Consider the following 115,343-nt stretch of genomic DNA (forward strand, 5'->3'; position numbering starts at 1 on the left):
TAATTTTATTTAGTATACCACGAAGTTGAAAATAAGGAATTACGCTGATATAAGCTTGAAAGAGCGCTTTCATCATGATAGTATTTGCTTGCTTGGTGAGCGTTCACAGTGAAACACACAAAAAAAGTTAACGATTATTATGGATCGAACAGGAGATGAAGACAGATGACACACCGGATGGAATATCCGCGTCCACAGTTAGTTAGAGACGCATGGCTTAACTTAAATGGAGCATGGCAATTTGAATTGGATGATAAGAATGTTGGAGCTGCACAGCGCTGGTTTGATCCAAGTGAAAATTTCAGTCAGACCATTCAAGTTCCCTTTGCTTTTCAAACCCCTGCGAGTGGAATACACGATACCTCTTTTCATGACTATGTCTGGTATAAGCGTAATTTCACACTCGAGCCAGGTTGGTATAAACAGCGTGTTGTCTTACATTTTGGAGCGGTAGATTATAGAGCCTGGGTGTATGTGAATGGTCATTATATCGGCATGCATGAGGGAGGACACACCCCATTTTCCTTTGATATTACACATGCCTTAACCGGGCAGGAGGAACAGGTGACTGTTCATGTGGAGGACCCTTCACAGGATGAGACTATACCCCGGGGCAAACAGTTCTGGGTAGAGAAGCCGGACAGCATCTGGTATACCCGCACGACAGGGATTTGGCAGACCGTGTGGCTGGAGGCGGTGAACCCTGTTTATATTCATCAGGTGAAGTTTGAGCCCGATGTAGACCGGGGGAGCATTGGAATAGAAGTTAAATCTGAGGGATATGGATCAGAGGAATTAGATGTGGATATTCGGATTTCTTTTGGGGGAGTCCCTGTTATTCAGGACCGGGTACGATTGCTGCAGACCATAACACGTAGAACGGTAGATCTGTTTGGTTTGAAAATCTTCCGGACAAACTTTCATAACGCCGGCTGGACCTGGACTCCGGAAACTCCTAATTTGTTCGATGTTGAAATGAAGCTGTACGATCATGGGGTTGAGGTGGATTGTATACAATCGTATTTCGGCATGCGGAAAGTTCATACAGAGAACGGTATGGTCTATCTGAATAACAAACCTTATTATCAAAAGCTTGTACTCGACCAAGGTTATTGGCAGGAAGGATTGCTTACTGCGCCCACGGATGAACACCTAAAGCAAGATATTGAATTAGCCAAAGAATTAGGGTTCAACGGTTGCCGTAAGCATCAAAAGGTAGAGGACCCGCGGTTTTTATACTGGGCAGATCGTATAGGGTTCCTTGTATGGGGAGAATGTGCTGCCAGTCCCTCTTACAATAATGATGCTGTAGCCCGGTTAACCAAAGAATGGATTGAAATTATTGACCGTGACTTCAATCATCCGTCTATTGTGGCCTGGGTTCCGCTTAACGAGAGCTGGGGAATTCCGATGGTGAAATCGAATAAGCAGCAGCAGTATCACAGCTTAGCCATGTATAGTCTTATTCATTCCTTGGATGATACCCGGTTAGTGATCTCGAATGATGGCTGGGAAATGACGCAGACGGACATTTGTGCGGTACACAATTATCAGCATGGCAGAGCAGATGAGACCGATAAGTATGAGGAATTCAAACGGATTCTGTCCACGAAGGAAACATTGCTTGCTTCCAAGCCGTCCGCCCGCAGTGTATATGCAGATGGTTATGAGCATCGGGGAGAGCCCATCCTGTTAACTGAATTTGGGGGTATAAGCTATAAGGCTGGCGCTGACGATGGCTGGGGGTATACCAGTGCACAATCCTCAGAGGACCTTGTTCTGGAATATGAGAGAATTATGAAGGCTGTATACGCTTCTAAGATTATCTATGGTTATTGTTATACGCAGTTGACCGATGTGGAGCAGGAAATTAACGGTCTATTGGCCTATGATCGGACACCCAAATGCGATACGAAGTTAATTAAAGAAATTAATAATCAATGGCATCTGCGGACCATTTAACCGGAACATATTGAATGACAAGGAGCTTAGGAATCCATGACAAATGAAATATTGCTTCAAAAAATTGGGCTGGTAGTAGATAAGCTGATGAATCTGGGCGGCAGCGACTATGAAAAGGATAAAACCGTGGTTCAGGCCGATACAAGAGTAGGGATTGTGCAACGGGATTTCGGAATTGAAGAATGGGACTGGCCGCAGGGCGTCGGTCTGTATGGTCTGTATAAGCTGCAAAATTATTACAGCGATCAACGCTATATGGAATTTTTGCAGCATTGGTATTCCCGTAATCTGGAGGCTGGACTGCCTTCCAAAAATATTAATACGACAGCTCCTTATCTGGCTCTGGTTCTGCTCCTGGATCAGCTTGAGCCTTCCAGCCAGCTGGAGGAGCTATGCCGGGAACATGCGGATTGGCTCCTTCATGAGTTGCCCAAAACCAAAGAGGGAGGCTTTCAGCATACGGTTACTGCCATTGGCAACCGGGATGGAATTCACTTGCACAATGGGCAGCTATGGATTGATACGCTCTTTATGGCGGTTCTGTTTCTGAACCAGGCCGGGCGCAAGTTTAACCGGCCGGAGTGGCAGCATGAAGCTGAACACCAGATTCTGCTTCATATCAAGTATTTGTTCGACAAGCATACCGGCCTGTTCTTCCACGGCTGGAGCTTCGAGCGTAATGATAATTTCGGCAGTATCTTCTGGTGCCGCGGCAATTCCTGGTTCACTTATGGAATCGTCGATTACCTGGAAGCTTGCCAGGATACAATTAGCCCGGGTATCCGGAACTTTCTGGTGGACACGTATAAAGCTCAGGTCAATGCCCTGGTCTCCCTTCAGGCAGCTTCCGGCCTGTGGCATACAGTCCTGCAGGACCCCGCCAGCTATGAAGAGGTATCCGGTTCGGCCGCCATTGCCGCAGGTATCCTAAAAGGCATTAAAGCGGGTATTCTGGATTCTTCCTATCAGGCTGCGGCCGATAAGGCCATTCAGTCGGTATGTCACAATATTAGCGGAGATGGAACCGTGCTGAATGTGTCGGCCGGAACCGGGATGGGAATGGATAAGGATCATTACAAGAACATTACCCTCATGCCAATGGCATACGGACAGTCCCTGGTGCTTATTGCCTTGTATGAAGCTGTGAACTACCCCCACCTATAGAGGTGGCAGCTTCTTGGAAACAACCCGGACTTGCTCAAAACGGCGTACATCCGTGAGCAGCGGTCAGATTTATTGCGCGCTTAAGCAAATGGAGGGAGCGGCTTCTCCCCTCCCTTCGCATCTGCTCAGCGCCCTACCCAAGCGATCCCCGCAGTCCCTGCGGTTCGGGGTCCAGTTAACGCACTCCTGTGCCTTGCAGCAGGCGAAGCCCTTCGGTTCGAATGTTCAAGCTCGCATTGACGTCACGGTCATGGTGGACACCGCAGCTGGGGCAGCTCCATTCCCGGATGTGGAGCGCCTTCTTCCCACCTGGATGCCCACAAGCCGAGCACAGCTGGCTCGAAGGAAACCAGCGGTCCACCTGTACGACTTGTTTGCCGTACCACGCCGCTTTATAGGTCAGTTTGGATAGAAAGCTTGACCACGAGGCGTCATGAAGCGACCGGGCAAGTCTGCGATTCCGAACCAACCCTTTGACATTCAGCGACTCCACACTGATCACATCGTGGTTGTTGACGAGATCCGTGCTGAGTTTGTTCAGAAAGTCATTTCGTTGGTTGGCCACTTTTTCATGCAGCTTGGCGACCAGAATTCGCTGCTTCTGGTAGTTGCGGCTCTCACTGAGCAGATGTCCGTCCTTCTTCGCCTGCTGCGCCCGGCGCGATAGTTTGCGCTGCGCTTTCGCTAGGGTAGCGGCGGTTTGGGCGAGAACTCTCGGATTCGGTACCTTTGTTCCATCCGAGAAAACTGCAAAATGCGCAAGACCGAGATCAATCCCGATCACCGAACCCGTTTGGGCTTTGGGCGGAATGTCCGTTTCGCACAGCAGGGAGACAAAGTACTTGCCGGATGCGGTGCGGGAGATCGTCGCTGACTTGATCACCCCTTCCGGTTGTCGATGTAGTTTGATACGTACCGGCTTCATTTTGGGCAGCTTCAGATAGCGACCCGCCTGAATTGCAATCGTTCCTTTTTGATTATTCGTGGTGTAGGATTGAACGGGATTTTTGCGGGATTTCCACTTGGGGAAACCAGAGGCGGGCTGCTGGAAAAAGTGGCGGTAGGCGGTATTCAGGTGGAGTTGCGCATTAGCCAGAGCCAAACTATCGACTTCTTTAAGAAAGGGAAATTCATTTTTGTATTGCGCTGGTGTCGGGAACTTGATTTTCTCACCGGTTTCTTGATTCTTTTGGTACGATTCGATACGGTCATGGAGCATGAGATTGTAGACTTTGCGTACGCAACCGAATGTTTTGGCGAATAGTTCCGCCTGCTGTGTTGTGGGTTCCAGGCGATATTTGAATGCTTTGAGCACAATAAGGCCTCCTATGTACGTGGTGCGCCTTCGATTTGCTGTTCAAACCGAAGGAGAGTCCGCAAAATAGAACAAAGTTCCGGCTGGCCAAATCAACTATGGTCGCAATCCACGAACAAATCGACCAAGACCATTACGGGAACGTACATTCGCTTCCATAGCATAACCGAAATCCCTTTAAAATCCAAGTCCAAACCGTTGTCATTCATCCCGCCACTTTAGAAGTGGGGGAATTCTGACAGCTTTTTGTTAAAATAAACCCTGCGTAAGCACATTTTATTCATGTCTTCCTGGACATAAATAGCCTAATCCTTGAGCATTTACGCCAAAGGATTAGGCTATTTTATCTTCTTTACTCAGTTACTCGTAAACCCGCACCTCAATAATCTCCGCATACTGGCTTCCGTTAGTCGCCCCGATCACAACGCGCAGGCGATCAGTTGTTACAGCTTCGGCAAGTGTGTGCACATGCTTACGCTTGTGATTGTCACTTCCGGCGGCGACTGCTGTCCAGTTGCCGTTCACGTAAGCTTCAATACGATAATCCTTGACGAGCGTCGGCAGGATTTCATATGGCGTAATATGATGATGCAGGTTAATCAAGTCCTCGTTGACATCGTCATTGAAGGTAACGTGTACCTCACGAAGGGTTACAGGTGCGCTCCAGGCCAGCTCCAGCCATTCCGGGCGGCCGGAGTTCATCCGGTCAGAGGACCACAGATGCGGGCCGCCGTAAGGACGGAGGTATCCGTCCACCGCTTTACCAGCGGCGAAGGCATTTGTCGGTCCGGACAGCCGGATGCAGGGGGCTGTGTGATCGAATTTCTTTTTGTCCCACAGGACTACAGGCTGTGCGGGCTGATTCTGGAAATCCAAGGATACTACCGGTGTGTTGCTGTGTCCATAGGCGAGCATCCCCGAAGTCGGCTGATCTGCCATATGCAGGGTGATTGCCGCATTAGCCTTGATGATCAGAAAAGCATTGCAGGGCGTCTCCGGCTGCCAGCGCAGGTCGAGCTTCACCCATTGCTGCGTACCGGAACTGACAGAAGCCGATGCGGATTGCAGGAGCGCATAGGGAACATAATTCTCGGGCCGTCCGGTCTCCCATAGCTGAACGGTCAGCTCTGCCGCTTCGCTTGCGTCGATCAGCAGCTCAATTCCGTCCAGCAGAGGATCGACCGGAATGGTGACGCCGATGTCAGCCGTAAGAGGGACGCTGAACGCCGGATGCTCCACTGCGAACCGGCTCCGTTCGCTGGAGGCGCTGACGGCAGCCTGGAGTGCCAGATCGGCTGCGTCTTCATTGTTCAGACCCAGGATAGAGGCGTCCTGACGGAGCATCGTCTGCTGCAGCTCCTTCAGGTGGTTCGCATGCAGTTCGCGCGGCGTCATTCCCTTGGCGGCGCAGAGCGCAGCGCCGGTGCCGGCCGCTTCGCCGATGACCGCGCAGGTAGCCATAACGCGGGTCGTCCCGAACGCCACATGCGAGGCGCTGATGTCGCGGCCGGCCATTAGCAGGTTGTTCACATTCACGGAATAGAGGGAACGGAACGGAATGTGATAGCTGCCGTCAGAATACATATGCTTCGAGCCGGATTCGGTGGCATAGACTCCCTGCGGCGGATGCAGATCAATCGACCAGCCGCCGAAGCCGATGCGGTCATTGAATTCCCGCTGCGCAAGGATATCGTTCTGGTTCAAGATATAGTCGCCTACGAAGCGGCGGTATTCGCGCTTGCCCGGAAGCGAACCGACCCATTCCAGCGTCATGTTCCCGGCATCGAAATTCCCGGAGTTCTTAATATAGTCCCAAATCCCGTAAATGATTGACCATAACTCGCTGCGAATGGCCTCGTTGTCATGAACCGTATCCTGTTCGCCGCCGAACTCAATCCACCAGTAGGCGCAGCCATTGTCGCCGCTGCGGATGATGCGGTTCTCGGTGATGGATGTCTTAGTAATATCTATAGCCATTGCCGGAGCTATATATTTAACCGGATGGCCGGCATCCTTGGTATAGAAGAGCAGGGTGCTGCCGAGAGTGATATCATCTGCAACCAGCGGTGCCCATTCTTCGCCCAGTTCATCGCGCGCTTCGCGGCCCATCCGGTATTCTGCACCCGCCAGGAACCCGACCAGCCCGTCTCCGGTGCAGTCCAGATAGACCGGGCTCTCGAAGCGGATGCTGCGCTCTGACCCCATCATCCATCCGGTAACCGAGCGGATACGCCGCCCGCCGCCATCCTCCTCATCGGCCTCGGCTTCATGCACATCCGTGTTCAGGAACAGCTGAATATTCGGTTCCGCCTGCACGGCTTCCAGCACAACCATATCCCACAGGTACGGATTCCCGTCCTTGTTACGGTACTGGTTCTCTACAAATAGTTCCCCCATAATCCCCGTCTCCCGGGCATACCGGTGAATGCCATGCGAGGTGGCGCCGCACACCCATACCCGTACTTCACTGCTGGAGTTGCCGCCGAGCACCGGACGGTTGTTGATCAGAGCGACGCTCTGCCCCAGACGGGCCGCTGCAATCGCCGCACATACTCCTGCCAGACCCCCTCCTATAACGGTGACATCCGTTTGGACCGTTTCTTTGCGCATGATTGAACCTCTCCTCTGAATTGTGATAATATATCCGTAGTTTCATGATAAAATAATATATCATCAAATGACATGCATATAATTTCTGGGAACATATACTTTATTTCAGAAGTTTGATATCGCTAGAGGAGAGTTAGACATGCGTATGAATTGGTCCGTCCGTCCGGTAAGCTATCTCTATTGGGAGCAGAAAAAGCAGTTCCTGCTGGAGCACGATACCTATCCCGTGTGGACGATATTCGCGGTTGAACAAGGACAATTTGTGTACCGGTTCGGAGAACACGAAGGGGAGGGCGGATTCGGGGACATTATTGTATGTCCGCCCGGTACAGCCTTTTACCGGAGAACGCTCACCCCTCTAACCTTTCACTTCATTCAATTCGCATGGGAGGCAGAGGTAGAGCCGGAAGAAGCGGTAACGCTTGGCGGAAGGTGGGCCGTCAGGGATGTGGAGCGCTTAAGGTCAACGTACCGCTACATGCGGAGCATCGGAAGAGGGATTCAAGAGGAGCCCATGCTGGGCCGGATCAAGCATCTGCTTGAGGATGTATGGAGGCTGCTCGAAATCGAGCGCAGTAATGCAGCGGAAGAAGGGCATGTCGATGAGAAAAGTCCTGATCCAACGATGCAGCAGGCCAGACAATGGATGGTTGAACATGCCTGCACACCGGTGACCCTGCAGGAGCTGGCCGTTACCTTGAACATTACGCCGGTACAATTAACGCGGCGGTTCCGTGCGGCCTACGGGGTCACCCCTTCAGAATTCGTGACCGGACTCAGGCTGAGCCGGGCATGTCAGCTGCTGGAGGACTCCACACAGCCCATCGAGCAGATCGCCCAGCAGTGCGGTTATGAGAACGGCTTCTATCTGAGCCGGGTATTCACCGCGAAGCTGGGGTTAACGCCATCGAAATACCGTAAGCTGCACCGGTTATAACAACAAACGCGCCTCTCCTGTTAAGGAGGGCGCGCTGCCGGTAGCTCATATTAAGGCTGTCATAATCACACCGCTGTGCGGCTGCGGCTGAATTCTATTGCTGCTTCGCATACCACGCGGAGAACTGCTTTTGGTATTCGGCGATGTATTTGTCAATTCCGGCTGCTTTTAACCGCTCAAGCGCCTTCGGGTAAGCAGAATCATAATCACTGAAGCCGCTGCCGATCGGGGCCAGGTATTCGGTGAATACGCCGTTCAGCTTGGTTTCTTCATTCTTGACTGGCGTATTGTCGAAGTTGAAGCCCGCACCCTTGGAGATAATGGCTCCATCATCCCAAGCTTTGTAATCGGCAATGAAATCATCCGGTACGGTGTTATCAAAACGCATGAAGTTCTTGTTCATCAGCAGCCAATCAGGAATCAGGGAATCGGTATTGATTTTGGTCAGACGGCCGCTCTCATCCAGCGTATAATCGGTGCCTTCAATACCATAGGCGAACAGGTCATACAGCTCCTGGTTTTTTTGCAGCAGGTTGAAGAACATGACATAACGTTCAGGGTCCTTGGCTGCGGCAGAGACGAAGAAGGCGGTGCTGTAGGTGCCTCTGCTGATTTTTGGACGGCCGGTGCCCAGGAAGTAATTGACCAGCTTGGCTTCAGGCACGGCCTGTGAGATGGTAGCGGCACCTTCGAACGGACGCGCTGCGGTTCCTGCCCAGAACATCGCTTTGCCGGAGTTCCAGTCAGACTGCAGCTGCGGCACATTCGTAGCGGCATATTTCGGAATAATCCCTTTCTTGTACCAGCCGTGCATCAGACCGGCATAGGTCTTGAATTCAGGCGACTCGAACCAGCTGATAATCTGATCATCCTTGGCCGACTCATCCAGGGCGATGAAATCATTTTGCCAATACAGGTTCTTATCGGTGAAGTCATATTGCAGCATTCTGCGCGCGTCTGTGTTAGCATAGCCAATCAGCTCGGGATGAAGGGCATGGGCTTTATCATAGAACTGTTCAAGCTCGGCAAGCGAGGTGACCTGGGTCATGCCTGCTTCCTCCAGCAGATCCTGCCGGACAAGCACACTATAGAATTCAGCAGAGTTGGGTTTGTTGCCGACAGGAACCGCATATTGCTTCCCGTCCAGCTGGAAGGCCCGGAAGGAAGCCTCATCCACCGTAGCACTCAGATCTGCTGCTGCTGGGATGTAGGGAGTAAGGTCGGTGTAGAGTCCTTTGGCTACAGATTTCACCATATAGTTGGCATCCGTGTAGGTTGCGAAATCCTCGCCGGTTGACAGCATCAGGTCTGTTTTACCGCCGCCGTATTCCGTCCAGGGCAGGAACTGGAATTCAACCTCGGCATTGATTTCTTTTTTGACCACATCATAGAACTCCGTCTTGGCCAGCTCCTTCATCCGGTTCGACTCGTCCCCGTACAGCACGATCTTCAGCTTGGCCGGCGCCAGAGCCGTACCTTCACTGCCTCCCGCCGTGGCCGGTGCTGTGCCTGTGCCGCTATTGCTGTCCGTATTGCCAGGGGTAGCGCTTTCATTGTTACCCTGCGAACAGCCGCTTACGAGGAAGACCGTTGCCAGGAGCAAACTTAACCAGCCTTTTTTCTTGATCATGATGAACCCTCCTGAATTAGAATTAATCTGTGAGGCTTATATTGCCAAGGCGGTGCTCCCGTAAGCATATTGTACAACATGTTGAAGCCCGGGAGCACACGCCTGCTGCAACCAATATTAGGTCTGTGTGTCTATAGGATCAGCCTTTCACCGAACCCACGATAATCCCTTTAACGAAGAATCCCTGTAGAAAAGGATACAAAATAGCGATCGGCAGAACGGTCAGGCAGGTCATCGCCATCTTCGCGGTCTCCAGCGGCGGGGCAATAATTGCGCCTCCCACCTGTGCGGCATTGCCGGAGGCCAGGAACTGAATGTTCGCCATCATGTTGTACATCAGGTATTGGATCGTATAGAGCTCCTGATCGGTTACCAGCATCAGCGGCAGATAGAAGTCATTCCAGAACTGGAGCGCATAAAAGAGTGAAATCGTCACCAGCCCGACCCGGCCGAGCGGGATCATAATACTGAAGAAGATCCGCAGGTGCCCGGCACCGTCTATTTGCGCAGACTCCACAATCTCATGCGGAATGCTGCGGAAGTAGTTGGCCATCAGGAACATCAGGAACACGCTCAGCACATAGGGAATGAACAGGCCGAGCAGCGTATCGCCAAGATGATAGTATTTGGTGCTGAGCAGATACCACGGCAGCGTGCCGCCGCTGAACAGCATCGTGAAGTAGGCAAAGAAGGCGAAGAAGTTCTTCAGCCGGAAATTCCGGACGGAGATGACATAGGCATAAGCGGTAGTCACCAGTACAGCGGTCAGCGTGCCCAGCACGGTTACGAACAGGGACATAGCGTAGGCGCGCAGAATCTGCTCTGCTTTGGAGCCGAACAGGAATTGATAGGTTTCGAACGTGAACCCCCGGGGCCAGAAGGAATAACCCTCCGCAGCAATCCTCGACTCTGTAGAGAGAGAACCGGATACGGCCAGCACGAACGGCACCAGGCAAATGACCGAGAATACCGCAATACAGACATAGAAGAAAATAACCAGCCCTTTGTTTTCAGTAGTTTGCATCGTATCGGTCTCCTAGAATAGTTTGCTGTCTTTGTCATACCAGCCGGCCAGCTTGTTGGCTACCAGCACCAGGATGAATCCAAAGACGGATTGATAGAGCGTAATGGCGGAAGCAAAGCCGAATTCGCCGGAACGTATAGCTGTACGGTATACATAGACGTCGATAATATCGGTAGTGGGCAGCAGCAGCGGATTGAGGAACGTTACGCCCATGATCATACTCAGATCACCCTTCAGCATGCCTCCGATTCCAAGCAGCGTCATCAGGATGATGGAAGGAATCAGCATCGGTATGGTGATTTTGGTGATAATCTGCCAGCGGGAGGCACCGTCGATCCGGGCCGCTTCATAATAAGAGGTGTCCACTCCCTGCAGCACTGCGTAGTAGATGATCGCGCCGTAGCCGGCACTTTTCCAGATATTCGCGAGCACCAGGATCACTACGAACAGCCACGGGCTCGAATACCAGTCCATTTGCGCCAGGCCAAGCGATTGCAGCAGCTGGTTGAGAATCCCTTTGTCATAGTCGAGCAGGGAGAACAGGATGGCTCCGATAATGATCCAGGAGATGAAGTAAGGGAAGAACATGACGCTCTGGGTGATTTTGATAAACCACTTGCTGCGCAGCTCGTTCAATATAATGGCGATGGCCACCGAGAAAAAAGTGCCGGTCAGCATGTACAGCGCATTCAGCATAACCGTGTTGCGGGTCGCCCGCAGGGCATTCTCCATACTGGAGAAGAAAAACTCGAAGTTGGCGAAGCCCGCCCACGGGCTGCCGAAGATTCCGTCGTTAAAGTTGTAGTTCTTGAAGACGAGAATCAGTCCGCTCATCGGCAGGTACGCAAATAAAATCAGAATAATGATGCCCGGCAGGGCGAGCAGGTACAGCGAGCTGTCCTTCCTCAGCGATTTGCGGAAGCGCGGGGCGCTGACAGTCCGTTTCGCCGGAACAAGCTGTCCGGGTGCGCCGGGTGTTGCCTCTTGCGTCATATACAGTCCACTCCTTTATGCTAGCGTTATCATTTCATCCCGGGATTCAGGAGAACGTTGTACAAGGCAAATCATAATCCGCCACAGAGTGTAAGCGCTATCATAATAAACGGAAAAAAGTTAAAAAATGCGGAATGAGCGGGCTTAAAAAAACAGAAAAAGCAGAAGTTTTCTGCTTGAGCAGGGTTAAATGCCTGATAAAAGCGGGGAAATAGGAATGTGAAAGGGGGGGAGTGCCGTGGTTGGAGATTAATGCAACTATATGACATCAGAGCTAAAGAAGTAAGTTCGTTCAATGCAGCAATTTATGTATCCAGTTCCAAATGAAAATGAAATTCAGAGATAGTTGTATAATGTGCAGTTAAAAACAGCGAAAAGATGTGCTAGCATCGTATAACTGTATTCTGTACAACTAAATCTGCCCTAATGGGAGAAAACTATCAAAATGTCCCAGTTTAATTGTACGAAATACAACTAAACGGAGAATTGGTGGGAAATCAGACGATTTAGTTGTACAAAGTGCAGTTAAGTCTATCGCGTACCGTTAGCGGGTTACTTTAAACCTCAAACCTCAAACCTCAAACCCTCACTAGGTAATTTGCCAAAGTGATTTTCACCAGTTTATATCTGACGTTATAGTAGAGGCTAACTGTGGAGAATGAAGTAGTGGAGTGCAAAATTAAGTGATAGACTTGAGGAAGAAGGCATGGAGCGGGCGCGAAAATCCTGCACATACTGCAACATTCTCCTCATAATCTCGGCTATAATCCCAAATTGTTCTATAAAAAACAGCATTTCTCCTTCTCCAAGTTGCCTAGCAGGACAATTCTTGTATTTCATACAACCAATCTTCCCAAACACCCAGGTATTTAGGTAGCCGAGTTGCAAAACGTACAACATTTAAGCCTTTACTGACCAATACCGTGTGAAAGGTAACAAAGTGAGCAGCTGTAATGATATTATTTAGGGTTGTATCGACTATTGCTTCGCTTATCCTCATTTATAGTAATTGCGTTTAAAAGGTGGTGGGTTATTATTTTCAATAATCATATTGATATATGCGTTGTTTCTTTAGAAAGTCCTTTTCCTCATAGAAAAGGATGAATAATTATGATTATAGGGACAGCTATGTCCTAGTGTGAAGGGAGAAAGAATAATGAGAGGTCGTGTGCATACAGAGTATCGGCGTTTAGGGGTTTTTGCTGTAGAGACTGAAGACCATGATTTCTCCATAATAGAGGTTCGGAGCGGGCTCCCATCCTTAGGTGACGAACTGATTGGCAAGCTTAATTCCCTTGGTGAAAAGCAGCTATACAATGATACAACTCTAGAAAAATTGGATGTGTCTATTAAATCTATACATTTAGCCCGTGACGATGTGAAGAGAGCTATTATAGATGCTGTAAGAGGGAAGTAGGGAGAAAGCTCCTAAATTTGAAGTGTTTGTAATAGAAAATTTGATCAAGAACGCAGCTTTGGATCTGGCTAAGAATGATTTGGAAATTGGATAAGAAGATTATGCTGCAAACGGAGAATTTCCAATAGGTGATGAATATATGAATAAAAAAACTAGGAAAATCAAGGTTCAAGATAAAAATTACGTTTATGTGATTAACCAAAAGTACCACCAAGGCGTAAGCGAAATCAATCTTTCTGTATCATTAAAAGGACAGAAGAATGTAACATGCTCTTTCCAATTTTGTACATGGGATGACCCGATTTCAGGAAGTCCTCTGTTAGTTGGTGTTCACTTAAAGAAGAGGGCTTCAGATGATATTGAAGGTTTTAACTTAAATTACCCGGGAGTAGTGAAGTAGTTTATTATGTATGGTCTGGAAAATGGGTGGAGTGGATCAAACAGAATCACGTTCAGTGATGGGTTAGAAATACTCGAGAATATGGGGTATGACGTGTTATGGCTTAAAATAGGACCTAATCTGCAATAATTAATTGATACTCTTACGCAGGAGGCGCTAGGGTCGTCGGATATGCAGAGGTAACACAAATTTTCAATGAACTATTGATAAAATCAGATTGATTCGATGAGCACTTATCATGAAGAGGTGAGGATGATTAAAAAATCGGAAATTGAATTTAAAATGCGTCTAAGGGATGGTTATCCGGGACCCACACGTTTTGCGGATTTTATAGTTGACGGACAATCCTTATATGATAGTTATGCTAAGCATTATGACTTTGTATCCTGTTTAGGATGGGGCAGTGAGGATTTTCAGCAAAAACACATTTCAAGATTGATATTATTGAGTCAGTCAGATTTCCCCAATGGAAAGAATTCAATATACATATGCCCTGCATGTGCTGATCTGGGGTGTGGGGCAGTATATTCATTTATCGAAATGAATAAAGACATTGTATCTTGGACTTTCATTGATGACAGAGAACAGTTAATGAATAACTCAAAAACGTTTCACTTTGATAAACAAGATTATATTAAACAAATTAATAGTACATATGGATTAGGCGGGTTTAAATTCCCTTAGGGAGTAGCCTTATTCACAATAAGTAAAAACCTCCACTCAACAAAACAGCGGCAGCCCAGGACTATACCCGTCCCAGGCTGCCGCTGTTCCATTTCCTCTATCCATCCCCACTACTCCCGCTGCTGCAGGATATGATTCATTCGCCATTTGGATGGGGTGACGCCATAACGCTTCTTGAACTGGGTTGTAAAATAAGTGCTGCTGTTATATCCGACCCGGCCGGCAATCTCGCGGATATCGAGCGCAAGCTCGGTGACCAGCAGCAGCTCTGCCTGCTCCAGCCGCAGCTGGTTGACGAAGTCCGGGAAGCTGCTGTCCACTTCTTCGGCAATCAGCCTGCTGAGGTAGGCAGGGCTGACCGACAGCTTCTCGGCCAGCGCATTAAGCGACAGGGCCGGGTCGCTATAATGCTCCCTAATATAAGCGGCAGCCTCAGCGGCAATGCTGCGGGTCTGCACCGCCCTCATGCCGGCAATCCGCTCCACGGCTGCACCGCAGCTGTGTTCAATCCACTCGCGCAGCTTGTCATAGCTCTGAATCTGCCACACCTGCTGATAATCATCCAGAAAGCCGGAATGGCGGTTCCCCCCGCTGCTAAGATCCGCCGTACGGTTCAGCTCGAAGGCAAGCCTTGATACAGCAATGGCAGCAGACTCTGCACGGTAGCTGCAGGCTACCGCTAGCAGTCTTTCCACTGCCTGCGGGACGTGGCTTGCCAGCTCCGGCTGCTTTACCGCCTGCAATACCGGCTCAAGCGCACTGTCAGGTACCGCGCTGCTGTTCAGATGGACGGTATCGTCGGCGAATATGATATTCTGCTGCGCATGAAATTTGAAATATTGCATGCAGTCTGCGGCTTCAGCGTATTTGGCCTTCAGCAGACCCAGATCACTTTCCAGCCCGCTGATGCCGAACCCGCAGCGGCCGCCGGACTTAAGGCCCATTGCAGCGAGTTCCTCCCATGTACTGCGGTAGAGGGCATAATCCCCGAAGCTTCCGCTATATAGCTCACTCAGAATAAGGACGGCCGACCCTTGATGGGGGCGGAAGATTTGAACCTCGGCCAGCTCCGAGAATGCAGTTTGAATCCGGTGAATGCCTTCCTGGACAGGTTCCGGAGCATCCCCGGTCTGTCCCGGTTCGAGCACGGCCAGTACACAGACGCAATAAGCACCTCCCGTTGCGCCGATGCCCATCATCGGGAGGCCGCCGGAAGGGTCTGCCGCACCGCGCGGGGAGAGCAGCCAGCGCATCAGGGCACTGCCGTCACTCTCCTTCTTAAGCTGTGCCAGCTTCACACCTATAGATTCCAGCTCCAGATTCACGGTACCCAGGTCACTGCCGGCCTTCAAGGCTTCTTCATTGCCGGAGATACTAGCGATACTGCCAAACAGCCTGCCGATCGGCTTATAGATCCGCCGGGAGATCAGGTTGGCGGTTACCGCAGCAGCCAATATAAGGGCCAGACAGAGACCAATCATTAGATTACGGGCATTCGCAAGCTCACGGATGCTGTCTGTATAGTACATCTCTGATATAAACCACAGCTTATCCTGCGCGGAATAGACATAAGTAATCAGCTGCTTGTCCCCGTTGCCCTTATAGACGAAGGAGCCTCTTTCAGAGGTGGAGGCAGCGACCTGCTTCAGCATCTCGGGATGTAAGGTGCTGTCGGAGAGTGTGCTGTGCATAAGAATTTCGCCATTCCGGTCAATGACGGCGTAACGCGTAGTTCCGCCTTCTTTTTGAGTGAACAGATTGTTCTGGAGCTTGGCGAAATTGACGGTCAGCGCAACTGCGCCGTAATATTCACTGTCTGCAAAGGCCCGGTCGTTATAGAAGACAGTCAGCAGGGTGACCGGTGTACCGTTGTTCTGTGTAGTCTTCCACACAAAAGGGGATTCAATAATACGGCTGCTCCGCATCCTCCGGGCCAGCTCCAGCTTGGCTTCCGGGCTGAGCGGCATGTTCTCATAGATGACAGCAGGTTCCTTCTCGCCGAAGATATAGGCATTCTCCAGATACTGGTTAACGATCAGCGCACCGCGAATCTGGCTTAAGACGCTGTAGAGCTGGTCACTCCAGTCTGTCTCTCCGCTCCGCATCAAGGTGCTGATGTTCGGGTTGGCATAGAAGTCCATCGTATAGTTCTGAACAATGACCTTATAGTTCGTGAATACGGTTTCAGTATTTAGCAGCACATTCTGGTTAGCCTTATCGACATTATCAATGGATATATTCCGGTACCAGTAGAAGATCGCCATAGCCAGTACCAGAATGCAGCAGACGGAGATCAGGGTCAGGCTCATAAAAAAGCGGGTATACAGTTTCTTTCTCTTTCCCAAGATGATCGCCCCTTTATGTAAATCCTACTACACCTATTCTAGAGGGACAAGCTATTCATTGACAAGATGGGAGATGGAGCCAAATAGCATGGAAGTATAAAAAACGGGAAAAAGAGCATAGAAAGAGCAAGAAAGTTAAACTTATACGAACTATAATTGGTTATGCTTACATTTTGCTCGTTTGAAGGAGGATTTCTGTATTGAGAACATTCCGCAATCCGGTGCTGCCGGGCTTTTATCCCGACCCTTCCGCTATCCGCGTAGGCGAGGACTACTATCTTGTTACGTCCAGCTTTGAATTTTACCCTGGTGTTCCTATCTTCCACAGCAAGGACCTGGTGAACTGGCGCCAGCTCGGCCATGTGCTGGACCGTCCGTCCCAGCTTAATCTGGACCACACGATTCCGTCGATGGGCATTTGGGCTCCTACCCTCCGATATCATCAAGGTCTCTTCTATATGATTACAACCTACGTGGACAATAACAAGGATCAGCATAATTTCTATGTGACTGCCGCCGATCCGGCCGGAGACTGGTCTGATCCGGTATGGCTGGAGGATGCACCGGGGATCGATCCCTCCCTGTTCTTCGATGAAGACGGCAAGGTATATTACACCGGCAACCGTGTTCCTCCCGAAGGGCAGGATTATCCGAAGCATATGGACATTTGGCTGCAGGAGATTGATCTGGAACAAGGCAAGCTGACAGGTCCGAAGCTCAGCATCTGGCAAGGTGCCCTTAAGGTGGGTCATGCGCAAGAGGGACCTCATGTCTACAAAATCGGCGGCTGGTATTATGTGCTGATTGCCGAAGGCGGCACCGGCCATACCCATGCGATCACGATTGCCAGAAGCCGGAACGTGACCGGCCCTTATGAAGGCCACAAAGCGAATCCTATTCTTACTCACCGCCATCTCGGTAGAGAATATCCAATCGTGAATGTCGGCCATGGTGAGCTGGTGGAGACGCAGCATGGAGACTGGTGGATGTTCTGTCTTGCTTCCCGGACCTGCGGCGGCTATTACCGCAACCTCGGGCGTGAGACGTTCCTGACCCCGGTGAAATGGGAGAATGAATGGCCTGTTGTGAATCCGGGCAAAGGCGTGCTGGAGCTGGAAGCGGCAGCGCCTGATCTGCCGGAAACGAAATGGCCGCAGCTGCCTGTACGTGATGATTTCGAGTCCGCAGAGCTCAGCCTGATCTGGAACTTCCTGCGGACACCGCGCGGGGAATTCTGGAGCCTCACTGAACGTCCGGGACATCTGCGGCTGCGGCTCAAGCCGGAGCAGCTGACGGAGATCAGCAATCCGTCTTACATTGGAAGACGCCAGCAGCACTTAAGCTTCAGAGCGGCAGCGGAAATGGTCTTCAAGCCGGGGGCAACAGGCGAAACCGCCGGACTGGTCCTGATTCAGAATGCGGACAACCACTTCCGCTATGAATTGAAGCTGAAGGACGGGAAGCAGGTGCTGCAGCTGATTGTGCGCAGCCGAGGGGATGAGCAGTTGCTGGCATCCGCGCCTTATCCGCAGGACAAGGTGCAGCTTAAGGCAGAGGCCAGAGGGCAGGACTACAGCTTCTATTATAGAGCCGACGAATTCGGCTCATGGACGGCATTACATGAACGGGCTGACGGAAGAGTGCTCAGCACGGATCTGGCTGGCGGATTCACAGGGGCGTACATTGGCATGTATGCCAGTTCCCAAGGGGCGCCAAGCACCAATTATGCCGATTTCGACTGGTTCAGCTATGAAGAAATTGAATAGACAGGAGGGAAGCGGCCTATGAACAGCCAGCAGGATTCCAATCCTTATCCTGTACCTGAACTGCCGCAAATTCCGGAGCGGACGTTCAGGATTACGGATTATGGGGCAGCAGGCGGAGAACTGCTGTGCACTGCTGCCATACAGGATACGCTTGATGCCTGCGCTGCTGCAGGGGGCGGGAAGGTCATCATCCCGCCGGGAATATGGCGTACGGGACCGCTGACGCTGCACAGCCGGATTAATCTGCATGCCGAGCGCGGGGCACTCGTATGTTTCGAACCGGACTTCGCGCTGTATCCGCTGCTCTTCTCCCATTATGAGGGGAATGCCGGCTGGCGCTGTCAGGCTCCGCTGGATGGGGAAGGTCTCAGTGATGTAGCCATTACCGGCGAAGGGATATTCGATGGAAGCGGTGAGGCCTGGCGCCCGGTGAAACGCTTCAAGATGACGAAGCTTCAATGGCAGAGCCTGATTGCTTCCGGGGGAGTAGTGGATGAGCAGAATCAGATGTGGTGGCCTTCTGGAGAGGCGTTGAAGGGAGAGGCTTACTACCGGCGGCTGCTGGAGGAAGGGCAGACTGCAATGGAAGCTTATCTGCCTGCCCGGGCTTATCTGCGTCCTGCACTGCTAAGCCTGCGGAACTGCAAGCGGGTGCTGCTGGAGGGAGCTACCTTCCAGAATTCACCTGCCTGGTGCCTTCATCCTATGGGCTGTGAACAGGTAACGGTCAGGCACATCCAGGTACGTAATCCATGGTATTCCCAGAATGGGGACGGGCTGGATCTGGAGTCCTGCACACACGCCCTTGTGGAGCACTGCCGGTTCGATGTAGGGGATGATGCGATTTGCCTGAAGTCGGGCAAAGACGAGGAAGGACGCAGAGCAGGGATGCCCTGCCGGTATATTACGATCCGGCATTGTACGGTATATCACGGACATGGCGGAGTGGTGATCGGCAGTGAAATGTCGGGCGGCGTGCATGCGGTCAGAGTCAGCGATTGCCTGTTCATCGGCACGGACATCGGGCTGCGCTTCAAAAGCGCCCGGGGAAGAGGCGGCGTAGTAGAGGATATCCGGATGGAGAATATCCGCATGACAGGCATTATCCATGAGGCAGTATCCTTCCATATGTTCTATGCGGGAGTTGAAGGCTCTGAAGGCTACGATGAGCAGTCCGTCCCCGTTACCGAGGAGACTCCGCAGTTCCGGAATATCACACTCCGCGATATCACCTGCCATGGTGCGGCAACTGCGCTGCTGGTGAACGGATTGCCGGAGATGCCGCTTGCTGGGCTGACGGTGGAGAATTTCAGCGCCATAAGCAAGCAGGGAATGGTTCTGCGGTATGCCAGCAATCTGAAGCTGGACCGGATCCGGCTGAGGACTGAGGAAGCAGAGCCTGTGAAGATGCATAGATGCAGCCATGTAGAGCTCATCCGGTCTGGAGAGCTTATGATTGCAGAGAGCTCAGGCTGATGCCCGGGAGAGGCGCTATTCTTCAATCCTTCATTCAGACTTGGAGTCAGCCCGGGATTTGGATGCCTTGCGGTATTGGAGCGGAGTCAGCCCGGTTGATCTTTTGAAAGTCTTATTGAAGTGGGACAGATGCTCGAAGCCGACTGTGGAAGCGATCTCCTGAATCTTGGCGGAGGTTCCGGCCAGCAGCCGCTGGGCTTCACGGACTCTGATATGAACAATGTATTCACGGAAATGAAACCCGGTCAGGCGGTGAAACACGCGGCTCAGGTAAGACGGGCTGATGAAGAAGTGTCCGGCAGTCTCTTCCAGCGTAAGCGCTTCACGGTGATGCTCCCGGATGTACGTGGCGACATCGGTTACCAGATGATGCAGCGGGTGCTTCGTCCCGCCGGCCTGTGTTGTACTCTCCGAGCGCTGGAGCAGAATCATCAGCTCGGTGAACATCGCCACGATGGAGGCTTCATACAAAGGCCGCTGGACACGCGCTTCCTCCAGGATACGGCTTAGCAGCATCTCCGCCTCATTCTGCTCGCGCAGGGTCAGCCTGAACAGACGGTAGCGGTGATTCTGGAACCACAAGGCTTCACCTTGCAGCACAAGGGGCAGCAGCTCAGGATCGTAATTGATCAGAATCCGTTCGAATTCGGCCATTTCAGAGCTTGCGGTAGCATGCAGCTCCCGGCCTGGAATCAGAATCAGCTCGCCCTTGTGAACCGTAACGACCCGGTCATCCACAAAGTATACGCGCTCACCCTCTGTCAGATAGTACAGCTCGGTGAGTTCATGACTGTGGGGGCGCGGCATCGCAGTGATGCCTTTGCGCTTCATATGCTGAATGCTGAACCGTCCTTCTTCGATATGATATTTCGGATTAGGGCTAGTCACGCTGGTCATAAATCTCCTCTTCTCATCTGAACCGTTACGGTTATTATAGAATAAATAGAGGTCGCCATGAAAGGAGCCGCACATGTTAATTACTGTATCGAAGAATCCCGGAGAAGGATACAGCAGCCTGCAGGAGGCGCTGGATTCCATTCCGCCGCAGCAGAAGCAGGCCGTAACCATCCGGATCAAGCCCGGCATTTATGAGGAAAAGATTACAATCGTCCGCGAAGCCCCGCCCATTCTGCTGTTGGGGGAGGACCCGCATTCCACCGTGATTACCTGGAATGATAATGCCCACACTCTGGGAGCGGACGGTGAACCGCTCGGTACCTTCCGCAGCGGTACCCTGAATGTGTTCGCGGAAGGCTTCACCGCCGAGAATCTGACCATAAGGAACGCATCCGGTCCGGGAACCGGACAGGCGGTGGCCGCCTTTGTTGATGCCGGACAGGCGGTGTTCCGGCGCGTCCGTCTGCTGGGTGACCAGGATACACTCTATACTGGGCAGGGTAAGCAATATTACAACGACTGCTATATTGAAGGCGATGTCGATTATATTTTTGGAGCCGCCACGGCGTTGTTCGATGGCTGCCATCTGCACAATAAGCGGTCCAGAGGTTATATTACAGCCGCTTCAACACCGGAGGGAGCTGCATTCGGCTATGTATTCCTGAATTGCCGGATTACCGGCGGTGAAGGTGTCAGTGAGGTGTATCTCGGGCGTCCTTGGCGTCCCTATGCGCATGTAGCTTTCATCCGCACGGTCATGGACGGTTCAGTGACCGGCGAAGGCTGGCATAACTGGGGGCAGCCGGACAGGGAGCAGACCAGCCGTTATGAAGAATACGGCAGCAGCGGGCCAGGGGCCTGTCCAGAGAGCCGCGCTGCATGGTCTCGACAGTTAACTGCAGAGGAAGCTGCGGAGTACCGGGTTCTGACCGTTCTGGACGGCTGGCATCCTGAAGGCTATTAAGAACCAGGAGGAACCCCCGATGGAATCATTGGAACAATATATGAAGCAAGTGACGGATTCCGCAGCGCAGGGCGCTGCCTTCCGTGAGGATATCCCTTACGGAGAGTGGCGGGCAAAGCTTACTGCAAGCTTTACCGGACGGCTTGGCGGCTTGCCGGAGGAACGGGCAGCGCTTGCACCTGTGCGGCTTGAGCGGGTAGCCTGTAACGGATATATACGTGAGCGTGTGGAGATTACCACTTATGAAGGACTTAGAATGGCTATGTATCTTCTGATTCCGGGGCAGCCGTTATCTTCTCCCTGCCCGGCTATTCTGGCTATTCATGGGCATGGCTACGGCAGCCGTGAGATTACCGGCCTCCATCCGGACGGTTCGCAGCGGCAGGGTGACCCGGGGCTGCATAAGGATTTTGCCGTCTCACTGGTGAAGCAGGGCTTCGTGGTCGCAGCGCCTGAAGTCCTCGGATTCGGTGACAGACGGCTGGCAGAAGATCTGGAGAGCGGTGAGCCCGGGCGCAATTCCTGCTTCCGCCTATCCTCTGCGCTATTGATGGCAGGGCAGACGATGGCAGGCTACCGGATCTATGAAAGTATGCGGGCGCTCGACTATCTGCAGACGCGGGAAGAGGTTAACGGTGAACGAGTAGGTATTATGGGCATATCCGGCGGCGGGCTGGTCGCCGGCTTCACGGCTGCACTGGATCAGCGGATCACCTGTGCGGTCGTCAGCGGGTATGCCAATACGTTTGCGGACAGTATACTGACGCGGAATCATTGTCTGGATAATTATATTCCGGGCATTCTGCTGGAAGCGGAAATGCCGGATCTGCTTGGGTTAATTGCACCTCGCGGCCTGTTCCTGGAGTCGGGGGATGCCGACCCTTTGTTTGGTCCGGCTGGCGCGAAGCAAGCCCTGGAGCGGCTCGGAGTGATCTATAACGCTGCGGGGCATGGCGGAGAGGTGGAAGCGGATTTTTTTGCCGGAGGACATGAAATTCACGGGGAGCCGGCGTATGCCTGGCTGCGGAAGCAGCTTGCCGGTGCCTGAGCTCAGACTTAGGCTTGTAAATAAAGCGACAGGAGGAATAAGGATGTCTATCACGGAATCAACAATGTCAGGCTTGTCCCGCAGAATCGCGGATACCTTCATCAGTCAATGCAATGAACAAGGGGAGCACGAGTATGTCCTGGAGCGCTGGGCCTATGTGCCCGGTATGCTGCTGATGGCAGTGGCCCGCGCCGGTGTGCAGCATGGGGAGACCGAATATCTCTCCTTCATGCAGCGTCATATGGATAGCTTCATCGGGGAGGACGGCTCGATCCGCTCCTATTCGCTGGAGGAATATAACCTGGATCAGATCAACCAGGGCAAGAATCTCTTCTACCTGTACCGGCAGACCGGGGAAGCACGTTACGCTGAAGCGGCTCATCTGCTGGCGGCGCAGCTCATTGGGCAACCCCGTACTTCAGAGGGGGGATTCTGGCATAAGAAGGTGTATCCTTTTCAGATGTGGCTGGACGGATTATATATGGCGTCGCCGTTTCTTGCCGAATACGGGGCCGTATTCCAGCGTCCCGAGCTGATAGATGAAGCTGCCCATCAGCTGCTATTGATCGAGCGCCGGACCCGTGATCCGCGGACCGGTCTGCTCTATCACGGCTGGGATGAATCCAAAGAGCAGGAATGGGCGGACTCGTCCACAGGACTCTCTTCCCACTTCTGGAGCCGGGCGATGGGCTGGTACGCCATGGCCGCCGTGGACTGCCTGGAGCATTTCCCGCTCACCCATCCGCAGCGGGGAACGATCATCGGGATTTTCCAGCGGATGTGCGGTGCACTGCTTGAGGTGCAGGACCAGGAGACCGGCCTGTGGTATCAGGTGCTTGATCAGGCAGGGCGCAAAGGCAATTACCTCGAGGCCACCGGCTCCTGCATGTTCGTCTATGCGATGGCCAAAGCCCTGCGGCTGCGTTACCTGGAGCCTTCGTTCAAGGAAGCGATGCTGAAAGGCTATGAGGGCATCCTCACGCATCTGGTTACCGAAGATGAACAAGGCGTTCATCTGCATCAGATCTGCCACGGGGCAGGCCTCAGCAAGGACCGCAACGGTTCTTATGATTACTACATTTCCGAAGCGGTAGTCTCTGATGTGCCGATGGGTGTTGCGCCATTATTGCTGGCTTCCCTTGAGGTGGAGAAGTTACAGACAGCCGTGAACTAAACGCATATCTGCTAGAATCGCAGCCGATCCGGGTCCGCTTTTTATGATAGTATAGGATATTGGATACTTCTAATCGAGGACATGCGGAGGAAGCTATGAATCAGGAATTGCACAGAATAGCCGAGTGGATTAACGGTCAGACAGAGAGAGTGATCGTGGGCATTTCGGGTCACGGGGCATCGGGAAAGACGACGTTTGCCCATCATCTGATCACTCTTTTGCGGCAGGAGAACTTGAATGTTCTCAATACAGACTCCTACATTATCGGATCTGATCTTAGACGGTACGCCAGGATTGACTACGAATATAACAATGAACAATATCGTGACAAAATGACTGCCTGTCATCCTGCCGCCCATAACGTGGCTGCTTTGGAGCGAGACGTTCGTATGCTGCGGGACGGTTTGGATCTGTATACCATTGGTACGCATTATAGCAAGAGTGCGCTGTTATCATCTGGTAACAGGATTAATATTGTAGAGGGCATGAGCGTGGCTTTTACGGACCCGAGTCTGTATGATCTCAAAGTCTACTTATATACGGACGGGGAGACTGAGCTGAGGCGAAGGGGAATCCGTGATGTGGCTGAGCGGGGGACAGATATTCAGTATTTAATGAAATCCCACGAGCAGCGCAGAATTCAGTATGAATTATTCATGCATCCGTATCATGACAAGTTCGATATTGTGATCAGGAATCATGATTAAGCTTAGTTTCAGTGATAAAAATATCATATACAGCTACGGCCCCGCCTTCCGGTATGGAGGAATGGGGCCGTTTTTTTCTTTCTGGAATGAAGAAAAAAATCCGGAAATATTACCAATCCTTAACCGGAATCGTGCTATAATTTTAACGGATTAATAGGGCTTAAGCGTGCTTTTATAACTACATAGTCGGGGGAATTCGCTTGTTCATTACACAAAAAGTTAGAAAGAAAGTAGTCGCAGGGGCACTCGCTTTATGTCTGGCTATACTGCCGTCGGGCGCAGCCTTGGCGGGTAACATGACGGATCTCAGCGGAAGCTGGGCAAAGGAACAAATTCATAAATGGATGGATCAAGGTTTGGTTTCCGGCTATCCGGACGGTGAATTTAAGCCTAACAATCCGGTCACCCGGGCTGAATTAACGGTTTTGATCAATAGGGCTTTTGGATTTACTGAAATGAAAAAAGTTGATTTTAGCGACATCTCCAGCAGCAAGTGGTATTACACAAGTATTTTGCAGGCCAGTGCAGCGGGATATGTTCAAGGCTATGCAGACGGCTCCTTCAAGCCGGATCAGAAGGTTAACCGTCAGGAGCTGGCGGTTATGATCAGTAAAATGCTTAAGCTGACAGCCGCAGCAGACGCCCCTGAGTTCGGTGATCTTAAGGGTAGCCCGGATTGGAGTAAGAACGCAATCCGGGCGGTAAGCGGGCAGGGTATCATGACAGGTTATGGTGATGGGAATTTTCGCCCGCTCGCCTATGCAACCCGTGCGGAAACGGTGGTCATTCTGGATAGAGCCTTGTCCTTGCTCGATGCTGAGTCGGGGGAATATGTAATCATTTACGATAAGCCGGGCATATATGGTCCGCTGTCGGGAATGTCCCAAGTAGACAGCGATGTCGTGATCAGTGTGCCGGGGATTACACTCCGTAATATGAACATCACCGGAGGTCTGCTGCTGGGAGAAGGCATAGGTGAAGGCGATGTGAAGCTCCAGAATGTAACGGTAGGGGGCAATACTGCGGTTGAAGGCGGCGGAGCGAATAGTATTCATCTGGCGGATTCTACACTGGGTTCTGTGCGTATTGACAAGAAGGATGGCAGTGTAAGAGTGGTTGCTGAAGGAAAGACCCGAATCAATGAGCTTCAGGTCCGTTCAGCGTCAGCCGTTGAAGCCCTTCCAGGAGCTGAGATCAGTACCCTTACGTTATCACCTGACATTCCGGCGGATGCCCGCATCCGGTTAACCGGCAGCTTCAAGGCTGTAAATATTCTTGCATCACATCTTGATATTGAGATCAGCGGGGGCACTGTGGAGACAGTCAGTGTTGGCCAATCAGCGGGCAGTAATAAATTGGCCAATAACGGCAGTATCAAGTCAGTGACGATGAACGCCGGTATACAGATTTCAGGTAAAGGCAGCATCGAGAATGCGGTAGTCAACGCTTCAGGCATTACAATAGAGAATGCGCCAGGTAAAATTACGGTCGGCACGGATGTACCGGCAGATGTGAAAGTAAATATAGCCGGTTCTGATAAAACGGCTGCGCCTGCTTCTGCAATACCAGCGCCGGCTGTACCAGGTGGCGGCGGTGGAGGAGGTGGCGGTGAAAGTGCGGCGGCTACACCAACACCGACGGTAGAACCAACAGCGACACCCACAGCGACACCAACGCCAGTAGCAACAGAGACACCAACGCCGGAACCAACAGCGGAACCAACGGCAGAACCGACAGCAGAACCAACGGCGGAACCAACGCCGGAACCAACGCCGGAACCGACGGCAGAACCGACAGCGGAACCAACGGCGGTAGCAACAGCGGAACCAACGGCAGAACCGACAGCGGAACCGACAGCAGAACCAACGGCGGTAGCAACAGCGGTGTCATCAGCGACGCCAACTGCGGCAGCAACGCCTGTAGCAACGGCGGTGTCATCGGCGACGCCAACAGCGGCAGCAACGGCGGTAGCAACAGCGGTGTCATCAGCGATGCCAACCGCCGCTACTTCGCCGTCACCATCTGCTCCGCCGACGCCAACCCCATGGCCGGTAGTAACACCGACACCCACACCGTGGTCAACGGTGGCACCTACACCGCCTATTATAAATCATGGAGTTGTAGAAGGGGTGATTGAGCGTGCAGACGGGAAGGTTGCGGATTCAGGTACTGTATACTTAGAACGGGATAGCGATTATATGAGTTACACCGCTGCACTGACGAATGGAGAATTCTCTATAGATTTGCCGGATGGGCCGTACCGGATTTACTCCATGCGTTCCACTACAACACAAGAGGTTATTTCACTCTACTATAGGTTCTACGTTATGAATGGCAAGGCAGATAGAGATGTGCATATTCTCATTCCTGAGCAGCAGGCAGGCACGTTACAGTACTCGGACGGGACCATAGTTGAGGATGGGGAAATTATTGTAAGGAGATTGGACAGCGGACAGTATGCCTCGTATAGTACTGAAATCCAAGCAGGCAGGTTCAGCTTTAATTTACCGGACGGTCATTATAATGTTGAAGTCTTAAACTACGGCGAAACAAACAATCATTTAAGAATTAATTATTTATTTGAGGTCATTGACGGGAAAACCAATCTAAATATCAAATTGCCTCCAAAAATTGAAGGAAGCATTAGCTTCGTGGATGCTTCCCCGATTTACGACGGCTGGCTGGAAATCAGAGAAATGAATGCTCTGAATTTCGGAATTTACTGGGTCCCTGTGGTTGCTGGTAAGTTCAATCTTTATTTAGCGGATGGCGACTATAACATTCTATCGTTAGACACTGACGAGGCAGGAACTATAGATTTGCGTACTCAGATAAAGATTGTTAATGGTGAGCCTGCCGCAGGACCGATTGATATTAAAGTGCCTTTAGCAATACTACAACATCAAATTCCCGTATTATAGCTTCTCGGTGCTGGACGGACAGTCTGATACGCGTGAGCTTGTAATTCATTTGCCCGCCAATAATGTCACTTATGGAGAACAACAGAGCAGCGCTTCCCGTCACAGGAGAGCCGCTGCTCTGTTGCTGTATTGCGTGTGAGAATGTTAACCACTTAAAGTGAGCGGGTGTGTGGTTCTTTGTAGTAGAATCGTGTGCGCAGCATTGGTATACTTTAACAAAAGCTCCATCCGATCATGATATCAGGGAGGTCATTAGCCGTGGAAGTAATGCCTGGCTCAAAGCTGCTGCGCAAGCTGAGAATAACGGTTATGCTATTCAGAAAGCTGACCTGGGCAGCTCTTCCGGCTCTGCTGCTGCTGATTCTGGCTACAGGCTGCTCGTTATTCGAGAGTGGAGGCTCATCCGCCATCAGCCACAAGATTGACCCGGAGGAGGATGTCATATCCTCCAACGGCGGTGGAATCAGCAATCTGGACAAGCTGGACAACTTCATGGAACGGGGAAGCGGCAGCCAGCGGGTAGTTCATTACACGATTGAGGGCGATCCCGTCTTTACGGAATTAAGATATGAAGGCGGACGGCTGGAACTGAGCTATGATACCACTGAGGATGCCTTCGGTTCCCATGAAGTGAAGACTTACAGCTGTAATGAGCTTGTACGGACGGAGGAGAAGCATCAGTTGAGGTACTCTTTGAAGGGGTGCGAGGGGGATATGGGGGATGGAGACTTACTCACCGTAAGCTTCGATCTGGGCTCGCAGAATACATTTGAGTTCGTGCTCAAATACGGGTTCAATCACGGGAATGAGATCAATACGGTGAAGCAGTCCGTGGTAAAAGATATGCTGAACGGTACTGTCACCGAAATCAGCGATTTCTCCCTGCCGCAGGCAGACAGGCAGAGCATCTACCGGAAGCTGGTGCTGGCCAATTATCTTGGGGAGAAGCAGCTTAGTACAAGCTGCAACCTCAAGCCGTATGAGAGCTATGATCTGACGGTGCTGATCAATAGTGCCGAGAAGCATTATGCCTGGAGCGAATGTGATACCGGCAGGGATGGCAAGGTGATGACGGAGGCCGCAAATTACATTATCGGGCTTGTAGAGGCCGGCGATAGTTACTTACAGCTGCCTGCTGCTACAGGCGGCGTCAAATAGACTACAGGAGGTTCAATATGCTGCAACGGGTGCTGCTGATTGAGGACGATGAGGCCATCAGCGAAATGGTCTATTCATATTTAACTAAAGAAGGCTACGAGGTGGAGACTGCCTTTGACGGGGAGAGCGCGGTGAAGAAATTCCTTGCAGGTCTCCCTTACGACCTTGTGCTGCTGGATCTGATGCTGCCGAAGCGCAGCGGCACGGATGTGCTGCAGATGATCCGCAGCGGGAGTCTGGTGCCGGTGCTGATCATGTCAGCGAAGGACAGTGATGTGGACAAGGCGCTGGGTCTGGGCTTCGGCGCAGATGATTATATTACCAAGCCGTTCTCGATGATTGAGCTGGCCGCGCGGGTGAAGGCGGCGATCCGCCGGGCCGGGTATGCAGCGCAAGGCAGCCAGGCCGCTGCCGGTGGGGAACTGCAGCCGACATCGAAGGTGATCACGCTGCGCGGGCTAACGGTTGATCTGGATAATTTCTCGGTGCTGAAGAACGGGGAAGAAGTGAAGCTGACCGCTAAGGAGTTCCATATCCTGAAGCTGTTCGTAAGCAGCCCCGGACGGGTATTCACGAAGGCGCAGATCTACAGTATGGTCTGGGAGGATGATTACTTCGGGGATGAGAATGTAATCAATGTACATATGCGCAGACTGCGCGAGAAGATTGAGGATGATCCTTCCCATCCGGAATATATCCGAACGCTGTGGGGCATCGGCTATAAGCTGGGAGATATGCAGCAATGACCGTCTTGCTCATGATCGTTATTGCGCTGCTTCTATTGGCCCTTGGAGTGCAGGTAATGAATTCACGGCAGCACGCACGCCAGTTGAACTATATTCATACCAAGCTGGAGAGTATTGTGGAGAACGGCTCCCATGAACGCCTGCTTCTGATGAGCAGCAGCCCGGAGCTGCAGATTCTGTTGACCGATCTGAACCGGCTGCTGGATGTTAATCATAAGGGAGCTGTGGAGCGGGCCAAGCTGGAGAAGTCCATGCGCAGTATGCTGGCTAACATCTCCCATGACCTGAAGACACCGCTGACAGTGGTGCTGGGGTACATTGAGACCCTGCTGCATGATACAGACACGCCTCTAGAAGAGCAGGAACGTATTCTGCGGACCATTCATGCCAAAGCGGGCGAAGTCATTACGCTGATGAACCGTTTCTTTGATCTGGCCAAGCTGGAGTCGGGGGACCGGGATATCCCGCTGTCCCGCGTGGAGCTGGGTGAGGTCTGCCGCAGGAATATTCTGGTGTTCTACGATATTCTCAGTGCCAAAGGTGCTGAGGTGCAGATTGAGATACCGGATGAGCCGCTCTATATCATGGGCAACGACGATGCGCTGGACCGGGTGTTGTCCAATCTGTTGTCGAATGCTATTACCTACGGCGATGCCGGAGGGGTTCTGGGGCTGAAGCTGTACAGCGAAGCTGGTCAGGTGTGTATAGAAGTATGGGACCGGGGCAAAGGTATTGCCGAAGGCCATGAGGACAAGGTGTTCGAGCGGCTCTACACCTTGGAGGATTCACGCAACCGCGACTACCAGGGCAGCGGCCTGGGTCTGACCATTACCAAGCGGCTCACCGAGCAGATGAACGGCCGTATTTCCTTAAGCAGCAAGCCGTATGTCCGGACGGCATTTAAGCTTTCTTTTCAGCGGCAGACCTTCTGAAATTCCGGTTCTGGCGGGGCGGTCCGCGTATCCTGACGCAGCTTAAGATTTACGTAAGATTCAAGTAATAAAAAAGCAAACTCCGCCCTGTAGAATAAATACCAGGAAGACAAAGAAGAAGTCAAAGGGGATAACGGACATGACAACCATACTTCGGACATGGGATCTAACCAAGGTCTATGACGAGAAGGAAATCGTACGCAGCGTGAATATGGAGATACAGCAGGGGGAGATTTACGGGTTCCTGGGACCCAACGGGGCCGGCAAAACGACGGTGATGAAAATGATTACGAATCTGGTAAAGCCGACGGCGGGCGAGATTGAATTTTTCGGCGATAAGATGACCCACCGCTCTTACGAAATGCTGAAGCGTATGGGCAGCATCATTGAATACCCGGTCTTCTACGACAAGCTGAGTGCGCGCGAGAACCTGGCGCTGCATGGTGAATACATGGGATATTACGATGTCCAAGCGATGGAGGAAGCACTGGAGCTGGTGAAGCTGAGTGCAGTGGACAAGAAGCCGGTGAAGCAATTCTCCCTGGGGATGAAGCAGCGGCTGGGCATTGCCAGAGCGGTGATGACCAAGCCGGAGCTGCTCATTCTGGATGAACCGATCAACGGGCTGGACCCGCTTGGTATCAAGGAGCTGCGCGAGGTGTTCCGCATGCTGAGCCGTGAATACGGTATGACCCTGCTGATCTCCAGTCATATTCTGGGCGAGATCGAACAGATTGCCGACACAATTGGCGTGATCCGCGAAGGCGTGCTGGTGGAGCAATTGGCAATGGATACGATCCGTAACCAGAATACGCAGTACATTGAACTGATTACAGGCGAGTGCACCAAGGCTGTCTATATCCTGGAGCATAAGCTGGGCTTAACCAATTACAAAGTGCTCGATCCGCGCACCATCCGGATCTATGATGATATTCCGCAGCTGGAGCTGAGCAAGGCCATGGCGGAAGCAGATGTGGAGCTGGAGAGTATGAGCAAGAAGCATCATTCGCTGGAAGATCACTTCGTGGAACTGATGGGAGGTGCCCACAATGCTTAAGCTGATTCGTTTGGAGCTGCGCAAGAACAAATTCAATTTTCTCAAAAGTGTGCTGATTGCCGATCTCGCCATTCTGGGCTTCATGATTCTTATCGCCTTTACATCGCTTAACGAAGGGGAATTCAGCTCGTACCCTGATTTGTTTGATGGCGTGTTCGTTTTTGTAAAAGCAATCTATATCATCTTCGCCTCTGTACTACTTAGCAAGCTGGTGATCGACGAATACAAGAATAATACGATTACTGTGCTGTTCATGTACCCGGTTCCCCGCAAAATGCTGCTGACGGCAAAGCTGATTATCGTCTTTGTGTTCACCTTCCTCAGTATTTTCCTGTCTGATATTGTGATCAGCAGCATTCTTACCGGCGTTGATTATTTCGTGCCGGCGACCATTCAGGGAATGCTGACACAGGATCTGATCCTTACCCACTTGATGAAGGCCGGGACGGATGCGCTATACGCGGCAGGCATGGGGCTGATTCCGTTATACTTCGGGATGCGCCGCAAATCGGTACCGGCGACCATTGTCACCGCCATCTTCATTGTTATGCTGATCTCATCCGGCTTCGGGAGCTTCCGCATGGGCAATCTGATCGGGGTGTCGCTCTCTCTGGCGCTGGTCGGTGCGGGAATCGCGTACCTCTCCATCCGCAATATTGAGCATCAGGATGTTGCCTGAGGCTGAAGCCCTTCCCTCTCACATTACCTGCCATAAGCAGTGCGGTCCTTTTACAGGGCTGCGCTGTTTTCTCATTTCTTTGCAGAAACGTATACCGTCCTTTAAAAGGAAGGCGTAGCCGTTTCTGCATGCTGTACAGCTGCTCGAGCACCGTGTTTTTGTGGCGACCAACCGCAGTTTATTTGTTATAATAGGTAATAATTCAGAGAGTTCTACATAATCAGAGAATTTTCGCAGTTTTCGGACTTCTTTACCATAGCAGATTTGAAGCAGCGAGGAGGTGGACCATGCTTAAAGATTGGGCTTCTATTCTGGGCCGGGCGCTCTCGGGGGATAGTGCTTACAGAGCGTTGTTTGATCATCATCCGAATCTCATTATTGTGCTGGACAGGCAGGGCCGTTATGTGGACAGCAACCGGACCTTAAGTGCGGAGGACGCTGGCAGGCTGACCGGAAGCAGGATGCATCCTCCCGGCGGGACCTGCTTCGCATCTGCACTGGCTGGCATTACATCCAGCTTCGAGCTGGATATGGAAGCAGCAGAGGGCAGCGTGGGGACGGATGGAAGTTCATGGAGTGCGGCCGTTTCTGTCCAGTATGTGCCGCTTCATACAGATGAAGGCATCGCGGGTGTATTTGCCATCCTTCACGATCCCGGGCACCGGCCGCAGTCTCTCCTGCTGCGCAGCTGGGTGAACGGGAGTACCAGTCCTTCTGCAGATGCTGATCGGATGGAGCAGGCTGTGCAGGTGGACTCCCTGCTGTTAGATGAGGAGTCCTCAGCCGGGCAGGAAGAGAACGAGCTGCAACTGGCTGAGTTTGCTTATGAGATGGCGGAGGACAAACGGCTTAGCCTGATTCTCAATTCGGTCTCTGCCGGAATCTTCGGTCTGGACACGCTGGGCCGGACCATCTTCATCAACCGCGAAGGGGCGGAGATGCTAGGCTATGAGCCTTCAGAGCTGAGCGGGCTGCCGATCATGAATATGATCCATTATATCCATGGAAGTGCGCCCCGCCATTCCCTGTCCGAATGTCCCATTCTGCTTACCCTTCAGGATGGGGTTACCCGCAGCAAGGCGGATGATATCTTCTGGCGCAAGGATGGAACCAGCTTCTTCGTGAATTACCGGATTGCTCCGCTAATGGATAACGGAATAATCTGCGGAGTGGTCATTTCCTTCAGCGACATCACGAATGAGCGGGAGATTCTCCGCGCCAAGGAATCGGCAGAACAGGCTGCGCAGGCCAAGTCTGATTTCCTGGCAATGATGAGTCATGAGATCCGCACCCCCATGAACGGAATGATCGGGATGGCGGATCTGCTGCTGGAAACGGAACTGGAGGAGGAGCAGCGCAATTATGCCGAGATCCTGCGCAGCAGCAGCTACAGTCTCCTGCAGATCCTCAACGACATTCTTGATTTCAGCAAGATGGAAGCCGGCAAAATGCCGCTGCAATCGGAGCGCTTCGATCTGCGTGAGATGCTGGAGGGCATTATTGATCTCTTCACTCCGAAGGCGGAGGAGAAGAAGCTTGCCCTGCGCTGGTGGGCGGATACCAGCGTACCGGATATTGTCTCCACGGACCCCAGCCGCTTGCGGCAGATTATCGTCAATCTGGTCGGCAATGCGCTGAAATTCACCGATCGGGGCAGCGTGACCCTGTCGGTGAAGAATATTCCGCTGCCGGCCTCGCCGGAATATCTGCTGGAATTCTCCGTCCGGGATACCGGAGTAGGCATTGCCGACAGCAAGCTGAACCTGCTCTTCCAGTCCTTCTCCCAGCTCCACCCGTCCATTAACCGCAAGTACGGCGGCACTGGACTAGGCCTTGCGATCTGCAAGCAGCTGGTGGAGCTAATGGGCGGAACCATCTTTGTGGAGAGCGAAGAAGACCAGGGGTCCATCTTCCGGTTCATGCTTCCTTTTGTGAAATAGACCCGAACCACCCGTTCCCCTCAGCTAAGTTGGGGAGCGGGTTGTTTGTGCAGGCAGCACCCACTATGGAACGGAACGGGGAGCTGGAACAGGTGGATTTTCTCCACTTGCTAATGAACTGCTGGCTTTTACAGAGGAAGTAGTTGGAAAAACAGCACTTAAAAAAGCACAATTCACCCATGGAAGAGAAACCCACAGTATTAGGTGCCTTTTTTCCACTTGATTCCATATCATCCTCGAAAAACGTTGAATTAAGATACGTTTTTCCATTTGCTTGTTTCATGCAGGAACAGAGGTCGAGTACAAATTAAGCAGCTTGCGGAAACGAAAGTTTTTGCCAAACCGCTTCCCAAGCTTTGATCCGGCCAAAATAAAAAAACAGCAGGTCTCCCGCAGGAGACTTGCTGTTTTTTTCTGTGAAGCTAAGCTATTCCATAGCTGCTTGATGCGCTTCCTTCGTATTGCACCGACCCTAGTGCATATACATGAGACCAACGGTAGCCGGTCCGCAGTGGCTGCCGATGACACAGCCGGCGTGAATGACAGCGATCTCATGGACGCGGGTCTGCTCGCGCAGCGCTGTCTCCAGGAACTTGGCGTCCTCTTCGGCAAGGGTATGAGCGACAATCAGCAGCTCCTTGTCCATATGGTCCGCATTCGCAAGCGCGTGCCGGAGCATCTGCTCTACGGCCTTTTCTTTCTTGCCGCGTACTCTGGCAACGGGTACAATCGCCCCGTCCATCAGCCTTAGGACAGGACGGATCTTTAGCAGGCTGCCGATGAAGTTCTGCATTCCCGAGCAGCGGCCGCCCATATATAAATAATCCAGCGTATCGACGACAAACTCTGATTCCACCCGGGCACGGGATTGCTCGACCATGGCTGCAATGTCGGCAGCGGTATGGCCTTTGGCAGCGGCACGGACGGCCTTCATCACCAGCAGCGCGATCCCGCCGCATAACGTCTGGGAATCGACAACATGTACCCGGCCTTCAGGGAATTCTCCCGCAGCCAGCAGGGCATTCTGGTATGTAGAGGATAAAGATGAAGACAGACTGATGTAGACGATATCTCCGCCGCCGCTAATGACGGGCTGAAAGGCAGCAATGAAGTCCGCCGGGGAAGGGGCTGCTGTCTTGGGCAGGGCACCGTCCGCTGCGACACGGCGGTATACCTCTTCCGGTGTAATCTCTACACCATCCTTGAATGTGCCGTCCTCGAATACAACATATAACGGGACAATGCCGATATCATACGTGTCCTTCCAGCCTTGCGGCAAATCGGAAGTGCTGTCTGAAAAGATTTTTACAATAGACATGAATATCTCCTTCACCGATCTCGGATGACAATACACTATATTAAGACCCTATAATCTGTTTATTATACCAAGCCTGTCTGGAATCTCAAAATAAAAAATGCTAGATTGTGAGGCTGGCGGGTTATGCCGCTTCTTCATCCGCCTCAGGGCTGTCTGTGCATAGGCAAAAAAGCTTCGCCGTCCTTGCAGGGACAGTGAAGCTTTTTGCAGGTATATTCCGGTATAGCGGAGAAATGCATTCTCTATTTCTTCATTACTGGAATCCATACTTCGCAGACGTAATCCTCTGCTGAGGTGTCGCCGGGAGGATACAGCTCGAATTCCGGGCCGCCCGTGTGCTCGTAGCCGGTTCCCGGGAACCATTCCTGGAAGATACGCTGCCAGACATTCTGAATGGCATGGGGCAATGCGCCTTCGGACTTGAAGACCGCCCAGCTTGCCGCCGGAACCACTGTAGTCTCATACCCCTGCGGATCAGTGGAGGCGTCTGCTTCAACTCCGATCCAATAAGACAGCATTTCCTTCTCCATATCCATGTTCATACAAATCCCGAGCCATTCACCAGAGGGAGCAAACTCAACCAGCTTATCCGAAGTGCCGTCTGCGTTGCATTCATCCCAGAACTGCGGGATTCTGCGGAAGTTCTCCCCGTCCTTGGTGGTAACCTCCATTGATTTGCCGATCACGGTAAAAGCCTCTTTATTCACGATTTTGTAATCCATTTCCTGATCTCCCTTCAATGACAGTTGGAAAGAGAGGCGGGGGAAGGCTTTGAGCTGTACGCCAGATTCGCGCGCGGCGGAGGGCGTAATCCCATGGGCCTTGCGGAACGCTTTGGCGAAGGACTCCGGGGAGTCATATCCGTATTTCAGCGCCACATCCAGCACCCGGAGCTTGGACACCGCCAGCTCTTGAGCAGCCAGTGTCAATCTGCGTTTGCGGATATAGTCAGCTACCGTTACACCGGTCAACATGCTGAACATGCGCTGGAAGTGAAAAGGAGAGACATAAGCCACCGCAGCAATCTCTTCGATGCGGAGCGGTTCGGTCATTTTGCTCTCCATGTAATCCAGAGCATTCTTCATACGGATCAGCCATTCCAAGTATCCCATCTCCCTTTAGATTCATACTATCATGCTGCCGCATGGCCGGTCCTGTTATTCTGTGCTCATTGATGACAGGGGTCAGCCTACAGTCTATGATCCTATGATGTCATGTTTCAAGGGATTTGTCAGCTTCCGGCAACAAGTTATCCTAACCGACAGACTCTTGCCTCATACGGACGCAGCGTACTGCGGTCCATGGCAGCCTGTTCCTCCGGGTAATTGCCGATGATCGTTCCGGTGACCGCATTCAGCTCGTCTGGCAGATCAACGGTCTGGGGAGTATCGCAGAAGTTCAGCAGAATCAGCCACTTCTCACCTTCCAGGGTGCGGGTATAGGCATAGATATATTCGTGTTCCGGCAGCAGCAGCTCATACTCGCCATAGACCATGATGAGATGCTGCTTGCGTAGCCGAATTAACTGCTGATAATAGTAAAATACCGAGTCCGGATCGGCCAGCGCCTGTTCCACATTGATCTCCGTGTAGCGCGGATTGAGCTTCAGCCATGGCGTTCCGTCGGTGAAGCCGGCGTTCGCCGCAGCATTCCACTGCATCGGGGTGCGGGCGTTATCGCGGCCTTTGGTATGAATCGCCTGTAGAATGGTATCATGATCTGCGCCGCCTTCGGTCACCTTTTCCCGGTACATATTGAGGATCTCGATGTCCTTGTAGTCTTCCAGCACAGGGAATTTCACGTTGGTCATGCCGATTTCCTCACCCTGATAGATGTAAGGCGTACCCTTAAGCGTGTGCAGCAGGGTAGCGAGCATTTTGGCCGAAATCACGCGGTATTTGCCGTCATCCCCGAACCGGGATACCATCCGCGGCTGATCGTGATTGTTAAGATAGAGGCTGTTCCAGCCTTTGTCTGCCAGACCGACCTGCCATTTATGCAAAATATCGCGCAGACCCTTCAGCGTCCACGGAACCACATTCCACTTGCCGCCCGGGCCGGAATCGACATCCATATGCTCGAACTGGAACACCATCTGCAGCTCCTGCCGGTCTTCGTCCGTATAGAGAATGGCGTCTTCCACACTTGCCCCCGGCGTCTCGCCGACGGTCATTACATCATATTTGGAGAGGACTTCCCGGTTCATTTCCTGGAGATACTCGTGGACTCTCGGCCCATTCATATAGAATTCCCCGCCGCCCGCCAGCTCTCCCGGAGCCAGCTCCTCATGCTGAACAGAAGGCAGGCCGTCCACCTTGGAGATCATGTTAATGACATCCATCCGCAGCCCGTCCACACCTTTATCCAGCCAAAAGGCAATCATCTTATACAGAGCTTCACGCAGCCGCGGATTCTCCCAGTTCAGGTCCGGCTGCTTACGCGAGAACAGGTGGAGGTAATATTCGCCTGTGGCTTCATCCAGCTCCCAGGCCGGTCCGCTGAAGATGGAGCTCCAGTTGTTCGGCAGCGCGCCGTCCGGTCCGCCGGGACGCCAGATATAATAATCGCGGTAAGGATTATCCTTGGAGGATCGGGATTCAGCGAACCAGGCATGCTCATCCGAGGAATGGTTGATGACCAGGTCCATCATCAGCTTGATGCCGCGGACATGCAGCCCGTCCAGCAGCTCCTCCCAGTCCCGCAGTGTACCGAACTCATCCATAATATCCTCGTAGTCGCTGATGTCATAACCGTTGTCATCGTTCGGAGATTTGTAGACGGGCGACAGCCAGACGACATCGACGCCCAGCTTCTGGAGATAATCCAGCCGGGAGATGATCCCCTGCAGGTCTCCGATTCCGTCTCCGTTGCTGTCCTGGAAGCTGCGGGGGTAGATCTGATAGACTACGGCTTCTTTCCAAAAGGCTCGTTTCATTTGGGTGGGCTCCTTTGAGAGTTTATTTAGAATTTGACCTAGAGATACTCCAATGTTGATGTTGGCCGTTACTGCGGTGATTTTCGGACTTCCGGCCGCTGTTGTCCCCAGATTTCCTGATTAAACCGCTGATCGCGGTAGAAATCCGGTGACAAAGGCGGGCGCTACCGCTCCTACAGTTCCGAAAATCCCCTCCGTTACTTTCATCTTTTAATTGTCCTCACAAGTTCAACTTATAAAAAAAGCCCCGAAGAAGCTTAATACCTCCGGGGCAGGGGAGACAGAGACTACACCGTTACAGGGGAGCCGTCAGCAGTTACACTGCTCAGTCCGTTCACCGTGTACTCCTTGCCATGAATCGTGATGGATGCCGGAACATCGGTTTCATTACTAACCGTAACCTGTACATCGGTAACTGTAACTTTTAGACGGGAGCCGCGGAACATGATTTTGAACGAATAAGAGGTCCAGTGGCCGGGGTTAGACGGGCTTAGGGCCAGCCGGTCCTTCAGCACACGAAGTCCGCCGAAGCCATGTACGACCGACATCCACGTACCCGCCATGCTGGTCGTATGGCAGCCGTCCTCCGTATCATTATTGTAATTGTCGAGATCCAGCCGCGAAGTACGCAGATACATCTCATAGGCCTTCTCTTTGTAACCCAGCTCACAAGCCAGAATCGCATGGATACAAGGGGAGAGGGAGGACTCGTGCACGGTAATCGGCTCGTAGAAGTCGAAGTTGCGCTTCTTGGTCTCCAGATCATAACGGTCGCCCAGGAAGTAGAGTCCCTGAAGCACATCGGCCTGCTTAATGAAGCAGGAGCGCAGGATGCGGTCCCAGGACCATTTCTGGTTCAGCGGCAGATTCTCCGGCAGGACATCCTTTACCTGGATAATCTCCTTGTCGAGGAAGCCGTCCTGTTGCAGGAAGATGCCGCGCTCTTCATCGGCGGGATAGTACATTTTGGCGATAATCTCGTTCCACTGCGCCGTTTCGCTCTCCAGCAGCTCCAGCTTGTCGGCCAGCTCAGCATATCTCGTACCCTCATTCTCTTGCAGATACGCCAGCGCCTCCAGGGTATATTCCATGGTCCAAGCGGCAATCCGGTTCGTGTACCAGTTGTTGTTGACGTTGTTCTCGTATTCATTCGGGCCGGTTACGCCGAGCATTACGTATTTGTCCTTATGCGGTACGTAGTGCACGCGTTCCTCCCAGAAGCGGGAGATCTCCACCAGCACCTCAAGCCCGTATTGGCCGAGATAAGCCTTGTCGCCGGTATAGTTCACATAGTTGTAGATAGCGTAAGCAATCGCGCCGTTACGGTGGATCTCCTCAAACGTAATCTCCCACTCGTTATGGCACTCCTCACCATTCATCGTCACCATCGGGTAGAGTGCGCCTTTGGAGTAACCGAGCTTCCGTGCGTTCTCTTTGGCCTTCTCCAGATGCTTGTAACGGTAGATCAGCAGATTGCGGGCAATCGCGGAGTCGGCGGTACTGAGATAGAACGGCACACAATAAGCCTCCGTATCCCAGTAGGTGCTGCCGCCGTATTTTTCCCCGGTGAAGCCCTTCGGTCCGATGTTAAGACGGTCGTCTTCGCCCGTATACGTCTGATTCAGCTGGAAAATATTGAACCGGATCGCCTGCTGCGCCGACACATCGCCCTCGATAATAATGTCGCTTTCCTTCCATTTGTCGCCCCAAGCCCCGGCCTGTTCAGTCAAAAGCGCCACAAACCCCGCTTCACGCGCACTCTGCAAGGCGGTCTTGGCGGCGTCCACCAGCTGTCCCAGCCCGTAATTCCGGGAGGTGACGTTCGCGGCATACTTATAAATAACCACCTGATCGCCGGATTTTACCGGAACCGTTACTTTGCTGCCCACATATTTCTCCTGCTCGATAGCCTCCGCTTCTGCGGCAACCGGCTCACCGTTCAGCAGAATATCGTATTCATAGGCCGAGGTTACGTGAAAATCAAGCTTTTTGGTCTTCAGGGTCAGATGCCCGCCCGCCGGTTCGGCTTTCTTCTCAACTTCGTTCCAGAACTTCTCGTCGTAGTTGGCATCCTTGTTCTTGATGTCGCCATCCAGATATGGAGTCACGGTAATCTCACCGGAGAAATTAAGCGGCTGGATAGAGTAGCGGACCGCCCCGATCTCATGACGGACCATGCTGACGATGCGGATGCTCTCTACCTTGACTTCCTTGCCTTCAGCGGTGGTGGCTGTGAAGCTGCGGGAGAGTGTGCCTTCCTTCATATTAAGCACCCGGCGGAATTCACTGACCGTGCAGTTCGCCAGATCGAGCGGAGTACCGTCCAGCTCAATATTAATGCCGATCCAGTTGGTGCTGTTCAGGACTTTGGCAAAATACTCGGGGTACCCGTTCTTCCACCAGCCGACCCGTGTCTTGTCAGGATAATAGACCCCGGCCATGTAGCTGCCTTGCAGGCTGTGCCCGCTGTATTGCTCCTCGAAGTTGGCCCGGCCGCCCATATAACCGTTCCCGATGCTAAATACGCTCTCGGAAATTTCCTGGGTCTGCGGATCAAAGGATTCTTCGATGATGGACCATTCATCAATTTTGAGGTATTGTTTCATTGTTTTGGCTCCTTTTAAGTGGGGGATGATGATATAAAATGAACTGAGCCTGTGGCATTAAAATCATGGTGACTCCATCGCCACTGCGCGGAATGTTTGGACTTCCGGCCGCTGTTATAATCAGATTTCTCTATTAGTAAGCGATATACAGCGGATGAAGTCTGATTATAAAGGCGGACGCTTCCGCTCCTACAGTTCCAAACTTCCACTCCGCAGCTTCGCCCCCATAATTTTAATGATCATTTTCAGTTCTTTTATAAAGAGTAGGGCAGAAGAGAAGGACTCCTATTACACAGCAGATGTTAATATTCGTTAAACAACGGAAAAAGATTCCCGGAGCGCCGCAACGCTAATCTGCTGCAAAGAAGGGATGACGAGGGTTGCGGCACCCAGCGTCTCGGGCGAACCAATGCCGACGCTGCGCATACCGGCACGGGTAGCAGCAAGAATGCCGGCTGCGGCATCTTCGAAGACTACACACTGTTCAGGAGCGGTGCCCACTGCCTGTGCACCCAGCAGGAAGACCTCGGGATCTGGCTTGGCTGCGCTGGTGTGTGTGCCGTCGATGATGGCATCGAAATACGGGGTCAGGCCGGTATTGTTCAGAATGGTCATCGCATTCTTGCTGGCGGAGCCGAGGGCAACCTTGATGCCCTGTTCCCGGCATTCCTTCAGGAAGCCGAGCGCACCCGGCAGAATCTCTGAGCTGTCCATTTTGGCGATGTATTCGACATAGCGGTTATTCTTCTGCTCGGCGAGCCGGGCTTTCTCGGCTTCGCCAAGCTCAATGCCGCCGATCTCCAGCAGGATATTCAGGGACGCGGCCCGGCTGACACCTTTGAGCCGTTCATTATCCTGCTCGGTGAAGACGAATCCGAGTTCCTCTGCGAGTTCTCTCCAGGCAATATAGTGATATCTCGCGGTATCAACGAGTACGCCGTCCAGATCGAACAGGCAGGCTTTGATTTCTGACATGTTGAACCTCCTTGAATGTATTGGCGGGCAAAATCCTGCCCAAAATGCAGGATTTCGAGGCAGGGCATCCGCGGACGCCGGGGCAGGGAAATCCTCACCCAGAACAACAATCCGGCATTTAGCGCAAACGTTTGTACAAAGCTCCAAAAAAGAAATGAAGCGGTAAGCTTCATTCATTTCTTGTAACAAGTTACAGGCTTTATTTTCCCGGAGCATACATAGATGACTCCCGTACGATTAGACGGTGGGGAATGACAAAGCGGTTCGTATATCCGTCCTGATTACCCGGCTTCTGGATGCTCTGGATCAGTACCTGCGAGGCCGTATAGCCAAGATGATAAATTCCGATATCAATACTGCTGATCGGCGGACTGGACAGCTCGGAGAGCGGAATATTGTTGAAGCTGACAATCGCCAGGTCCTCAGGGACCTTGTACTTCAACTCGTTCAACCCGCGGAGTACGCCGAAGGAGACCATATCATCCACCGCGACAAGCGCTGTTGGGCGGTTCGGAAGATTCATGAAGAAGGACATCGCCCGGTAGCCGCTATCCTGCAGGAACTCGCCTTCCACAATCCATTCATCCTTCATTTCCAGACCCTTGTTCTGCATAGCTGTACGGTAACCCTCCAGCCGGTCGCGCGACACAATAAGATTCGGCGGGCCGCTAACGAAGCCGATGCGCTCGTGCCCCATGGAGATAAGATGGTTCGTCGCATCATAGGCAGCCATGATATTATCATTGTCCACTGACAAGATATCCTCGTAACGGTCGCTTCGTCCAACCAGGACAAACGGATAACCGCCCGACTGCAGAAAGTCGATCACCGCATCGTCTTTACGGGAATAGAGCAAAATAACACCGTCAACGCGGCGTCCTTTGAGCAGGCGGGAGACAGCTTCCAGCTCTTCCTTCTCGTTTGCCCCGGAGCTGATCAGCACATCATAGCCGGAACGGCTGGACTGAGTGACAATCCCGCGGATCAATTCCATAAAAAACAAATTGGAGAACAGCTCTTCTGCCGGTTTCGGAAGAATGATGCAGATACTGTTGGTGGTCTTGGAAACAAGACTTTTGGCCATCATATTCGGGGTGTAGCCCATTTCTTCCATAATCACTTTGACTTTACGGGAAGTTTCTAAGCTGATTCTGGGATGGCCTGACAACACCCGGGACACCGTGGAGGGAGAGACCCCCGCTTTCTTGGCTACGTCCTTAATGGTAACTGTCATAGAAACCTCCTTATGGAACCGTTTGCTTTACACAGTAATATTAATCGAAGTGTTGAGGATTGTAAATAGAGAAACCCTGTATCTGGCGTTGTCCGGGCAGGTTTGGGTGAGAAGAGCAGCCTTTTTCCCGGTAAAACAGCAGCACAACCCGGCTGAATATAGGGCCATCGCCCTACAATACAGAATTCGATCATAGCGAATGTGTGCAAACGATAATCATGAAGAGGGTTAATTCCAAATGATGCCCTAAACGGAGTGCTCTGCATTCCTCTGCGTTGCTCTGCATTCCTCCGCCTATCCTAAGCAATGAGCCATACTGGCAAGCACCAGAATAAATACAGAATAAAAATAGGGTATTCCATCAGCTTAGAGGCTGCTGTTATGGAATACCCTGTGTGCAGCGCACGATCTCAAGCCGCTAACAGTGTGTAGCGCGGAATTTCAGCGGCTGCGCGTCCAGCTTGTTAAACAGCTCCCGGAGCGGACACCAGATTAGGACAAGCTGGCCTGAAGCACCGCGAAGCCATAGGCGGGCAGCTTGAACGACAGCTTGCCGTGTTCTGCACGGAGGGCTTCGCCGTTCCACAGGTTCACCCAGTTGCGTTCTTCAACATCAAGCCGGAAGGTCTGTGCCGTCTCCTCCGTATTGATCAGCACGATGATAAGATCATCGCCCAGGCTGCGTTCGTAAGCCAGCTTGCTGCCCCCGGGTCCGGCTTCCAGGAAGGTGAAGCGTCCTGTACGCAGGGCCGGATGGCTGCTGCGGATCTCAATCAGCTTGCGGTAAAAGCCCAGCAGGTCATGGTCCTGCCGCTGCGGGTCCCATTCCATACATTTGCGGCAGTCCGGGTCGCCTTCGCCGTCCATTCCGATCTCATCCCCGTAATAAATGCAGGGTGTGCCCATGAAGGTGAACTGGAACAGCGCGGCCAGCTTCATCCGGTTCTTGTCTCCTCCGGCCACGGTCAAGAGCCGCGCCGTGTCGTGGCTGTCCAGCAGGTTGAAGGCAACCTCGCTGGCCTGCAGCGGATAACGGGATAGCTGTCTGCCAATCGAATTGGCGAAGCCTTCGGCATCAAGCGTCCCTTTGACGAAGAAGTCCAGCACGGCATCCGTGAACGGATAGTTCATGACAGCATCGAATTTGTCGCCTTCCAGCCAGGGGGCCGATTCATGCCAGATCTCTCCGAGGATATAGGCCTCGGGGTTCGTGCGCTTCACGACTTTGCGGAATTCACGCCAGAATTCGTGGTCCACCTCGTTGGCCACATCCAGACGCCAGCCGTCAATGCCCACCTCTTTGATCCAGTACTCGGCCACCTTCAGCAGATAGTCTTTGACCTCTTGATGCTCTGTATTCAGCTTGGGCATCAGCGGCTCGAAGGCGAAGGCATCGTAGGTAGGGATATTGTTCACCACCTGCAGCGGATATTCACGGATATGGAACCAGTGCTTGTACTCAGAGTCCTCGCCTTTCTCCAGCACATCTACGAACGGGGCGAAGGTGCGGCCCGCATGATTGAATACAGCGTCCAGCAGCACCCGGATTCCGCGCTCATGGCAGGCCTTCACCAGCTTCTTCAGCGTGTCAACGTCACCGAAATGCGGATCAACCTGCATATAGTCCTCTGTGTCATATTTGTGATTGGTGGTGGCTGTGAAGATAGGCGTGAAATAGATGCCTGTAATGCCCAGCTCCGTAAGATGATCCAGATGGTCGATGACACCCTGCAGGTCTCCGCCGAAGAAATTATCAGGCTGCGGTGTTCCGCCCCAAGGCTGCACGTTCTCAGGGTTCAGAGTTGGATCACCATTCGCGAAGCGTTCGGGGAAAATCTGATAAAAGACAGCATCCTTCACCCAGGCAGGAGGCGTGAAGACATCCCCCCGGCTTATGTAGGGGAATTCGAACAGCCGGTTAGGGTTCGCGGGACGCTCCTTCTGGAAATCACTTTCTGTCATCCAGATACGTTCGTGGCCCTGCTGAAGCAGGAAGCCGTATTTCAGCCTGCGGTAGAGCGGAACCGACTCGCATTCCCAGTAATCGAACATCGCGTCGGAAGTGAACAGCGTCATCGGGATCAATTCTTTGGTAGTATCCCAGGCATATTTATCACCCGCCCAGGCGAAGACCTCCGTCAGATCGCCTTTTTTGGCCCGCAGACGCAGGTGGATCGTATTGTGGTCATAGGCATACGACCAGTTAAGACGGGGACGATGGTACACAGCTTCTAATAACATAATAATTCCTCCCAGATTAGATAGAGTAAGCATCCAATTCTGCACACAACAAAGAGGCACAACCGCCGCAGGGTATACTACGCCGAGGTTGTACCTAGAAGGAACAGTGCCTTTAAATTATGTGAAGAATAGGGGCTTCATAATGGTTTGGATTATAGCATGGAATAAAAACAGGTTCAAGAGGTTTGTACAAACAGTTGCACAGATTTTTTAACTCGGGAAACCGATTTCCAAAGTCTGTAAAATGATAATATTTAGCAATTTTTCAACATAATTCGCCTTTATATTACAAAAAAATCAAAATCGGATTTCTGAATTGAAGTAATATCAAGTTATTTAAAGAAATCATGCGATAAAAAGAGTAAATACAGCATATAGATATGTTAAAGACGCAATATTGATGAATTTGGTATGTGCAAACGTTTTTACAAGTGCAAGTCTGCTGATGTATTATGAATTCATGAATGAAGCGCTTTCCAAACCGGGTGTAACGTATTAGGAAGAGGTAATCGGAGAAACCGGAATATTTTTTTGAATCTTCTGAAATCGTTTGCGCAAAAAGTTGAAAGCACTGTTAAAAGCACTATGGTCAAATCAAGTGATAGACAAAAACGGGAGGGGTTAAACGGAATGAAGCTCAAAAAATGGATGGTTCTCACCGCAGCATGCTCTATGGCAATCTCAATTACGGCGTGCGGCTCAAACAACAATGGGGGAAATGCAGCAGCGACGAATGCTCCTGCGGATAATGCAGCGGCTACAGACAACGCTGGTGCCGGCGGCGCAAACACACCGGCAACCGATGAGATCGTTCCTGAAGAGGGCGCTTCACTGGTCATTTGGGAGAGTAAAGAAGAGAGACAGTTCGCCGAAGAGATCGCCAAGCAGTTCACTGCCAAGTATAACGTCCCTATCAAAATCGAAGAGGTAGCCCCGCCCGATCAAGTCGGCAAGCTTACCCAGGACGGTCCTTCGGGTCTGGCCGCTGACGTTGTCGTCATTCCTCATGATAACCTCGGCAAGGCGGCAAGCGCGAGTCTGGTGCTCCCTAATGATCTTTTCGCAGAGCAGACCAAGGCTGAGAACACGGAGGCTTCCATCGTAGGCTCCTCTTATGACGGTGAATTGTACGGGTATCCGAGAGCGGCAGAGACCTATGCACTGTTCTACAATAAATCTCTGCTGAAGGAAGCTCCTAAATCCTTCGACGACGTCATTGCCTTCAGCAAAACGTTCACCGATAAAGCCAAGAACAGATACGGCATTATGTGGGAAGTCGGCAACATGTACTTCAACTATCCGTTCATCGCCACCACCGGCGGTTACCTGTTCGGCAAAGACGGTACCGACAAGGACGATATTGGTCTGAACAATGAAGGCGCGATCAAAGGCCTGACGGAATTTGCCAAGCTGAAGGAAGTGCTGCCGATCAAGAGCGGTGATATTAATCCGGACATCAAGCGCAGCTTGTTCAACTCAGGCGATGTAGCTATGGACATTACAGGACCATGGGAGCTTGCCGGGTACAAAGAAGCGCTGGGCGACAACCTTGGTATTGCGCCGGTTCCTACCATTGACGGTAAAACAGCGATCACCTTCTCCGGAATCAAAATCTTTACAGTCAACGCGTATACGCAATATCCGAATGCCGCTAAACTTTACGCCCGCTTTGCTTCCGGCAAAGATTCGCAGCTTACGCTCAATAAGCTGATCGGTTCTGTGCCGACGAACAATGAAGCTCTGCAGGATGCGCAAATTACTGGTGATCCTTTCGTATCCGCTTTTGCTGAGCAAGCCAAGAATTCACAGCCGATGCCTTCGATTCCTGAAATGGGGAACGTCTGGAGCCCGGTGAACGCAGCCCTTCCGGCAATCTGGGATAACAACACTGATCCTAAGACTGCGATGGACAAAGCTGTAGAACAAATCAAGGATCTGAACAACGGGGCCACTGCCCAGTAATTACACAACCATGAGCTTACAGTGGAATTCAAGCCGCCCGCCGCATAGCCTTGCAGCGGGCAGTTTCCTTGAATTCGGCACGGAGAGGAGAACGGAAGGGAAATGCAGCGACACAAAGCGAAAGCTGGGATACTGTCGGCCATTTTTATGGGACTGGGACAAATATATAACCGCCAATTCATTAAAGGGCTAATGTTCATAGCTGTAGAAGCTGTAGCACTTATCTATTTCATTAGCAATTTGGGAAGAGCCTTCTGGGGAATGACCACACTTGGTGAATCTCCAAGCCGTCTGGAGAAGGTAAAAGGGATTGCCAAAATGGTTCCCGGAGACCATTCCATTGTCATTCTGATTGAAAGCCTGATTACCCTGCTGTTCTTTGTGTTATTCCTGATCGTCTGGTACATGAATATTAGGGATGCCTATAAAATCGGAGCAGAACGCGAAAACGGCCGTCCATCGCATACATTTAAGCAATCCGTACGTTATATACTGGATTACAAATTCGCCCAGAGCTTCTTGCTGCTCCCGGGTATGGGCATTCTGTTCTTCACCATTATGCCGATCATATTTATGATCATGCTGGCTTTTACCAACTATGCCGCACCGAATCACATCCCTCCGGCCAAGCTGGTGGATTGGGTGGGCTTTGAGACCTTCCGCAACCTGCTGGTGCTAAAAACCTGGAGCCATACCTTTTACGGTGTACTTACCTGGACCATCATCTGGGCGGTTCTGTCAACCATAACTACTTATTTCGGCGGGATGCTGGTCGCCCTGCTGATCAACCAAAAAGGTATCCGCTTCAAGGGCATGTGGAGAATGCTCCTGATCATTCCTTATGCCATTCCGCAGATGATCTCCCTCCTCTTGATGCGCAACCTGTTCAACGGGCAGTTCGGCCCGATCAACCAGTATCTCGGATTTTTCGGACTGGATGGATTGCCTTGGCTGACCGATCCGTTCTGGGCCAAGGTTACAGTAATCGTGGTGAACATGTGGGTAGGTATTCCGGTGTCCATGCTGCTGATTATGGGGGTGCTGACCACGATTCCCCGCGATATGTATGAGGCTGCTGAAGTCGACGGGGCGACGAATTATCAGAAATTCCGGATTGTCACTCTGCCGATGATCCTGTTCTCTACCGCCCCTACTCTGATTATGCAATTCGCCGGCAATATCAATAACTTCAATGCCATCTTCCTGCTGACGGGAGGGAACCCGGTGAACGGGAACTATCAATACGCCGGTTCGACGGACCTGCTCGTCACCTGGCTTTATAAGCTGACGCTGGATCAGAACAAGAATAATATGGCGTCCGCGATAGGGATCATCCTGTTCATAATTGTTGCCGGGTTCTCCCTGTACAACTACCGCCGGACCAAATCATTCCAAGAGGAGGACATGATTCAATGATCATCGGACGCAAAGCTGTCAACTTTATTCGTCTGGGCTTAAGCTACATTGTTCTGGTTGCACTGGCGATTGCTGCCATCTATCCGGCACTCTGGATTCTGCTTGCCTCCTTCCGGCCGGGTAAATCCTTGTACAGTAAGACGCTGATTCCTGAGCAGTTCACACTTGCGCACTACAAGGAGCTATTCACCTCACCGGTGTATATGTTTGGAACCTGGTATGCCAATACGCTCAAAATAGCGGTATTCTCGATGCTGATCGGCGTGGTGCTGACACTTTTGACCAGCTATGCCTTATCCCGGTTCCGGTTCAAAAGCCGCAAGACGACGATGTCCACGCTGCTGATTCTCGGGATGTTCCCGGGCTTCATGAGCATGATTGCCATCTATCTGCTGCTGAAGGAGTTCAACCTGCTGGATACCCATCTGGCCCTGATTATCGTGTATGCGGCCGGAGCGCCGCTCGGAGGGACGCTGATCGCCAAAGGCTTCCTGGATACGATTCCGCGTTCACTGGATGAAGCGGCACGGATTGACGGGGCGAGCAACTTCGGGATTTTCACCCGGATAATCCTGCCGTTGTCCCGTCCGATGATCACGTATATAGCGCTGACCCTGTTTGTCGGCCCGTGGGTGGACTTTATCTTCGCCAAGCTGATCCTGCGGACCAAGGAGAACTGGACGGTCGCGGTGGGCATGTGGGATATGGTCAATACGATGCAGAATTCCAATTTCACACTGTTTGCGGCGGGTGCAGTGCTGATCTCTGTACCGATTATGATTCTGTTCGGGTTCCTGCAGCGCCTGCTGGTTGACGGTCTGACGGCAGGAGCCAGCAAGGGATAGGAAGTGTTTAAGTTTTGAGAATAGCAGGTGCGGCCTTTAAGCAGTTATGAAGGGCTGCGCCTGCTATTTATTTTGGACGGTTTATTAAACCTACATAAATAAGGGGAGAGTGTCATGAAACGGCGGCGGAAATTAAATGTCAGGTCGGTTGGCTTCAAGCTATTTGTGATTTTATTCTGTACCATTGTGCTATTGTCCTCAGTTCTGGGCTTAACCTCCTATTATGCGGCAAAAAGGATCATCACAGACGAGGTCGCTGCGGCCTCCTCGCAGTCCATTGTGCAGGCGGCGGACAAGCTGGATTTCCTCTTCGCTGAGTACGAAGCGCTCTCCAGGCAATTTGCTGTAGACTCTGTGTTAAAAGTGGATATGGAAGCTGTCAACAATCCAGCCGCCGGTACAGTTGCCAAGGCAGCGGCGGAGGATAGAATCCGCCGTAAGCTGGATTCGGTCAGGGGGTCGGATGAGCGGCTGCTGGGTGTCCGGCTGGTCTCCAGAAGCATGGTGGATGCCGAATCCTATAAATCTACGGGAATTAGCGGTGTGCGGAGTGATGAAGGTATCCTTGCCCGGATGAAAGAGATTGATAACGGCAAAGGTGAGCCTGTCTGGTTCCCTGTACGTGCCAAGGGTTTTTTTGACGCGTACAGCGAGTCCTCTCTGACAATGGGCCGTCTGCTGCGGAATATTCAGAATCCGGCCGCCGAGTATTATATGCTGATTGAGGTGAAGGGAAGCGCGCTGACGGGTGTGTTGTCTAATCTGCATATCGGGCTTGCCGGGGAGATCCGCATCCTTGATCCTTCGGGCCGGGTGGCATACGGTGCTGACAACGCGCTGCTCGGGCAGCCTTCTTATATACATACCGCAGAGATGAAGACCGGGGGACAGGAGCAATCGGGAAGGTTAAAGGATGAAAAGCGGCAGTCCGGTACGTCAAAGGCCGGGGGGCCGGTGCATTCTTTCACTACCGGGGATGAGCTTGGAACTCCGCAGCTTGTGGTCTACCAGCCGCTGGCTACAGCGGACTGGACGCTGCTGGGATATGCGCCGGTGAGCGACTTCACCAAATCTGCGGACAGGCTGCTCTATATTACCTTCCTGGTAGTATTGGCAGCAGCGCTTATTGCTCTGGTCATCGGCTATGTTCTGGTCCGGCTCATCGGGCGTCCGCTCGGCAAGCTGGCCCGTTTGATGGAGGAGGGTGAGCAAGGCAACCTGCAGGTGCGGACGGACTTCAAGGGCCGGGATGAGATCGGACGGCTGGGCCACAGCTTCAACCGGATGATGGAGCAGATCTCCCTGCTGGCGGGCCGGAGCAGCAGCTCGGCTGCTGAAGTGCTGGCCACCTCGGAGCAGCTTGTCGCAGCTTCGGGAGCGATCAGCGGCCAGGCCAGCGAGGTAGCCGCTGCGACCGGCGAAATCGCAGGCGGAGCTGCCAGTCTGGCGGCTGAAGCGGAGAGCAGCAACGCCAAGGTGGAGCGAATGCGGGACAAGGCGAACGAAGTGGCCGGGACGAATGCGGTCATGGCCGCTTCGGCAGGGAAGGTCATGGAGGCCAGCGACCAGGGAGCGGAGCGGATGAAGAAGCTGGTTGCGCAAAGTGAGAGCGTCCTGAAGATGATGGACTTGATTCAGGAGAATTCAGCCATGCTGCGGGACAGCACAGTGCTGATCCGCAGCATCCTCTCCCCGATGATTGCCATGAACAAGCAGACGAATATCCTGGCACTGAATGCATCCATTGAAGCTGCACGTGCAGGAGCCGCCGGCAGAGGGTTCATTGTCATTGCTGATGAGATCCGGGGGCTGGCCAATCAATCTAGCCAGTCGATCGCATCCGTCTCTAGAATTACGGAGGAGATCAGCAGCCATATTGAGAACACAGTACAAATTGTGGGTGAAGCTGCACCGCAATTCGGCAGCCAGATTGTCTCGGTCCGCGAAGCCTCGCTGATCTTCCAAAGCGTGCGGACAGAGATGGAAGTGTTCAGCGGTTATCTGAGCCAGTCTTCAACGGCTGTCGCCGAGCTGACCGAATATCAGCAGCAGCTGGGACAATCCATGGCAAGTGTGATCTCGGTCGTGCAGCAGACCAGCGCCTCCACGGAGGAGGTGGCCTCCATGTCTTCACAGCAGTTCCTGGTAAGCAGGGAGCTGGTGGCTCTCTCGGGCAAGCTGGAGACGCTGGCAGAGAACCTGAAGCAGTCGATGCGTTCTTTTGGGGGTTAGTGGGTGGGGCCTGGCCGGGATAGCGGCGCCCCAGTCCGCATGTATCGCAGCAATAATATGGAATGCAGCAGGTTAATAAATCGCAGCAACGATATGAACCTAGTAGTAACAGTAGTTGTAGTAGCAGTTGGATTTTCTCCACTTGCTGATGAATGAATAGACGCTGCGAGAACAGGAGGTGGATAAACAGCACTTAAATCATCGCATTTCACCCAAAGTAGCTGAATCCTTCATTAGTAGATGCTGTTTATCCACTTGCTTACCCACAATCCGCCGAAATCGAGAAATCAAGCTACCTTTTTCCACTTGCTTGATGCAGGAGGCCTCCCCTCTCAGGCCCTCTCAGGCCCTCTCAGGTCCCCTTCGGTAGATCATTCCCTCTCGACATCCCCCTTTTGTTGCTGCCTAGTACTTATAGTTAGGATTTGGCACCTTAACATCTGCTCACTTTTACATATAAGCTCCTTTTTCCTGGAAGTGAATGTACAGCAGATTTTTCATTACACATCGTGCAATCAGCCGCCTGTTTCTTGTCCTGCTCAGCTTCAGCGGGTACACTTGTGCTATTGATTACTTGGATGAGAGGAGTTATGCGGAGTGCCGGAGTTGAACGGGAGTCTTTTTGAGCAGGCTTTGCTGGACGGGGATTACAGCCCGCATTTCCTGGCCTATTACTACAAGCAGTGGAGCAATTATACGATGGCCTATCATCACCATAACTCCACGGAAATTATGTATCTGATCTCAGGCACCTGTGTGGTGGATGTGCGGAACGAATCGGGCGGAGATACGCCCTTCCGGCTGAAGCGGGGCGAACTGATTCTGCTGGATGCAGGGGTCCCGCACCGGTTGATCGTCGAAGAGGGCTCCTCCTGCCGGATGCTGAATGTGGAATTTGCTTTTACAGAATACAGGGGTGTGGTTCCTTCCGTCGGCAGACTGGCCCGGGAAGAGGAGGCGCTTGCCGAGTTGCTGCGGCATCCGTTCGACAGTCTGGTACTCTCAGACCAGGAGGAGGTCTTCCATGTCCTGAAGGCACTGGTGCTGGAGCTGGATCAGCGGGGGAGGACGGGAAGCAGCATGGTGCATCTGCTTTTCTCGGAGCTGCTGCTGCGTCTGGCGAGACTGCGGAAGGAGTCGCTTCCGGCCAGCCAGCAGCCGTCACAGCTCTATGTCCGGCGGGCGATAGAATTCCTGCATCAGAATTATGACCGGGGCATACAGGTCAAGGAGATTGCACTCTCCGTGAATGTTCACCCCGGCTATCTGCACCGTATCTTCAGAACCCATACAGGGCAGACCTTGACCGATTATCTGAACAGGCTGCGCATGGAGAAGGCCCGGATGCTGCTGGGGCAAGGGGAGATTCCGGTAGCGGAGATCGCCGATTATGTGGGCATCAGCAGCAGGCAGTATTTTCATCTCCTGTTCAAAAAGTATGCCGGCTGCACACCAATCGAATACCGTAACTCTATTGAACGTCATTTCTGGAGTGAGGAATAGACGGAATCCGCGCGATTGGTATTCTGCACATTAAGTTAGGATTGTTGACACTATACCGGCAAAATGGTCATGATATTGGTTACGCTTCCGGCAGTCTCCTTGTTACAATGGACAGGAATCAACAATTCATTGCCGGAGGATGATAACGATGTCTTTTAAAGTAACCTTTATCGGGGCGGGCAGTATCGGATTCACGCGCGGATTGCTGCGCGATCTGCTAACTGTACCGGAATTCCGTAATATTGAAGTTTCCTTCATGGATATAAACAGTCATAATCTGGACATGGTCACCGAGCTGTGCCAGAGGGATATTAAGGAGAACGGTCTGGATATCGTAATCTCCCCCACTACGGACCGCAGAGAAGCGCTGAAGGATGCCAAGTACGTATTTTGTACTATTCGAATGGGGGGGCTGGAGGCCTTCGCTACCGATGTGGACATTCCGCTGAAGTATGGCGTGGACCAGTGCGTAGGCGATACGCTGTGTGCGGGGGGGATCATGTACGGACAGCGCGGGATTGCGGAGATGCTGGAGATCTGCCGCGATATCCGCGAGGTGGCCGCACAAGATGTGCTGCTGCTGAATTACTCGAATCCGATGGCTATGCTGACCTGGGCCTGCAATAAATACGGCGGTGTGCGGACGATCGGACTCTGTCATGGCGTACAGCATGGACATCAGCAGATCGCCCATGTCTTCGGGCTGGAGAAGTCGCAGGTGGATATTATCTGCGCCGGGATCAATCACCAGACCTGGTATATCTCCGCCAAGCATGAAGGCAGGGATCTGACGGCAGGTCTGCTGGAGGCCTTCGAGCAGCACCCGGAGTACAGCCGTACAGAGAAGGTGCGGATTGATATGCTCCGCCGCTTCGGCTATTACAGCACAGAGTCGAATGGCCATCTGAGCGAATATGTTCCCTGGTACCGCAAACGCGCCAGCGAGATCATGGACTGGATTGATCTCGGCGTGTGGATCAACGGGGAGACGGGCGGATACCTGCGGGTCTGCACGGAAGGACGCAACTGGTTCGAGACCGACTTCCCGAACTGGATGAAGGACCCGGCCCTGGAGTATATCCCGGAGAAGTGCGGCGAGGAGCATGGCTCCTATATCATCGAAGGTCTGGAGACTGGACGAGTGTACAGAGGCCACTTCAATATGGTGAATAACGGAGTCATCTCCAATCTGCCGGCTGATGCGATTATCGAAGCGCCGGGTTACGTGGACCGTAACGGCATCTCGATGCCGCTGGTCGGCGACCTGCCGCTCGGCCCGGCGGCTGTCTGCAACGTCAGCATTTCCGTGCAGCGTCTGGCAGTGGAAGCGGCTGTGCATGGTGACGATAAGCTGCTGCGCCAGGCCTTCATGATGGACCCGCTGGTCGGCGCGGTCTGCAATCCGAAGGAGATCTGGCAGATGGTCGATGAGATGCTGGTTGCCGGGGAACAATGGCTGCCGCAATACAGTGCAGCCATCGCTGAAGCGAAGGAGCGCCTGGCTTCCGGGAATCTGATTCCGACGAATGCCGGCAACGAGGGAGCGGCCCGGCTCAAGGTGAAAACGGTGGACGAAATGATGCAGGACCGCGAAGCCGCGAACAAGAATGCCGGAGAGTCTGATAAGGGTAAGGACCGTGAGAAGGTGCAGTAAGCGGAGCCAAGCATAAGCCTAACGAAGCAAAACAATCATGCCATGAGCCTCTCCCGGAAGGGAGGGGCTTAATTTTTGTATAGGTGTAGGTTTGGCGTGAGTACACGTGGACCGGATGTATGCGAAAAACCGCTCTCCTTGCCATGATGGGGGAAATAGGTGGATTTTGGGCACTTGCTAACGAACGAATGGACGATATTCCGACAAGAGTTGGAAAAACAACACTTAAATGTTTACATATCTCCCGGTAGCAGCAAAATCGGCGATAGCAGATGCTGATTTTCCACTTAATTCCCTATAATCGTTAGGAGGAGATGAATTAAGCTGCATTTTTCCAATTGTTATCTGCCGTAGCTATCGGTCTTATTACCCGTAGGGTGATTCTGTTCTGATATTGATGAATGATAAAGGGAATACAATGATCGGAACGAATTATAAATTATAGAAATATAAATTCATCTGTCGAAGGGGAATAAGGAAATTGAAGAAAAAAATACATATGGCAAATGTGCTGTACCTCCTGCTGATTACCCTGCTGGGCGTAACAACGACCGCAAATACAGTAACCGCAGCAACAGCTACCCAGACTACAAATGGAATCCGTGTATATGTGCAAAATAAAGAGGTCCATCCGCGTGTGGCTACGGTGATTCACGGAGGAAAAGTGTATGTCGAATTCCGCAGTGTGGTGCAGGCGCTGGGCTTTATTTTCAAGTATGATGCTGCCGGTAAGCAGATTACAGCGAAATCAGAGGATGCTTCTTTTAAGATTGATCTAAAAACGAAAAAGACTTTTGTAAATGGTTCTCAGTACACCTATGATTCTAATATTCCAATGGTCATTGGTACGGGTGCGGATGCCCAGGTTGCGCTCTCCCTGTTCAGCGAGACTGACTATATCAGTGCTGACTATGATAAGACGAACAAAATAGTTAAAGTATACGAGGATCTGCAAGGCAAGCCTAAAAAGGCGGACCTGAAAAAAATGCAGGCACTAATTAAAGCCCATTATCAGACTCTGGATGGCTTTAAGTCGATCGACATGCTTGAAATGAAATCGTGGGGAGAGTATACAGTAATGCTTGCTGATGTCTCCTTTCGTAAGACAGAAACTGAACTTCTGGACCGGATTGAGCATGTAACATTGGAAATGGAGCATAAGCCCGATGCCAGTTGGACGATACATCATATAGAAATCAATAATACAGAATATCTAAACTATACTTCATTGATAAATAAAGAGGTAAGCGTTCCGGCCGCAGATAAAATGGCCATTCGTGAGTTGCTCGCTGCTTATTCTAAAGCTATAAATGATAAAGATGTGGATGCGGAACTGGCGCTGCAAGACCCTGCCAACCTAACTGCCGACTACGAGCAGGGTCTCAGAGATCTCCGGGAATGGTCTACTCGAAAGTTTGATCTGGAATATACTGAAGAACAAGCTGTCATTGTCTCTTATTCGGCAAATCAAGCAGTTGTTTATTGGGTCTGTACACTTCAAGCTAACAACGATCCATCGAAGTTTAAGGAGCGGCTCTACTCACTTACTTCTGTAGTTAAAAATAAGGATAGGTGGTATTTTGATTCAAATGAAGAAGTTGCACTCGGTAGGGAGGTTATCAAGTAGTTATTCTGCGCATCCACTCATTCCCTTATCAGCTTCTCATTCTTCAACCGGAGGATCTTGCGGCGGACCGGCAGGCTGAGCCACACGAAGAACAGGCCCAGAATGATTACAAGGACTCCCACGATGAGGTTGATTTTGTAGATGTTAGAAGAAGTATTCAGCAGCATCAGCATGATATTAAAGGAGCCGATGATCAGTTCCAGCAGCGCGAGGGACAGATAGACGTTATGGATTCTCTGATAGTGTTTGATTTTGGAATCTGTATCGGAATAGATCTGGAAGGGGCCTTCCGAGGCCTTCCTTCTGAAGATCACCCAGCGCTGGTTGATCAATGTACGCTTGGCCTTTGCAGGGGCTCCGGTAGGCACACGCTCCGCTCCGGTCTCCTCCATAAATTGCAGATAGTCGGACTCCTCCTTCGGGTCCTTCTCCAGCAGCTCAAGCCGGTAAATGTACTCTCCCTTGGCACTCTCCTCGAACACATAACGGGCCCATGAATATTCAACGAGTGCGAGCCCCTTAGCCGACATCTCATTCAGCCAGGCCTCTTCCTTCTCGAAATCTATGAAATATTTGCGTACCACCTGACTCATTACGCTTCGCCTCCCAGTAGCTTTCTTCCATTTGTGAGCAGCTCGTCAAGCCTTGTCATTTCACTGCCGACTATAGATTTGCCAAGCTCTGTAATCTGATATTCCTTCTTGCGGGAATCCTCTCCGCCTGCCAGCAGCTCGATCCAGCCCCGTTCCACAAGTGTGCTTAGCGCACCATAGAGTGTGCCTGCCCCAAGCTCCACACGCTGATGGCTCAGCAGCTTCACATTCTGCATAATGCCGTAGCCGTGCATCGGGGTGAGCAGAGACAAGAGGATATAATAGACGCCTTCGGTCAGCGCCCCGTATTCATTGTTGCCGGACAATGCCATCACCTTCCTTATTGCATCTTTGTGTAACATTCCACAGACCTTGAAGTTCCAGTACCATCATTCGTCGTTATACCCATTGGCGTTATAACACTGAACGTTATAACATTTGGCGATATATCGTCAACCGATACATTGAGTATATCGGCTGGCGATATAGTTGTCAACAGGCTTGTGTACCACAATCTGCCCCCGCATACACAAAAATCCCCTGCCCGCCGTTCGCACGGTTTGCAGGGGATCATCCTCCCGGTATGAATCAGCGCGCAGTATCGCTTCACTGTCAGCCTGGAGAGCAAGCGCTCAGGCTTCTGTTGCCCTTTTGCCAAAAAACGTCTTCAGCGCCTGATACACTTCCTTCTTATCCTTGATCACATAATGCATGAACTGCTCCTGCTTCATGTGGCGGTAGGCGGACATCAGGGTGCTGCTGCGGTTGTACTGGTTCACTTCGCCATAGCCGAACATGTTGCTGCGCTTCAGGAGCTCTCCGATCAGCTTGACGCAGCGTTCATTGTCCGAGGTCAGGTTGTCGCCATCCGAGAAATGAAAGGGATAGATGTTGTATTTGGCCGGAGGGTAGCGGCTGTCGATAATCTCCAGCGCCTTCTGGTAGGCCGAGGAACAGATGGTTCCCCCGCTCTCCCCGCGTGTGAAGAAGTCATGCTCGCTGACCTCTTTGGCTTCCGTATGATGGGCCAGGAACACAATATCCACCTTCTCATACTGGCGGCGCAGGAAGCGGGTCATCCAGAAGAAGAAGCTGCGGGCGCAGTATTTTTCAAAAGTGCCCATCGAGCCTGAGGTATCCATCATGGCAATAATTACGGCATTAGAGTGGGGGGTCGTGATATCATCCCAGGTTTTGTAACGCAGATCATCGGGGCTGATGCTGTGAATGCCGGGAGTGCCTCTGCTGGCATTACGCCGCAGATTCTCCAGAAGAGTACGTTTTTTGTCGATATTCGACATCATGCCTTTTTTGCGGATATCGTTGAAGACAATGGATTTAACCTCGATTTCTTCTTTATCCTTCGGCTTCAGATGGGGAAGCTCCATATCCTGGAACAGAATGTCCTCCAGATCCTCGATATCGACTTCGGCCTCAACGGTATCCTGCCCGGGCTGATCTCCGGCTTTATCCCCTTTGCCCGGCTGGGCAGACTGTGAATCGCGGCCGAGTACGTCACCTACCTGACTCTCCCCGTCGCCCTGGCCGACATGCTTCTGCTTGCGGAAATTATAGATAATCCGGTATTCATCCAGACTGCGGATCGGCACCTTCACAATCTGCTTGCCGCCCGACAAAATAATGTTCTCTTCAGTAACCAGATCCGGCAGATTTCCCTTAATGGCTTCTCTGACCTTCTGCTGGTGACGCTCCTGATCCTGATGGCCTTTGCGGTGAAGGGACCAGTCTTCTTTGGATACGACAAAAGCGTATGGACCGGATGGCTGTGACAGGATGACCACCTCCCATGGACTGTGTTATTCGGTATTGTCAATATTGAGGCTGAGGATCATGCGGCAGGTTGTAACTAAAGTATATTCAGGGAGATGGGGGATATGTGAGCTGTATTATTCACTGATTTCTTCAATGAGCAGCCTGTAGCTGTTAGAACGGGCTTCACCGGAGTACCGGCGTCCGTCGATGGTGAATAAATACAGGGCGGCCGAATATCCTTGCAGATCCTTGCCCATGTAATCCGGGTTTATCCTGACAAAATAGGTGAGTGTGACGCTTTGCCCGGCCTGCAGCGTCCCTAGAGCAACCGTTCCGCTGAATGGAGTCCCGGGTACGGTTACGGCGCTGATGGTAACGATCTCCGGCTCCATGACGGTTCCTTGCGGCACAATCCGGATTACGGATACCTCTGCGGGATAATTCCCGCTGTTCGCTACGTAAATGTTGAATTCAGCAATGCTCCCGGGGTCGACAACCGGCGGCTCTCCTTGCATTTGAATAGAGATGACGGGCGTTAACAGCAACGTGGTCACTGTGCCCGACCGGGCGAGCTGCCGGACATTACGTCCGTCGGGAAGGGAGAACGTATACTGGACAACTCCCTGATTCTGAATGGCCGGCGTCTGGCGGATATCGGTGGCACCCGGAATGGATACGAGAAAATCGACCACGGCTTCAGCGCCTGCCCGTAGGGTGCCAAGTGGAATTCCGTCCCCGGGGCGGACACCCTTTTGCGGAACACCGTCGATACGGACGCTGTCCCAGACGAACAGTACGCCTGGCGGAATGGCATCCAGCAGCAGTGCCTCCACGGCCAGGTTCCCGTTGTTACCCACAGTGAACTCATACCGCAGGTTGTCGCCGGGAGCTGCGCTGTAGAGATCCACCTTCAGGCTGACGGTTACTCCCGGCTGGATCACGGTAATCAGAACGGTGTTGCTCCCGGTGGTATTCCGGCTGTCATTAGCCACATAGGAGACCTGGGCCTGCGCCTGCAATACCGAGTCTGGAGGGGTTGAGGTTACCCGGACACGGTAGGAGATCCCGGCGGCTGAGCCTGTACTGAGCGAACCCAGTCCAATGCCTGAAGCCGGATCAGCCTCAGGCTGATAGACCCCGCCTGCAACCACGCTTCCGGGGAGGAATACGGCCCCTTCCGGGATAGGCAGAGTAGCGATAATCCCGGTCAGCGGCCGGGAGCCTTCATTTCTAAGCTGAAGGGTATACGTGACGACATCCCCAATGAAGGTAGTAGGTGTGCTGGCAGAGAGCAGCGTGGACAACTGGTAGGACAGAAGGGAGACACTGACAGGATTGGAGCGGATGTCCGCGCTCACTGTTCTCCCTTCCGGAGTGGTGAAGGAATACGTGCCAACCGCTCTGTTGTCCAGGACAAGCGAAGGCGGGAGGGAGACTACAATGACCTGGAAAGCGATGGTGACCCCTGAATGCGGAACAAGAGTCCCCAACGGGATGCCGGAAGACGGAGTAACCCCCGGAAGGGGCACTCCGTCTCTAAGCACACTGTTGGCTATGAAGGATACTCCCGGGGGAAGAACGTCAACGATCGTGAGCAGTGCCGGTGTATTGCCGCTGTTCCTGGCGGTAACGGTATAGACCAGCGTATCTCCCAGGGAGGCGCTCAAGGGAGCCGCTTGTTTGAGCAGGGATAGAACCGGACCCACAACGGACGTATGGACGGTATTGGAATAGGCAATAGCGTCATTCCCTTCTGCGGAGCTGTACCGTACCATGGACTGATTGCTTACGACAGGCTGAAGCCGTGAGCCGTCTGTCATATAACAATGACCTGAACCTGGAAGGTTACCGTAGAAGAAGCTCCCGGAGCAATGGTTCCGATCACTACACCGGAGGCCGGGTTCGCACCAGGACGCGGAACACCGTCCACAGTCACACTGCCTGCAACGAATTGGCTGCCGGCCGGAATCGGGTCAACCAGCACCACGTTGTTGACAGGAACAATACCGTTGTTCGTCACAACGATGGTATAGGTAATGATGTCGCCGACTATGGCATCAATGGCCGGAGTACTCTTGACGGCTGTTACATCCGGGGAAGAGACCGGAATGACCAGCGTATTGGACAGGGCAGAGCCTGAGAGCAGACGGCCATCCGGCGGAGAGTAGGTGAAGGTGGCGGCGGCCTGGTTCACGAGCTGCTGCGGTGAAGGCAGGGAAGCTACCGTAACCTGCAGAGTGACGGTCATCGTGACAGTGGCGCCTGCTGCTACTGTCCCCAGGTTGATACCGGTAGTCGGATCTGCACCCGGAACGGGCTGGCCATTGACCAGTACACTGTTCGGAATGAATACGGCTCCCGCCGGGATGGAGTCGGTTAAGGTGACGACGGCTGCAAGATTGCCTGTATTGGTCACGCTGAGGGAATAAGTGACGGTATCCCCGACCGTTGCATTGGCGGTATCTGCACTTTTCAAGATGCCGATAATCGGCTGGAAGACAGGAGTAACCAGCGAATTGGAGTAGGAGGCGCCGGAGAATGCACCGGAGGTGAAGCTCACCGAAGCCTGGTTGCTGAGCGTGGCCGGATTAGGCAGCGTGTTAACAACGATGCTGAAGGTGACCAGGACCGATGCGCCCGGGGCCACGGTGCCCAGAGCAATACCGTTGGCAGGATTCGCCCCCGGCAGCGGAGTGCCGTCGACGACTACGCTGCCGGGGACAAAGGAAGAGCCGGCCGGAATCGGGTCGCTCAGTACAACATTATTGATCGGCGCTATGCCGCTGTTGGTAACGCTTATGCTGTATGGAACGGTATCTCCCACGACTGCATCGGTTACTGTAGAGCTTTTGACAACCAGTACATTGGGCGAGGATACGGTAATCTGATTGATGTTCGAGCTGGCCGACTGGTTGAAGGTCCGTCCGTCCGGCAGCGTGTAAGCAAAGGCGATGATCGCCTGGTTGCTGAGCTGCTGGCTGGCAGGCAGTGTATCTATGACAACAGAGAACACGATTTGCAGTGTGGCACCCGCAGCGACCGGGCCCAGCGGGACACCTGAGGCGGGATCAGCGCCCGGTGCCGGGAAGCCGCCAATCAGCACACTGTTCGGAACCAGCGTTGTACCGGCGGGGATGGTATCGGTCAGAGTGGCGGTTGCCGCATAGTTACCTGAATTGCTGACATTGACAGTATAAGTGATCGTATCCCCGACCGTTGCATTTACCGAGCTGGAGCTCTTGGCGGCAGCGATAATCGGCTGGAAGACCGGAGTGGTCACAATGTTCGAGAAGGCCACGCTGGACAAGGCCCCGGAAGTGAAGCTGACCGAAGATTGATTGTTAAGCACTTCTGATCCCGGCAGGGACGTAACGGTTACGTTGAAGGCTACAGTGACAGAAGCGCCCGGAGCGATACTGCCAATCGTCACCCCGGTAGCTGGCGAAGCTGCCGGACGGGGAACACCGTCTACCAGCACACTGCCCGGAACAAAGGCGGTACCGGCAGGCAGAGCATCCGTGAACACCACATTGTTAACGGTAGTGATGCCGTTATTGGTCATCGTTACTGTATACGTAATGGTATCGCCAACATGGGTTGCGGTGGTCGCGGTGGTTTTGACAACCGCCAGGTTCGGGTTCGAGACGGGGATGGTCAGGGTGTTGGTGAGCACCGAACCTCCCAGGGTTCTTCCGTCAGGCAAGGTAAAGCTGTAGGCAACGGTTCCCTGATTCACCAGCGTTTGCGGTGAAGGCAGTGAAGTGATGATTACGGAGAACGATACAGCAACACTTGCACCCGGGGCGATGGTTCCGGCCGCAATTCCGGCGGTGGGATTGGCCTGTGGCAGAGGCAGCCCGTTAATCAGCACACTGTTCTCTTCAAAGGTAGTCCCGGCAGGAATATTGTCCGTTAAGGTCAGAATTGCTGCGTAGTTGCCTGTATTGCTGACCGTTATCGTGTAGGTTACGGTATCGCCGACTGTTGCATTGGCGGTATTGGCCGTTTTGACCGCAGCGATATTGGGCTGGAAGACAGGCACCGCCACGGGATTGGAGAAGGTGGAGCCTGTAAAGACACCGGAGGTATAGGTTACAGTAGCCTGATTATCTATCGAGGTGTCTGCCGGTACCGAAGTTACCGTAACGCTGTAGGAGACTACGGCAGAAGCGCCGGATGCCAGTGTGCCAATGGCGATCCCTGTTGAAGGATGGGCATTGGGGAACGGCACGCCATTTACAGATACGCTGCCCGGCACGAAGGCTGCCCCATCCGGTGTTGGATCACTGAGCACTACATTATTAACCGGGTCTATTCCGTTGTTGGTGATGTTAACGGAATAGGCAATGGTATCGCCGAGTGCCACTGAGGTGGAAGACGTACTCTTCACGACCTCCAAATTGGGGGCGGAGACAGCGATCGTTACGGTATTGGAGATGGCGCTTCCGCTCAGCAGCCGCCCGTCCGGCGGTGTGAAGGTGTAGGTAGCAGCCGCTTGATTCACAAGCTGCTGCGGGGAAGGCAGGGACACAATGAACACAGTGAAGCTTACGGACACACTGGCGCCGGGAGCGACAACGCCGACGGTAATTCCAGTATCCGGTGCAGCGCCCGGCTGAGGGAAGCCGCCGACAATGACGCTGTTGGGATCAAAGGCGGTACCAGCCGGAATATTGTCTGTCAAGGTAACATTGGCCGCAACGTTGCCGGAATTACTGACGAGCACGGTATAGATGACCGTATCGCCAACTGTGGCGTTCAGGTCATTGGCGCTTTTGACAAGCGTGATCTGCGGCTGCGTGACCGGTGTGGTAGTGACGTTGGAAGAGGAAGAGCCGGAGAAGACCCCGGAGGTGAAACTGACGGTGGACTGGTTATTGACCTGTGAAGGAATCGGCATTGTTATCCTCACCTCGAATGTTACGGCAACGGAGGCCCCAGGCCCCAGGCTGCCGATTGGGATACCGGCGGACGGAATTGACAGCGGCTGGGATACGCCGCCAACAATTACGGTTCCGGGAATGAATGCTGCATTCTCAGGCAGGGGATCGCTGAGAATGATGTTGCTGACAGAGGTAATGCTGTTATTCGTCAGCACGGAGGTGAACGTAAGAATGTCGCCGGTCACAGCATCAATGACATTGACGCTTTTGACGACACTGACATTGGGTGCCGAGACGGGAACGGTCAGTGTGTCCGACACTGCATTTCCGCCGAGCTGCCGTCCATCCGGCAGGGTGAAGGTGAAGGAAGCCGCTGCCGAATTAAGCAGCTGCTGGTTCGGAGGCAGCGCAGTAACCGTAACAAGGAAGCTGACTATGACGCTGTCTCCGGGAGCAAGCGGGCCCACCGGAATTCCGGTCAGGGGGCTGTACCCGGGCAGCGGTGTTCCGCCGATGCTGACACTGTTGGTCTCGAATACCGTCTGCGGCGGCAGGCTATCGGTCAGATTCAGCAGGGCGGCAATATTGCCGGTGTTGCTGGCCAGGATGGAGAAGGAGAGCAGACTGCCGACAGAGGCTTGGGCCGGGCTTGAGCTTTTGACCAGTCCGATGACCGGGATGAAGACTGGAGTAAGCACCGTGTTGGACAGGGCTGTTCCGCTGAACATGCCTGCTGTAAATGACGCGCTGGCCCGGTTGCTCAGTTGAGCCGGAATTGGAACGGTAGTGGCATTGACCTGGAAGACTACGATGCTTGTGGTCCCGGCGGCGAGGGTGCCCAGAGCGATTCCGGCATTCGGATTGGCAGAGGGCACGGCAGTCCCGTTGACGGTGACGGTTCCCGCAACAAAGGCGCTGCCTGCCGGAGCCGGATCGGACAGCACTACATTGTTAACCGCTACCCCGCTTGGATTGGATACCGAGACGGTGTAGGTGAGATATTCCCCTACCGCGATTGCGGTGAGATTGGCATTTTTGAGAATCGTGAGGTTGGGGGCGGATACCGGAATAGTGACTGTATTCGAGACACTTCCGCCGGACAGGGAGCGTCCGCTGGGCAACTGGTACGTGTAGCTGCTGCTTCCTTGGTCGGTCAAGGTGGCCGGAGACGGCAGTGACTGAACAGAGGTCAGGAAGGTCACCGTGAAGGCTGCTCCGGGAGCCGCTGGCCCAAGCGGGATTCCGCTAACCGGAGAGGCGGCAGGAAGTGCCGCTCCATTCACGGTTACACTGCCGGCGACGAAGGCGGACCCGGCCGGAATCGTGTCGGTTAAGGTTACCGTTGCAGCGAGATTGCCGGTGTTCTGGACCTGTAGCGTGTATTGCACATTCCCTCCAACCTTGGCACTGCCGGGGCTTGCGCTTTTGACGATGCCGATTACCGGCTGATATACAGGAGTCAGGGTGGTATTGGACTGCGTAAGGGCATTGAATGTCCCTGAGCTGTACGACACCGATGACTGGTTGGCGAGCTGACCGCTTCCCGGCACAGAGGTGATGGACACCTGAAAGATTACTGTCACACTGGCCCCCGCAGCAAGGGTACCCACGGTAATCCCCGAAGCCGGATCAGCGGAAGGCCTGGCACTGCCGGCCACCACGACACTTCCCGGCACGAAAGTGCTGCCGGCGGGAATCGGATCGGAGAGCACGACATTCGTCACGGCTTCAATTCCATTATTGGTGATCACTGACGAATACAGCAGGGTGTCGCCTACGGCGACATCCGGGAAGCTGGCGCTTTTGACGATGGAGACGTTGGGCAGTCTGACCGGTATGATCAGCGTATTGGAGGCTGCGGTACCGGAGACGGTCCTGCCGTCAGGAACCACGAAGGTATAGGCTGCCGTAGCCTGATCAACCAGTTGTGGAGGGGCTGGCAGACTGTTAACCAGCACGCGGAACTGGACGGTAGAGCTTCCTCCGGCCGCGATAGTACCGATAGCGATACCTGCGGCAGGATTGCCGGCCACGGGAGTGCCGTTTACCGTAAAGCTTCCCGGAACATAGGTGCTGCCCGCAGGAATGTTATCCGTGAGTGTAGTGGTGGCACCGATATTGCCGGTGTTGGCTATCTGCAGCGTGTAGGTAATCTGATTGCCGACGGTTGCGTTGGTTGTATTCGCGCTTTTGACAATGCCAAGAACCGGAGAATATACCGGCAGTGATTGTGTATTGGAGGGAATCACTCCGCTCACAATCGGGCCGCCGGCCACACTCTGGAAGGTGAAGGCGGCGGTGGCTGTATTAGGGACGAATTGCGGATTGGGCAAGGAAGTAACCCTGGCTTGGTATGTAATGGTTATGGAAGTGCCAAGAGTTAGCGATCCGAGCGGAATGCCTGATGTTATATCATAAGACGGTCTGGCAACCCCGGCTACCACTACGCTCCCTGCGACAAAGGTAAGACCTGCCGGGAAGGTGTCCGACAATACAACACTGGCTGCACTTGCCGTGCCGGTATTGCTTACCGTTACTGTATACGTCACGGTATCGCCAACAATCGTACCGGCGGCATTGGCGGATTTGGTTAAGGAGATTTTGGGTGCATTGATATCAATCTGCAGAGCATTGGCATTCACGACATAAGCATCGCCCGATGTAGTCAAGGTAAGCAGGGCGGAAGACTGATTGTTGACGAGGCGTGCGGAGACATCCACGTTCGTGATATCCCAGCCCTGCCTGCCGCCGACAATGTTGGAGCCCGGACTGCCGTTAATCTGGTTGCGGGTTCCGAAGGTTCCGGTGGTATTCAGGTTGCCGGCATCATTGTTAATCTGCGAGGCGAAGAAGTTATTGGCGAAGTTGTTAGGCCCGGACAGGGCGACCTGGGTGGAGGAGGTAGGACCGAAAAGCGCCTGGTCTCCTGAGCGGTTGGCATCACCTTCCTGGGCGCTGAACAGGGTGCGTCCCCCGAGCGCGCCAGTGACAGGGGTAGCGAATCCGGTAATGGTTGTAACTACCGGAGCCGAGGAAGCCTGGACAAGGACAGCCCCTGCGCGCAGTGACATGTTGCGGAAGGGCAGGGACGGATTCTGATAGATGACGGCGAGTGTCCAGCCGGCATGGTTGGCAGTAGAATCGCCGGGAATTACGATAGTCCCGACTACACCGCCGGTGACATAGGTTCCGGCGCCGGAAGCTTGAATGGTGCTGGTCACATTAGCGGAACGGACATACGCGAGTGCCCCGCCTCCCAGATCTACGGAATTGGCCGTGGCTGGATCGGGCGATACGCTGACCGTGGTTCCTAGAGGGGGAGTGAAGGAGACGGGATTATTGATTGCTGCGGTAAGGTTGACTGAGCCGTTGACATAGGTACCCCCCCAGATTAATTCCGCATACAGAATCGTACTTCCGGCGGGAAGGCTCAGAATGGCTGCTGAGCTGTTATTCTGATATAGACTGGTAGTACCGGCGGGGTAAGTGCCGAATACAGAAGCAGTGTTTATAGTAGTAAAGCCTCCGATGCTATCCTGGGTACCCGGTACGCCAGCTACCTCTGAACGGCTCAGCCCCAGTGTATTCCCTGTGAAGGTAATGGCACCTGTTGCATTTACCGTAGACCGAACGACTAGAGGAATGTTTATCACCTCCTTTGGAATGAATGCGCATAGAGAGGCAGACAGCATAAAAAAGCAGACCGGCTCCTGCGGGAAGCCGGTGTGCCCTCTTTCTTGTGTTGATATAGCCTATGTGAAGTTCTGTGTAATATTGTATGTCCATCAGGAAATTTATAACATATATTTCCTGTTCTGCAGCCGAAGCCGGCGTTTGAGCAGCGCCCGTGGTTCGGGATAGACTTTTCTGCTCATAGCTTCCAGTTCTTCACGGGTGATCTCCTGCTTAATTACAGCGAAGTGATACATGATTTCATGAATAACGTTAGACTGCAGCGTCTTCAGGACCTCCAGCTCCTCCGTATCATAGAGATCGTCGTCAAAAGGATATTGGTAGAACAGCTCCATCCGCAGCAGTCTGAAATCAAACGGAGGCACAGGTACGGGATAATCCGGTATCTCCGGGCAGAGCGGGCTTTGATAAGGCTGATAGAAGCAGCCGGTCAGATAACGGGGGGTATATTCATCGAACTTTTGTTTAAACATAGGATTGGATACATGCGGGAAACTATGGGCATAGGGTGAGAGAATGCATACAACAGCCTGATGGGTACTTATTCTATAAATCTCTGACATCGCTGCAAACAGGTCGTTCACATAAGGCATGACCCGGCTGGCCATTACAAATTCGGCCGTATTGTCCGGCAGGGGGATTCCTTCGCCAATATCGCAGACGATATCAACTCCGGGGTACAGTGTGCGGTCAATTCCCAGATAACCCGATTCTTTGTCCGGGCCGCAGCCGATATCGATTCTCAGGGGAAACCACCACTCCTTCAAGGTGCTGAATAAGGCTCTTCACTATTGTATTAGTCCAGTGCTTCCGTGTGTACGGCGGATGCCCACCTTATAACGCCAAGTTTACACAACCGGGCTTACGGGGTAATCCTTAATAAGGTAGGCAAGCTTCAGGCTCTGGCCCTACCGCAAGATACAGAGGAGGTACACAGCATGAGACCACAACGAACATTACCCGCTATGGCAGCAATCGCTGTATTACTATTCACCTTAACGGCTTGCGGCGGGAATAGCCCGGCTGAAGCACCTGGAGAATCGTCTGCGGGCCAATCATCGGTCCCTGTCCAGACAGAAGCGGTCCCTATTGCCAGCTCTGTCCTTAAGCCGAGTCCTTCCGCCGCCGGAGAGGCACAGCTCATTCAGGGATCAGGTATTTATGTCGGACAGATTGATAACCATTCGGTAGAGATTGAGACGGAAGAAGGGCCGACGGCCTTTGAACTGGGAACAGGCGTAGAGGATGCGCCTGAGCTGCTTGAGATGGATGATCCCGTGGTTTTTGCCTATGTGGAAAAAGTAGTCGGAACTGACCCTGTCGTGATTCAGCGGATACTGTCCAGTCTGGCCAAGGCAGACAGTGAAGAGACGCCGCCGTCACAGGCCGGGGTGCTCCCGGATACCCGTACCTTCAAGCTGACGCTGGAAGGCATGGAAGAGGAGAAGACGGCAGCGCTGGCCGCAGGGGACGGATTCTCGTTGTACGTATTCGATATCTTCACCTTTGATGCGGCAAGCGGCAGACTGGCGATGAAGGTGGACCCCGGGTATTATGCCGAAATTACGAAGCTGCCTCCGGATTACAATCTGGATAGGCTGGAACAAGAGAGCCGTGCAGAGCTTGCCTCCACAGGCAAGGTTACAGCGCTCGGCGAGAAAGAGCGGGACCGGCGGATGTCTGATGTCCGCCTGTATCTTACGGCTATGGAGTCTGGTCTGACCCGTCAAGTAGTGGTGAAGGAGACGGAGGGACAAGGCTATCTGATCCGGCTGAACATTCCGCAGCGGGAGGCCTCGGAGGGGTTCGGACCGCATGTATATGCTACGCTGGATTCACTGGTCAATCAGGAATAATACCGGGCTGCGCACCTTGACGCTGCTGCTTGCCCGGAAACAGGACGGCAATGGAGACACCTGTCAGGGTATCCTCCGGTTGCCGTCTTTTGCTGCCTTTGGGTCCGGTCCCAAAGGTTATTTTGTTGTAACCGGGGTAGCAGAGAAACTTTTCCCGCCTAGCTTGCGTCAAAGAGAGAGTGAAAATGAGAATAGTTTCCTATCCGGGAGGGTGAGCTTGTGAAAAAGTTATGGATTTCTATGGTTGCAGGATTATTGATATTGCCGATGTTGTTCCAGGCTCCGGCCCAGGCAGCAGCTAAACCCATCAGAGTTATTATTGATGGAGTGACATTGACCACAGATCAGCCGCCGGTCATGGTGAAGGGACGGACGATGGTACCACTGCGGGCAATCTTTGAAGCCTTCAATGCCGACATCAAGTGGAATCAGAAGACGCAGACAGTAACAGCTTACAAGGATGACACAACGGTTGTACTCAAGATCGGCTCCAAGATCGCCACGATCAATAACAAGGCGGTCAGCCTTGATGTGCCGGGTCAGAATCTGAAGGGCCGGACCATGGTTCCGACACGGTTCGTAAGTGAAGCGCTGGGCCGGGAAGTGGGCTGGAATAAGGAAGCCCAGCTTGTGACGATCACCACTCCGGTTCAGGCCGGCGGGAATGCGGCCCCGGTATCCGGAGTCGCTGCCCAGGATATCGGTGATTACGGCGACGGACGGGATTTGCAGGTCAGCTTCAACCGGGCGGCCGATGAGTCGCTGGTGGATCACTATCGTGTGCTGATCGTCAAGACAGGTACTGCGCTGGATCTGTCATCCGCACTGGCAGTGGGCTCCTATAATTATTCCGTGGTTCTGGTAACAGGGGCGAACCCGGTGGTGAAGCTGAACGCTGCTACCAGAACCCTGGACGGTGATCTGATTAAGAATAATCAGGGATACACCGCTTATGTTGTGACCGTCGGCAAAGGAAACAATACCAGTGCCCTCTCCGGTGGAGCGGCCCCGGTAACCCTCACTAACAAGGCGGTTCCGGCACTCGGCACCGTGCAGGTTAAGGATACCAGTGATTACGGGGACGGAAGGGATATCTCCGTCAGCTTCAGCAAGCTGGCAGATGAGACTAAGGTAAGCTCTTACCGGATATTTGTAGTCAAAGCCTCGAATAGCTCTGTTTTCGATCTGGGCAGAGCGAATGCAGTGGCAAGTGCCAATTACACACAGACTAACAAGACAGGGAACAATATCAGTTTGAATCTCCTTTCCGGTTCCCGGGATACAGATGGAGCGCTTATTAAGACAGGAGTCGGCTACCGGGTCTTTGCACTGGCGGTGGACAGCAGCAATGCAGCGAATAATGTGCTGTCTCAAGCTTCTGCGGTTCTTACGCTTTCCAATGTGGGGATTTCGAGCCTGAGTGTGACTGATGTGAATGATTATAACGACGGCCGCGATTTGAAGGTCTCATTCAACCATGCTTCAGATGAAACCTATATCAGCCAGTACCGGATTATGGTAGTTCCTACGTCATACTACAGCAGCTTCAGCTTGAATGATGCGAATAATGTACAGAGTGCCAATTACACGGCTGTCAACACATCGGGATCTGCTACCGAACAGATTCTGAATTCCTCCAGCCGAGATGTGCGCGGCGCACTGATCAAGAATGGAACCAGCTACAAAGTATATGTATTGTCTGCCGGTAACGGAAACAATCCAGGCTCGAATGTACTATCGGCGGCATCTTCGGCCATTACACTTCTGAATACCTCCGGCCTCAGCGCAATATCCGGTCTGAACGTGAGTGATGTCAGTGATTATGGGGATGGCCGTGATCTGAAGGTATCGTTCACTCATGCCGGAGATGAATCTTACATTAGTCATTACCGGATTCTGGTTGTACCTACGAACTACTACAGCAGCTTCAGCCTGTCCGACGCGAATAATGCAGCCAACTATATCACGGCCAGCACCTCCGGGAACAGCACCAGTCAGGTATTGGATGCCTCATCCAGAGATGTGCGCGGTGCCGTGATCAAGCCGGGAACCAGCTATAGGGTGTATGTATTAACCGTCAGAAACGGCAGCTATCAGGGTGCTAACCTGTTGTCAGATGGATCGGCAGCCATTACCTTATCAGCCAAAGAAAAGCTTCCGGTCACCTCCGTGACCAATGTGACCTACGGCATGGATAACGGCGGAATTGTGGTTAAATTCGCCAAGTCCTCCCGTGAATCGAATCTTTCGGAATACCGGGTATTCGTCGTTCCGTCCAAGCAGAGCTTCGGTTCCGCAGAGGCCCTCGGAGTGCAGGGTTCTTATTATAGAGCAGTAGCCCCTAACGGAAGCAACCAGTCTGTTGCGGCTGCAGGCAGGGATATTAACGGTAACTCTATAGTCAAAGGAACCAAATATAAGGTGTATGTGCTTGCAGTAGCCAATAGTTCAGGAATACAGAATGGCGGACTGTCTGATTCGAGCGAAGAGTTTGAGTTGTAAACGGCATTCTAGACGCTTATAGCTATTAAAAAACACAGCATGTCCCGGACAAAGGGGATGTGCTGTGTTTGCTGTGGAGGCGGTTGTCAGGAAGCTCCGGCATTCACCAGAACAGTGGATAACAGAAGCATGAACAGGAGCAGGAGAACAGCGTTAATGATCGTACCGGTGATAGCGAATACCTTGCGGCGTCTGCGTAGAGTAAGTCCGATAATGCCGGTAACCGCCCCGATCACATTAACCGCTACAAGAATAAGTACAGTTAAGCCGAGATACATGATCGTTTCTGCCGAATCGGCAATAAGCTTATTATTCTCATTCATGAGTGATGCGGCTTGTGCTCCTACGTAGACAAAGGTAATGGCGTAGCATACCAAAGTAAACAGAGCGATAACGAATGAAGCGATACCGGGCCCGGAGTGCTTATAATCGCGTTTATTCTCTTCGTATGCATATTCGGGTTCGGGAGATGAATGATAGTCCATGGGCTGCGCTCCTTGAGATGAAATAGGGTTACTACCACTTTTCCATAAGCTGGCTCCAAATGCAAGTCTACTGGCCAAATACCTGTAAGAACCAGTGGCTGGCAATAGGCGGCGCAGATACGTTAAGATAGGAGGAGTTCAAGACACAAAGGAGCTGTGGAACCATGCAACGAAGATTGATAGGCTGGGGAGCTGTGCTTGGGATGCTGTCTGTGGCAATCGGCGCGTTCGGATCGCATATTCTGAAGCCTGTAATCAGTGCAGACTATCTGAAAGTGTACGAGACCGGCGTCCAGTATCATATGTTTCATGCGCTGGCCTTGATTCTTATCGGCTTGACCGCAGGCCAGTGGGGGGAGAGTAACCGCCTGCGCTGGTCAGGACGGCTGATCGGCGCCGGAATTATCCTGTTCTCAGGCAGTCTGTACGTCCTCAGTATTTCCGGTATCAAAATTCTCGGAGCGATCACCCCCCTCGGAGGCGTATGCTTCATCGCAGGCTGGATCTGCTTTGCCCTGGAAGCCTTCAAGCGTAAGAATTGAACAAAAGCACCCGTTCCGGAGTCCCGGGCGGGTGCTTTGTTGTCCTACAGAAATTCATCAATCTCATTGAGCTTGAAGGTGTAGACCTGCTTCTCGTCCACATGGTATACGCTTAACGAATTGGCCCCTTCGTCAAAGTTCAGAATACGGCAGGGCATGGATACCTGCTTGCCGTGCCGGTTCGCTCTCAGCCGGACCAGCTGGTTATTCTGAATGTACTGCCGGATCTTGCCGAATACATCGGCTGGAGTCTCTGCAGGTGCTGCAGGCGGCTTCTTGGCTGCGGGCTGTTCGGCAGGCTTGTCCGCCGGAAGGTCCGCTGGCTTCTCTGGCAATTTCACTGACATCGGAGCCGGTGTGAAGGAGTCGTTTTTCAGAGCCATTTTTGCAGATTTCAGCAGGTGATCAATGGTTCTTCCAAGCTCCAGACCGGAGTTGATGTTGAAGTCAGTGATTTTGTCACTGCTATTCAACATTTCAAGCATAAATTGCAGTGCAAGCGGGTTAGTGCGGGCATTAATCAGGATGTCGACATTGAACAGATAATTGCCGTCGGTGTGTTGTAGTTTCTTATCCATTAATCCCCCAGCTTCATCGTTTGGCACGATTTATCGTTTATTAATAAAGTATATAAACTATACCATTAAACAGGCAAAAATTATATACCCTCGTGTATAGAAGTAAGGACTTACGGCCCTCTTATTTATCCGGGAACTAGGACCATCGTCCACACGCGGCCAGAACCGGACGCATAACCTACAACGTAAATGCGAAAAAGGGAGGTGCTGCAAAAATGGTAACGTTAGAGCCTGTACAGGTGGGCGATCATGTTCTGGTAGGTGTGGAGGTCAAGCTGCCCAAAACTACGCTGCTCAGCATCAGCACAAGCAAGGGTTATATCATGTGCGGAGCGCTGGATATAGGGCTGCTGAATGAGGTGCTGAGTGACCGGCAGATTATTGCTGCAAGAGCTGTAGGAGTGCGCACGATTCCTCAACTGCTGGCCGCGCCGCTTGAATCTGTAACTATAGAAGCGGAAAAGCTGGGAATTGTGCCAGGCATGACTGGTGCAGAGGCCCTGCTTCTCATGATGTAGGGTGCATGTCCATGAGAGGTCAGCCCGGGAGCTTCCCGCCCTTTGGCTGACCTCATTCTGCCTTTGAAAAGTGAATTTTAGCATAACCAGCCCAAGCTTGGCTCATCCTACGGGGTAGGGCGGAAAGAGGCTTGTCCGGAGTCATCTTTGTTTCGCCCTGTAGCCGAAAGGGTAAATGGAGAATAGACACCTGCAAGGCCGGACAATGGACAAGCAGCCGGCTAAATTCATGGATAAGGAAGGGATCAACTCATGGCTAAAGCATCAAACAAAGTAAACACAAGCTCATTGGAACAAGTACTTAACCGTCAGGTGGCCAACCTGAACGTATTGTATGTGAAAGTGCATAACTATCACTGGTATGTGAAAGGCGAGCAGTTCTTTGCCCTTCATGTCAAGTTTGAAGAGCTGTATGATGATATTACCCTCAAAATGGATGAGGTTGCAGAACGCCTGCTGAGCATCAAAGGCAGCCCGGCAGCGACTATGAAAGAATATCTGGAAATTGCTACGATTCAGGAAGCCACAGGCAAAGAAGATGCCCGGGGCATGGTTCAGGCCCTGATCGAAGATTTCGCTACAGTAGCGGAAGAATTGACTGAAGGCATCGAATTGGCTGAAGAGAACAGCGACCAGCCGACAGCGGACCTGTTCATCAAGATTCGTGCCGACCTGGAGAAGAACCAGTGGATGCTGCGCTCTTTCCTGGGCTGATTGCCGGATAAATTAGCAGAATAATTTCAACTATAGGAATAAAGTCTCCCTGGAGGGAGACTTTATTTATTTTCGAATGATAAGGATGTCATTGAAACGAATGCCGTCCTTTAAAAGGACAGCGTAGCCGTTTCTACTCGAAGTCACTAAGAGTTAGGTGGAGCGTTGTATTCTCATCAATCATCATTTGAATGAATTTCAGTGAAGCCTGCATCTCCGGTTCCGAGAATTCACTCATTTTCTCGATGAACTTCTGCTCCAGGTTCTCGTGCATCCGGGCGTGGAGTTCAAAGAGCTGTCTGCCTTTCGGAGTAAGGCTGAAGTAGATTTCTTTCTTGTTGTCATTCATCCGGCTCCGCTTAATGCAGCCATCCTGGAGAAGCTTGGCGCTGATCTTAGTGATGCTTGCCTTGGACAATTTCATGGCCTCCGCAATGGTAGTGCTGTTCACAGGCTCGTGCTTGCCGATACAGTCGATGACATGAATACTGGTCAAGCTGGTTGAAGTGAGAGTAATTCCGTGCTTCCGTGTGAGATCCGTAAATGCATCCATTTCGGTTGCAAAGGTCTCTTCAACTAAATGGGAGAGGTGGAGAAACCGGTCATACAGCAGCCGCTTAAGTCCTTCAGAAGAATGCATAGGGCTCAGCATCTCCTTTCTGTAGAAGTATCTTTATTCTAACTCGAAATGATTAACGTGTAAACTAACTTCACAGACAAGTTATTTATAATAGAACAATGGTTTTAAATTAAATGAAACCATTTGACATCGTATTTCATTCAAAATATAGTTAACTGGTAAACAATATTAATTATTGGACACCAAACGATATTTTGGGGGGATGAAGATGAAGGATGTGTTCACTACCGTTAGAGAACGGCGGACTATTAGGAGATTCAGCGCTGCACCGGTTGAACAAGAACGGATTGTTGCCCTGCTGAACGAAGCAGCTGGCTTATACGAGGCCGAAGGAACGCCGCACTGGCGCTGTCTTTACTTTGGCACTCCCGATTCCCGTGAAAAGCTGGCTGAATCCATGATCGCGAAGGTGACAGGCAGCCGTCTCGGGAAGCTCCTTCCTGCCCCAATGACAGATCTTCTAAAAAAGCAAATCACGGGGACTCCCGCTCATGTGATCTTCATTGCCGAGTCCGCCGGCACAGAGCGGGAACGGGACGAGAATTACGCCGCGGTCTGCAGTATCATGCAGACTGTTCAGCTTCTGGGCTGGGAACAAGGACTGGGTATGCTGTGGTACTCAGATCCCATGATTCTGAGCGAATCGTTCTATAAGCTCATCGGTTGGCGTGAAGGAGAGAGGTTTGCCGGGATTTTGGAAATAGGCTACTTCGACAAAGCACCGCGAGGACGAAAAAGAACACCGGCAGAACGGAGCTGGACTACCATCGGTGAAGGCGGCAGCATACATACCGTGGCCGCCCCCTTCTCTGAACAAAATATCCAGAAGCTGCTGAACGAGGCGGTCTGGGCGCCGAATGACGGGATGCGGGAGCCTTGGCGGTTCATCTATGTGACGGGGGATAAGACAGAGGCCGCAGGCAAACTGCTGTTCTCTGAAGAGGCACCTTCACCGCCATTCCTTCTGGTCGTAGCCAGAGAAGAGGCAGACCCGCACAAGCAGGACGAGGATTATGCGGCGGTGTGCAGCTTGATCCAGAATTTTCAACTGCTGGCCCAGTCCGAAGGGTGGCACTTACGCCGCAGGATTCCGGAATGGGTCTATGACCGGAAGCGGTGCGAGTCCTTCGGGCTTCGTCCGCTGGAACGGATCGTCGCAGTGCTTGAAGCAGGGGAACATCAGCGGTATTCAAATTCCGGTTTTCCTCCGCACGCAGTGAAGATAACCATTAATTAATTTGATTAAAAAGGGCCGATGTAATAAAATTAGTGAGAATCATTGATAATCATCCTGATTCAATTTATAATAATTATAATGTGATATAAAATCTAATTGCTTGTAATCAGGGTTAACCTGTGACAATACAACTTTCTGATTTCGCAAATCGATCAATGGAGGGAATAATAATTATGGCAGCAGATTTTGTCATTGAGGGACTGAAAGCGACGATTGAAGGAAAAGAAATTCTGAAGGGGATCAACCTTCAGATGAAGGGCGGGGAAATCCACGCCGTGATGGGACCGAACGGTACTGGTAAAAGTACGCTGGCCTCAGCTCTGATGGGTCATCCCAAGTATGTGGTTACAGAAGGTACAGCTACGCTTGAAGGTGAAGATCTGCTGGAGATGGCAGTGGATGAGCGCGCCCGCGCCGGTCTGTTCCTCGGCATGCAGTATCCAAGTGAAATCAGCGGAGTGACGAACTCCGACTTCCTGCGCAGTGCGATCAACTCGCGCCGTGAAGAGGGCAGCGAGATCTCACTGATCCGCTTCATCCGCCAGATGGAAGCCAAAATGAAAGAACTGGATATGAACCCTGAATTCCTGCACCGTTATCTGAATGAAGGCTTCTCCGGCGGGGAGAAGAAACGTAACGAAATTCTGCAAATGATGATGCTGGACCCTAAGATCGTCATTCTTGACGAAATTGACTCCGGCCTTGATATCGACGCACTCAAAATTGTTGCCGATGGTGTGAACACCATGCGCAGTCCGGAACGCGGATTCCTGATTATTACCCACTATCAGCGTTTGCTTAATTACATCAAGCCTGATTATGTGCATGTCATGATGCAGGGACGGATTGTCAAATCCGGCGGCCCTGAGCTGGCTCACAGACTGGAAGCGGATGGTTATGAATGGATTAAGGAAGAACTCGGCATCGAAGACGAAACTGTAGGACAAGAAGCTTAGAAACGCTGGAAGGAGGAAACCACTTATGACGACGCAAACCATTCTTCCCGTGGATGCACAGCAGCTCAGCGTATGGTCGCAGAGCAGCAGCGAACCGGGCTGGCTGAAGGACAGCCGCTTGAAGGCTCTGGAGCTTGCCGCAGGGCTTGACCTGCCGAAGCTGGAGAAGACACGGATTGACCGCTGGAATATCAACAACTACGGGGAATTTAAGACAAGTGCGGCTTTTGCCTCACTTAGCGAAGCTCCGGCCTCCATTGCAGGACTGATCGAGGGGCAAGAAGAAGGCAGCCTGATTATTCAACGGAACTCAGGGGCAGTGTATGCCCGTCTGGCTCCGGAGCTGGCTGCGCAAGGCGTGATTTTCACCGATTTGCAGACTGCAGTCAGAGAGCATGGAGACCTGGTTCAGCGTTATTTGCATAAGGCAGTATTGCCTGAAGAACACTCTATCGCAGCACTGCATGCAGCCTTATGGAACGGCGGGGTATTCCTCTATGTTCCGAAGAATGTCATCATCGAGACTCCGCTGCAGGCGGTCCTGCTCACGGATGACGCGGAAGCTGCCTTTGTACCGCATATTCTGATTGTTGCCGATACTAACAGTTCGTTGACCTACGTGGATAACTACGTATCAGATAAGACTGAAGCGGGTCTGCATAACGGCGCCGTTGAAGTATTCGTAGGTGCAGGTGCCACTGTAAGATACGCTACTGTACATCAGATGGGGCAGGATACTACGGATGTGACGTACCGCCGCGCCGTTGTGGAGAATGACGGCACCATTGAATGGATTATCGGTGAGATGAACTACGGTGATACAGCCAGCGACACCAAGTCGATCCTGAAGGGCAACGGATCGAGTTCGGATGCGAAGGTAATCGCTGTAGGCTCCGGTTCGCAGAAGCTGAGCTATACTACACAAGCCCAGCACTTCGGCAGAAATACACCAAGTGACATGATTACCCGTGCTGTGATGCGGGATTCGGCGACTTCGATCATTAACGGAATCACCAAGATCGAGAAAGGCGCCACCAGAGCTGACGGACAGCAGACAGAGAAGGTTCTGATGCTAAGCCCTAAGGCACGCGGTGACGCTAACCCGATCCTCCTTATAGATGAAGATGATGTAACCGCAGGCCATGCCGCTTCCGTAGGACAGGTCAATTACGAGCAAGTCTATTACCTGATGTCCCGGGGAATATCGCGGCATGACGCAGAAACACTGATCATTTACGGCTTCCTTGCTCCTGTAGTGTCGCAAATTCCACTGGAGGGACTGCGCAATCAGCTCCAATCTCTTGTGGAAAGGAAGTTAGGCCAATGATTAGCAGTATAATCCGGGAGCAGTTTCCCATACTGAACCAGGAGATTAACGGCCATCCGCTGGTCTACCTGGACAGTGCGGCAACTTCCCAGAAGCCGCGTCAAGTCATTGACGCGGTCAAGTCTTATTATGAATGGGATAATGCGAACGTGCACCGCGGGGTTCATACCCTGGGAAGCCGGGCAACCGATGCTTATGAAGGCGCCCGGGAGAAGCTGAAGAATTTCATCAATGCCCGCAGCACCAAGGAGATTATCTTCACACGCGGCACAACGACCGCACTGAATATTGTAGCTTCCTCTTACGGCCCTTCCGTCCTGCGGGAAGGCGATGAGATTGTGATTACCCAAATGGAGCATCACAGCAATTTCATTCCCTGGCAGCAGCTGGCCAAGAAGACCGGGGCAACCCTGAAATTCCTGCCGCTGCAGAAGGACGGGACCATCACACTGGAGGATGCTGAGAAGACGATCACGGCTCAGACGAAGATCGTGGCCATAGCTTATGTGTCCAATGTCATGGGCGTTACCCATCCTGTCAAAGAGCTTGCAGCGATTGCTCACCGCCACGGCGCGGTAATCGTTGTGGATGGGGCCCAGAGTACACCGCATATGAAGGTAGACATGCAGGAGCTGGACTGCGATTTCTACGCGCTGTCCGGTCACAAGATGCTTGCGCCTACCGGGATCGGCGCTCTATATGGCAAGAAGGCCCTGCTGGAAGCCATGGAGCCGGTTGAATTCGGCGGTGAGATGATTGATGATGTTGGGCTGTATGAGTCCACCTGGAAAGAGCTGCCCTGGAAGTTCGAAGGCGGGACGCCGATTATTGCTGGCGCCGTCGGCTTGGGGGCAGCGATTGATTTCCTCCAGGAGGTTGGAATGGATCATATTCACCGCCATGAAATGCAGCTTGCCGCCTATGCGGAGCAGCGGCTGTCGGAGATCAGCGATCTGACGATCTACGGCCCCCGTAACCGTCAGGTGGGGGTAGTTACCTTCAACCTTGGGGATGTCCATCCGCATGATGTAGCCACAGTCCTGGATGCCGAAGGCGTTGCTGTACGTGCGGGACATCACTGCTGCCAGCCGCTCATGCGCTGGCTGGAGGTTAGTTCCACTGCCCGGGCCAGCTTCTACCTGTACAATACAGAACAGGATGTAGATTTGCTGGTTCAAGCTTTAATCAAGGCAAAGGAGTACTTCAGCTATGAACTTGGATGACTTGTATAGACGCGTAATTATGGATCATTACAAAAATCCCCGGAACCGTGGTTCATTTGAAGATGACGCTCTGAAGATTGAGCTGAACAACCCTACCTGCGGTGACCGCATTACGCTTCAGCTTAAGGTGGAGGACGGCGTTGTCCAGGATGCCCGTTTCAGCGGCGAAGGCTGTTCCATCAGCATGTCGTCGGCTTCGATGATGACGGAAGCGGTCAAAGGCCAGACGATAGCGCATGCGCTTGAGATGGCGGACAGCTTCTCCTCTCTGATGAAGGGTGAAGAAGCGGATTTCGGAGACTACGAAGATATTGAAGCCTTGTCCGGTGTGAACAAATTCCCTGCGCGGATCAAGTGTGCCACTCTGGCCTGGAACGCGCTTCGCAAAGGTATAGATACGAAAGAAGCTCAGCGATAACATTACAAACGAGGAGGCTTACACCATGGCTAAGAAAGCGCCTGATATGGAGGAATACCAGTATGGGTTCCGTGACGAGCACAAGTCGATATTTCAGTCTGGTAAAGGACTCACGGAAGAAATCGTCCGGGAAATTTCTGCAATCAAAAACGAGCCGGAATGGATGCTGGAGTTCCGTCTGAAGTCCCTGGAGCAGTTCCGCAAGATGCCAATGCCTAAGTGGGGCGGCAATCTGGACGATCTGGATTTCGAGGACATTCAATATTATGTAAGACCTTCTGAGAAACAGGGTAAGACCTGGGAGGAAGTTCCATCCGAGATTAAGGAGACCTTCGATAAGCTGGGGATTCCGGAAGCGGAGCAGAAGTTCCTGGCCGGCGTCTCTGCACAGTATGAATCTGAGGTTGTATATCACAGTATGCAGAAGAACCTTGAAGACCAGGGTGTAATCTTCACGGATACGGATTCTGCACTGCGTGATCATCCTGAGCTGTTCAAAAAGTTCTTCGGTACGATCATTCCTCCTGCCGACAACAAGTTCGCAGCACTTAACAGTGCAGTCTGGTCCGGGGGCAGCTTCATTTATGTTCCGAAGGGCGTGAAATGTGAAGTGCCTTTGCAGGCTTACTTCCGGATCAACTCCGAGAACATGGGGCAGTTCGAGCGCACTCTGATTCTGGCGGATGAAGACAGCTTCGTGCACTATGTCGAAGGCTGTACCGCACCGATCTACAGCACGAACTCTCTGCATAGCGCAGTGGTTGAGATTCTCTGCATGAAGAATGCCCGTGTCCGTTATACCACGATTCAGAACTGGGCACCGAATATCTACAACCTGGTAACCAAACGTGCAGTTGCCGAAGAAAATGCCACCATGGAATGGGTAGACGGCAACATCGGCTCCAAGCTGACGATGAAATATCCGGCGGTTGTTCTTAAAGGCCGCGGCGCTAAAGGCTCGGTATTGTCCATCGCAGTAGCGGGCAAGAACCAGCATCAGGATGCCGGCGCCAAAATGATTCATCTGGCACCGGACACTACGTCTACGATTGTGTCCAAGTCGATCAGTAAGCACGGCGGCAAGGTCACTTACCGTGGACTCGCCTCCTTCGGCCGTAAGGCAGAAGGCGCGAAATCCAATATCAAATGCGATACGCTCATTCTGGATAACGAGTCCACCTCGGACACGATTCCTTACAATGAGATCATGAATGATAACATCGTGCTTGAACATGAAGCTACCGTCTCCAAGGTGTCCGAAGAGCAGCTCTTCTACCTCATGAGCCGCGGCCTCTCCGAAGCCGATGCCACCCAAATGATCATCATGGGCTTCATCGAACCGTTCACCAAAGAACTGCCGATGGAGTACGCGGTTGAGATGAACAGATTGATTAAATTCGAAATGGAAGGAAGCATAGGGTAACCTGAAGCTTCTTTCATTCTTCCAGTAATATCCTGCGCGTGTCCACAGAATCTTGACGCAATCTGGTCGAGGATCTGGGGGCACGTTTTTTTATACGGAGCTTGTAATTATTATACATAATATCCCTTTTGCAGGCGGCTTAAGGGCTCTTCGCAAGCGCTGAATCTTGCTATATCTTAATTGAGCAGTATTTGCGAGGAAATAGCAGCAATTAAAACGAAGGGCGTCCTTTTCCGCCTGCTTAGGCCCTGTTCTTTCCGAAAAGAGAGGAAAACGGAGGTTTATCCCCTTTGCCGCATTAAATTATGGATGATAAACTGCTTAAAGTCCCTAAATTGAAAGCGTTAAAAAAAGGTGGGTTAAGATGTGGAAGGTTGCTGTATGGGACTAAGTTTATGCTTACAAAGTAAGCTGTACTTCGTAAAGCCAAGTTTATGCTTACGGAGCAAGCTGTACTTCGTAAAGCTTTAAGGAGGAGAGATATGGATGTTCTCAGGCAACTGCGGGGCTTTTATCGGGAGAAGCTGCACTATTTGATTCTATCGATTGTATGTTTGGCGGCCGCAACTGCAGTGGGGCTTATTACCCCCAATTTGTTAAGGAGATTGATCGACGATGTTATTGTTCCCCTAAAGTTTACTGAGGTGCCCGTACTCGCTCTTAGTGTGCTTGCGGTCATTATTGTTAAGGCGTGCCTGCAGTTTGCCCATGGGTTCTTCGGCGGACGGCTGGGGAATTTCCTGGCGTACCGGCTGCGCAATGCCTGCTATGAGAAGCTGCAATTCCTGTCCTTCCGCTATTATGATACCGCGAAGACAGGTGACCTGATGTCCCGGCTGACCGGGGATTTGGAAGCCATCCGGATGTTCATCGGCTTCGGATTTGCCCAATTGCTGAATGTGTTTTTCATGGTTCTGTTCGGCTCCATCATGATGTTTACCATCAACTGGCAGCTGACGCTGGTTACTCTGATCACTATGCCGTTCCTGGCTGGAGTAGCACTCAGATTTGAATCCAAGATTCATCCGGCCTTTCAGGAGATGCGCCTGGCATTAAGCTCCCTGACAACGGCTGTACAGGAGAATGTCACCGGGGTGAGAACGGTCAAATCGTTTGCGAGAGAAGCATACGAAGTTGAGAAATTCTCACACCGTAATGAACGTTATAAAGATAATCAGATTTTTGCGGCTGAGCTGTGGAGTAAATTCTTCCCGTTCATGGAGCTGCTCGCTTCGGTCAGTGTTGCCATATTGCTGGGCGTCGGCGGTACGCTGGTCATTAACAAGCAGATGTCACTGGGAGAGCTGGTCGCGTTCTTCAGTCTGATCTGGTACATCATTGGTCCGGTGTGGGGACTTGGGTTCCATATCAATAACTACACCCAATCCAAGGCCTCCGGTGAACGTGTGCTGGAAGTGCTGAATCAGCAGATTGATGTCCAAGATAAAGAGAACGCGCGTGAGCTTGCTCCGGCTGAAGTAAAGGGTGAGGTGGATTTCGATCATGTCACTTTTGCTTACGGGAACAAAATGCCGGCGGTTAAGGATATTCATTTCCATGCCGAGCCTGGTGCGGTCATAGGTTTCCTTGGCGGAACAGGGTCCGGGAAGTCCACGATTACTCAGCTGATGATGCGTGCCTATGATGTGAATCAAGGAAGTATCAAGCTTGACGGAGTGGATATCCGTGAATTCCAGGTCCGCAGTCTGCGCTCGCAGATATCGACGGTATTCCAGGAGACCTTCCTGTTCTCGTCGTCGATCCGCAATAATATTTCATATGGACTCAAAAATGTCAGCATGGATGAGATCATCCGTGCCGCCGAGCTGGCGAAGGCGCATGACTTCATTATGGAGATGCCGGAAGGCTATGATACGGTCGTTGGTGAACGGGGAATGGGTCTCTCCGGCGGCCAGAAGCAACGGATTGCCATTGCCCGCGCACTGCTGAAGAATCCGCGGATTCTCATTCTGGATGATGCAACCAGTGCGGTTGATATGGAGACGGAGCATGAGATTCAGGCCGGATTCCAGGAGGTTATGCGCGGACGGACGACCCTGATTATTGCCCACCGCATATCTTCTCTGCGTCATGCCGATCAGATCATTGTAATGAATGAAGGAAAGATGGTCCAGCAGGGCACCCATCAGGAACTGATCGCCGTCCCGGGACCTTATCAGGATGTGTACCGGATTCAGTACGCCGATTATTTAGCCAGGGATAATGAACGAGAGGCGGGTGATCCGGCATGAACCTTCAGACCTCCAAGAAGACCGCAGAGGGCGCAGTAGAGACTGATAATAGTAAAGTAGAGGAACAGACGCTTGAAGAACGGTTTATCTATAAAGATGATGATGTGATAGACAAGGCTTTTGACTGGAGGCAGTTCACCCGCTTGTTCGGTTATATGAAGCCATACGCGAAGCAGATGCTGCCGCTTGTCTCCATCATGATGATTCTGGGCACCATTACCAAGCTTACAGTTCCGTTCCTGACAAGTATGGCGATTGATAAAGCGATTGCTCCAAAAGACGGAAATACCAGCTTGACGCTGCTCTATACGTTAACGGCAAGTGTAATCATCCTGTATCTGATCCAATGGATCGCCGGCGTATACCGGATCAAATATACGAATGTGATCGGCCAGCGGGTGATTTATGACCTGCGCTCGGACCTGTTCCGGCATATCCAGAAGCTGTCCTTCAACTTCTTCGATAAACGGCCTGCAGGCTCGGTACTGGTCCGGGTAACGAATGACATTAACTCGCTTCAGGATTTGTTCACGAACGGGGTAGTCAATCTGATGATTGACTGTGTGCAGCTGCTGGGCATCATGGTTATTCTGCTGCTGATCAACTGGAAGCTGGGGCTGGCGGTGATGATCACCGTACCTATTATGTTCCTGATCTCCACCAAGCTGCGGCAGCGAATCCGGATCGCCTGGCAGGATGTGCGGATGAAGAACTCCCGGATCAACTCCCATCTTAACGAGTCGATTCAAGGGATTCGCGTCACGCAGGCCTACACCCAGGAAGAAGAGAATATGCATTATTTCGATGCCATGAATATGGACAGCCGGAAGTCCTGGAACAAAGCATCCGCTATGAACCAGGGGTTCGGCCCTATTATTGAAGTTACCGGCGGCTTCGGAACGATGATTCTTTTCTGGTTCGGGGCTTACCTGATTCAATCGGGAGAGCTTACCATTGGTTATCTGGTGGCCTTCAGCAGCTATGTCAGCAACTTCTGGGACCCGATCAACCGGCTGGGACAGATGTACAATCAGCTGCTGGTTGCGATGGCTTCCTCAGAGCGGATCTTCGAGTATCTCGACGAGCAGCCTGCGGTTCAGGATAAGCCGGGAGCCACGCCGCTGTCCAAGATTCAAGGGGATATTCACTTCAATAATGTAGTGTTTGAATATGAGAAGGGCCGTGCGGCACTCAAAGGCATCAATCTGGATGTCAAAGCAGGCCAGTCCATTGCCCTAGTAGGACATACCGGCTCCGGCAAAAGCACAATTATCAATCTGATTGGCCGGTTCTATGATATTAAGAGCGGCCACATTACGATTGACGGCCGGGATATCCGCGAGGTTACTCTCCAGAGTCTGCGCGAACAGATCGGGATTGTATTGCAGGATACCTTCATCTTCTCGGGAACGATCCGCGACAACATCCGCTTCGGACGGCTCACCGCGACCGATGAGGAGATCGAAGAGGTGGCCAAAGCCGTGGACGCCCATGATTTCATCATGAAGCTTCCAGGAGGGTATGACACCGAGGTGGAGGAGCGCGGCAGTGCACTGTCCATGGGGCAGCGTCAACTGCTGTCCTTCGCCCGGGCGCTGCTGGCTGATCCGCGGATTCTGATCCTGGATGAAGCGACAGCCAGTATTGATACCGAGACGGAGATTAAGATTCAGGAAGCGCTGAAGCTGCTGCTTCAGGGCCGGACCTCCTTCATCGTTGCCCACCGGCTCTCCACCATCCGCCATGCGGATAAGATTGTGGTGCTGGATCATGGCGAGATCAAGGAAGAAGGCAACCATGCCGAGCTTACCGAGCACGACGGCATCTATAACGGTTTGATTGAAGCGCAGTTCCGCTTCTTATAGCAGCTCTTACAAGCAGCAGCCTGTCCCCGAATGGAGGGATGGGCTGCTGCTTTTTTTTAATATTTAAGCCTACCCCGGCCGTTTGCCGGACCTGCCGCTTACCCGGACCTCCAATAGTTGTGCGCTAATCTCCTGCTGCCAGGCGGTGTCTTGTGTATCAGCTGCCAGCAGGCCCTCCATATGGAGGCGTGCCATCTCCCAGCAATAGACAGTGTTGATATGCAGACAGTGCTGAAGCTCGTCTTGTTCCGCCGGAGCCAGCGGACGCTTCAGACTCAGAGTGTACAGTTCAGCCAGGCGTTGATGAACCGCAAGCATAACATTCCTCCTTATCAGGCTGTGAGCGAATAGCACCGGAGCTGATGCGCTCAGTATCTGCTATTAGCCTGGCCCTGGAGGGGCGGATTCAAACCGGAAGGAGGCATAATTTGATTATTCAGATCAGCGGATAAATAAAGTTCTTGAAATCGCTTTTATTTATGCTACAATAACAGTAATACAGGATTGTGACCGGTAACGCGGGCAATGCCTAAGCTGATTCGAGTATCATTTTATGAATGATATTGGGATCAACTTAGGCTTTTTTTGTACAAACTATGCGTCAGGGGGTGAAATAGAGATGATTATCGAAAAGGTGCTGAACAATAATGTGCTCCTGACCAAGAACCAGAAGGGCAAGGAAGTTATTGTGATGGGCAGAGGAATTTCCTTCAATAAGGTTGCGGGTGATTATGTTGATCCTGCCAAGGTGGACAAGATTTTTCTGCTGAACGAGAATGAATTCACAGCCCGGCTGACCGAGCTGCTGAATGATATTCCGGTGGTTCATCTGGAGCTGGCGAGCGGGATTGTATCCTATGCCAATGAAGTGCTGCGCACGGAGCTAAGCGATAATCTCTATCTGACGCTGACGGATCACATTCATTTCGCGCTCCAGCGTTTCGAGAAGGGAATTCTGCTGAAGAATGCGATGCTGTTTGAAATCAAACGTTTTTACAAAAAGGAATTCGGGATCGGGCTGGATGCGTTGAAGATGATTGAGGAGACTACGGGTCTTGCACTTGGTGAAGATGAAGCCGGGTTCATTGCCCTGCATCTGGTCAACGCCAGAATGGATGGCACTGAGGTAAGGTCTACCATCAAGATGACGGAGATCGTCCAGAATATTCTGAACATCGTTACCTATCATTATAAAGTGGTACTGGATGAGAATTCGCTGAATTACTCGCGGTTTCTGACCCATCTGCAGTATTTTTCCATGCGGATTCTGAAGAAGGAGACGAACAACAGCGGTGAGGAGTTTCTGTATAACCAGGTGAGGCAGACCTATGTCAAGGCTTTTGAATGCGTGGGCAAGATCAATGAATATCTGGAGAAGACCCATGGACAGAGCTTAAGCAAGGATGAATACGTCTATCTGACCATTCACATCCAGCGTGTAACGGACCGCAATAGTCTGGAGTAACGCGTAACATCAACAACCATCCTCTATAATTTCATATTTTCATCGGACAGGGTGTAACTGGTAATGCAGGCAAAACCTGAACTGATGGCAAAATAGCGTGTACGGACGCCTTCTTTTGCCTTGAGTTCAGGTTTTTCTTGTTTGCAGAGGGGAAAGATAGAACATTGCTGGCACAAATCGCCTCTGCAGCGATGCTTATAATACAGATTCTCAAAAGGAGCAAACTCACATGAGCAACAAAGATTTATCCAAACAAATCATTACACTCGTTGGCGGAGAAGGGAATGTGAATTCCGTCTTCCATTGTGCCACACGCTTAAGATTCAAGCTGAAGGATAACAGCAAAGCCAATAAAGCAGCACTGGAGAAAACGCCGGGCGTCATTACAGTAGTCGAAAACAGCGGGCAGTTCCAGGTCGTCATCGGCAATAATGTCAGCCAGGTGTTTGAACAGATTATGAAGGAAACCTCGCTTCAGGATGCCGAGAAAAACGGTGGTGACGAGAGCTCGGAAAGTACCGGGGTGTTAGGCAAAGCGGTAGATATTATCTCTAGCATTTTCTCGCCGATTCTCGGAGCACTGGCCGGGGCAGGGATTCTTAAGGGCTTGCTGGCCCTGATTCTCTCCCTGAAGTGGATTGACGCCACCAGCGGCACTTACATGATCCTTAATGCAGCTGCCGACAGCGTATTCTATTTCCTGCCTGTCTTCCTGGCGGTTACAGCAGCGCGTAAATTCAAGGCGAATCAATTCGTGTCCATTGCCATCGCCGGAGCCTTGATCTATCCCGCTGTCGTTGCGGCCGTAGGCTCACCAGACCCGCTGCACTTCCTGGGGATCAAGATTATACTCATCAACTATTCCTCCAGTGTAATCCCGATTATTCTGGCGGTATGGGTACAATCCTATGTGGAAAAATGGTTCCGTTCCTTCATTCATGAGTCGGTCCGGAACATTCTGGTTCCCATGTTCGCACTGCTCATTGTTATTCCGCTTACGTTCCTGGCCTTCGGACCTGTAGGTTCACTGATCAGTGACGGACTCGCTTCCGGTTATACCTGGCTCTACAATCTCAGTCCGCTTGTGGCCGGAGCCATTGCGGGGGCGTTCTGGCAGGTATTCGTTATCTTTGGTGTACACTGGGGCTTCGTGCCGATCATGCTCAGTAATATTGCTACCCTGGGACAGGATACAATGCTGCCTATTCTCAGCGCGGCAGTACTGTCGCAGGCCGGGGCAGTCTTCGGCGTATTCCTGAAATCGAAGAACCCGCAGCTTAAGGCGCTTGCTGGTTCTTCCACACTGTCGGCGGTCTTCGGCATTACGGAACCGACGATTTACGGGGTGACCCTGAAGCTCAAAAAGCCGTTCATCTACGCCTGTATCTCCGGCGCGATCGGCGGTGCGATTATTGCCACAGGCGGCGCAAGAGCATTGTCCTTCTCCCTGCCGGGTCTGCTGGCTTTGCCGACGTATTTCGGCACCGGATTCATCTGGGTAGTCATTGGTATACTTGTAGCATTCGTACTGTCTGCTGTACTGGTATTAGTTCTTGGATACAATGACCCTGAGGCAGCTCCGGCGGCTTCTGTTAACCAGGGTGGAGTTACCGGTACCACGACCCCAACGCTGATTGATAAAGAAATCGTGGTAAGCCCGCTGTCTGGAGTGCTGCAGCCGCTGGAGAGCCTGCCTGACGAAGCTTTTGCTTCCGGCGCCATGGGCAAAGGGATTGTCATTGAGCCGTCTTCCGGCAAGCTGACCTCTCCTGTGAACGGAACAGTGACCACTGTATTCCCTACAGGACATGCCATTGGGATCACCTCGGATAGCGGAGCTGAGCTGCTGATTCATGTCGGCGTTAATACCGTGAAGCTCAAAGGACAGCATTTCAACAAAAAAGTAACGGAAGGCGATAAAGTGGAAAAGGGCCAGCTCTTGCTGGAATTTGATCTGGAAGCCATCCGGGCAGCGGGATTTGTAACCGCAACTCCGGTCATTGTAACCAACTCGGCACAATACCTTGATGTGCTTAAGAGTACAGGAACAGATGTTACAAACGGCGAGCTTCTGCTGACATTAATCCGGTAATCAGTGACACAGGTAATATTCAACACCAATAAGGGCTGTCCTCAGCTTGGCCAATTGCTGGCTCAGCGGGACAGCCCTTTTGTCTGGGCGGAGAAGTCTTGCCGGGTTATTCCATATAAATCTCCACGACGGCAATGGTGCGTTCGCGTGACAGGTCAAGGAATTTACCTTCGCTCTGTACGAGCGGACGAAAGACATCCAGCGGGTTGTTCATAATGATGACTCCCATATCTCCGGTGCTCAGCAGGACGCGTTTGCCGATGAAGTTGGGCATCAGATGATTAATGAAGGCCTGGACCGGTTTGCCGTTCAGCTTGCCGAAGCTGAGTGAGTTGATCTCGCGCAGGACGGAGATCAGCTCCTGCTTGGACTGATAGACCCGGTGAGTCGTCATCGCGCTGTAAATATCAGCAACGGCTGCAATCTGGGCGTAAGGGTGAATATCTGTCTTGGTCAGCTGCCGGGGATATCCGGAGCCGTCTTCCCGTTCATGATGCTGTAAGGCAACCAAGGCTGTAAAGGGGTCGTTCATGGAATTCTGAATGATCTCGTATCCGTATACCGTATGTAATTTGATCTCATCGTATTCTGCAGGTGTCAATTTGCCGGGCTTGTTCAGGATAGCGGGGGAGATGCGGCATTTGCCGATATCAATCAAGTATCCCGCACGGCCGATCTCGTAGCATTCTGTCTTGGAATAGCCAAGCCATGTGGCGAGGTAATACGAGAGCATGCCTACCTGAAGGGAATGGTTGTAGGTGTAGTTATCTTCCCGGTCCAGCAGCAGAAGGAGTGACACTACATCCTTGTGTTTGTCGAGCGTGGATAATGTCGGCTGAAGAATATCGTCCACCACAGACTGATTGAAGCTGCCTTTGCTGAGCGCTTCCATATATAGAGACTCGAAACCGTCAATCATGATATCGAAGCTGCCGGTTGCAGCCTGAATGATTGAGGTCCGGCTGGAAGGGGCAGGCTCTTCCTGCACGGACTCGATATCTACATAATCAACGCCATGCTGGATGAGCTTGGCGATTTCCTCCATGTGCAGCCGTGATCCCTTAGGTAGTACATGAAGCCCGCGTGAGCTGAAGGTATCCATCCGCAGATGATCACCCGGTTTAAGGTCCATCACGTGTACTCTCAATGAATAGGCCACCTTACTATAGCAATTTTTTTGAGCATAGCAACAAATTATGTAATATTCAATGGTGTAAGAGTACTGAATTATGACTTGCGGCTTGTGCAACTGCGCAGATTAGCGGGGGGCGGGCAGGCCGGGTTAACCGCCGGATACAGGAGGGATCAACGCCACCTCTGAGCCTTCAGTAATATCCATGTCATCAGGCGCGTATTCATGGTTAACAGCGATCAGGGAGACTCCAATCTGTGGGGCTGCATCGGGATAGGAAGCCGAGAGGAGCTCTTTGAGCCTGCCGGCAGTGACAGGGGACTCATGGGCATGGAAGATCAGAGTGGAGGAGCCGATGACTTCGGCCAGGCCGGCGAACAGCCGAATGGAGATGTGCATGAATTTTCACCCTTTCAGGACGTAGGTCCGGACAGCTTATAATGATTACAATATACCATAATGAGCCTGAAAATGTTATGCTAACTCTAGAAGAAACACAAGCCTGCCGCTTACACTATAAACGGCTGTACAAGTGGGAGGGAAGCCAGATTATGAAGCCTGGGCCGCAAAGATTAACGATTATTCATACCAATGATATACATAGCCACTTCGAAATGATGAGCCCTGTCGCGGCTGAGATCAACGCCATGAAGGCTGCCGCAGGAGAGGAGCCTGTGCTGCTGCTTGATATCGGCGACCATATGGACCGCGCTGCCGTAGAGACAGAAGGCACAATGGGACAGGCAAACATTGATATTATTAATCTGACCGGATATGATGCGGTAACCATCGGCAACAACGAGGGCCTCACCTTCTCCCGGGAGATGCTCTCAGCCCTGTATACAGGCATCCAGTGTCCTGTGGTATGCTGCAATTTCCTGGAGACGGCCACGGGAGAGCCCCCGCACTGGATGCAGCGCCACGCCATCCTGGAGAAGGACGGCATCAGGATTGGCCTGACCGGAGCTACAGCGGCGTTCAGCTCCTTTTATTCCCTGCTGGGCTGGGATGCGCTGGACCCGGAAGCCGCGCTGCGTGAGCAGTGCCAGCTCCTGTCACCGCAGGTGGATATCCTGATTATTCTGTCCCATCTGGGGCTTCCCGCAGACCAGAAGCTGGCAGAGAACCTGGAAGGTGTGCATGCTATTCTGGGCGCACACACCCACCATCTGCTGGAGCAGCCGCTTATGATTAACGGCACAGCCGTATGCGGCGCCGGCAAATTCGGCCGGTACGTCGGCCGGCTGGTATTTGAGCGGGAACAGCCGGGAGAATCGTTCCGGCTGGCAGAAGGAGGCTGTGCCGCAGTCGATCCGGCACAGCCTGAGGAGAGGATCGCTCCGGCAGCGGCTATCCATCTGCAGCGCGGCCGTGAGGCACTGCAGGAGACCGTTGCTATCAGTGACCGGATGCTTCCCCTGGACCTCCAGGGAGAGTCTCCCTTCGGCAACCTGCTCGCACAGGCAGTCCGCCGGTTCACGGGCAGCCCGATCTCGCTTGTCAATTCCGGCCAGCTGCTCGGACCGCTGCCGGAGGGCAATATTACGGCAGGCATGCTGCATGCGTTATGCCCTTCTCCGATTAATCCCTGTATTGTTCAGCTTACAGGCAAGGATATCCGCACGGCGCTGGAGCAGAGTCTCATGGCGGAGTACCGTAATAAGGTCATCTACGGCTATGGTTTCCGGGGAGAGGTGCTGGGCACCCTGGCCGTTGACGGATTAAAAATCTTGTACGATCCAAGGGTCATGCCTTATGATAACCATATTGCCGTTTTTGCCGGCGGAGAGAGGCTGGAGGACACAAGGGTGTATAGCGTCGGCACGCTGGATATGTTTACTTTCCGTACGGGCTATGAGAGTATAGCTAATGGCCGGGAGGCGGTATATTTATTGCCTCATTTCCTGCGTGATCTGCTGCGGATGGAGCTTCAGCGGCCGGGGAGTCTGGAGGAGTCTGAAGCGGTCCGCTGGGAGCTACGATCCACCTGATCATACCTACAACATTGTATGAACATTAGTAATTATCGCTATGCCAGGTTTCATTGACTAGATCAGGAGGAGTAATATGGATACAATTACAGCAATTATTCTCGCTATTGTAGAAGGAATTACCGAATTCATTCCGGTTTCATCCACGGGTCATATGATTCTGACCACTAAGCTTCTGGGCTTCAACGAGCAGGATGCCATCATGAAGACGTATGAGATCGTGATCCAGCTGGGGGCGATTCTGGCCATTGCGATTGTCTACCGCCAGCGGATTCTGAACCTGCTCGGCATCGGCCGCAGCCGCAGAGACAGAGGCGGAGTCATGCCGGCATCACGCCTGAACCTGATCCATGTCCTGCTGGGTATCGTTCCTGCGCTCGCTGTCGCCTTTTTCGCCCGTGATTTTATCAAAGGTCTCTTCGGCGCATCTACAGTGCTCTGGGCGCTAGTGGCCGGCGGGGTTCTGATGATTGTTGCGGAGTGGGTGAACAAACGCAAGATCCGGGTGACGGCGCATGATTTGGACGATCTGTCCTACGGGCAGGCGCTGGCAATCGGACTGTATCAGATTATTTCTGTACTCTGGCCCGGGTTCTCCCGTTCCGGCTCGACGATATCCGGGGGGATGCTGAGCGGGGTAAGCTACAAGGCTTCGGCGGACTTCTCCTTCCTTATAGCGATTCCCATTATGTGCGCGGCCTCGGGGTATGAGCTGCTGGATTCCTACCGTAATTTCACGAATGAGACGATCGGGTATTTTGTCATCGGCTTCATTATTTCCTTCATCGTGGCTTATGTGGTGGTGGTTCTGTTCATGAGAATGATCCAGAAGATCAGACCGACGCATTTCGCCATCTACCGGTTCATCCTTGCAGCCGTCTTCTGGCTGTTTATTATGCGTTGATCTCAGCTTGGCATCACCGGGAGGAACGCGCAGCGTCTACATATGCTTGCCCGGTCGCTCATCATGGTAACGGTATAGGCATCGTGTCTGACCCAGGGATTCCACAACAGAGTAGCAATTTTACCGTTAAAGGCAGGAGTGAGCCAAGGTGCGTCTAGTATCCATGAATCGGCTTCAGGCGGGAATGAAGCTGGGTAAAAAAATATATAATGATGAAGGGCTGGTTCTGCTTGCGGACGGAGTGGAGCTTACCGATGCCTTGATCAGGCGGCTCGCCAAAATTGATATCGGCTATATCTACATTGAAGATTCGCTCACAGAGGATATTGTGATTCCCGGAATGCTGCAGGATGAGACGCGCAACCAGGCGCTCAAGGTCATCAGGAACCAATTCCAGCAAATGTCCGGCGCTTCTGGAATTACCAAGGGCTTCTATCATCTCGACAAGAAATTCTCCAAGGTGATGGATTCCATCCTCGACGACATGTCCCTGCAGGAGGACCCGATGATCATGCTGCTTGACATGCATACGGCGGACAACTACCTGTATGTCCATTCCCTGAACGTATGCCTGTATACTCTGGTGCTTGGCATTGCCCACGGCTACAGCAAAGAAGAGCTTCGGGTCATCGGACTTGGTGCGCTGCTGCATGATATCGGCAAGACGCAGATTCCTGTCAAAATTGTACAAAAGCCCGGCATGCTGAGCGAGGAGGAATTCCGCCACATGCAGGCACATACTGAGATCGGATACCGGATTCTCAAGGAGGAGCCGAATATTCCGCTGCTGGCGGCCCACTGTGCCCTGCAGCATCATGAACGGATTGACGGCTCCGGCTACCCGCGCGGACTGACCGGCCCGCAGATCCATGAATATGCGAAGTGGCTGGGGGTCGCAGATTCCTATGATGCGATGACCTCCAACCGGATATACAAAAAAGCCATGCTGCCCCATCAGGCAGTAGAAGCGCTGTATGTAGGCTCCGGAACACTGTATGAGCAGAAGCAGCTGGAGCTGTTCAGAGACCGGGTGGCCATCTACCCGCTGGGCCTTACCGTGAAGCTCAGCTCCGGCGAGAGCGGTGTTGTGGTCAAGATTGATCCAAGCACACCGCATAGACCCGTTGTCCGGGTGCTGAACGGACCGGAAGGCGAAACGGTTCCCCCCTATGAGCGTGATCTCAGCAAAGCCCTCTCTGTAGTCATTGTTGATGTGACGGACGGCGGAGAGCCTGTAGTGAAAAGTACCGGATAGGTGTTCTGGGCAGCGAGGAGAGAATATAGGCATCCTGCAGAAACTGCGGAGCTGTATTCTCTGCCTGGCTGTTTTTTTGAAAAGATAAGAATGTATAGGCTTCGCGTGAGAAGAGGGCCGGATGCGCAGTTTTTTATTAGTCGTGGTATGATATAGCATAAGTTATCGTTCTTTTTCATTAGATTTGGGTTAATAATAAGGAATAAGCATTAAAGGAGCATTAAGAAATGAGTATATTAGAGCCATCATCATCTGTAGTACCTGTAAAAGAGCTATCGCCGGAATACGATCCATGGGATCCGATTACTTCACTCCGCCGGTACGGACAGCATGTACTGACCAGTGTAGAGATGACGGTCACGAATCTGTGCAACATGCGCTGTGAGCACTGCGCTGTCGGTGACAGCCTTACTATGAAAGAGGGGGAGCTGCTGCCTCTGACCCATATGCTGAACCGTTTGGAGGAGGTAGAGCATCTGCAGACCATCAGCATTACAGGCGGAGAGCCGATGTTCCGTGCCGGAACGGTGGAGAATACCATCGTACCGCTGCTGAAATATGCCAGGGAGCGGGGCATCCGTTCACAGATCAATTCCAATCTGACCATGCCGTATTTCCGTTATGAGCAGCTGCTTCCTTATCTGGATGTCATGCACATCTCTTTCAATTATGTGAACGGGGATGACTTCCATGAGGTGGGCTTCGCGAACAGCGGGCATCCGGTCTCGAAGGAAGCCGCCTACCGGCTGTACGACACGATGCTGGAGAATTCGCGCCGGCTCAGCAGTGACGGGATGCTGATCTCTGCGGAGTCGATGATTAATTACCGTACCCATACCAAGCTCCCCGAGATTCACAAGCTGATTGGAGAGATGGGTGCAAGAAGGCATGAGGTACATCCGATGTATGCTTCCAGCTTCGCCTCGAAGCTGCCTGTATTGTCCCTCAAGGAGATGAATGCGGCCATTCATTCTCTGCTGGATGCGCGTGACCCGGAGATGTGGATGCTGTTCGGCACCCTGCCGTTCTTCGCCTGCAGCTTCCTGGAGGAAGACCAGCAGCTGCTGCGCAGACTGCGCAGCGAGAAGAATGTGACGCTGCGCAATGACCCGGACGGAAGAAACCGCGTGAATGTGAATCTGTTTACAGGCGATGTCTTTGTAACGGACTTCGCGGACATTTCAGCTTTTGGCAATATTAGCAGCTCCAGGCTGGATGACATTTTCACCGAGTGGCAGACTAAGCATCCACTCAATCAGAAGGTGAACTGTCACTGCGATGCCGCAGGCTGCTGCGGACCTAACCTGCTCGTAGCCGATATGTACTATCCTGAGGTTGATTTCAAATCAAGAAAAGCGATCACTCTGTAGAAATGGGGCGTTATTATAGTGCATACGGAATTCGACATAGGAAGATTAGTGCTTAATCTTTTGCTCGTTCTGGTGCTCGTATTATTGAATGGGATCTTCGTTGCGGCGGAATTCTCGCTGGTCAAGGTCAGGCAGTCTCGTCTGACCCAGCTGGTCAGTGAAGGCAACAAAATGGCCGGATATGCGCTGAAGGTCAACAAGCGGCTGGATTCGTATCTGTCGGCTACGCAATTCGGGATTACACTCGCCTCCCTAGGCCTTGGCTGGGTCGGGGAACCGGCAATCTCTGAGCTGCTCGTGGAACCTCTGATGTACCAGCTGGGGGTTACAGATCAGACTCTAATCTCTACGGTATCTGTAGTTATCGGCTTCTCCATTATTACCTTCTTACATATTGTGCTGGGGGAACTGGCACCGAAGTCTCTGGCTATCCAAAAAACCGAAGGCTCCGCATTGCTGCTGTCTGCACCGCTGATGTTCTTCTATAATCTGTTTCTGCCCTTCATCTGGGTATTGAATGCGTCAGCCAACGCTCTGCTAAGACTGTTCGGCGTGGAGCCGGCCAGCGAAGCCGAGGCTGCCCATTCGGAAGAGGAAATCCGGATTCTGATGAATCAGAGTGCGAAGAGCGGGGTCATTGATCAGGATGAGATGAAGCTGATGGATAACATCTTCGAATTCTCGGACCTGCTGGCCCGCGAGGTTATGCTTCCGCGAACGGATATGGATGTACTGTACAGCAATCTCCCGCTGGAAGAGAATATGCGGATCATTACGGAGACGAAGCATTCACGTTATCCGGTTGCCTTCGAGGATAAGGACCGGATTATCGGCTTCATCCATATCACTGATCTGCTGTTCGCTCCGCAGGAGCAGCAGAATGACCTGACTTCCCTGGTCCGGCCGATTCTGAATGTGCCGGAATCCATGGAGATCAGCCACGCGCTGCGGCTGATGCAGAAGAATAAGGCCCAGCTGACGCTGGTCGTAGACGAGTACGGCGGAACAGCGGGGCTTCTGACCGCTGAAGAGATTCTGGAGGAGATCGTCGGCGATCTGCATGACGAATTCGAGGATGAACGCCCTAGCGTAGAGCACAACGGGGAGTATATCTCCGTGGAGGGCCGGATGCTGATTGAAGACGTCAACGATCTGACCGGCGTCGTAATCGAAGATGATGAGGTAGATTCCATCGGCGGCTGGCTGTTCAAGGAGCTGGAGGGCAATCCGTCCAAAGGCAAAAAGATTGTCGTCGGTGACGTCACCTTCGAGGTGGAGGAATCCACCCGGCTGCGGATCACGAGGATTAATATCCACCGCGAGACTCCGCCGGTGACGGAAGAGGAGACAGAGGCAGAGGAAGACGGGAAAGAATAAACGGATTGAAACGCTGAATCCGTAATGCCAAAATTAACAGGGTACATCAGAGGCCATGCAACCGGGCTGCTGGTGTGCCCTGTTTTTTTGTTGAATTATAAGAAGTTATAGGTTGCACACGATAACCGTCTAAAAGGACGGAAAATCCGTTTCCACTCTAGGGTGATTTTATTCTCTTGCAGTTCTTTTCTACCCTGGAGCTGTCATAAGTTAGTTACGAGGTAACGATAAGAGATCTGGAATTATGAAGGAATGCCGTCAAAACTCTTTAAGAGGAGGAATGATCATTGAACTCCCAGGAACGCGTATGGACACCATATAGGGGACCGTTTGACCCTTGTCCGCCGGTGCCGTTCAAGACGTATGTTGTGCCGCCGAATCAATTCATTACGTTTCAGCCCCCGAATCTCCCGCAGTTCTCTCTGCCGGAAGCCCTGAAGCATGGGACCTTATGGCCATCGCTGTACAGCCCTTATGAGTCCAAGTTCAAAGGAGTGAGGTAGGTTATGGAAGCTAATCCTTGCGAGCCCCGTTATTATGAGATGCTGGAGCAGCTGCAGGTACTCGATTTCGCACTGGTAGAGCTGAACCTGTACCTGGATACTCATCCCCAGGATGTGAAGGCGATTGAGCAGTTTAATCAGCTGACGTATGAACGCACGAAGCTGGCGAATCACTTCCAGGAGCTATACGGACCTTTGCAGAATTTCGGCCGCGCCTACTCCAAAGCTCCCTGGCAGTGGAGCGAGAGTCCCTGGCCTTGGCAAGTCTGAGACATGAATGAAGCCGGGAATGAAATAAGTCTGAGGAGGGGGAAGTTCACGAATGTGGATCTATGAGAAAAAACTGCAATACCCGGTGCGTGTCGGCAAATGTGATGTGCGGATGGCCCGGTACCTGATGGAGCAATACGGCGGTGCGGACGGGGAGCTGGCAGCGGCACTGCGTTACATGAACCAAAGGTATGCCATACCGGACAAGGTCATCGGCGTATTGACAGATATTTCCACCGAGGAATTCGCTCATCTCGAGATGATCGCCACGATGATCTACAAGCTGACCAAAGACGCATCGGTGCAGGAGCTGGAAGCCGCCGGTCTGGGCCCGAACTATGCGCAGCGGGATCACGCGTTGTTCTACCAGAACTCTGCCGGTGTACCCTGGACAGCGTCCTACATCCAAGCGAAGGGTGATCCGATCGCCGACCTGTATGAGGACATCGCCGCAGAGGAGAAGGCGAGGGCTACATACCAGTGGCTGATCGACATGACGGACGATGTTGATCTGCAGGACGGCCTGAAATTCCTGCGCGAGCGGGAGATTATTCATGCCATCCGGTTCAAGGAATCGGTGCAGATTCTGATTGACGAGAAGGATAAGAAACGGATATTCTGAGGGGATACGATTTGCATGACAAAGCAGCCTTCTGTGAGGCTGCTTTTGTTGTGGTCGGTGACGGATTTCAGATGAGATAAGGGATGAGCAGGACACTTTGGAGATGATTATTCCAGAGCACCAGATCCTGCGTTTTCAGTTTATCTTTCTCGCTGAAACGGATGCTATCCTTTTGAAGGACGGCGCAGTAGTTTCTACTTAAAATATCTAGCGTAGACCATGGGATTACCCAAGGTCTTTTTTTATTGTATAGGAAATTATATTATCCGTCTGTTGTGGATAAGAAGCGTGGGCAAAATGTATGCGGAAAACTGAATACAATGTGAGGGTGCGAGGGTGCGTAGGCCAAATGTAATCGAAAAACCGAACACAATTGGACTGGGAGCGCCGCGTAGGCCAAATGTAATCGAAAAACCGAACACAATTGAACTGGACGTGCCACGTAGGCCGTGCGTTTATCGCAGGTTGTGCCAGAAGTATTGTCACAGAAAAACCGAATACAATGTGAGGGTGCGATTAAGTGTGAGCCAAATGTATGGGGAAAAACCGAATACAATGTGCTGGTGCGAAGATGCGTGGTCCGGATTCTCGGCAATGGGCAGAGGGATAAGGGAGGTAGCCATACGAGTTGACTGGACCGCAGAGGTTCTTACATTATCCACCCGCAGGGTGATTTTGTATTGTCCTGGAAATGAAGAGCATTAGTGCACTTGAATTCAGCGAGCGCGGACAAAATGAGCCAATGAAGAGCATAAGTGCACCTCGCCAGCTGCCCCCGGGAGTAGGGGAAGAAGAAGGGGGCAGAAAATATTAAACACAAGGACAGAGGAGGGCGATGCCATCGCCGCCTAAGCCCCTCCGGTAACCCCACGGTGCCAGATATCTTCATCTATGAGATAATAGCATCACGAATATTTGAAGCGCAGCAGGGAATGGAGGGGACCTTATGGTGTTGGAGCGGTGGCGCGGATTCATCCGGGCCTGGCGGGATTATCCCTTACCGGGTGGGGCTGTGATTGGCGGACGATACAAGATAGACCTCCTGCTTGGAGAGGGCAGCTACGGGCTTACTTACCGCTGCTATGATACAAGAGATGGCGCTCTGTTGGCGCTTAAGCAGTCCAGACCGAGCAAACAGGCGTTGGGCCGGACAATGCTGGCCAAGGAGAGCGCAATTTTGCAGGCCATGGATCATCCTAATATTCCGAAGTGCCGTGACTATTTCAACTATAAAGGCTCGAACTGGCTGGTGACGGACTATATTACAGGACAGACGCTGGAGGATCTGATCTTTGATGAGCATGTGATCTATGGTGAGCGGGAATGCCTGGCTATGGCGCTGAGATTGATGAACATGGTAACCCATGTGCATTCGCGCGGATATGTTCATCTGGATCTGCGGATTCCTAACGTAATTCTCCATAAGGAGGACCTGTACTTAATTGATTTCGGATTAGCAGAAAAGATTGGAGAGACGGATACCGTGCTTGAGCGGCTGAAGCCAAGGAAGGAGTCGTGGCCGGAACGCAGGCCGCCGGTGATCGGCTCAGATCTGTACGATGTGGGACAATTGATGCTGTTCATGCTCTATTCTGGCTATCAGCCGGAGCGGGGTGGGCCGGAGCGAAGCTGGCAGGAAGAGCTGGAATTGTCGCCTGGAATGCTGCTGCTGCTGACCCGGCTGCTTGGAGAGCAGGAGTGCTATCCCGACTCAGCTTCATTTGTCCGTGAGGCCGGAGAACTGTATGAGCAACTAATGTCTTGATCTCCGCCAAAAAAAGACGCCCTCACCAAACGGTGACACGGCGCCTTGTGCATGTGTATGAAGCAATTAAGCTAAGCTCAGCTTGAACTGCCGTAACGGTTCTTATAATATTTATGTCCGGTTCCTCCGCGGCGGGCGTCTGATGAGGAGTGGCGCTTGTATCCGTGGCTGCTGCTTGAATGCCTTCTGGATACTGGCCTCCCTTTATGACTGCTCGAATACCTGCGGTGCCCGCCATGTTTGGACTGCTCTACGGAGTGCAGGACCTTGCCAAGAATTTTCTTGAACATTTTGTTTCCTCCTCGATGGTGGTATAAGCTATTGCAGCGCAGCTATAATCGTTAGTTACCCTTAAGTACGGCCACCGCACCTTACAAGTTTCAAAAAAAATTCATCTGCCAAAATATGGGGTTGTACCCGATTGCCATTTTGCTATAGGATTGGGATGCGTTTACATTTCATAGGAATAATCCAATAATGGGAGGGCAATTAAATGATTAAGACTGATTTCGCAGCGTACAAATGGATGAATGAGGGGAACATCAGATTTGAGGATCACTCGATCATTATGGAGGCACCGGCTAAAAGTGACTTTTTCTGCAATAACGGGGCTATAGCCGAAGAAGGGCTTACACCTGAGAATCTGACGAATGCGCCCTTCTTCTATACAGAGGTGTCGGGAGATTTCGTGCTGCGGGTGAAGGTGAGTCATGACTTCCGGGATACTTACGATTCTTCTTCGATTATGGTCATGCAGGACCTGGCGGTCTGGGCCAAAGCCTGCTTTGAGCTGACAGATTTCGATACTCATGCTGTGGTCAGCGTAGTCACGAACCAGACCTCGGATGATGCGAATGGATGTAATATCGACGGGAATGAGGTATGGCTGCAGGCGGCCAGGTCCGGGAATGCCTTCGCTTTTCATTATTCTACCGATGGCGTAAGGTTTGATATGATGCGGTTCTTTAACCTTCCGGTGGAAGATACGATTAAGGTAGGGTTGTTGGCACAAGCTCCTACCGGCGAAGGCGGGGCTAGGGTCTATAAGGAGCTCTCGCTCGAACACCGGACGGTTAAGAATATCAGAGCCGGTTCATAGAACCGGGCTGGTCAAGCAGAATCAGCTTGTGCTCTTGGCCTGTCTGGGCCAGATGAAATAGGTAACGGTGATGATCAGATCAATGCCGACCACAACGGACCATACCGAAAGGATGCCTGACAGTGCTTCCGTGCGGGAGGCGTCGTCTATCCAGACAATGAGTCCATAGAGAATCCCTGCGGCGAGCGCAAAAGAGAGCAGATGCTTGACGAAGCCTTGGAGATAATGCTTGGCATGATCCATACCGTAACGCTTGACCGGCTTCGTCCCTTGCTTGGTAATATAGTAGCGGAAGCGTTCATCGGCCCAGGCGATCATGCTTTTGCCGAAGACAATGGATATGGAGATATAGACGGCTGCAAGCGCATGTGCTGTCGTCGCGGAAGCACCATGAGCCAGATCAACGCCGGAGATAACTAACAGAATGATGTCGAGTACCGGAGTCAGTGCCAGGAAAATAAGCCCCAGGGTGGGCCGCTTAAAAATATAACGTGCTGTAAAGCCGGCAAGAATGACTACCCAGAATAATACCTCACAGGTGACAATCGCCCATGCTACCAGATTCATAATACACCCCTTATCTTAGATGGTGGTACTAATGGAAGTATAGCAGCGATAATTAAATAATACAATTGTATTATTTAAATTGTGTTTCATATTTGGGCTATGCTACAATATGGATATGCCAAAAATCGTAGATCATCAAGAACGTAAATCGAATATTGCCGAAGCCACCTGGCGGGTTATTATCCAGCAGGGAATCCAAGCGGCTACGGTGCGTAAGATTGCTGCTGAGGCGGGAGTCTCTCTGGGAGCGCTGCGTCATTATTTCTCCACTCAGCATGAACTGCTGTTATTTGCTATGAATCTGGTGAAGGAGCGGGTAACTGCGCGGATCTTGGCGATCATACATACGGATCTTCCTCCCAGGGAACAGGTTGCCAAGGTGCTGCTGGAGCTGCTCCCCACGGATGACGGCAGCATGGCTGAAATGGAGGTATGGTTCGCATTTACCTTTCATCTGAGGTCTGCCGGGGATAAGAGTGCTGAGCTTGACGATGCTATCTATCCTCTGATCGTCCGGCTCATAGATTATCTGGATCAGCATGGGCTGCTCAGGCAGGGGTTGGACAAGGGCGATGAAGCGGAACGGCTGTATGCCCTGGTGGACGGGCTGGCCATGCACGCTATGCTGGAGCCTGAACGGCTGGACAGAGAGCGGATGGTCCGGGTGCTGAATGTGCATTTGGAGTCTATCTGCTTCGGCTGAGGGCCCGGTCATAGGCTGTATTTCAAGACTTTACTTCAATTCAAAGAGGCAAAACCGTCACCTGAACGAGGGTGTGGTTTTGCCTCTTTGTTGTTGGGAGATGACGCGGGCTATTCCTGTTGTCTCTGGATCACTAATTTCCCCCGGTACTTCCCGGCTTCATAATGAGCATGGGCACCGGTTACTCCCTGTATGGTGAACGGAAAAATTTTGTCGACATGCACCTTCAGCCTGTTCTCGCTGACTTGCCGGACAATGGCGGACAGGTCCTCGCGGTTCGGCTCTATATAGGCAAACTGGGCCTCGATACCACGAACCTTGGGATGAGTGGCGATCAGCGGGTCTACAAGGGAGACCAGCCTGCCGTGATCCCGCAGAATCTGGATATTCTTCCGTTCGGTTGCCCCTATCCCTGTCTCTGCATCTACAGTACGGTCCCGCACCATATCCAGCACGACATCCACCGGGCCTGCCGCTGCTGAGAAATCAGTGATTGTATAGTCAATGACTTCATCTGCACCGAGCTGCCGCACCAGATCATGATTATACGCACGGGCTGTGGCGATGACATAGGCGCCATGCTGCTTAGCCAGTTGAACGGCGAGGTGTCCCACGCCGCCTGCGCCTGCGTGGATAAGAATCCGCTGACCGGCCAGCAGCTTGCCGTACTGGAACAGGGATTGCCAGGCCGACAAAGCAGAGGCCGGTAGAGCACCTGCTTCCTGGAAGGAGAGGCCGGGCGGAATGACAACGGCTGAGCTTTCTTCCAGTGCTACAAAGTCAGCGTAACCGCCGCCGGATCTGGTGAGTCCCATGACGCGGTCGCCAGTCTTCAGATGCGCTACCTTCCTTCCGGTCTCCCGTACCATTCCGGCTACCTCTACACCCAGCACATGCGGGAACTGAACCTGCATCACCTGCTTGAATGCACCTGAGCGGACCAGGGTGTCTGCGGAGCTTGCAGTGGTTGCGTACATCTCAACCAGCACCTGGGTATCGGTAAGGGCGGGAGCAGGGAGACTCTGTTCTGTGAACACTCCGGGGTTACCGTAATGCTCGATCACAATGGTATTCATAATTGAATCCTCCCGTCTCTATAGTTGAGCGTCTGTTGATTTATGAATAGGCGTTCAATATAATGATCCTACCAGTGCGTTATCGCTGTATCAATTGCTAGAATTCCAGAATCCGTTCAGTATTGCACACAATCAGGAGAAGTGTTCAACTGATCCAACTAGGGTGAATGGAGTCAAGAGGGAGTTATCTATGGACAGACGGATACGTAAATCACGCGAAGCTATTATCGGAGCTTTTATCCAGCTGATCGGGGAGAAGAATTTCGAACAGATCACGATTAACGAAATTGCCGAGCGGGCCAATGTAAGCCGGGGCACGGTTTATTTACATTACACTGACAAATACGATCTGCTGGATCAGTGCATCCGAACTCATTTTGTCCAGCTGATCGACAGCTGTCTCCCTTGCGGCGAGCAGGCGCTTTTCCCTACAGCAGAATCTTTGCGCTATACGTTCCGTTATCTGGATGATCATGCTTCCTTCTATGCCGCAGCACTGGCCAATCAAGGTGTCCCTGCGTTCAGAAACCGTCTGCAGGCGGTACTGCTGCGGGGATTCGACAAACAGGTGGATATGAGCGGCATTAACCGGGGGATGGAGAAGGGCATTCTGGTGCAATTTCTGGCTGTGGCGATGACCGGTATGATTGAGCACCTGGTTACCCGGGCCACGACATATTCAGCAGCAGAGCTGGCAGAACAAGTGTGGGCGCTAATGGAGCGCAACCAGATGGTTCCGCAGGTACAGCTTACCCCTTGAGCGGCTCAGGTTCACTTGGCGGACTACTTCCTATTTCATCCAAATTGTTCTAGAATGAACATGTGTATGGAGTAACCGGTTAGACAAGCCGGATTCAGAGAGGAGCAGTTAAATCGTGAAATATCGCAGATTAGGTGGAAGCGGACTTAAGGTCAGTGAGATCAGCCTGGGAAGCTGGTTGACCTACGGAGGTTATGTAGAGCAGGACAATGCCGTTAGGGCGATTGAAACCGCTTACTCCTTGGGCATCAATTTTTTTGATACGGCGAATGTCTATGAGAAAGGGGCGGCGGAAAAAGTGCTGGGTGCTACCCTAAGCAGCTATCCGCGTGAATCCTATGTGCTGGCGACCAAGGTATTCGGTGTAATGGGTGACGGTCCGAATGACCGCGGTCTCTCCCGTAAGCATATTACCGAGCAATGTCATGCCAGCCTGAAGCGGCTTGGCGCTGAATATGTGGATCTGCTGTATTGCCACCGGTATGACCCGGAGACCCCGATCGAAGAGACGCTGCGGGCACTGGATGATCTGGTGCGGCAGGGCAAGGTCCTCTATGTGGGAGTAAGTGAGTGGACGGCAGCACAGATGGCCGAGGCTCTTGCCGTTGCGGACCGTTATCTGCTGGATCATATCGTGGTTAACCAGCCGGTCTACAATATGTTCGAACGTTATATTGAGAAAGAGATTATTCCGCTTGGCCTGCGCAAGGGAATCGGACAGGTCGTATTCTCACCGCTTGCCCAGGGCCTGCTGACCGGTAAATACAGCTCGGTCTCCGATATTCCGGCAGATAGCCGGGCCGCGAGGCTCGACTGGATGCGCAAAGGGATTACAGAGGAGAAGCTCGGCAAGGTTCAGGAGCTGGGCAGGATTGCCGCAGAGCTGGAAATTACAGTAGGGAATCTGGCACTGGCCTGGATCTTGCGCCAGCCTAATGTAGCAAGTGCCCTGGTCGGCGCCAGCCGTCCGGAACAGGTCGAAGAGAATGTGAAGGCTTCCGGTATAGAGCTTACAGAGGATGTATTGACACGAATTGATGAAATTATCGGCTAAGAGAGAGGGAGGATTCAGATGAAGGTTCTATTTATCGGAGGTACGGGACTTATCAGTCAGGCAGTATCCCGGCTGGCAGTGGAACGGGGAATAGAACTGTATCTGTTCAACCGTGGAGAGCGCAGCGGATTTGTGCCTAAGGGTGCGCAGGTGATTCAGGGCGATATCCGTGATAAGGATAAGGCGGCCGAGGCGCTGAAGGAGTATGATTTCGATGTTGTAGTCGATTGGATTGCCTTCACGCCGGAGCATGTGCAGGCGGATATTGATCTGTTCACAGGCAAGACGCGGCAATACATCTATATAAGCTCGGCTTCCGCTTACCAGAAGCCGCAGCGTAGTTATCTGATCACAGAAGAGACACCGCTTGTGAATCCGTATTGGCAGTATTCCCGGGACAAGATTGCCTCCGAACAGCTGCTGCTGGAAGCTTATCAGAAGAGCGGCTTCCCGGTGACGATTGTCCGGCCTTCCCATACTTATGGGGATACAGCCATCCCGGCGGCGCTGACCAGCTGGAGCCATCCATGGTCACTGGTGGAACGCATCCGCAAGGGCCAGCCGCTTGTTATTCATGGCGACGGCACCTCTCTGTGGACCTTGACGCATAATACCGATTTTGCCAAAGGATTCGTCGGGCTGCTGGGACATCCGGAGGCGATTGGAGAAGCGGTTCACATTACCTCGGACGAGGTGTTGAACTGGAATCAGATCTACGCTGCCATCGGGGCGGCCGCAGGCCGTGAGCCGAAGGTTGTGCATATCTCGACCGACTTCATCGCTGCGAACACACCGGCCGGAACAGCGGACGGGCTGATTGGTGATCAGGCGGTCAGCAGTGTGTTCGACAACAGCAAGATCAAACGTCTGGTCCCTGACTTCCAGGCTACCGTCCCCTTCGCCGAAGGGGTGAAGCAGTCTATTGCCTGGTTCGAGTCTCATCCGGAGCGCTGCACCTCCGACCCTGACTTCTCCAAAATGCTGGACGGGTTAATCGCCAAGCATGGCGTTGATGCGAAGCTGCTAACCTATTACGTATAAGCAGAATCAGATAAGCTAGGCTGTTAAAAGTGGGTTTTCAACGAGGAAGACTGGCCACCTTCAATTTTAAAAGTATAAAAGTCTATAGAGCAGCGCTCCTCCTGTTATTGGAGGGGCGTTGCTCTATGTTGTAGTTCATAGCGTACAACAGCGATTGGAACAACGGTCCGTTCACGCAGCGTCCACCCAAGCGCTCACGTTAATCCTGCTCCAAATTAAAAAGCTGTTTGTACTTGGGTGTTCATTCAGCTTATGTCAGCTTATAGCCTGGTTATAGCATGAAACCCGGATTCGTGAATATACTCTGACTACCGAAATCCCCTCGAAAAAGGAGTCCTGGCCATGCCGACACACCCTTACGTCTCCCGTTTTTTTGTGAACACCGATGCACGCCGTGAGAAGCTGATTTATGATTTGCCGGAAGCCTGGTGGAGCCGTCCTTATGAATACGAATGGTGTACCCATTTCATTTCACCGCATGATGTTGTGCTGGATGCCGCCTGCGGGATTTGTCATCCGCTCAAGTTCTACCTTGCCGAGCATAGTGCAGAGGTCCATGCCTGTGATAAGGATGTGCGGATTCTGTCACGAGAAGCGATCATGCAGAATATTACCGAGGATATCGGAGCAGAGGCAGCAAAGCAGGTGGGGGCAGAATCTATGGGCAGGCTGCATCTGGCCCAGGCGGACCTGACCGCACTGCCGTATGACGATGAGAGCTTCGATACAGTATTTTGCATCTCGGTGCTGGAGCATCTGTCCGTACAGGAGGCGGTGCTTGCCGTCCGCGAGTTCCATAGAACACTTAATGGAGAAGGGCTGCTCGTCCTGACCTTTGATCATCCGACCGTCAACCTGCCGCGGATGAATGAGATTCTGCTGCAGGCCGGATTCCAGTACTGGGGGGAAACAGACTTCAATCTTCCGGCAGATGCTGCGCATACGGATCTGTATGGCGGTCTTAACTGCTTCCGGGCCGTTCTCAAAAAAGCGCAAATCTAGCAAATACCCTACCCCCATTTGGTTGTTTCCCTCCGGTGTAGTAGAATAACTTCAAGACTGAAGAAAGAAGGAGACAACCTCATGGGGATGATTGGCAACTATCTTGCTGTAAATGCAGAACTGCTTCAGGCTATACGGAATGAAGAAGTGAGCCTGCATGGGATCGGACCGAAGCTTGATATTGATAAGTCCTGGCAAGCTCTGCATTATATACTGAACGGCGGACAGGAGGGAGACGGCTCGCCGCTGGGTGCTGCTGTACCTCTGACCAGTCATTATATCGGGCACTATTCGGATGCCGAGGTCTTTGCCGTGGAACCGGAGCAGGTGAAGGAAACGGCAGCGGCGCTGGAAGGAATAGAAGAAGCCTGGCTGCGGGAACAATATTCATTCCGGCAGATGATGGAGGAAGGGATCTACCCGCTGGTGGAGGATGATGAGGCGGAAGAGTTCTTTGATTATATCTATACTTATTTCACGGCCATACAGGAATTCTACCGGACGGCAAGCGCAAGTCAATCCTGCGTTCTCTTCTATATTTCTTAAGCCAGGGTAACTATCACAGTCTACATTCATTAGTTAAAGGAGTCAGAGAACTTGCGCAGATATGCTCTATTATTCATGATTCTGCTCCTGCTTGTCCCGGCTGCGGGTGTTAGCGGCCAAGGTGCTGCTCCGCAGGAGGATATCCGCCTTGCTTTTGCCGGGGATATTCTGCTGGACGGCTTCGTCGGCGATCAGATCGCCAAGTACGGAGTGGATTTTCCATTTAAAAAGGTAGCTCCGGTGCTGCAAAAGGCAGACCTGGCTTTTGCCAATCTGGAGACTCCGGTCTCGGTGCGCGGTGAAGCGGCCGGCAAGACATTCACCTTCCGCTCGAAGCCGGCGGCATTGGCGGGATTAAGTTATGCAGGGATCGACGGGGTGTCCCTGGCCAATAATCATATTCTGGATTACGGGCGGACCGCCATGCTGGATACGCTGACCCATCTCGACCGGAATAAGATTGGGCATACAGGGGCAGGCCATAACATCGAAGAGGCTTTTAAACCGTATATCAAGACTGTCAAAGGCAAGCGGATCGCCATCCTGGGAACAAGCCGGGTGCTGTCTGACCCTTCCTGGTATGCAGGCAAGAGCAGTCCGGGTGCAGCCTCTGCCTATACGGCGGAACCGCTGCTGAGTGCAATTAAGAAGTCTGCCAAGGATAATGATTATACGATTGTATATATCCACTGGAATCAGGAATTCAAGGATTACCCGGAGGAATATGCCCGGAAGCTGGCCAAGCAGATGATTGACAGCGGAGCCGATATCATCCTTGGGGCGCACAGCCATTGTCTGATGGGGATCGAATATTACAAGCATAAGCCGATTTATTATTCGCTGGGTAATTTTGTGTTCAACCGCTCTACGCGGGGCGGGGACAAAACGCTGCATTCCATGCTGGTTAACTTCACTATTAATAATTCAGGGGTGACGAGCAGCATTACTCCGGTCAAAATTATTGGCGGTCAGCCGAACTTCATGGGGGAAGCCTACAATAAAGAGACCATCCGGAAGCTCAATCAGCTCTCCTTCAATGCGAAGATCGCAGCCGGAGGGGCAGTCAGCGAGAAGCTCTGAAGCAGCGGCACGGATCATAATATCAGACCAGCCCGGGGGAGGAGCTTCTAATCCCTTCCTGGGCTGTTTGGCGTCTTCCCGGTATTATTCATTTTGTGCTATTCATTCTTAGCATTGTACTAACTGCGTGGAGCTAATCTACTCTACAATATGAATATTAGTCCATCAAGGAGGGTCACGCACAAGTGAGAACGGGAACGGTGAGAAGTAAGGTTAAGTTTGACGGGGACTGGAGCTTTTATCGGGGGGAGCTTCATATTCCGTATGCAGTCAAAGGCGGAATGACAGGCGGGATTACAGATACGGGCGCTCTCCGGGAGGGGGAGTGGCTGGATATTGCTTTTAATGATAAAGGAATGAGTGAGCAGCAGCTGGAATGGACGGCGGTAAGCCTGCCGCATGACTGGTGTGTGGAGCAGGAGTACGTTCAGGATGAGGGATTGGGCTCGAGGGATGGCAGCCATGGTTATTTGCCGGGCGGGACCGGCTTCTACCGCAGAACCTTCACGCTTCCGGCAGAAGCATACGGGTCCAAGTGGAAGATCCGCTTCGACGGAGTATCCGGCACCAGCACAGTCTGGGTCAACGGGCATCTGCTCGGCTCGCATCACGGCGGTTATATCGGGTACAGTTATGATCTGACGGATGTACTCCGCTATGGCGGGGAAGGCACCAATGTCATTGTCGTCAAGGTTGATGCCACGGAATGTGAAGGCTGGTGGTATGAGGGCTGCGGCATATACCGGCATGTCTGGCTGGAGAATACGGACCGCCTGCATGTGGCTGAGTACGGCACCTATATTACGACGCCGGAGGTTGCCAAGGATCAGGCTGTGGTTCATCTCCGTACCCGTATCCGCAATGACTATCCCGAAGGGATGCAGGTATCCCTGCGGACCGTAATCTATGATGCTGCCGGAATGCAGGTCTGCGCGGGATCGGCGGAAGCCTATGCGGACTGGTACGCGGATACGGAACTGGAGCAGAGCTTCCATGTGGAGCAGCCGATGCTCTGGTGTCCTGATTCCCCTTCCCTGTACAGGGCTGAATCGACGGTTATAGCGGGAGGTCAAGAGCTGGACCGGTACGAGACGATCTTCGGTATCCGCAGTATCCGCTTCGACCCGGAGGAGGGATTCTTCCTGAACGGTGAACCGCTGCTGATCAAGGGGACATGCAATCACCAGGATTTTGCCGGAGTAGGGGTAGCGCTGCCGGACAGCCTGATTGAATACAAGCTAAGACTGCTGCAGGAGATGGGCTCTAACGCTTACCGCAGTGCGCATCATCCGCCAACGCCTGAGCTGCTGGATATCTGCGACCGGATCGGGATGCTGGTGATGGATGAGAACCGTAAGCTGGACAGCAGCCCGAATGGCCTGAGCCAGCTGGAACGGATGCTCTACAGGGACAGGAATCACCCTTGCGTCATTATCTGGAACCTGGAGAATGAGGAGGTTCTTGAAGGAACCGTGACGGGGGCCCGGATTCTTAAGACGCTTGCGCAGACGACCCGCCGGATTGACCCGACCCGCCCGACCTCGGCTGCCATGAATCACGGCTGGAATGAGAATGGCTATAATGATGCGGTAGAGATCACAGGCTATAATTATGGACACAGGGCAGACCAGAGCATTGACATCCGGGACCACGGGCTGTATCCGGGCCGCCTCATGATTGGCAGTGAATGTGCCAGTTATACTGCAACCAGGGGCATCTATGAGGATGATCCGGTCAAAGGCTATTGCTCTGAATACGGGACGAACATTCCGTCATGGGGCTGCACTCCGCAGCAGGCATGGAGCGATCTTGTGAAGCACCGCTTCCTGACCGGTGTCTTCATGTGGACAGGCTTCGATTACCGGGGAGAGCCGACGCCTTACCTCTGGCCTTGCATCAATTCGCATTTCGGGCTGATGGACACCTGCGGGTTCCCTAAGGACAGCTATTACTACATGCAGTCCGTATGGAAGGAGGAGCCGATGGTTCATCTGCTTCCGCACTGGAACTGGTCCGGGTCCGAGGGCAAGCCGGTGGAGGTGCGGGTGTTCGCGAATACCGATACGGTAGAGCTGATTCTGAACGGCAGAAGTCTGGGTGAACAGCAGGTGGATATGACCGGGTATTTGTCGTGGGAGGTTCCCTATGAACCCGGTGAGCTGCAAGCTGCCGGCAAGCGCGATGGGCAGATGATCGCCGAGAAGACAGTGGTCACTGCCGGTCAGCCTTACCAGATCGGATTGTTCCCGGATCGGCTGGACGCCCGGGCGGACGGCTCGGATACAATTCCGGTCCGTGTCGCCATTCTGGACAAACAGGGGTATGTCGTTCCGGGAGCCGACAACGAGATCCGCTTTGAAGTGACGGGAGCCGGTGCGCTGCTCGGCACAGGCAACGGCAATCCAAGCAGCCATGAGCCGGATAAGTCTGTGCTGCGGCGGGCTTTTAACGGGTGGTGTCTGGCCTTAGTTCAGACTTCAGCAGCAGCAGGCGCTATTCAGGTGCGGGCCGTATCCATGGGGCTGAAGTCTGCGGAAGTGATGCTGCAATCTGCTTCAGAATCCGAGTAAGGCTGGCAGCAGACTTCCGGGCCGGACTAATGATTAGCCGCTGGTGGAACGATAATATACAGATAACGAATTCCTTGCAGAGGATGTCCCGCGAATGATGCCTAAGCTTAAGAAATATATGCCGTTCACCTATAAAATGATGATTCCCTATCTGCTGCTGGTTCTCCTGACCGATGTGTTCATCGGCTATATCTCGTATTCCATGCTGACCGACTCCAGAACAGAGATGGCCGAGTCCAACATCAGAACGGGAATGGAGCAGTCGAGGAACAATATCCGCTATCAGATGGATGAAATCCAGCGGATGTCGGACAACCTGTTCGGCAGCCAGCCGTTCCAGCGTGCGCTGGAGATGAAGGGGACGCCGTTCGAGATTTATCTGACGATGCTTGATGAGATCGTGCCCCAGATTACCGCGCCCCTGCAGCTCTTCGGGAATAAGATCCGTTTCATTCTTTATACTCCGAATGCGGATCTCAACATTGTATCCGGGGACAATCTGAATGAGCCGATCATTAAGAGCGACTATTATATTCTGTCCTTGGATGACATTACCGGGAGTGAATGGTACCGGTCCCTCAAGGATTCCAAGCGCGACAACCTGTGGCTGCAGATTGATACGGACCAGAAGCTGGGCAATCTCTCGCATGTGCGCAGACTCGTCAATTTCAGTGATTACCAATCCCTGATCGGCTATGTGCGGATTACCGTATCTCTGGAGGACCTGTTCGGCGGCTTCGATACCTTCCCGCTGGATGAGGGGATCACGCTGCGGCTGGTGGAGGAGGCTACCGGAGACATTCTGTTCCAGCGGGGAACCGCCAATTATAACAGCGGAGAAGAGAATTTTCTCAGTCTGCATGAACAGATTCCGGGCAGTAATTTCATCATTGAAGCCCTGGTCCCGCAAAAGTATCTGACTCAGGACGCCGGACGGCTGCGCAGGGTAATCATTGCGGTCTGTAGTCTGAGCTTCCTGGTGATGACCATTATCGGCTATGTGGTGGCACGGATCTCCGGGCGCAAGATGAGCCGGATTGTAGGTCTGGTGCGCTCCTTCCAGGAGGGGAATTTCCAGAAGCGGATCCGCTTCTCGGGCAATGATGAATTTGTACAGATTGCAGATTCCTTCAATGACATGGCTACGAATATTCAGGAGCTGATCAACAGCGTCTATGTACAGGGAATCCAGAAGAAGCAGGCGGAGCTTGAAGCGCTGCAGGCCCAGATTAACCCGCATTTTCTCTATAATACGTTATCTACGATCAGCAGCCTGGCGAATCTGGGCGAAATCGGCAAGGTTACGGAGATGGTGCAGGGATTGTCACGCTTCTACCGGCTGACGCTGAATCAGGGCAATGTCTACATTGAACTGGAGAAGGAGCTGGAGCAGGTGGAGACCTATCTCGAGATCCAGCGGGTTAAATATGCGGATGCCTTCACGCTGTACGTTGATGTTGATGAGGAAATTAGACATATGCAGGTGATCAAGCTGCTGCTTCAGCCTTTTGTGGAGAATGTGTTCAAGCATGCCTGGTTCGGAGAGACCATTGCCATCCGGTTGACCGGCAAGCGGGTGGGAGGCAACATTGAGCTGAAGGTAATAGATAACGGGATTGGGATGCGCCCGGAGGTAGTCAGGCGAATGATGCAGGGACCCGGCCAGTCCGGCGGTTACGGGGTCAGGAACGTGGATGAGCGGATCAAGCTCAGATACGGTGAGGCGTACGGGGTGAGCATTGCCAGCTTCTACGGAGGAGGAACAACCGTGCGGCTGCTTCTTCCTGCCGGGCTTCAGGATGATGAGGATCTGTAGCCGGGCCGCTAATTAGCCTTGCGGCAATGCAGCACGTACACACAGGAGGGCAAGATTGCGATGAGTATCAATGTATTACTGGTTGACGATGAAGCTATTGATCTGGAGTGGCTGCGGCGCAGAGTGCTGGCCAGCCCGCTCGATCTGGCAGTGGTAGGAACGGCGAACAGCGGCTTCAATGCGCTTAAGATCATGGAGCAGGAGAGGGTGGATATCATCCTGTCCGATATACGGATGCCGATTATGACGGGAACGGAGTTCGCCCGCCGGGCCAAGGTCATTCATCCGAAGGTCAAAATCGTCTTCATCAGCGGGCATGAAGATTTCAGTTATGCCAAGGAGGCGATAGAGATCAATGCTTCAGGGTATTTGCTGAAGCCTGTGGAAGACAAGGATCTCTACGAAATGCTGGAGTCCCTGTCTGCATCTCTGGAGCAGGAACGGGAGCAGAACCGCTCCTTCACTGAAGCGCTGTCGCTTGTGAACAAGGAGCTGATTCTGCGCTGGTTCGAAGAGGCCTCGCCTGAACCGGCGGAGCCGCATCTGCGCAGTGCCTTGAATCCGTTGCTGCAGAAGGGGGCGGCTGCGGCCATTGTTGAGATTGATGATCTGGAATGGAAGCTCCGCGACCTGTCCGAGGAGGAGGCGCGTGTCAAGACGCGGCAGATGACCGGACTGATCAGAGCGTTCGTGGAGAGTGCCAAGCTGGGGACGCTGATTCCGGTCCATCATCACCGGTTCGTCATTCTTTGCAGCCTTCCGCCGGACAGCTTCCTTAGTCTGCTGGATGAGCTGATTCAACATATGGCGGGCAGCTCCCCCTGCACATTAACTATCGGCGTCGGGCGTTATGCCCAGGATGAGGCGGGCCTGCACGAATCCTACCAGCAGGCAACGGCCGCACTTAGCGCGAAGTGGCTGCTCGGGAAGAACCGGCTGATCCGTGATAACCTGGAGTCTTCCCCGCGCGGTACGCCGGGGGCCCGGATCGAACAGACGGTTGTGCAGCTGCTGGAGGCGATTATCCAGTACGACCTGGTGGCGATTGACGATCATCTGCTGGAGCTGTTCAAGAGCGCCGGCAAGAAGGATGTCTATGAGCTGATTGTCCGCATTACCTCCAAGCTGCATGCCGACCTGCAGCAGCAGAACGAGAATCTGTATGAACTCCTGCAGTGGGAGTCCCACCAGCCGGACATCCTGTTCCAGTTCGAGACGATTCACGACATCCTGTCCTGGATGAGACGGAGGTTCTTCGAGCTGTCGGAGCTGCTGTACGTGAAGCGGCAGCGGCAGAAGCGCAAGCTGATT

Annotated in this window: 91 protein-coding genes and 1 pseudogene (1 of these 92 cut by a window edge); 62 read left to right on the top strand and 30 right to left on the bottom strand. The window is 52.4% G+C overall.

Annotation, left to right across the window (positions count from 1 at the left end; all coding sequences use genetic code 11):
- Positions 1–177 precede the first annotated feature (177 nt).
- Positions 178–1,962, top strand: coding sequence for a glycoside hydrolase family 2 protein (locus KDC22_RS09235; protein WP_343222036.1), 1,785 nt, complete (start codon positions 178–180; stop codon positions 1,960–1,962).
- Between the two features lie 36 nt (positions 1,963–1,998).
- Complete coding sequence (locus KDC22_RS09240; RefSeq protein WP_211722813.1) at positions 1,999–3,126, top strand: glycoside hydrolase family 88/105 protein; 1,128 nt, start codon at positions 1,999–2,001, stop codon at positions 3,124–3,126.
- Between the two features lie 175 nt (positions 3,127–3,301).
- Here the strand turns inward: KDC22_RS09240 and tnpB are convergent, their stop codons facing one another.
- Positions 3,302–4,441 carry an IS200/IS605 family element RNA-guided endonuclease TnpB gene (gene tnpB / locus KDC22_RS09245; RefSeq protein WP_211722814.1) on the bottom strand — a complete coding sequence of 380 codons (1,140 nt, stop codon included), beginning with the start codon at positions 4,439–4,441 and terminating at the stop codon, positions 3,302–3,304.
- Positions 4,442–4,801: 360 nt separating this feature from the next.
- Entirely contained in the window at positions 4,802–7,051 is a 2,250-nt protein-coding gene (locus KDC22_RS09250) for an FAD-dependent oxidoreductase (RefSeq protein WP_211722815.1), read from the bottom strand.
- Between the two features lie 139 nt (positions 7,052–7,190).
- On the opposite strand from KDC22_RS09250, the gene KDC22_RS09255 reads away from it, so the two are divergent.
- Entirely contained in the window at positions 7,191–7,988 is a 798-nt protein-coding gene (locus KDC22_RS09255; RefSeq protein WP_211722816.1) for an AraC family transcriptional regulator, read from the top strand.
- Between the two features lie 94 nt (positions 7,989–8,082).
- Here the strand turns inward: KDC22_RS09255 and KDC22_RS09260 are convergent, their stop codons facing one another.
- The 3 genes from KDC22_RS09260 to KDC22_RS09270 all read right to left on the bottom strand — a co-directional run bounded on the left by KDC22_RS09260 (position 8,083) and on the right by KDC22_RS09270 (position 11,635).
- Positions 8,083–9,618, bottom strand: a complete 1,536-nt coding sequence (locus KDC22_RS09260) for a DUF3502 domain-containing protein (protein WP_211722817.1) — start codon at positions 9,616–9,618, stop codon at positions 8,083–8,085.
- A gap of 139 nt (positions 9,619–9,757) precedes the next feature.
- Positions 9,758–10,642 (bottom strand): carbohydrate ABC transporter permease, encoded by an 885-nt coding sequence (locus tag KDC22_RS09265; protein WP_211722818.1) that lies wholly within the window; start codon positions 10,640–10,642, stop codon positions 9,758–9,760.
- 12 nt (positions 10,643–10,654) lie between these two features.
- Positions 10,655–11,635: an ABC transporter permease gene (locus KDC22_RS09270; RefSeq protein WP_211722819.1), complete on the bottom strand. Its 981-nt coding sequence runs from the start codon at positions 11,633–11,635 to the stop codon at positions 10,655–10,657.
- Positions 11,636–12,791: 1,156 nt separating this feature from the next.
- Between KDC22_RS09270 and KDC22_RS09275 the strand changes: the two genes are divergently transcribed.
- The 3 genes from KDC22_RS09275 (at position 12,792) to KDC22_RS09285 (ending at position 14,136) form a co-directional block, all read left to right on the top strand.
- Positions 12,792–13,052, top strand: coding sequence for a hypothetical protein (locus KDC22_RS09275; RefSeq protein ID WP_173138714.1), 261 nt, complete (start codon positions 12,792–12,794; stop codon positions 13,050–13,052).
- Positions 13,053–13,191: 139 nt separating this feature from the next.
- The gene (locus tag KDC22_RS09280) at positions 13,192–13,452 is read left to right on the top strand and encodes a hypothetical protein (RefSeq protein WP_211722820.1); all 261 of its coding nucleotides are present in this window, start codon (positions 13,192–13,194) and stop codon (positions 13,450–13,452) included.
- Positions 13,453–13,704: 252 nt separating this feature from the next.
- Positions 13,705–14,136 carry a hypothetical protein gene (locus KDC22_RS09285; RefSeq protein ID WP_211722821.1) on the top strand — a complete coding sequence of 144 codons (432 nt, stop codon included), beginning with the start codon at positions 13,705–13,707 and terminating at the stop codon, positions 14,134–14,136.
- 110 nt (positions 14,137–14,246) lie between these two features.
- Here the strand turns inward: KDC22_RS09285 and KDC22_RS09290 are convergent, their stop codons facing one another.
- Entirely contained in the window at positions 14,247–16,481 is a 2,235-nt protein-coding gene (locus KDC22_RS09290; protein ID WP_211722822.1) for an AraC family transcriptional regulator, read from the bottom strand.
- Between the two features lie 200 nt (positions 16,482–16,681).
- Here KDC22_RS09290 and KDC22_RS09295 point away from each other — a divergent pair, with 200 nt between their 5' ends.
- Positions 16,682–18,247 carry a glycoside hydrolase family 43 protein gene (locus KDC22_RS09295; RefSeq protein ID WP_211722823.1) on the top strand — a complete coding sequence of 522 codons (1,566 nt, stop codon included), beginning with the start codon at positions 16,682–16,684 and terminating at the stop codon, positions 18,245–18,247.
- A gap of 18 nt (positions 18,248–18,265) precedes the next feature.
- A complete protein-coding gene (locus tag KDC22_RS09300; protein ID WP_211722824.1) occupies positions 18,266–19,723 on the top strand; it encodes a glycoside hydrolase family 28 protein in 1,458 nt (485 codons plus the stop codon).
- A 30-nt stretch (positions 19,724–19,753) separates the two neighbouring features.
- Here the strand turns inward: KDC22_RS09300 and KDC22_RS09305 are convergent, their stop codons facing one another.
- Positions 19,754–20,620, bottom strand: coding sequence for a helix-turn-helix transcriptional regulator (locus tag KDC22_RS09305; protein ID WP_211722825.1), 867 nt, complete (start codon positions 20,618–20,620; stop codon positions 19,754–19,756).
- Positions 20,621–20,693: 73 nt separating this feature from the next.
- On the opposite strand from KDC22_RS09305, the gene KDC22_RS09310 reads away from it, so the two are divergent.
- The 12 genes and pseudogenes from KDC22_RS09310 to KDC22_RS09360 all read left to right on the top strand — a co-directional run bounded on the left by KDC22_RS09310 (position 20,694) and on the right by KDC22_RS09360 (position 33,946).
- On the top strand, positions 20,694–21,584 hold the full coding sequence (locus KDC22_RS09310; protein ID WP_211722826.1) for a pectinesterase family protein: 891 nt from the start codon (positions 20,694–20,696) through the stop codon (positions 21,582–21,584).
- A gap of 19 nt (positions 21,585–21,603) precedes the next feature.
- A complete protein-coding gene (locus KDC22_RS09315) occupies positions 21,604–22,632 on the top strand; it encodes a dienelactone hydrolase family protein (protein WP_211722827.1) in 1,029 nt (342 codons plus the stop codon).
- A 43-nt stretch (positions 22,633–22,675) separates the two neighbouring features.
- Positions 22,676–23,806 (top strand): glycoside hydrolase family 88/105 protein, encoded by a 1,131-nt coding sequence (locus KDC22_RS09320; RefSeq protein ID WP_211722828.1) that lies wholly within the window; start codon positions 22,676–22,678, stop codon positions 23,804–23,806.
- A 95-nt stretch (positions 23,807–23,901) separates the two neighbouring features.
- On the top strand, positions 23,902–24,513 hold the full coding sequence (locus KDC22_RS09325; RefSeq protein WP_211722829.1) for a uridine kinase family protein: 612 nt from the start codon (positions 23,902–23,904) through the stop codon (positions 24,511–24,513).
- 296 nt (positions 24,514–24,809) lie between these two features.
- Positions 24,810–24,920: pseudogene (locus tag KDC22_RS33995) on the top strand (S-layer homology domain-containing protein); the annotation flags it as partial.
- 48 nt (positions 24,921–24,968) lie between these two features.
- Positions 24,969–27,434: an S-layer homology domain-containing protein gene (locus tag KDC22_RS09330; RefSeq protein ID WP_246553419.1), complete on the top strand. Its 2,466-nt coding sequence runs from the start codon at positions 24,969–24,971 to the stop codon at positions 27,432–27,434.
- Positions 27,435–27,701: 267 nt separating this feature from the next.
- The gene (locus KDC22_RS09335; RefSeq protein WP_246553695.1) at positions 27,702–28,592 is read left to right on the top strand and encodes a DUF4362 domain-containing protein; all 891 of its coding nucleotides are present in this window, start codon (positions 27,702–27,704) and stop codon (positions 28,590–28,592) included.
- A 20-nt stretch (positions 28,593–28,612) separates the two neighbouring features.
- Positions 28,613–29,338 (top strand): response regulator transcription factor, encoded by a 726-nt coding sequence (locus KDC22_RS09340; protein ID WP_281425114.1) that lies wholly within the window; start codon positions 28,613–28,615, stop codon positions 29,336–29,338.
- Positions 29,335–30,270, top strand: coding sequence for a sensor histidine kinase (locus tag KDC22_RS09345; protein WP_211722832.1), 936 nt, complete (start codon positions 29,335–29,337; stop codon positions 30,268–30,270). Before KDC22_RS09340 ends, KDC22_RS09345 begins: the two co-directional genes overlap by 4 nt.
- A gap of 139 nt (positions 30,271–30,409) precedes the next feature.
- Complete coding sequence (locus KDC22_RS09350) at positions 30,410–31,327, top strand: ABC transporter ATP-binding protein (RefSeq protein WP_173138687.1); 918 nt, start codon at positions 30,410–30,412, stop codon at positions 31,325–31,327.
- Positions 31,320–32,006, top strand: coding sequence for an ABC transporter permease (locus tag KDC22_RS09355; RefSeq protein WP_211722833.1), 687 nt, complete (start codon positions 31,320–31,322; stop codon positions 32,004–32,006). Before KDC22_RS09350 ends, KDC22_RS09355 begins: the two co-directional genes overlap by 8 nt.
- A 287-nt stretch (positions 32,007–32,293) precedes the next feature.
- Complete coding sequence (locus tag KDC22_RS09360; protein ID WP_211722834.1) at positions 32,294–33,946, top strand: PAS domain-containing sensor histidine kinase; 1,653 nt, start codon at positions 32,294–32,296, stop codon at positions 33,944–33,946.
- A 472-nt stretch (positions 33,947–34,418) separates the two neighbouring features.
- On the opposite strand, the gene KDC22_RS09365 is transcribed toward KDC22_RS09360, so the two are convergent.
- The 7 genes from KDC22_RS09365 to KDC22_RS09395 all read right to left on the bottom strand — a co-directional run bounded on the left by KDC22_RS09365 (position 34,419) and on the right by KDC22_RS09395 (position 45,255).
- Positions 34,419–35,264, bottom strand: a complete 846-nt coding sequence (locus tag KDC22_RS09365) for a DegV family protein (RefSeq protein WP_211722835.1) — start codon at positions 35,262–35,264, stop codon at positions 34,419–34,421.
- 242 nt (positions 35,265–35,506) lie between these two features.
- Positions 35,507–36,367: an AraC family transcriptional regulator gene (locus KDC22_RS09370; protein WP_211722836.1), complete on the bottom strand. Its 861-nt coding sequence runs from the start codon at positions 36,365–36,367 to the stop codon at positions 35,507–35,509.
- A 146-nt stretch (positions 36,368–36,513) separates the two neighbouring features.
- On the bottom strand, positions 36,514–38,199 hold the full coding sequence (locus tag KDC22_RS09375; protein WP_211722837.1) for a glycoside hydrolase family 13 protein: 1,686 nt from the start codon (positions 38,197–38,199) through the stop codon (positions 36,514–36,516).
- A gap of 287 nt (positions 38,200–38,486) precedes the next feature.
- Positions 38,487–40,805 carry a glycoside hydrolase family 65 protein gene (locus KDC22_RS09380; RefSeq protein WP_211722838.1) on the bottom strand — a complete coding sequence of 773 codons (2,319 nt, stop codon included), beginning with the start codon at positions 40,803–40,805 and terminating at the stop codon, positions 38,487–38,489.
- A gap of 312 nt (positions 40,806–41,117) precedes the next feature.
- The gene (gene pgmB, locus KDC22_RS09385; protein WP_211722839.1) at positions 41,118–41,780 is read right to left on the bottom strand and encodes a beta-phosphoglucomutase; all 663 of its coding nucleotides are present in this window, start codon (positions 41,778–41,780) and stop codon (positions 41,118–41,120) included.
- A gap of 199 nt (positions 41,781–41,979) precedes the next feature.
- A complete protein-coding gene (locus KDC22_RS09390; protein ID WP_211722840.1) occupies positions 41,980–43,014 on the bottom strand; it encodes a LacI family DNA-binding transcriptional regulator in 1,035 nt (344 codons plus the stop codon).
- A gap of 492 nt (positions 43,015–43,506) precedes the next feature.
- Positions 43,507–45,255 (bottom strand): alpha-glycosidase, encoded by a 1,749-nt coding sequence (locus KDC22_RS09395; RefSeq protein ID WP_211722841.1) that lies wholly within the window; start codon positions 45,253–45,255, stop codon positions 43,507–43,509.
- 630 nt (positions 45,256–45,885) lie between these two features.
- Here KDC22_RS09395 and KDC22_RS09400 point away from each other — a divergent pair.
- The 7 genes from KDC22_RS09400 to KDC22_RS09430 all read left to right on the top strand — a co-directional run bounded on the left by KDC22_RS09400 (position 45,886) and on the right by KDC22_RS09430 (position 56,494).
- Entirely contained in the window at positions 45,886–47,217 is a 1,332-nt protein-coding gene (locus tag KDC22_RS09400; protein WP_173138667.1) for a sugar ABC transporter substrate-binding protein, read from the top strand.
- Between the two features lie 102 nt (positions 47,218–47,319).
- A complete protein-coding gene (locus tag KDC22_RS09405; protein ID WP_173138665.1) occupies positions 47,320–48,633 on the top strand; it encodes a sugar ABC transporter permease in 1,314 nt (437 codons plus the stop codon).
- Entirely contained in the window at positions 48,630–49,478 is an 849-nt protein-coding gene (locus KDC22_RS09410; RefSeq protein WP_173138663.1) for a sugar ABC transporter permease, read from the top strand. The genes KDC22_RS09405 and KDC22_RS09410 overlap by 4 nt, the downstream gene beginning before the upstream one ends.
- A 114-nt stretch (positions 49,479–49,592) precedes the next feature.
- Complete coding sequence (locus KDC22_RS09415; RefSeq protein WP_211722842.1) at positions 49,593–51,710, top strand: methyl-accepting chemotaxis protein; 2,118 nt, start codon at positions 49,593–49,595, stop codon at positions 51,708–51,710.
- Positions 51,711–52,316: 606 nt separating this feature from the next.
- Complete coding sequence (locus tag KDC22_RS09420) at positions 52,317–53,213, top strand: AraC family transcriptional regulator (protein WP_211723967.1); 897 nt, start codon at positions 52,317–52,319, stop codon at positions 53,211–53,213.
- Positions 53,214–53,361: 148 nt separating this feature from the next.
- The gene (melA, locus tag KDC22_RS09425) at positions 53,362–54,867 is read left to right on the top strand and encodes an alpha-glucosidase/alpha-galactosidase (protein WP_211722843.1); all 1,506 of its coding nucleotides are present in this window, start codon (positions 53,362–53,364) and stop codon (positions 54,865–54,867) included.
- 481 nt (positions 54,868–55,348) lie between these two features.
- A complete protein-coding gene (locus KDC22_RS09430) occupies positions 55,349–56,494 on the top strand; it encodes a stalk domain-containing protein (RefSeq protein WP_211722844.1) in 1,146 nt (381 codons plus the stop codon).
- A 17-nt stretch (positions 56,495–56,511) separates the two neighbouring features.
- Here the strand turns inward: KDC22_RS09430 and KDC22_RS09435 are convergent, their stop codons facing one another.
- The 6 genes from KDC22_RS09435 to KDC22_RS09460 form a co-directional block, all read right to left on the bottom strand.
- A complete protein-coding gene (locus KDC22_RS09435; RefSeq protein WP_211722845.1) occupies positions 56,512–57,087 on the bottom strand; it encodes a DUF2812 domain-containing protein in 576 nt (191 codons plus the stop codon).
- The gene (locus tag KDC22_RS09440; protein ID WP_246553421.1) at positions 57,087–57,449 is read right to left on the bottom strand and encodes a PadR family transcriptional regulator; all 363 of its coding nucleotides are present in this window, start codon (positions 57,447–57,449) and stop codon (positions 57,087–57,089) included. Before KDC22_RS09440 ends, KDC22_RS09435 begins: the two co-directional genes overlap by 1 nt.
- A gap of 270 nt (positions 57,450–57,719) precedes the next feature.
- Entirely contained in the window at positions 57,720–58,880 is a 1,161-nt protein-coding gene (gene yhbH / locus KDC22_RS09445) for a sporulation protein YhbH (RefSeq protein WP_211723969.1), read from the bottom strand.
- Between the two features lie 114 nt (positions 58,881–58,994).
- Positions 58,995–60,680 carry a COG1361 family protein gene (locus KDC22_RS09450; protein WP_211722846.1) on the bottom strand — a complete coding sequence of 562 codons (1,686 nt, stop codon included), beginning with the start codon at positions 60,678–60,680 and terminating at the stop codon, positions 58,995–58,997.
- On the bottom strand, positions 60,677–67,396 hold the full coding sequence (locus KDC22_RS09455; protein ID WP_211722847.1) for a DUF7507 domain-containing protein: 6,720 nt from the start codon (positions 67,394–67,396) through the stop codon (positions 60,677–60,679). Before KDC22_RS09455 ends, KDC22_RS09450 begins: the two co-directional genes overlap by 4 nt.
- Before the next feature lie 141 nt (positions 67,397–67,537).
- Positions 67,538–68,203, bottom strand: a complete 666-nt coding sequence (locus KDC22_RS09460) for a class I SAM-dependent methyltransferase (RefSeq protein WP_246553423.1) — start codon at positions 68,201–68,203, stop codon at positions 67,538–67,540.
- A gap of 171 nt (positions 68,204–68,374) precedes the next feature.
- Between KDC22_RS09460 and KDC22_RS09465 the strand changes: the two genes are divergently transcribed.
- Complete coding sequence (locus KDC22_RS09465; RefSeq protein ID WP_211722848.1) at positions 68,375–69,292, top strand: hypothetical protein; 918 nt, start codon at positions 68,375–68,377, stop codon at positions 69,290–69,292.
- Here KDC22_RS09465 and KDC22_RS09470 read toward each other — a convergent pair.
- Positions 69,279–69,464 (bottom strand): hypothetical protein, encoded by a 186-nt coding sequence (locus KDC22_RS09470; RefSeq protein ID WP_211722849.1) that lies wholly within the window; start codon positions 69,462–69,464, stop codon positions 69,279–69,281. The genes KDC22_RS09465 and KDC22_RS09470 overlap by 14 nt on opposite strands.
- 47 nt (positions 69,465–69,511) lie before the next feature.
- On the opposite strand from KDC22_RS09470, the gene KDC22_RS09475 reads away from it, so the two are divergent.
- The gene (locus KDC22_RS09475) at positions 69,512–71,794 is read left to right on the top strand and encodes a copper amine oxidase N-terminal domain-containing protein (protein WP_211722850.1); all 2,283 of its coding nucleotides are present in this window, start codon (positions 69,512–69,514) and stop codon (positions 71,792–71,794) included.
- Positions 71,795–71,880: 86 nt separating this feature from the next.
- On the opposite strand, the gene KDC22_RS09480 is transcribed toward KDC22_RS09475, so the two are convergent.
- Complete coding sequence (locus KDC22_RS09480) at positions 71,881–72,279, bottom strand: hypothetical protein (protein WP_211722851.1); 399 nt, start codon at positions 72,277–72,279, stop codon at positions 71,881–71,883.
- A 164-nt stretch (positions 72,280–72,443) separates the two neighbouring features.
- Between KDC22_RS09480 and KDC22_RS09485 the strand changes: the two genes are divergently transcribed.
- On the top strand, positions 72,444–72,821 hold the full coding sequence (locus KDC22_RS09485) for a DUF423 domain-containing protein (RefSeq protein WP_173138614.1): 378 nt from the start codon (positions 72,444–72,446) through the stop codon (positions 72,819–72,821).
- A 44-nt stretch (positions 72,822–72,865) separates the two neighbouring features.
- On the opposite strand, the gene KDC22_RS09490 is transcribed toward KDC22_RS09485, so the two are convergent.
- The gene (locus KDC22_RS09490) at positions 72,866–73,399 is read right to left on the bottom strand and encodes a hypothetical protein (protein WP_173138613.1); all 534 of its coding nucleotides are present in this window, start codon (positions 73,397–73,399) and stop codon (positions 72,866–72,868) included.
- Positions 73,400–73,614: 215 nt separating this feature from the next.
- On the opposite strand from KDC22_RS09490, the gene KDC22_RS09495 reads away from it, so the two are divergent.
- Both KDC22_RS09495 and KDC22_RS09500 read left to right on the top strand, forming a co-directional pair.
- Positions 73,615–73,917: a YunC family protein gene (locus KDC22_RS09495; RefSeq protein WP_173138611.1), complete on the top strand. Its 303-nt coding sequence runs from the start codon at positions 73,615–73,617 to the stop codon at positions 73,915–73,917.
- A 252-nt stretch (positions 73,918–74,169) separates the two neighbouring features.
- Positions 74,170–74,631, top strand: a complete 462-nt coding sequence (locus tag KDC22_RS09500; RefSeq protein WP_173138609.1) for a Dps family protein — start codon at positions 74,170–74,172, stop codon at positions 74,629–74,631.
- A gap of 133 nt (positions 74,632–74,764) precedes the next feature.
- Here the strand turns inward: KDC22_RS09500 and KDC22_RS09505 are convergent, their stop codons facing one another.
- Positions 74,765–75,271 (bottom strand): MarR family transcriptional regulator, encoded by a 507-nt coding sequence (locus KDC22_RS09505; protein ID WP_173138607.1) that lies wholly within the window; start codon positions 75,269–75,271, stop codon positions 74,765–74,767.
- Between the two features lie 208 nt (positions 75,272–75,479).
- On the opposite strand from KDC22_RS09505, the gene KDC22_RS09510 reads away from it, so the two are divergent.
- The 8 genes from KDC22_RS09510 (at position 75,480) to KDC22_RS09545 (ending at position 85,972) form a co-directional block, all read left to right on the top strand.
- Positions 75,480–76,508, top strand: a complete 1,029-nt coding sequence (locus KDC22_RS09510) for a nitroreductase family protein (RefSeq protein ID WP_173138605.1) — start codon at positions 75,480–75,482, stop codon at positions 76,506–76,508.
- A gap of 173 nt (positions 76,509–76,681) precedes the next feature.
- The gene (gene sufC, locus KDC22_RS09515; protein WP_173138603.1) at positions 76,682–77,464 is read left to right on the top strand and encodes a Fe-S cluster assembly ATPase SufC; all 783 of its coding nucleotides are present in this window, start codon (positions 76,682–76,684) and stop codon (positions 77,462–77,464) included.
- A gap of 25 nt (positions 77,465–77,489) precedes the next feature.
- Positions 77,490–78,791 carry a Fe-S cluster assembly protein SufD gene (gene sufD, locus KDC22_RS09520; protein WP_173138601.1) on the top strand — a complete coding sequence of 434 codons (1,302 nt, stop codon included), beginning with the start codon at positions 77,490–77,492 and terminating at the stop codon, positions 78,789–78,791.
- Complete coding sequence (locus KDC22_RS09525; RefSeq protein ID WP_173138599.1) at positions 78,788–80,014, top strand: cysteine desulfurase; 1,227 nt, start codon at positions 78,788–78,790, stop codon at positions 80,012–80,014. Before sufD ends, KDC22_RS09525 begins: the two co-directional genes overlap by 4 nt.
- Entirely contained in the window at positions 80,001–80,432 is a 432-nt protein-coding gene (gene sufU, locus KDC22_RS09530; protein WP_211722852.1) for a Fe-S cluster assembly sulfur transfer protein SufU, read from the top strand. The genes KDC22_RS09525 and sufU overlap by 14 nt, the downstream gene beginning before the upstream one ends.
- Positions 80,433–80,457: 25 nt before the next feature.
- Positions 80,458–81,855, top strand: coding sequence for a Fe-S cluster assembly protein SufB (gene sufB, locus KDC22_RS09535; RefSeq protein ID WP_173138595.1), 1,398 nt, complete (start codon positions 80,458–80,460; stop codon positions 81,853–81,855).
- A 482-nt stretch (positions 81,856–82,337) separates the two neighbouring features.
- Entirely contained in the window at positions 82,338–84,107 is a 1,770-nt protein-coding gene (locus tag KDC22_RS09540; protein WP_211722853.1) for an ABC transporter ATP-binding protein, read from the top strand.
- Positions 84,104–85,972: an ABC transporter ATP-binding protein gene (locus KDC22_RS09545; RefSeq protein ID WP_246553425.1), complete on the top strand. Its 1,869-nt coding sequence runs from the start codon at positions 84,104–84,106 to the stop codon at positions 85,970–85,972. Before KDC22_RS09540 ends, KDC22_RS09545 begins: the two co-directional genes overlap by 4 nt.
- 69 nt (positions 85,973–86,041) lie before the next feature.
- On the opposite strand, the gene KDC22_RS09550 is transcribed toward KDC22_RS09545, so the two are convergent.
- Complete coding sequence (locus KDC22_RS09550; RefSeq protein ID WP_173138591.1) at positions 86,042–86,290, bottom strand: DUF7667 family protein; 249 nt, start codon at positions 86,288–86,290, stop codon at positions 86,042–86,044.
- Positions 86,291–86,591: 301 nt separating this feature from the next.
- Here KDC22_RS09550 and licT point away from each other — a divergent pair, with 301 nt between their 5' ends.
- Both licT and KDC22_RS09560 read left to right on the top strand, forming a co-directional pair.
- Positions 86,592–87,437, top strand: a complete 846-nt coding sequence (gene licT, locus KDC22_RS09555; protein WP_173138589.1) for a BglG family transcription antiterminator LicT — start codon at positions 86,592–86,594, stop codon at positions 87,435–87,437.
- Positions 87,438–87,666: 229 nt separating this feature from the next.
- Positions 87,667–89,529 (top strand): beta-glucoside-specific PTS transporter subunit IIABC, encoded by a 1,863-nt coding sequence (locus KDC22_RS09560; RefSeq protein ID WP_211722854.1) that lies wholly within the window; start codon positions 87,667–87,669, stop codon positions 89,527–89,529.
- Between the two features lie 106 nt (positions 89,530–89,635).
- On the opposite strand, the gene KDC22_RS09565 is transcribed toward KDC22_RS09560, so the two are convergent.
- Positions 89,636–90,676, bottom strand: a complete 1,041-nt coding sequence (locus tag KDC22_RS09565) for an HD-GYP domain-containing protein (RefSeq protein WP_211722855.1) — start codon at positions 90,674–90,676, stop codon at positions 89,636–89,638.
- 135 nt (positions 90,677–90,811) lie between these two features.
- Entirely contained in the window at positions 90,812–91,060 is a 249-nt protein-coding gene (locus KDC22_RS09570; RefSeq protein WP_173138576.1) for a MoaD/ThiS family protein, read from the bottom strand.
- Positions 91,061–91,212: 152 nt separating this feature from the next.
- Between KDC22_RS09570 and KDC22_RS09575 the strand changes: the two genes are divergently transcribed.
- The 9 genes from KDC22_RS09575 (at position 91,213) to KDC22_RS09615 (ending at position 100,718) form a co-directional block, all read left to right on the top strand.
- Positions 91,213–92,652, top strand: coding sequence for a bifunctional metallophosphatase/5'-nucleotidase (locus KDC22_RS09575; protein ID WP_211722856.1), 1,440 nt, complete (start codon positions 91,213–91,215; stop codon positions 92,650–92,652).
- Between the two features lie 76 nt (positions 92,653–92,728).
- Positions 92,729–93,556, top strand: a complete 828-nt coding sequence (locus tag KDC22_RS09580; RefSeq protein WP_173138572.1) for an undecaprenyl-diphosphate phosphatase — start codon at positions 92,729–92,731, stop codon at positions 93,554–93,556.
- A 148-nt stretch (positions 93,557–93,704) separates the two neighbouring features.
- Complete coding sequence (locus KDC22_RS09585) at positions 93,705–94,811, top strand: HD-GYP domain-containing protein (protein WP_211722857.1); 1,107 nt, start codon at positions 93,705–93,707, stop codon at positions 94,809–94,811.
- Between the two features lie 227 nt (positions 94,812–95,038).
- Complete coding sequence (gene yfkAB / locus KDC22_RS09590; protein WP_211722858.1) at positions 95,039–96,181, top strand: radical SAM/CxCxxxxC motif protein YfkAB; 1,143 nt, start codon at positions 95,039–95,041, stop codon at positions 96,179–96,181.
- 18 nt (positions 96,182–96,199) lie between these two features.
- Positions 96,200–97,558, top strand: coding sequence for a hemolysin family protein (locus KDC22_RS09595; protein ID WP_425517018.1), 1,359 nt, complete (start codon positions 96,200–96,202; stop codon positions 97,556–97,558).
- A 287-nt stretch (positions 97,559–97,845) separates the two neighbouring features.
- Positions 97,846–98,061 carry a spore coat associated protein CotJA gene (locus KDC22_RS09600; RefSeq protein WP_173138566.1) on the top strand — a complete coding sequence of 72 codons (216 nt, stop codon included), beginning with the start codon at positions 97,846–97,848 and terminating at the stop codon, positions 98,059–98,061.
- A gap of 3 nt (positions 98,062–98,064) precedes the next feature.
- Positions 98,065–98,331 carry a spore coat protein CotJB gene (locus KDC22_RS09605; RefSeq protein ID WP_211722859.1) on the top strand — a complete coding sequence of 89 codons (267 nt, stop codon included), beginning with the start codon at positions 98,065–98,067 and terminating at the stop codon, positions 98,329–98,331.
- A gap of 52 nt (positions 98,332–98,383) precedes the next feature.
- Positions 98,384–98,953, top strand: coding sequence for a manganese catalase family protein (locus KDC22_RS09610; RefSeq protein WP_173138564.1), 570 nt, complete (start codon positions 98,384–98,386; stop codon positions 98,951–98,953).
- Positions 98,954–99,899: 946 nt separating this feature from the next.
- Entirely contained in the window at positions 99,900–100,718 is an 819-nt protein-coding gene (locus KDC22_RS09615) for a serine/threonine protein kinase (RefSeq protein ID WP_211722860.1), read from the top strand.
- Between the two features lie 77 nt (positions 100,719–100,795).
- Here the strand turns inward: KDC22_RS09615 and KDC22_RS09620 are convergent, their stop codons facing one another.
- Positions 100,796–101,008: a hypothetical protein gene (locus KDC22_RS09620; RefSeq protein ID WP_211722861.1), complete on the bottom strand. Its 213-nt coding sequence runs from the start codon at positions 101,006–101,008 to the stop codon at positions 100,796–100,798.
- A 203-nt stretch (positions 101,009–101,211) separates the two neighbouring features.
- Here KDC22_RS09620 and KDC22_RS09625 point away from each other — a divergent pair, with 203 nt between their 5' ends.
- Positions 101,212–101,817 carry a DUF1349 domain-containing protein gene (locus tag KDC22_RS09625; RefSeq protein ID WP_211722862.1) on the top strand — a complete coding sequence of 202 codons (606 nt, stop codon included), beginning with the start codon at positions 101,212–101,214 and terminating at the stop codon, positions 101,815–101,817.
- Between the two features lie 21 nt (positions 101,818–101,838).
- Here KDC22_RS09625 and KDC22_RS09630 read toward each other — a convergent pair whose 3' ends face one another.
- Positions 101,839–102,384 (bottom strand): hypothetical protein, encoded by a 546-nt coding sequence (locus KDC22_RS09630; RefSeq protein ID WP_173138553.1) that lies wholly within the window; start codon positions 102,382–102,384, stop codon positions 101,839–101,841.
- A 115-nt stretch (positions 102,385–102,499) separates the two neighbouring features.
- Between KDC22_RS09630 and KDC22_RS09635 the strand changes: the two genes are divergently transcribed.
- Positions 102,500–103,087, top strand: a complete 588-nt coding sequence (locus tag KDC22_RS09635) for a TetR/AcrR family transcriptional regulator (protein ID WP_211723973.1) — start codon at positions 102,500–102,502, stop codon at positions 103,085–103,087.
- A gap of 110 nt (positions 103,088–103,197) precedes the next feature.
- Here KDC22_RS09635 and KDC22_RS09640 read toward each other — a convergent pair whose 3' ends face one another.
- Positions 103,198–104,163: an NADP-dependent oxidoreductase gene (locus KDC22_RS09640; RefSeq protein WP_211722863.1), complete on the bottom strand. Its 966-nt coding sequence runs from the start codon at positions 104,161–104,163 to the stop codon at positions 103,198–103,200.
- A 190-nt stretch (positions 104,164–104,353) separates the two neighbouring features.
- Between KDC22_RS09640 and KDC22_RS09645 the strand changes: the two genes are divergently transcribed.
- The 9 genes from KDC22_RS09645 to KDC22_RS09685 all read left to right on the top strand — a co-directional run.
- A complete protein-coding gene (locus KDC22_RS09645; protein ID WP_211722864.1) occupies positions 104,354–104,923 on the top strand; it encodes a TetR/AcrR family transcriptional regulator in 570 nt (189 codons plus the stop codon).
- Between the two features lie 115 nt (positions 104,924–105,038).
- Entirely contained in the window at positions 105,039–105,977 is a 939-nt protein-coding gene (locus tag KDC22_RS09650) for an aldo/keto reductase family protein (RefSeq protein ID WP_211722865.1), read from the top strand.
- Positions 105,978–105,995: 18 nt separating this feature from the next.
- Positions 105,996–107,018 carry an SDR family oxidoreductase gene (locus KDC22_RS09655; protein ID WP_211722866.1) on the top strand — a complete coding sequence of 341 codons (1,023 nt, stop codon included), beginning with the start codon at positions 105,996–105,998 and terminating at the stop codon, positions 107,016–107,018.
- A gap of 342 nt (positions 107,019–107,360) precedes the next feature.
- On the top strand, positions 107,361–108,020 hold the full coding sequence (locus KDC22_RS09660) for a class I SAM-dependent methyltransferase (RefSeq protein ID WP_211722867.1): 660 nt from the start codon (positions 107,361–107,363) through the stop codon (positions 108,018–108,020).
- A gap of 81 nt (positions 108,021–108,101) precedes the next feature.
- Positions 108,102–108,566 carry a YfbM family protein gene (locus KDC22_RS09665; protein WP_211722868.1) on the top strand — a complete coding sequence of 155 codons (465 nt, stop codon included), beginning with the start codon at positions 108,102–108,104 and terminating at the stop codon, positions 108,564–108,566.
- Positions 108,567–108,641: 75 nt separating this feature from the next.
- On the top strand, positions 108,642–109,646 hold the full coding sequence (locus KDC22_RS09670; RefSeq protein ID WP_173138716.1) for a CapA family protein: 1,005 nt from the start codon (positions 108,642–108,644) through the stop codon (positions 109,644–109,646).
- A gap of 185 nt (positions 109,647–109,831) precedes the next feature.
- On the top strand, positions 109,832–112,216 hold the full coding sequence (galA, locus tag KDC22_RS09675) for a beta-galactosidase GalA (RefSeq protein WP_211722869.1): 2,385 nt from the start codon (positions 109,832–109,834) through the stop codon (positions 112,214–112,216).
- A gap of 94 nt (positions 112,217–112,310) precedes the next feature.
- Complete coding sequence (locus KDC22_RS09680; RefSeq protein ID WP_211722870.1) at positions 112,311–114,032, top strand: sensor histidine kinase; 1,722 nt, start codon at positions 112,311–112,313, stop codon at positions 114,030–114,032.
- Between the two features lie 60 nt (positions 114,033–114,092).
- A protein-coding gene (locus tag KDC22_RS09685; protein WP_211722871.1) for a response regulator crosses the window boundary here: on the top strand, positions 114,093–115,343 show its 5' portion. 309 nt of this gene lie beyond the right edge of the window; 1,251 of the gene's 1,560 nt are visible here — the first part of the coding sequence; it begins with the start codon at positions 114,093–114,095; the stop codon falls past the right edge of the window.

The organism is Paenibacillus tritici (assembly GCF_018207515.1).
In the GTDB taxonomy this organism is placed as follows: Bacteria; Bacillota; Bacilli; order Paenibacillales; family Paenibacillaceae; genus Paenibacillus_AQ; species Paenibacillus_AQ tritici.

Coding starts and splice junctions, on each gene's coding strand:
- KDC22_RS09300 (WP_211722824.1), top strand. CDS start 18,266: ATGAACAGCCAGCAGGATTCCAATCCTTATCCTGTACCTGAACTGCCG.
- KDC22_RS09350 (WP_173138687.1), top strand. CDS start 30,410: ATGACAACCATACTTCGGACATGGGATCTAACCAAGGTCTATGACGAG.
- KDC22_RS09680 (WP_211722870.1), top strand. CDS start 112,311: ATGATGCCTAAGCTTAAGAAATATATGCCGTTCACCTATAAAATGATG.
- KDC22_RS09375 (WP_211722837.1), bottom strand. CDS start 38,199: ATGAAACGAGCCTTTTGGAAAGAAGCCGTAGTCTATCAGATCTACCCC.
- KDC22_RS09320 (WP_211722828.1), top strand. CDS start 22,676: ATGTCTATCACGGAATCAACAATGTCAGGCTTGTCCCGCAGAATCGCG.
- KDC22_RS09410 (WP_173138663.1), top strand. CDS start 48,630: ATGATCATCGGACGCAAAGCTGTCAACTTTATTCGTCTGGGCTTAAGC.
- KDC22_RS09465 (WP_211722848.1), top strand. CDS start 68,375: ATGAGACCACAACGAACATTACCCGCTATGGCAGCAATCGCTGTATTA.
- sufD (WP_173138601.1), top strand. CDS start 77,490: ATGACGACGCAAACCATTCTTCCCGTGGATGCACAGCAGCTCAGCGTA.
- KDC22_RS09235 (WP_343222036.1), top strand. CDS start 178: ATGGAATATCCGCGTCCACAGTTAGTTAGAGACGCATGGCTTAACTTA.
- KDC22_RS09545 (WP_246553425.1), top strand. CDS start 84,104: ATGAACCTTCAGACCTCCAAGAAGACCGCAGAGGGCGCAGTAGAGACT.
- KDC22_RS09605 (WP_211722859.1), top strand. CDS start 98,065: ATGGAAGCTAATCCTTGCGAGCCCCGTTATTATGAGATGCTGGAGCAG.
- KDC22_RS09635 (WP_211723973.1), top strand. CDS start 102,500: ATGCCAAAAATCGTAGATCATCAAGAACGTAAATCGAATATTGCCGAA.
- KDC22_RS09655 (WP_211722866.1), top strand. CDS start 105,996: ATGAAGGTTCTATTTATCGGAGGTACGGGACTTATCAGTCAGGCAGTA.
- KDC22_RS09620 (WP_211722861.1), bottom strand. CDS start 101,008: ATGTTCAAGAAAATTCTTGGCAAGGTCCTGCACTCCGTAGAGCAGTCC.
- KDC22_RS09415 (WP_211722842.1), top strand. CDS start 49,593: ATGAAACGGCGGCGGAAATTAAATGTCAGGTCGGTTGGCTTCAAGCTA.
- KDC22_RS09580 (WP_173138572.1), top strand. CDS start 92,729: ATGGATACAATTACAGCAATTATTCTCGCTATTGTAGAAGGAATTACC.
- KDC22_RS09490 (WP_173138613.1), bottom strand. CDS start 73,399: ATGGATAAGAAACTACAACACACCGACGGCAATTATCTGTTCAATGTC.
- KDC22_RS09285 (WP_211722821.1), top strand. CDS start 13,705: ATGATTAAAAAATCGGAAATTGAATTTAAAATGCGTCTAAGGGATGGT.
- KDC22_RS09390 (WP_211722840.1), bottom strand. CDS start 43,014: ATGACAGTTACCATTAAGGACGTAGCCAAGAAAGCGGGGGTCTCTCCC.
- KDC22_RS09360 (WP_211722834.1), top strand. CDS start 32,294: ATGCTTAAAGATTGGGCTTCTATTCTGGGCCGGGCGCTCTCGGGGGAT.
- KDC22_RS09365 (WP_211722835.1), bottom strand. CDS start 35,264: ATGTCTATTGTAAAAATCTTTTCAGACAGCACTTCCGATTTGCCGCAA.
- KDC22_RS09660 (WP_211722867.1), top strand. CDS start 107,361: ATGCCGACACACCCTTACGTCTCCCGTTTTTTTGTGAACACCGATGCA.
- KDC22_RS09575 (WP_211722856.1), top strand. CDS start 91,213: ATGAAGCCTGGGCCGCAAAGATTAACGATTATTCATACCAATGATATA.
- KDC22_RS09610 (WP_173138564.1), top strand. CDS start 98,384: ATGTGGATCTATGAGAAAAAACTGCAATACCCGGTGCGTGTCGGCAAA.
- KDC22_RS09330 (WP_246553419.1), top strand. CDS start 24,969: ATGAAAAAAGTTGATTTTAGCGACATCTCCAGCAGCAAGTGGTATTAC.
- KDC22_RS09435 (WP_211722845.1), bottom strand. CDS start 57,087: ATGAGTCAGGTGGTACGCAAATATTTCATAGATTTCGAGAAGGAAGAG.
- KDC22_RS09355 (WP_211722833.1), top strand. CDS start 31,320: ATGCTTAAGCTGATTCGTTTGGAGCTGCGCAAGAACAAATTCAATTTT.
- melA (WP_211722843.1), top strand. CDS start 53,362: ATGTCTTTTAAAGTAACCTTTATCGGGGCGGGCAGTATCGGATTCACG.
- KDC22_RS09260 (WP_211722817.1), bottom strand. CDS start 9,618: ATGATCAAGAAAAAAGGCTGGTTAAGTTTGCTCCTGGCAACGGTCTTC.
- KDC22_RS09670 (WP_173138716.1), top strand. CDS start 108,642: ATGATTCTGCTCCTGCTTGTCCCGGCTGCGGGTGTTAGCGGCCAAGGT.
- KDC22_RS09480 (WP_211722851.1), bottom strand. CDS start 72,279: ATGGACTATCATTCATCTCCCGAACCCGAATATGCATACGAAGAGAAT.
- sufC (WP_173138603.1), top strand. CDS start 76,682: ATGGCAGCAGATTTTGTCATTGAGGGACTGAAAGCGACGATTGAAGGA.
- KDC22_RS09440 (WP_246553421.1), bottom strand. CDS start 57,449: ATGTTACACAAAGATGCAATAAGGAAGGTGATGGCATTGTCCGGCAAC.
- KDC22_RS09325 (WP_211722829.1), top strand. CDS start 23,902: ATGAATCAGGAATTGCACAGAATAGCCGAGTGGATTAACGGTCAGACA.
- KDC22_RS09665 (WP_211722868.1), top strand. CDS start 108,102: ATGGGGATGATTGGCAACTATCTTGCTGTAAATGCAGAACTGCTTCAG.
- sufU (WP_211722852.1), top strand. CDS start 80,001: ATGAACTTGGATGACTTGTATAGACGCGTAATTATGGATCATTACAAA.
- KDC22_RS09495 (WP_173138611.1), top strand. CDS start 73,615: ATGGTAACGTTAGAGCCTGTACAGGTGGGCGATCATGTTCTGGTAGGT.
- KDC22_RS09270 (WP_211722819.1), bottom strand. CDS start 11,635: ATGACGCAAGAGGCAACACCCGGCGCACCCGGACAGCTTGTTCCGGCG.
- yfkAB (WP_211722858.1), top strand. CDS start 95,039: ATGAGTATATTAGAGCCATCATCATCTGTAGTACCTGTAAAAGAGCTA.
- KDC22_RS09315 (WP_211722827.1), top strand. CDS start 21,604: ATGGAATCATTGGAACAATATATGAAGCAAGTGACGGATTCCGCAGCG.
- pgmB (WP_211722839.1), bottom strand. CDS start 41,780: ATGTCAGAAATCAAAGCCTGCCTGTTCGATCTGGACGGCGTACTCGTT.
- licT (WP_173138589.1), top strand. CDS start 86,592: ATGATTATCGAAAAGGTGCTGAACAATAATGTGCTCCTGACCAAGAAC.
- KDC22_RS09570 (WP_173138576.1), bottom strand. CDS start 91,060: ATGCACATCTCCATTCGGCTGTTCGCCGGCCTGGCCGAAGTCATCGGC.
- KDC22_RS09380 (WP_211722838.1), bottom strand. CDS start 40,805: ATGAAACAATACCTCAAAATTGATGAATGGTCCATCATCGAAGAATCC.
- KDC22_RS09615 (WP_211722860.1), top strand. CDS start 99,900: ATGGTGTTGGAGCGGTGGCGCGGATTCATCCGGGCCTGGCGGGATTAT.
- KDC22_RS09265 (WP_211722818.1), bottom strand. CDS start 10,642: ATGCAAACTACTGAAAACAAAGGGCTGGTTATTTTCTTCTATGTCTGT.
- KDC22_RS09395 (WP_211722841.1), bottom strand. CDS start 45,255: ATGTTATTAGAAGCTGTGTACCATCGTCCCCGTCTTAACTGGTCGTAT.
- KDC22_RS09505 (WP_173138607.1), bottom strand. CDS start 75,271: ATGCATTCTTCTGAAGGACTTAAGCGGCTGCTGTATGACCGGTTTCTC.
- KDC22_RS09645 (WP_211722864.1), top strand. CDS start 104,354: ATGGACAGACGGATACGTAAATCACGCGAAGCTATTATCGGAGCTTTT.
- KDC22_RS09500 (WP_173138609.1), top strand. CDS start 74,170: ATGGCTAAAGCATCAAACAAAGTAAACACAAGCTCATTGGAACAAGTA.
- KDC22_RS09335 (WP_246553695.1), top strand. CDS start 27,702: ATGCCTGGCTCAAAGCTGCTGCGCAAGCTGAGAATAACGGTTATGCTA.
- KDC22_RS09275 (WP_173138714.1), top strand. CDS start 12,792: ATGAGAGGTCGTGTGCATACAGAGTATCGGCGTTTAGGGGTTTTTGCT.
- KDC22_RS09560 (WP_211722854.1), top strand. CDS start 87,667: ATGAGCAACAAAGATTTATCCAAACAAATCATTACACTCGTTGGCGGA.
- KDC22_RS09310 (WP_211722826.1), top strand. CDS start 20,694: ATGTTAATTACTGTATCGAAGAATCCCGGAGAAGGATACAGCAGCCTG.
- sufB (WP_173138595.1), top strand. CDS start 80,458: ATGGCTAAGAAAGCGCCTGATATGGAGGAATACCAGTATGGGTTCCGT.
- KDC22_RS09625 (WP_211722862.1), top strand. CDS start 101,212: ATGATTAAGACTGATTTCGCAGCGTACAAATGGATGAATGAGGGGAAC.
- KDC22_RS09240 (WP_211722813.1), top strand. CDS start 1,999: ATGACAAATGAAATATTGCTTCAAAAAATTGGGCTGGTAGTAGATAAG.
- KDC22_RS09640 (WP_211722863.1), bottom strand. CDS start 104,163: ATGAATACCATTGTGATCGAGCATTACGGTAACCCCGGAGTGTTCACA.
- KDC22_RS09400 (WP_173138667.1), top strand. CDS start 45,886: ATGAAGCTCAAAAAATGGATGGTTCTCACCGCAGCATGCTCTATGGCA.
- KDC22_RS09280 (WP_211722820.1), top strand. CDS start 13,192: ATGAATAAAAAAACTAGGAAAATCAAGGTTCAAGATAAAAATTACGTT.
- KDC22_RS09405 (WP_173138665.1), top strand. CDS start 47,320: ATGCAGCGACACAAAGCGAAAGCTGGGATACTGTCGGCCATTTTTATG.
- KDC22_RS09305 (WP_211722825.1), bottom strand. CDS start 20,620: ATGACCAGCGTGACTAGCCCTAATCCGAAATATCATATCGAAGAAGGA.
- KDC22_RS09540 (WP_211722853.1), top strand. CDS start 82,338: ATGGATGTTCTCAGGCAACTGCGGGGCTTTTATCGGGAGAAGCTGCAC.
- KDC22_RS09450 (WP_211722846.1), bottom strand. CDS start 60,680: ATGACAGACGGCTCACGGCTTCAGCCTGTCGTAAGCAATCAGTCCATG.
- KDC22_RS09510 (WP_173138605.1), top strand. CDS start 75,480: ATGAAGGATGTGTTCACTACCGTTAGAGAACGGCGGACTATTAGGAGA.
- KDC22_RS09250 (WP_211722815.1), bottom strand. CDS start 7,051: ATGCGCAAAGAAACGGTCCAAACGGATGTCACCGTTATAGGAGGGGGT.
- KDC22_RS09345 (WP_211722832.1), top strand. CDS start 29,335: ATGACCGTCTTGCTCATGATCGTTATTGCGCTGCTTCTATTGGCCCTT.
- KDC22_RS09485 (WP_173138614.1), top strand. CDS start 72,444: ATGCAACGAAGATTGATAGGCTGGGGAGCTGTGCTTGGGATGCTGTCT.
- KDC22_RS09255 (WP_211722816.1), top strand. CDS start 7,191: ATGCGTATGAATTGGTCCGTCCGTCCGGTAAGCTATCTCTATTGGGAG.
- KDC22_RS09525 (WP_173138599.1), top strand. CDS start 78,788: ATGATTAGCAGTATAATCCGGGAGCAGTTTCCCATACTGAACCAGGAG.
- KDC22_RS09550 (WP_173138591.1), bottom strand. CDS start 86,290: ATGCTTGCGGTTCATCAACGCCTGGCTGAACTGTACACTCTGAGTCTG.
- KDC22_RS09630 (WP_173138553.1), bottom strand. CDS start 102,384: ATGAATCTGGTAGCATGGGCGATTGTCACCTGTGAGGTATTATTCTGG.